Origin of the sequence: Saccharothrix tamanrassetensis (assembly GCF_014203665.1) — a bacterium.
GTDB classification, from domain to species: domain Bacteria; phylum Actinomycetota; class Actinomycetes; order Mycobacteriales; family Pseudonocardiaceae; genus Actinosynnema; species Actinosynnema tamanrassetense.
The window spans coordinates 680,376-795,718 of the sequence record NZ_JACHJN010000002.1 but is presented as its reverse complement, the minus strand read 5'-3'; the positions used below and the strand labels follow the sequence as shown (position 1 = coordinate 795,718).

General features: G+C 72.1%; 108 protein-coding genes and 2 pseudogenes (1 of these 110 only partly in view). 54 read left to right on the top strand and 56 right to left on the bottom strand.

Annotated features, from left to right (window positions below):
* From FHS29_RS08650 to FHS29_RS08635, 4 genes are all read right to left on the bottom strand, one after another.
* On the bottom strand, positions 1-706 hold the 5' end (the start) of the coding sequence (locus tag FHS29_RS08650; RefSeq protein WP_184689833.1) for an LpqB family beta-propeller domain-containing protein. It extends 1,031 nt beyond the left edge of the window; only the first 706 of its 1,737 coding nucleotides appear in the window; its start codon is at positions 704-706; the stop codon falls past the left edge of the window.
* Positions 703-2,433 carry an MtrAB system histidine kinase MtrB gene (gene mtrB / locus FHS29_RS08645; protein ID WP_184689832.1) on the bottom strand — a complete coding sequence of 577 codons (1,731 nt, stop codon included), beginning with the start codon at positions 2,431-2,433 and terminating at the stop codon, positions 703-705. Before mtrB ends, FHS29_RS08650 begins: the two co-directional genes overlap by 4 nt.
* Before the next feature lie 10 nt (positions 2,434-2,443).
* Entirely contained in the window at positions 2,444-3,121 is a 678-nt protein-coding gene (gene mtrA / locus FHS29_RS08640) for an MtrAB system response regulator MtrA (protein WP_015104936.1), read from the bottom strand.
* A gap of 186 nt (positions 3,122-3,307) precedes the next feature.
* Positions 3,308-3,949: a dTMP kinase gene (locus tag FHS29_RS08635; RefSeq protein WP_184689829.1), complete on the bottom strand. Its 642-nt coding sequence runs from the start codon at positions 3,947-3,949 to the stop codon at positions 3,308-3,310.
* Positions 3,950-4,088: 139 nt separating this feature from the next.
* On the opposite strand from FHS29_RS08635, the gene FHS29_RS08630 reads away from it, so the two are divergent.
* On the top strand, positions 4,089-5,057 hold the full coding sequence (locus tag FHS29_RS08630; RefSeq protein ID WP_184689827.1) for a hypothetical protein: 969 nt from the start codon (positions 4,089-4,091) through the stop codon (positions 5,055-5,057).
* A 223-nt stretch (positions 5,058-5,280) separates the two neighbouring features.
* Here the strand turns inward: FHS29_RS08630 and ahcY are convergent, their stop codons facing one another.
* The gene (gene ahcY / locus FHS29_RS08625) at positions 5,281-6,744 is read right to left on the bottom strand and encodes an adenosylhomocysteinase (RefSeq protein ID WP_184689825.1); all 1,464 of its coding nucleotides are present in this window, start codon (positions 6,742-6,744) and stop codon (positions 5,281-5,283) included.
* An 83-nt stretch (positions 6,745-6,827) separates the two neighbouring features.
* Here ahcY and FHS29_RS08620 point away from each other — a divergent pair, with 83 nt between their 5' ends.
* Positions 6,828-9,290, top strand: a complete 2,463-nt coding sequence (locus FHS29_RS08620) for a hypothetical protein (protein WP_184689824.1) — start codon at positions 6,828-6,830, stop codon at positions 9,288-9,290.
* Here FHS29_RS08620 and FHS29_RS08615 read toward each other — a convergent pair.
* Positions 9,274-10,539: a glutamate mutase L gene (locus FHS29_RS08615; protein WP_184689822.1), complete on the bottom strand. Its 1,266-nt coding sequence runs from the start codon at positions 10,537-10,539 to the stop codon at positions 9,274-9,276. The two genes, FHS29_RS08620 and FHS29_RS08615, sit on opposite strands and share 17 nt — an antisense overlap.
* A gap of 189 nt (positions 10,540-10,728) precedes the next feature.
* Here FHS29_RS08615 and FHS29_RS08610 point away from each other — a divergent pair, with 189 nt between their 5' ends.
* A complete protein-coding gene (locus tag FHS29_RS08610; RefSeq protein WP_184689820.1) occupies positions 10,729-12,252 on the top strand; it encodes an amino acid permease in 1,524 nt (507 codons plus the stop codon).
* A gap of 279 nt (positions 12,253-12,531) precedes the next feature.
* Here FHS29_RS08610 and FHS29_RS08605 read toward each other — a convergent pair whose 3' ends face one another.
* The 6 genes from FHS29_RS08605 to FHS29_RS08580 all read right to left on the bottom strand — a co-directional run bounded on the left by FHS29_RS08605 (position 12,532) and on the right by FHS29_RS08580 (position 17,819).
* Entirely contained in the window at positions 12,532-13,452 is a 921-nt protein-coding gene (locus FHS29_RS08605) for a cation diffusion facilitator family transporter (RefSeq protein ID WP_184689819.1), read from the bottom strand.
* Positions 13,453-13,521: 69 nt separating this feature from the next.
* Positions 13,522-14,733 carry a mannose-6-phosphate isomerase, class I gene (gene manA / locus FHS29_RS08600; RefSeq protein WP_184689817.1) on the bottom strand — a complete coding sequence of 404 codons (1,212 nt, stop codon included), beginning with the start codon at positions 14,731-14,733 and terminating at the stop codon, positions 13,522-13,524.
* 13 nt (positions 14,734-14,746) lie between these two features.
* On the bottom strand, positions 14,747-15,823 hold the full coding sequence (locus FHS29_RS08595) for a hypothetical protein (protein ID WP_376774395.1): 1,077 nt from the start codon (positions 15,821-15,823) through the stop codon (positions 14,747-14,749).
* Positions 15,824-15,828: 5 nt separating this feature from the next.
* On the bottom strand, positions 15,829-16,026 hold the full coding sequence (locus tag FHS29_RS08590) for a Trm112 family protein (protein ID WP_184690111.1): 198 nt from the start codon (positions 16,024-16,026) through the stop codon (positions 15,829-15,831).
* A gap of 5 nt (positions 16,027-16,031) precedes the next feature.
* Positions 16,032-17,384 carry a phosphomannomutase/phosphoglucomutase gene (locus tag FHS29_RS08585; RefSeq protein ID WP_184689813.1) on the bottom strand — a complete coding sequence of 451 codons (1,353 nt, stop codon included), beginning with the start codon at positions 17,382-17,384 and terminating at the stop codon, positions 16,032-16,034.
* 78 nt (positions 17,385-17,462) lie between these two features.
* Complete coding sequence (locus FHS29_RS08580) at positions 17,463-17,819, bottom strand: DUF3499 domain-containing protein (RefSeq protein WP_184689812.1); 357 nt, start codon at positions 17,817-17,819, stop codon at positions 17,463-17,465.
* Positions 17,820-17,947: 128 nt separating this feature from the next.
* Here FHS29_RS08580 and FHS29_RS08575 point away from each other — a divergent pair, with 128 nt between their 5' ends.
* Positions 17,948-18,394: a metallopeptidase family protein gene (locus FHS29_RS08575; RefSeq protein ID WP_184690110.1), complete on the top strand. Its 447-nt coding sequence runs from the start codon at positions 17,948-17,950 to the stop codon at positions 18,392-18,394.
* A 487-nt stretch (positions 18,395-18,881) separates the two neighbouring features.
* On the opposite strand, the gene FHS29_RS08570 is transcribed toward FHS29_RS08575, so the two are convergent.
* Positions 18,882-22,148 carry a glycosyltransferase family 2 protein gene (locus FHS29_RS08570; RefSeq protein WP_184689810.1) on the bottom strand — a complete coding sequence of 1,089 codons (3,267 nt, stop codon included), beginning with the start codon at positions 22,146-22,148 and terminating at the stop codon, positions 18,882-18,884.
* Between the two features lie 71 nt (positions 22,149-22,219).
* Positions 22,220-22,528 carry a WhiB family transcriptional regulator gene (locus FHS29_RS08565; protein ID WP_221455502.1) on the bottom strand — a complete coding sequence of 103 codons (309 nt, stop codon included), beginning with the start codon at positions 22,526-22,528 and terminating at the stop codon, positions 22,220-22,222.
* A gap of 271 nt (positions 22,529-22,799) precedes the next feature.
* Between FHS29_RS08565 and FHS29_RS08560 the strand changes: the two genes are divergently transcribed.
* The 5 genes from FHS29_RS08560 to FHS29_RS08545 all read left to right on the top strand — a co-directional run bounded on the left by FHS29_RS08560 (position 22,800) and on the right by FHS29_RS08545 (position 26,716).
* Positions 22,800-23,552 (top strand): site-2 protease family protein, encoded by a 753-nt coding sequence (locus FHS29_RS08560; protein WP_184689808.1) that lies wholly within the window; start codon positions 22,800-22,802, stop codon positions 23,550-23,552.
* 128 nt (positions 23,553-23,680) lie between these two features.
* Positions 23,681-24,652 (top strand): 2-phospho-L-lactate transferase, encoded by a 972-nt coding sequence (gene cofD, locus FHS29_RS08555; RefSeq protein WP_184689807.1) that lies wholly within the window; start codon positions 23,681-23,683, stop codon positions 24,650-24,652.
* Positions 24,649-24,789: a hypothetical protein gene (locus tag FHS29_RS36675; protein WP_246440016.1), complete on the top strand. Its 141-nt coding sequence runs from the start codon at positions 24,649-24,651 to the stop codon at positions 24,787-24,789. The genes cofD and FHS29_RS36675 overlap by 4 nt, the downstream gene beginning before the upstream one ends.
* A complete protein-coding gene (locus FHS29_RS08550) occupies positions 24,762-26,093 on the top strand; it encodes a coenzyme F420-0:L-glutamate ligase (RefSeq protein ID WP_312864820.1) in 1,332 nt (443 codons plus the stop codon). Before FHS29_RS36675 ends, FHS29_RS08550 begins: the two co-directional genes overlap by 28 nt.
* Positions 26,094-26,149: 56 nt before the next feature.
* Positions 26,150-26,716: an NUDIX hydrolase gene (locus FHS29_RS08545; protein ID WP_184689803.1), complete on the top strand. Its 567-nt coding sequence runs from the start codon at positions 26,150-26,152 to the stop codon at positions 26,714-26,716.
* A gap of 411 nt (positions 26,717-27,127) precedes the next feature.
* Here the strand turns inward: FHS29_RS08545 and FHS29_RS08540 are convergent, their stop codons facing one another.
* Positions 27,128-27,520 (bottom strand): hypothetical protein, encoded by a 393-nt coding sequence (locus FHS29_RS08540; protein ID WP_184690122.1) that lies wholly within the window; start codon positions 27,518-27,520, stop codon positions 27,128-27,130.
* Between the two features lie 146 nt (positions 27,521-27,666).
* Between FHS29_RS08540 and manB the strand changes: the two genes are divergently transcribed.
* Both manB and FHS29_RS08530 read left to right on the top strand, forming a co-directional pair.
* The gene (gene manB, locus FHS29_RS08535; protein ID WP_184689802.1) at positions 27,667-28,746 is read left to right on the top strand and encodes a mannose-1-phosphate guanylyltransferase; all 1,080 of its coding nucleotides are present in this window, start codon (positions 27,667-27,669) and stop codon (positions 28,744-28,746) included.
* Positions 28,747-28,757: 11 nt separating this feature from the next.
* A complete protein-coding gene (locus tag FHS29_RS08530; RefSeq protein WP_184689800.1) occupies positions 28,758-29,648 on the top strand; it encodes a DNA-3-methyladenine glycosylase family protein in 891 nt (296 codons plus the stop codon).
* 16 nt (positions 29,649-29,664) lie between these two features.
* Here the strand turns inward: FHS29_RS08530 and FHS29_RS08525 are convergent, their stop codons facing one another.
* The 4 genes from FHS29_RS08525 to FHS29_RS08510 all read right to left on the bottom strand — a co-directional run bounded on the left by FHS29_RS08525 (position 29,665) and on the right by FHS29_RS08510 (position 33,290).
* On the bottom strand, positions 29,665-30,522 hold the full coding sequence (locus FHS29_RS08525) for a glycosyltransferase family 2 protein (RefSeq protein WP_184689799.1): 858 nt from the start codon (positions 30,520-30,522) through the stop codon (positions 29,665-29,667).
* 9 nt (positions 30,523-30,531) lie between these two features.
* Complete coding sequence (locus FHS29_RS08520) at positions 30,532-30,978, bottom strand: DUF4396 domain-containing protein (protein WP_184689797.1); 447 nt, start codon at positions 30,976-30,978, stop codon at positions 30,532-30,534.
* Positions 30,979-31,048: 70 nt separating this feature from the next.
* Positions 31,049-32,173 carry a glycosyltransferase family 4 protein gene (locus tag FHS29_RS08515; protein ID WP_184690106.1) on the bottom strand — a complete coding sequence of 375 codons (1,125 nt, stop codon included), beginning with the start codon at positions 32,171-32,173 and terminating at the stop codon, positions 31,049-31,051.
* A 67-nt stretch (positions 32,174-32,240) separates the two neighbouring features.
* Positions 32,241-33,290, bottom strand: coding sequence for a glycosyltransferase family 4 protein (locus FHS29_RS08510; RefSeq protein ID WP_184689795.1), 1,050 nt, complete (start codon positions 33,288-33,290; stop codon positions 32,241-32,243).
* A gap of 26 nt (positions 33,291-33,316) precedes the next feature.
* On the opposite strand from FHS29_RS08510, the gene FHS29_RS08505 reads away from it, so the two are divergent.
* The 6 genes from FHS29_RS08505 to FHS29_RS08480 all read left to right on the top strand — a co-directional run bounded on the left by FHS29_RS08505 (position 33,317) and on the right by FHS29_RS08480 (position 43,660).
* Positions 33,317-34,228, top strand: coding sequence for a glycosyltransferase family 2 protein (locus FHS29_RS08505; protein ID WP_312864836.1), 912 nt, complete (start codon positions 33,317-33,319; stop codon positions 34,226-34,228).
* Between the two features lie 24 nt (positions 34,229-34,252).
* Positions 34,253-38,113: a serine protease gene (locus FHS29_RS08500; protein WP_184689793.1), complete on the top strand. Its 3,861-nt coding sequence runs from the start codon at positions 34,253-34,255 to the stop codon at positions 38,111-38,113.
* A 1-nt stretch (position 38,114) separates the two neighbouring features.
* The gene (locus tag FHS29_RS08495) at positions 38,115-38,564 is read left to right on the top strand and encodes a CU044_2847 family protein (RefSeq protein WP_312864819.1); all 450 of its coding nucleotides are present in this window, start codon (positions 38,115-38,117) and stop codon (positions 38,562-38,564) included.
* 47 nt (positions 38,565-38,611) lie between these two features.
* Positions 38,612-41,104, top strand: coding sequence for a glycosyltransferase (locus FHS29_RS08490; RefSeq protein WP_184689791.1), 2,493 nt, complete (start codon positions 38,612-38,614; stop codon positions 41,102-41,104).
* Positions 41,097-42,188: a glycosyltransferase family 4 protein gene (locus FHS29_RS08485; protein WP_184689789.1), complete on the top strand. Its 1,092-nt coding sequence runs from the start codon at positions 41,097-41,099 to the stop codon at positions 42,186-42,188. The genes FHS29_RS08490 and FHS29_RS08485 overlap by 8 nt, the downstream gene beginning before the upstream one ends.
* A 1,031-nt stretch (positions 42,189-43,219) precedes the next feature.
* On the top strand, positions 43,220-43,660 hold the full coding sequence (locus FHS29_RS08480; protein WP_184689787.1) for an Imm1 family immunity protein: 441 nt from the start codon (positions 43,220-43,222) through the stop codon (positions 43,658-43,660).
* Positions 43,661-43,826: 166 nt separating this feature from the next.
* Here the strand turns inward: FHS29_RS08480 and rfbD are convergent, their stop codons facing one another.
* A complete protein-coding gene (gene rfbD, locus FHS29_RS08475) occupies positions 43,827-44,723 on the bottom strand; it encodes a dTDP-4-dehydrorhamnose reductase (protein ID WP_184690102.1) in 897 nt (298 codons plus the stop codon).
* Positions 44,720-45,709 (bottom strand): dTDP-glucose 4,6-dehydratase, encoded by a 990-nt coding sequence (gene rfbB, locus FHS29_RS08470; RefSeq protein ID WP_184690101.1) that lies wholly within the window; start codon positions 45,707-45,709, stop codon positions 44,720-44,722. Before rfbB ends, rfbD begins: the two co-directional genes overlap by 4 nt.
* A 224-nt stretch (positions 45,710-45,933) precedes the next feature.
* Here rfbB and FHS29_RS08465 point away from each other — a divergent pair, with 224 nt between their 5' ends.
* The 3 genes from FHS29_RS08465 (at position 45,934) to FHS29_RS08455 (ending at position 49,434) form a co-directional block, all read left to right on the top strand.
* Positions 45,934-47,421: an LCP family protein gene (locus FHS29_RS08465; protein ID WP_312864818.1), complete on the top strand. Its 1,488-nt coding sequence runs from the start codon at positions 45,934-45,936 to the stop codon at positions 47,419-47,421.
* Between the two features lie 89 nt (positions 47,422-47,510).
* Entirely contained in the window at positions 47,511-48,695 is a 1,185-nt protein-coding gene (locus FHS29_RS08460) for an LCP family protein (RefSeq protein ID WP_184689783.1), read from the top strand.
* A 43-nt stretch (positions 48,696-48,738) separates the two neighbouring features.
* The gene (locus tag FHS29_RS08455; RefSeq protein ID WP_184689781.1) at positions 48,739-49,434 is read left to right on the top strand and encodes a TIGR03089 family protein; all 696 of its coding nucleotides are present in this window, start codon (positions 48,739-48,741) and stop codon (positions 49,432-49,434) included.
* 393 nt (positions 49,435-49,827) lie between these two features.
* On the opposite strand, the gene FHS29_RS08450 is transcribed toward FHS29_RS08455, so the two are convergent.
* Positions 49,828-50,232, bottom strand: coding sequence for a DoxX family protein (locus tag FHS29_RS08450; RefSeq protein WP_184689779.1), 405 nt, complete (start codon positions 50,230-50,232; stop codon positions 49,828-49,830).
* Between the two features lie 144 nt (positions 50,233-50,376).
* Between FHS29_RS08450 and FHS29_RS08445 the strand changes: the two genes are divergently transcribed.
* A complete protein-coding gene (locus FHS29_RS08445; protein WP_184689777.1) occupies positions 50,377-50,715 on the top strand; it encodes an ArsR/SmtB family transcription factor in 339 nt (112 codons plus the stop codon).
* Positions 50,705-51,190 (top strand): SRPBCC family protein, encoded by a 486-nt coding sequence (locus FHS29_RS08440; RefSeq protein WP_184689775.1) that lies wholly within the window; start codon positions 50,705-50,707, stop codon positions 51,188-51,190. The genes FHS29_RS08445 and FHS29_RS08440 overlap by 11 nt, the downstream gene beginning before the upstream one ends.
* Here FHS29_RS08440 and FHS29_RS37625 read toward each other — a convergent pair.
* From FHS29_RS37625 to FHS29_RS08410, 7 genes are all read right to left on the bottom strand, one after another.
* On the bottom strand, positions 51,166-51,291 hold the full coding sequence (locus tag FHS29_RS37625) for a hypothetical protein (RefSeq protein ID WP_281391541.1): 126 nt from the start codon (positions 51,289-51,291) through the stop codon (positions 51,166-51,168). The two genes, FHS29_RS08440 and FHS29_RS37625, sit on opposite strands and share 25 nt — an antisense overlap.
* Before the next feature lie 164 nt (positions 51,292-51,455).
* Positions 51,456-52,619: an acyl-CoA dehydrogenase gene (locus FHS29_RS08435; RefSeq protein ID WP_184689773.1), complete on the bottom strand. Its 1,164-nt coding sequence runs from the start codon at positions 52,617-52,619 to the stop codon at positions 51,456-51,458.
* A gap of 93 nt (positions 52,620-52,712) precedes the next feature.
* Positions 52,713-53,180 carry a 5-(carboxyamino)imidazole ribonucleotide mutase gene (purE, locus tag FHS29_RS08430; RefSeq protein ID WP_184690100.1) on the bottom strand — a complete coding sequence of 156 codons (468 nt, stop codon included), beginning with the start codon at positions 53,178-53,180 and terminating at the stop codon, positions 52,713-52,715.
* Positions 53,181-53,197: 17 nt separating this feature from the next.
* Positions 53,198-54,385 carry a 5-(carboxyamino)imidazole ribonucleotide synthase gene (locus FHS29_RS08425; RefSeq protein ID WP_184689771.1) on the bottom strand — a complete coding sequence of 396 codons (1,188 nt, stop codon included), beginning with the start codon at positions 54,383-54,385 and terminating at the stop codon, positions 53,198-53,200.
* A gap of 104 nt (positions 54,386-54,489) precedes the next feature.
* Complete coding sequence (locus tag FHS29_RS08420) at positions 54,490-55,485, bottom strand: ABC-2 membrane transporter-related protein (RefSeq protein WP_184689769.1); 996 nt, start codon at positions 55,483-55,485, stop codon at positions 54,490-54,492.
* Positions 55,482-56,360, bottom strand: coding sequence for an ATP-binding cassette domain-containing protein (locus tag FHS29_RS08415; protein ID WP_184689767.1), 879 nt, complete (start codon positions 56,358-56,360; stop codon positions 55,482-55,484). The genes FHS29_RS08420 and FHS29_RS08415 overlap by 4 nt, the downstream gene beginning before the upstream one ends.
* The gene (locus FHS29_RS08410; RefSeq protein WP_312864817.1) at positions 56,357-56,794 is read right to left on the bottom strand and encodes a GntR family transcriptional regulator; all 438 of its coding nucleotides are present in this window, start codon (positions 56,792-56,794) and stop codon (positions 56,357-56,359) included. The genes FHS29_RS08415 and FHS29_RS08410 overlap by 4 nt, the downstream gene beginning before the upstream one ends.
* Before the next feature lie 151 nt (positions 56,795-56,945).
* Between FHS29_RS08410 and FHS29_RS08405 the strand changes: the two genes are divergently transcribed.
* Positions 56,946-57,548 (top strand): hypothetical protein, encoded by a 603-nt coding sequence (locus FHS29_RS08405; protein WP_184689765.1) that lies wholly within the window; start codon positions 56,946-56,948, stop codon positions 57,546-57,548.
* An 81-nt stretch (positions 57,549-57,629) separates the two neighbouring features.
* Here FHS29_RS08405 and FHS29_RS08400 read toward each other — a convergent pair whose 3' ends face one another.
* Positions 57,630-58,520, bottom strand: coding sequence for a GGDEF domain-containing protein (locus FHS29_RS08400; RefSeq protein WP_246440012.1), 891 nt, complete (start codon positions 58,518-58,520; stop codon positions 57,630-57,632).
* Between the two features lie 91 nt (positions 58,521-58,611).
* Between FHS29_RS08400 and FHS29_RS08395 the strand changes: the two genes are divergently transcribed.
* The 3 genes from FHS29_RS08395 (at position 58,612) to FHS29_RS08385 (ending at position 62,057) form a co-directional block, all read left to right on the top strand.
* Positions 58,612-60,876, top strand: coding sequence for a sigma-70 family RNA polymerase sigma factor (locus tag FHS29_RS08395; protein WP_184689763.1), 2,265 nt, complete (start codon positions 58,612-58,614; stop codon positions 60,874-60,876).
* A 38-nt stretch (positions 60,877-60,914) separates the two neighbouring features.
* A complete protein-coding gene (locus tag FHS29_RS08390) occupies positions 60,915-61,436 on the top strand; it encodes a GtrA family protein (RefSeq protein WP_221455684.1) in 522 nt (173 codons plus the stop codon).
* Positions 61,437-61,508: 72 nt separating this feature from the next.
* The gene (locus tag FHS29_RS08385) at positions 61,509-62,057 is read left to right on the top strand and encodes a GtrA family protein (protein WP_184689760.1); all 549 of its coding nucleotides are present in this window, start codon (positions 61,509-61,511) and stop codon (positions 62,055-62,057) included.
* Here the strand turns inward: FHS29_RS08385 and hisN are convergent.
* The gene (gene hisN, locus FHS29_RS08380) at positions 62,054-62,818 is read right to left on the bottom strand and encodes a histidinol-phosphatase (protein WP_184689758.1); all 765 of its coding nucleotides are present in this window, start codon (positions 62,816-62,818) and stop codon (positions 62,054-62,056) included. The genes FHS29_RS08385 and hisN overlap by 4 nt on opposite strands.
* A 32-nt stretch (positions 62,819-62,850) precedes the next feature.
* Here hisN and FHS29_RS08375 point away from each other — a divergent pair, with 32 nt between their 5' ends.
* Positions 62,851-63,522 carry a response regulator transcription factor gene (locus FHS29_RS08375; RefSeq protein ID WP_184689756.1) on the top strand — a complete coding sequence of 224 codons (672 nt, stop codon included), beginning with the start codon at positions 62,851-62,853 and terminating at the stop codon, positions 63,520-63,522.
* The gene (locus FHS29_RS08370; RefSeq protein ID WP_184689754.1) at positions 63,522-64,796 is read left to right on the top strand and encodes a sensor histidine kinase; all 1,275 of its coding nucleotides are present in this window, start codon (positions 63,522-63,524) and stop codon (positions 64,794-64,796) included. Before FHS29_RS08375 ends, FHS29_RS08370 begins: the two co-directional genes overlap by 1 nt.
* Positions 64,797-65,007: 211 nt before the next feature.
* Here the strand turns inward: FHS29_RS08370 and FHS29_RS36670 are convergent.
* The 7 genes and pseudogenes from FHS29_RS36670 to FHS29_RS08330 form a co-directional block, all read right to left on the bottom strand.
* Positions 65,008-65,256, bottom strand: a pseudogene (locus FHS29_RS36670) (hypothetical protein); the annotation flags it as partial.
* Positions 65,253-67,928 (bottom strand): TNT domain-containing protein, encoded by a 2,676-nt coding sequence (locus tag FHS29_RS36665; RefSeq protein ID WP_246440010.1) that lies wholly within the window; start codon positions 67,926-67,928, stop codon positions 65,253-65,255. The pseudogene FHS29_RS36670 and the gene FHS29_RS36665, both read right to left, overlap by 4 nt.
* A gap of 16 nt (positions 67,929-67,944) precedes the next feature.
* A complete protein-coding gene (locus FHS29_RS08355; protein WP_184689751.1) occupies positions 67,945-68,253 on the bottom strand; it encodes a WXG100 family type VII secretion target in 309 nt (102 codons plus the stop codon).
* Positions 68,250-68,708: a YbaB/EbfC family nucleoid-associated protein gene (locus FHS29_RS08350; RefSeq protein WP_184689749.1), complete on the bottom strand. Its 459-nt coding sequence runs from the start codon at positions 68,706-68,708 to the stop codon at positions 68,250-68,252. The genes FHS29_RS08355 and FHS29_RS08350 overlap by 4 nt, the downstream gene beginning before the upstream one ends.
* Before the next feature lie 207 nt (positions 68,709-68,915).
* On the bottom strand, positions 68,916-69,845 hold the full coding sequence (locus FHS29_RS08345; RefSeq protein WP_184689748.1) for a hydroxymethylglutaryl-CoA lyase: 930 nt from the start codon (positions 69,843-69,845) through the stop codon (positions 68,916-68,918).
* On the bottom strand, positions 69,832-70,362 hold the full coding sequence (locus FHS29_RS08340) for a PH domain-containing protein (RefSeq protein ID WP_184689746.1): 531 nt from the start codon (positions 70,360-70,362) through the stop codon (positions 69,832-69,834). Before FHS29_RS08340 ends, FHS29_RS08345 begins: the two co-directional genes overlap by 14 nt.
* A gap of 33 nt (positions 70,363-70,395) precedes the next feature.
* Positions 70,396-71,298, bottom strand: a complete 903-nt coding sequence (locus tag FHS29_RS08330; protein WP_312864816.1) for a biotin--[acetyl-CoA-carboxylase] ligase — start codon at positions 71,296-71,298, stop codon at positions 70,396-70,398.
* Between the two features lie 197 nt (positions 71,299-71,495).
* Between FHS29_RS08330 and FHS29_RS08325 the strand changes: the two genes are divergently transcribed.
* Together FHS29_RS08325 and FHS29_RS08320 are read left to right on the top strand one after the other, a co-directional pair.
* Complete coding sequence (locus FHS29_RS08325) at positions 71,496-73,127, top strand: acyl-CoA carboxylase subunit beta (RefSeq protein ID WP_184689744.1); 1,632 nt, start codon at positions 71,496-71,498, stop codon at positions 73,125-73,127.
* On the top strand, positions 73,124-73,336 hold the full coding sequence (locus FHS29_RS08320; protein WP_184689743.1) for an acyl-CoA carboxylase subunit epsilon: 213 nt from the start codon (positions 73,124-73,126) through the stop codon (positions 73,334-73,336). Before FHS29_RS08325 ends, FHS29_RS08320 begins: the two co-directional genes overlap by 4 nt.
* Positions 73,337-73,481: 145 nt before the next feature.
* Here FHS29_RS08320 and FHS29_RS08315 read toward each other — a convergent pair whose 3' ends face one another.
* Complete coding sequence (locus FHS29_RS08315; protein WP_184689741.1) at positions 73,482-73,820, bottom strand: hypothetical protein; 339 nt, start codon at positions 73,818-73,820, stop codon at positions 73,482-73,484.
* 173 nt (positions 73,821-73,993) lie between these two features.
* On the opposite strand from FHS29_RS08315, the gene FHS29_RS08310 reads away from it, so the two are divergent.
* Positions 73,994-74,599, top strand: coding sequence for a Maf family protein (locus FHS29_RS08310; protein WP_184689739.1), 606 nt, complete (start codon positions 73,994-73,996; stop codon positions 74,597-74,599).
* A gap of 173 nt (positions 74,600-74,772) precedes the next feature.
* Positions 74,773-76,092, top strand: coding sequence for a dicarboxylate/amino acid:cation symporter (locus FHS29_RS08305; protein WP_184689738.1), 1,320 nt, complete (start codon positions 74,773-74,775; stop codon positions 76,090-76,092).
* Positions 76,093-76,243: 151 nt separating this feature from the next.
* Here the strand turns inward: FHS29_RS08305 and FHS29_RS08300 are convergent, their stop codons facing one another.
* Entirely contained in the window at positions 76,244-76,915 is a 672-nt protein-coding gene (locus tag FHS29_RS08300; RefSeq protein WP_184689736.1) for a hypothetical protein, read from the bottom strand.
* Positions 76,916-77,029: 114 nt separating this feature from the next.
* Here FHS29_RS08300 and FHS29_RS08295 point away from each other — a divergent pair, with 114 nt between their 5' ends.
* The 10 genes from FHS29_RS08295 (at position 77,030) to FHS29_RS08250 (ending at position 84,258) form a co-directional block, all read left to right on the top strand.
* Positions 77,030-78,793: an acetyl/propionyl/methylcrotonyl-CoA carboxylase subunit alpha gene (locus FHS29_RS08295; protein WP_184689735.1), complete on the top strand. Its 1,764-nt coding sequence runs from the start codon at positions 77,030-77,032 to the stop codon at positions 78,791-78,793.
* Between the two features lie 10 nt (positions 78,794-78,803).
* Positions 78,804-79,208 (top strand): DUF1707 SHOCT-like domain-containing protein, encoded by a 405-nt coding sequence (locus FHS29_RS08290; protein ID WP_184689733.1) that lies wholly within the window; start codon positions 78,804-78,806, stop codon positions 79,206-79,208.
* Complete coding sequence (locus FHS29_RS08285) at positions 79,205-79,798, top strand: HAD family hydrolase (protein ID WP_184689731.1); 594 nt, start codon at positions 79,205-79,207, stop codon at positions 79,796-79,798. The genes FHS29_RS08290 and FHS29_RS08285 overlap by 4 nt, the downstream gene beginning before the upstream one ends.
* A complete protein-coding gene (locus FHS29_RS08280) occupies positions 79,791-80,036 on the top strand; it encodes a hypothetical protein (protein WP_184689730.1) in 246 nt (81 codons plus the stop codon). The genes FHS29_RS08285 and FHS29_RS08280 overlap by 8 nt, the downstream gene beginning before the upstream one ends.
* 10 nt (positions 80,037-80,046) lie before the next feature.
* Positions 80,047-80,577 carry a GNAT family N-acetyltransferase gene (locus tag FHS29_RS08275; protein ID WP_184689728.1) on the top strand — a complete coding sequence of 177 codons (531 nt, stop codon included), beginning with the start codon at positions 80,047-80,049 and terminating at the stop codon, positions 80,575-80,577.
* A gap of 24 nt (positions 80,578-80,601) precedes the next feature.
* Complete coding sequence (locus FHS29_RS08270; RefSeq protein WP_184689727.1) at positions 80,602-81,042, top strand: GNAT family N-acetyltransferase; 441 nt, start codon at positions 80,602-80,604, stop codon at positions 81,040-81,042.
* Between the two features lie 6 nt (positions 81,043-81,048).
* A complete protein-coding gene (locus FHS29_RS08265) occupies positions 81,049-81,633 on the top strand; it encodes a DUF3558 domain-containing protein (RefSeq protein ID WP_184689725.1) in 585 nt (194 codons plus the stop codon).
* 197 nt (positions 81,634-81,830) lie between these two features.
* A complete protein-coding gene (locus FHS29_RS08260) occupies positions 81,831-82,139 on the top strand; it encodes a transcriptional regulator (RefSeq protein ID WP_312864815.1) in 309 nt (102 codons plus the stop codon).
* Between the two features lie 26 nt (positions 82,140-82,165).
* On the top strand, positions 82,166-83,458 hold the full coding sequence (locus tag FHS29_RS08255) for a PPE domain-containing protein (RefSeq protein ID WP_184689721.1): 1,293 nt from the start codon (positions 82,166-82,168) through the stop codon (positions 83,456-83,458).
* The gene (locus FHS29_RS08250; protein WP_184689719.1) at positions 83,458-84,258 is read left to right on the top strand and encodes an ESX secretion-associated protein EspG; all 801 of its coding nucleotides are present in this window, start codon (positions 83,458-83,460) and stop codon (positions 84,256-84,258) included. The genes FHS29_RS08255 and FHS29_RS08250 overlap by 1 nt, the downstream gene beginning before the upstream one ends.
* Before the next feature lie 145 nt (positions 84,259-84,403).
* Here FHS29_RS08250 and FHS29_RS08245 read toward each other — a convergent pair whose 3' ends face one another.
* Positions 84,404-86,710 carry an ATP-binding protein gene (locus tag FHS29_RS08245; RefSeq protein ID WP_184689717.1) on the bottom strand — a complete coding sequence of 769 codons (2,307 nt, stop codon included), beginning with the start codon at positions 86,708-86,710 and terminating at the stop codon, positions 84,404-84,406.
* A 48-nt stretch (positions 86,711-86,758) separates the two neighbouring features.
* A complete protein-coding gene (locus tag FHS29_RS08240; protein ID WP_184689715.1) occupies positions 86,759-87,208 on the bottom strand; it encodes a gamma-glutamylcyclotransferase family protein in 450 nt (149 codons plus the stop codon).
* Positions 87,209-87,324: 116 nt separating this feature from the next.
* Here FHS29_RS08240 and FHS29_RS08235 point away from each other — a divergent pair, with 116 nt between their 5' ends.
* From FHS29_RS08235 to FHS29_RS08225, 3 genes are all read left to right on the top strand, one after another.
* Entirely contained in the window at positions 87,325-88,728 is a 1,404-nt protein-coding gene (locus tag FHS29_RS08235; RefSeq protein ID WP_184689713.1) for an NAD(P)H-quinone dehydrogenase, read from the top strand.
* 134 nt (positions 88,729-88,862) lie between these two features.
* Complete coding sequence (locus FHS29_RS08230) at positions 88,863-89,450, top strand: class F sortase (protein ID WP_184689711.1); 588 nt, start codon at positions 88,863-88,865, stop codon at positions 89,448-89,450.
* Between the two features lie 11 nt (positions 89,451-89,461).
* The gene (locus FHS29_RS08225) at positions 89,462-90,202 is read left to right on the top strand and encodes a hypothetical protein (RefSeq protein ID WP_184689709.1); all 741 of its coding nucleotides are present in this window, start codon (positions 89,462-89,464) and stop codon (positions 90,200-90,202) included.
* 43 nt (positions 90,203-90,245) lie between these two features.
* Here FHS29_RS08225 and glpK read toward each other — a convergent pair whose 3' ends face one another.
* Positions 90,246-91,751 (bottom strand): glycerol kinase GlpK, encoded by a 1,506-nt coding sequence (gene glpK / locus FHS29_RS08220; protein WP_184689707.1) that lies wholly within the window; start codon positions 91,749-91,751, stop codon positions 90,246-90,248.
* A 19-nt stretch (positions 91,752-91,770) separates the two neighbouring features.
* A complete protein-coding gene (locus FHS29_RS08215; protein WP_184689705.1) occupies positions 91,771-92,520 on the bottom strand; it encodes an MIP/aquaporin family protein in 750 nt (249 codons plus the stop codon).
* A gap of 188 nt (positions 92,521-92,708) precedes the next feature.
* Between FHS29_RS08215 and FHS29_RS08210 the strand changes: the two genes are divergently transcribed.
* From FHS29_RS08210 to FHS29_RS08200, 3 genes are all read left to right on the top strand, one after another.
* The gene (locus tag FHS29_RS08210; protein ID WP_184689703.1) at positions 92,709-94,445 is read left to right on the top strand and encodes a glycerol-3-phosphate dehydrogenase/oxidase; all 1,737 of its coding nucleotides are present in this window, start codon (positions 92,709-92,711) and stop codon (positions 94,443-94,445) included.
* Between the two features lie 70 nt (positions 94,446-94,515).
* A complete protein-coding gene (gene cmtR, locus FHS29_RS08205) occupies positions 94,516-94,860 on the top strand; it encodes a Cd(II)/Pb(II)-sensing metalloregulatory transcriptional regulator CmtR (protein ID WP_184689701.1) in 345 nt (114 codons plus the stop codon).
* Positions 94,857-95,567, top strand: a complete 711-nt coding sequence (locus FHS29_RS08200; protein WP_184689700.1) for a cation efflux transmembrane domain-containing protein — start codon at positions 94,857-94,859, stop codon at positions 95,565-95,567. Before cmtR ends, FHS29_RS08200 begins: the two co-directional genes overlap by 4 nt.
* Before the next feature lie 1,058 nt (positions 95,568-96,625).
* Here the strand turns inward: FHS29_RS08200 and FHS29_RS08195 are convergent.
* The 6 genes and pseudogenes from FHS29_RS08195 to FHS29_RS08170 all read right to left on the bottom strand — a co-directional run bounded on the left by FHS29_RS08195 (position 96,626) and on the right by FHS29_RS08170 (position 104,693).
* The gene (locus FHS29_RS08195; RefSeq protein WP_184689698.1) at positions 96,626-97,897 is read right to left on the bottom strand and encodes an amidohydrolase; all 1,272 of its coding nucleotides are present in this window, start codon (positions 97,895-97,897) and stop codon (positions 96,626-96,628) included.
* Complete coding sequence (locus tag FHS29_RS08190; RefSeq protein WP_184689696.1) at positions 97,894-99,060, bottom strand: M20 family metallopeptidase; 1,167 nt, start codon at positions 99,058-99,060, stop codon at positions 97,894-97,896. Before FHS29_RS08190 ends, FHS29_RS08195 begins: the two co-directional genes overlap by 4 nt.
* A gap of 214 nt (positions 99,061-99,274) precedes the next feature.
* Complete coding sequence (locus FHS29_RS08185; RefSeq protein ID WP_184689694.1) at positions 99,275-99,508, bottom strand: hypothetical protein; 234 nt, start codon at positions 99,506-99,508, stop codon at positions 99,275-99,277.
* Positions 99,509-99,611: 103 nt separating this feature from the next.
* Positions 99,612-100,625 carry a methylmalonyl Co-A mutase-associated GTPase MeaB gene (gene meaB / locus FHS29_RS08180; RefSeq protein WP_184689692.1) on the bottom strand — a complete coding sequence of 338 codons (1,014 nt, stop codon included), beginning with the start codon at positions 100,623-100,625 and terminating at the stop codon, positions 99,612-99,614.
* A 142-nt stretch (positions 100,626-100,767) separates the two neighbouring features.
* Positions 100,768-102,924: pseudogene (scpA, locus tag FHS29_RS08175) on the bottom strand (methylmalonyl-CoA mutase); the annotation flags it as partial.
* Positions 102,921-104,693: a methylmalonyl-CoA mutase family protein gene (locus FHS29_RS08170; RefSeq protein ID WP_184690091.1), complete on the bottom strand. Its 1,773-nt coding sequence runs from the start codon at positions 104,691-104,693 to the stop codon at positions 102,921-102,923. The pseudogene scpA and the gene FHS29_RS08170, both read right to left, overlap by 4 nt.
* A 99-nt stretch (positions 104,694-104,792) precedes the next feature.
* Between FHS29_RS08170 and FHS29_RS08165 the strand changes: the two genes are divergently transcribed.
* From FHS29_RS08165 to FHS29_RS08155, 3 genes are all read left to right on the top strand, one after another.
* A complete protein-coding gene (locus FHS29_RS08165; protein ID WP_184689690.1) occupies positions 104,793-106,481 on the top strand; it encodes a serine/threonine-protein kinase in 1,689 nt (562 codons plus the stop codon).
* Between the two features lie 114 nt (positions 106,482-106,595).
* Entirely contained in the window at positions 106,596-107,399 is an 804-nt protein-coding gene (locus FHS29_RS08160; RefSeq protein ID WP_376774394.1) for a purine-nucleoside phosphorylase, read from the top strand.
* Entirely contained in the window at positions 107,396-109,012 is a 1,617-nt protein-coding gene (locus tag FHS29_RS08155; protein ID WP_184689688.1) for a phospho-sugar mutase, read from the top strand. Before FHS29_RS08160 ends, FHS29_RS08155 begins: the two co-directional genes overlap by 4 nt.
* Here FHS29_RS08155 and FHS29_RS08150 read toward each other — a convergent pair.
* Positions 108,999-109,322 (bottom strand): hypothetical protein, encoded by a 324-nt coding sequence (locus tag FHS29_RS08150; protein ID WP_184689686.1) that lies wholly within the window; start codon positions 109,320-109,322, stop codon positions 108,999-109,001. The genes FHS29_RS08155 and FHS29_RS08150 overlap by 14 nt on opposite strands.
* A 336-nt stretch (positions 109,323-109,658) precedes the next feature.
* Between FHS29_RS08150 and FHS29_RS08145 the strand changes: the two genes are divergently transcribed.
* Positions 109,659-110,108 carry a flavodoxin family protein gene (locus tag FHS29_RS08145; protein WP_184689684.1) on the top strand — a complete coding sequence of 150 codons (450 nt, stop codon included), beginning with the start codon at positions 109,659-109,661 and terminating at the stop codon, positions 110,106-110,108.
* Between the two features lie 148 nt (positions 110,109-110,256).
* Positions 110,257-110,661 (top strand): TM2 domain-containing protein, encoded by a 405-nt coding sequence (locus FHS29_RS08140; RefSeq protein ID WP_184689683.1) that lies wholly within the window; start codon positions 110,257-110,259, stop codon positions 110,659-110,661.
* A 130-nt stretch (positions 110,662-110,791) separates the two neighbouring features.
* Here FHS29_RS08140 and FHS29_RS08135 read toward each other — a convergent pair whose 3' ends face one another.
* The 4 genes from FHS29_RS08135 to FHS29_RS08120 form a co-directional block, all read right to left on the bottom strand.
* The gene (locus FHS29_RS08135; protein ID WP_184690087.1) at positions 110,792-111,700 is read right to left on the bottom strand and encodes an aldo/keto reductase; all 909 of its coding nucleotides are present in this window, start codon (positions 111,698-111,700) and stop codon (positions 110,792-110,794) included.
* A 47-nt stretch (positions 111,701-111,747) separates the two neighbouring features.
* Positions 111,748-112,131, bottom strand: coding sequence for a MerR family transcriptional regulator (locus FHS29_RS08130; RefSeq protein WP_184689681.1), 384 nt, complete (start codon positions 112,129-112,131; stop codon positions 111,748-111,750).
* 195 nt (positions 112,132-112,326) lie between these two features.
* A complete protein-coding gene (locus FHS29_RS08125; RefSeq protein WP_184689679.1) occupies positions 112,327-112,710 on the bottom strand; it encodes a type II toxin-antitoxin system death-on-curing family toxin in 384 nt (127 codons plus the stop codon).
* Between the two features lie 378 nt (positions 112,711-113,088).
* Positions 113,089-113,295, bottom strand: a complete 207-nt coding sequence (locus FHS29_RS08120; protein ID WP_015105038.1) for a type II toxin-antitoxin system VapB family antitoxin — start codon at positions 113,293-113,295, stop codon at positions 113,089-113,091.
* A gap of 74 nt (positions 113,296-113,369) precedes the next feature.
* Between FHS29_RS08120 and FHS29_RS08115 the strand changes: the two genes are divergently transcribed.
* Positions 113,370-113,963 carry a TetR/AcrR family transcriptional regulator gene (locus FHS29_RS08115; protein ID WP_184689678.1) on the top strand — a complete coding sequence of 198 codons (594 nt, stop codon included), beginning with the start codon at positions 113,370-113,372 and terminating at the stop codon, positions 113,961-113,963.
* Between the two features lie 63 nt (positions 113,964-114,026).
* On the opposite strand, the gene FHS29_RS08110 is transcribed toward FHS29_RS08115, so the two are convergent.
* Entirely contained in the window at positions 114,027-115,316 is a 1,290-nt protein-coding gene (locus FHS29_RS08110; protein WP_184689676.1) for a glycoside hydrolase family 18 protein, read from the bottom strand.
* Positions 115,317-115,343 lie beyond the last annotated feature (27 nt).

The window sequence follows — 115,343 nt, the reverse complement described above, 5'->3', positions numbered from 1 at the left end:
GGGTGTCCTTGCGCTGCGCCGCGCCGTTCGGGATCGCCGTGGACAACGCGCCCCGCAGCCCCACCGCAGGACCCTTGAGCAGCAGTTCCGTCACCCGGCGCGGGATCGACGTGGACGGCGGGACCACCACGTAGCGCGGGTCCGGCACCAGGACGCCGAAGTCCGGGTCGTAGAAGTACAGGGTTACCCGGCGGTAGTTCGCCTGGAAACCGACCAGCGGCACGTAGATGCCGTCCGGCGGGTCCGAGATGCGCCACTCCCCGTCCTCGTCGGTCTCGATGCCGACCGGCGCGGTCAGGTCGCCCACCCGCTGCACGAACGAGTTGTCGACTTCGAGGGAACCGACGTTCTTGCCCTGCAGCAGGACGGTGCGCTGCTTGGGATCCGTGGCCAGGTTGCCGCCGGTGGGGACGGTGTTGAACGTCGTGTCGATGACGGTCGGCGCCGCCTTGGTGTCCCAGGTCTTCTTGGCGTCCTCGGTGAGGTATGCCTTGGCGGCGGCGTAGTCGCCCTCCGGGTTGGCGGAGGCGTTGACGAACTCGCGCACCAGGCTGAGCGGGTCGATGCCCTTGGCGGGCTTGGGGGCGGCGGCCTCGGTGGCGCTGCCCGCCGACGGGTTGACCGGGATCGGCGAGGTCTGGGTCGGGATCGCCGCGCAGCCGGCCACCGCCAGCACCCCCGCCAGCACCGCTACCAGCCGCTTCACCGGACCTCCTCGCGTTCGCCGGTCACCGGTTGGGCGGGCTGCCAGGTGATCTCCTCCTCGGTCAGCTCCACCTCCTCGGCGGCCGGCTCCTCCTCCGGCGCCTGCTCCGGCACGACGGCCGGCAGGTCCGGGGGCTCCAGCGGCAGCGGGCTGGAGGTCAGCTCGTGACCGTGCCGGCAGGGCAGGGTCAGCCGGAACACCGCGCCGTAGCCGCGCTCGCCCCACGCCTCCAGCCACCCGCCGTGCAGCCGGGCGTCCTCCAGGCTGATGGACAGCCCCAGCCCGGTCCCGCCGGTGCGGCGGTTGCGGGACGGGTCGGCCCGCCAGAACCGGTTGAACACCAGGTCCGCCTCGCCCGGCCGCAGGCCCACGCCGCGGTCCCGCACGGTCACCGCGACCGAGTCGTCGTCGCCGCGCAACGTCAGCTCCACCGGCAGGCCCTCGCCGTGGTCGATGGCGTTGGCCAGCAGGTTGCGCAGGATCCGCTCCACCCGCCGCGAGTCCAGCTCGGCGGTCACCTCGTGGTCGGGCAGGTCCAGCACGATCGTGGTGTCGCTGCTGTTGGCGATGGCCCGCACCGAGTCGTGCGCGCGCCGCGCGAGCACCCGGATGTCCACCAGCTCGGCCGCCAGCTCCTCCACGCCCGCGTCCAGCCGGCTGATCTCCAGCAGGTCGCCGAGCAGCGACTCGAACCGGTCCAGCTCGTCCACCAGCAGCTCGGTCGACCGGGCCAGGCCGCTGGGGAACTGCTCCCGGGACGCGTGCAGCACGTCGGCCGCCATCCGCACGGTGGTCAGCGGCGTGCGCAGCTCGTGCGACACGTCGGAGGTGAACCGGCGCTGGAGCTGGCCGAACTCCTCCAGCTGGTGGATCTGCCGCTGGATGCTCGCGGCCATCTCGTTGTACGACTCGGCCAGCCGCGCCACGTCGTCCTCGCCGACCACGGGCATCCGCTCGTCCAGGCTGCCGTCCGCGAACCGCTCCGCGATCTCGGCCGCCTGCCTCACCGGGCGCACCACCTGCCGGGTCACCAGGTTCGCGATCACCGCGAGCAGCAGGAGCAGCACCACGCCGCCGACCACCAGCGTGGACTGCACGACCTCGGCGGTGGCCTGCTCGCCGGTCAGCGGGAACAGCAGGTACAGGTGCATGGCGCGGGCCGAGCTGTTCACCGGCTTGCCGACCACCAGCAGGGTGGTGCGGCCGGTGCTGCGCTCGACGGTGTGGATCTGGTAGCCCGCGCTGCCCCGTTCGAGCATCTTGAACAGGCCCTCGGGCACGTCCTGCCACGGTCCCACGGCGGTGGGCAGCCCGTCCGAGCCGACGCCGACCGGGTCGTAGAGCACCGGCTCGAACGCGCCCGCGCCGGACGAGCCGGCGTCCAGCCCGGAGCCGGCCGCGTTGATCTTGTTCAGGGCGGCGGTGAAGCGCGACTTCACGCTGTCCGGACCGGGGTTCAGCCCGGACAGGTCCGGCTGCACGGCCGCCGCGCTCGCCTCGGCCTGCCGGATCGCCGCCTCGGTCTTGGTCTCCAGCAGCTGACCGGTGATCTGCACCTGGAGCACCATGCCCAGCACGAACACCACGGCCGAGGACAGCGCCAGCGTGCTGACCACGACCCGCAGCTGGAGCGAGCGGCGCCACAGCTCACCGAACGCGACACCGTTGCGCCGGGCGCGCTCGATCCCACGACGCAACTCGCGGACCGCGGAATCAAGCACGCTCATGGGGCACCGATCACGGAGGGCCCGCCTTGTACCCGACGCCGCGCACGGTGAGCACCACCTCGGGGTGCTCCGGGTCGCGCTCCACCTTGGACCGCAGGCGCTGCACGTGGACGTTCACCAGCCGGGTGTCCGCCGCGTGCCGGTAGCCCCACACCTGCTCCAGCAGCACCTCGCGGGTGAACACCTGGCGCGGCTTGCGGGCCAGCGCCACCAGCAGGTCGAACTCCAGCGGCGTGAGCTGGATCGGCTTGCCCTCGCGGAGCACCTCGTGGCCGGGCACGTCGATGGTCAGGTCGCCGATCTGGAGCACCTCGGCGGGTTCCGCCTCGGTCCGGCGCAGGCGGGCGCGGATCCGCGCGACCAGTTCCTTCGGCTTGAACGGCTTGACCACGTAGTCGTCCGCGCCGGACTCCAGGCCCAGCACCACGTCCACGGTGTCGCTCTTCGCGGTCAGCATGACGATCGGGACGCCCGACTCGGAGCGGATCGCCTTGCACACGTCGATGCCGTTCATGCCGGGCAGCATGAGGTCGAGCAGCACCAGGTCCGGTTTCAACTCGCGCAGCGCGGGCAGCGCGCGGGCGCCATCGGCCACCACCGCGGTATCGAACCCCTCGCCCCGCAGCACGATGGTCAGCATCTCCGCCAGAGCGGGGTCGTCGTCCACCACGAGCACGCGTGCCTTCATACCCGACATCGTCCCACTAACGGTCGGGCCACCACGCACCGCCCAGTACTCATCGATGCTGGTCGCCGCACGCGTCCGCTCGGTCATCGTTCTCGGTCGCCGTTCCACGTGCCCCACCTCGCCTCGCCGAACGGGATTCGTCAGCGACTCATCGGCGCGGCGGTCACGTTTCGTTACTCCGTGAGACTATCGGGTGAAATTCCGGTCGAGCAGGCCGTCCATCCGCAGGTCGGCGGTGCCGTCCACGACTTCCCACGGGGACAGCCAGTTCGCATCGGCCAGCTCGTCGTACACGATCGCGCACCGGCTCTGGAGGTCGTCGTCGGACTCGTAGAGGTCCCGCTCGCGTTGCTCGGCGGTCTCCCGGTGGGCGGCCCGGCCCGCCGCGACCGTGCTCGGCACGCGCAGCAGCAGCTGGAGGTCCGGGATCGGCAACCCGAAGCGGTCGACCTCCAGCGCGCGCAGCCACTCGACGAACTCGCCGTCCGCGTGCTGCCGGAGCCGGGCCGCGCCGTAGGCGGCGTTGGAGGCGATGTACCGGTCGAGCAGGACGACGTCGTAGTCGGCCAGGTCCTGCCGGATCCGGTCGGCCGCGCCCCGGCGGTCGAGCGCGTAGAGGACGGACATGCCGTGCACGGAGTCGGTCAGGTCGCCCAGCCGGCCGTGCAGCGCGTCCCGGACGAGGTCGGCGTGCACGTCCTCGTCGTACCGGGGGAACGCACCGGTGGCGACCTTGCTCCCCCTGGCCGCGAGCGCGTCGGTCAGCGCCTTCGCGAGGGTGCGCTTGCCGGCACCGTCCAGACCCTCGATCACCACGAGTTTTCCCACGCCACCACCCTAAGGGTCGGCGTTTCCGCTCGATCGGCGGCATAACGTCGCCCAGTTGGGTGACTAGAGATCTTTCTCTCACCAGATCGAGTGACTACGGTGAACCCAATTTGGGTCCGTACGAAAGGGTGGTGCCGCGGTGACCGCGGATTCCGGGCCGGTCGACCAGCCGGTTGCCCACCCGCCAGGGTTGCCCGACGCCCTGGCCGAGACCCTGCGCTACGGCCCGTTCCACCGGGCGCTGCACGACGCCATCGCCCACCGGGGCCTGTCCCTGGCCCGGCTGAGGGCACACCTGGAACAGCAGGGCGTGCAGGTCGGCCAGTCGACGCTGAGCTACTGGCAACGCGGCCTGCGCCACCCCGAGGTGCCCCGCGCCATCGCGACCGTGCGGGCGCTGGAGACCGTGCTGCGGCTGCCGGCGGACTCGCTGGTGGCCCTGGTCGGCAACCGCCCGCAGGCCCGGCTGCCGCGGCCCGCGTTCGCCGAACTCGCCAACGCCTGGGTGCAGACCGCCCCGCTGCTGGCCGAGTTCGAGGCCGTGCCGGAGAGCGCGCGGGCCAACGCGGACCTGGAAGTGCTGTCCGTGCACGACACGGTGCTGATCGGGGCGCAGCGGGAGCAGCGGTCCATCACCACGCGGCTGGTGGTGCGGGCCCTGCGGGCCGGGCCGGACCGCTACCTGGCCGTGCACCAGGGCGATGTGGGGAGCGTGATCGAGAACGCCCTGGTAAGACCGGCGGAGGGGTGTCGGCAGGGCCGGCTGCGGCGGCAGAGCGCTTCCCGCGGCCTGGCGTTCGAACTGCTCTTCGACCGGCGGTTGGCCGAGGGCGAGGAGCACGTCTTCAGCTTCACGGTCGTCGACGACACCGGCGGCCCGACCCCCGGCCACCACCGCACCTTCCGCGAACCCTGCCGGGGTTACCTGCTGCAGCTCGCCTTCAACCGCCGTTCCCTGCCCGCCCGGTGCACCAAGCAGTTCCGCACCGACACCGCCGCCACGCCCGTGAACGTCGAGGAACTCGTGTGCGGCCTCGGCGGCGTCGTGAGCGCCTACTTCACCGACGTGGGCCCCGGCATAGCCGGCATAGCCGTCGAGTGGAATTGAATGTGTTCAATCGACCTGGCTTCGCCACCCGGCCTTCCCCCAACGCCGGAAGGGCCAAGACGCACAGCGCCAAGGCCCTCCGCAGACACGCCGGGCGCGGTCGCGTCGGTAGGTCGAGACCGGTTTTCCGACGATCACGCTCTTCGATCGACGGAAAACCGGTCTCGACCTACCGACTTCCGGGCGACCGCGCCCCGACCTGGCGAAGCCAGGTCAATCCAACTCAGTACCGGTAGTGGTCGGGCTTATAGGGGCCCTCTACGTCCACGTCGATGTACTCGGCCTGGTCCTTGGTCAGCTTGGTGAGCTTGCCGCCCAGTGCGTCCAGGTGGATGCGGGCGACCTTCTCGTCCAGCTTCTTCGGCAGGCGGTACACCTCCTTGTCGTACTCCTGGTACTTCGCGAACAGCTCGACCTGCGCGATCACCTGGTTGGAGAAGGAGTTCGACATCACGAAGCTCGGGTGGCCGGTCGCGTTGCCCAGGTTGAGCAGCCGGCCCTCCGACAGCACCAGGATCGACTTGCCGTCCGGGAACACCCACTCGTCGACCTGCGGCTTGATGTTGATCCGCCGGATGCCGGGGTAGCGCTGGAGGCCGGCCATGTCGATCTCGTTGTCGAAGTGGCCGATGTTGCCCACGATCGCCTGGTGCTTCATGGCCGCCATGTGCTCGATGCGCACGACGTCCTTGTTGCCGGTCGTGGTGATGACGATGTCGGCCCGGTCGAGCACGTCCTCCAGCACCTGGACGTCGTAGCCGTCCATGGCCGCCTGCAACGCGCAGATCGGGTCGATCTCGGTCACGATGATCCGCGCGCCCTGGCCGCGCAGCGACTCCGCCGCGCCCTTGCCGACGTCGCCGTAGCCGCAGATGACCGCGACCTTGCCGCCCATCAGCACGTCCGTGCCGCGGTTGATGCCGTCGATCAGCGAGTGCCGGATGCCGTAGCGGTTGTCGAACTTCGACTTCGTCACCGCGTCGTTGACGTTGATCGCCGGGAACAGCAGCTCACCCGCCGCCGCCAGCTGGTACAGCCGCATGACGCCGGTGGTGGTCTCCTCGGTCACGCCGCGGATGCCCTCGGCGATCTTGGTCCACTTGCCGGAGTCCTTCGCCAGGGACGCGCGCAGCGTCTCCAGGACGATCTGCCACTCCTCCGGGTCGCTGTCGTCCGCGGACGGGACGACGCCGGCCTTCTCGTACTCGACGCCCTTGTGGACCATCATGGTCGCGTCGCCGCCGTCGTCCAGGATCATGTTCGGACCGCCGCCGTCCGGCCAGGTCAGCATGGACTCGGCGGTCCACCAGTACTCCTCCAGCGTCTCGCCCTTCCAGGCGAACACCGGGACGCCCTTCGGCTCCTCCGGGGTGCCGTGCGGGCCGACGACGACCGCCGCGGCGGCGTGGTCCTGGGTGGAGAAGATGTTGCACGAGGCCCAGCGGACCTCGGCGCCGAGGGACACCAGCGTCTCGATGAGCACGGCGGTCTGCACGGTCATGTGCAGCGAGCCGGAGATCCGCGCCCCCTTCAGCGGGTAAACCTCGGAGTACTCGCGCCGCAGCGCCATCAGGCCCGGCATCTCGTGCTCGGCCAGGCGGATCTCCTTGCGGCCGAACTCAGCCAGGGAGAGGTCGGCGACGGCGAAATCAATGCCGTTGCGGGTCTGGAGCCTCTCGGCGGTCATCGCTGGTTCCTCCAAATTCGGGGTCTCGCCGACCCTACCGCCCGCCACGCCGGTAATCCGGCTCGGCTGCGTGTGGGCCGCTGATGGACCACTATGACCTGGCTGACATGAGCCTCGCTGGAGGATTTGTGCTGATTCCCGGCCCCGACACACGGGTGGTCGAGCTGCGGGTGCACGGTGTCCAGGGCACGACCCCGCAGTCGCTGGTGGACGCGGTGGCCGCGGTGGACGTGGCCGGGGACGGCCTGGGCCGCGTCGTGCGCCCCGCCGACCGGCTGCGCAGACCCGCACCGGGACCGGTGCTCCAGGCCGGCGGGCGCCCGGTGACGCGCGTGGTCGAGGGCTACGTGTGGGGCGGCATGACCTCCGGTGGCTGGGCGAAGGCGACGTGGGCGCTGCTGTTCCCGTTCTCGCTGGCCAACGTGGCGCACTGGATGCTGCCGCCGGTGCCGACCGGTTCGGTGCCCGCGCACCTGCTGGGCATCGGGTTGCGGGCGCTGCTGCGGCTGGCGGCGCTGCTGCTGACCGTGCTGCTGGTGGCGCAGCTGGCGGTGATCAGCCTGGACCTGGTGGCGGCGCAGTGCCTCGCGCCGGGGTCGACGTGCCTGGGCGGTCCGACGTGGGTGTCGGACGCGCCGTGGGCCCGGTCGGTGATCGGGATGGCGCCGATCGCGTTGCTGCTGCTGGTGCTGCACCGGATGTCGGCGGTGGACTGGCGGATCGAGCGGAAGAACGTGCCGGCGGCCCCGAGTGGCGCGTCGGGTCTTCCCGGCGCGCACGTGGCGACGGACCCGGACACGCCCGCGTTGCGGGTGCTGCACCTGGTGGCCGGGCTGGGCACCGCGGTGGTGGTGGGTCTGGGCGGTCCGCCGGGGCCGTTGCTCGCACCCGGCCGGCACGGGGTGGCGCTGACCGCGGCGTGGGTGCTCGGCGTCGTGCTGGTGGGGCTCTCGGCGCTGGCCGCGATGCTGCTGGACGACCCGACGGGCGGTGCGCCGCACCGGGGCGGCCGGTGGCTGCGGGCGGCCTTGGCCCGACGGCCGAGGCGCGTGCTGCTCGGTGTCGCGTGGGCGTTGTTCGTCGTGTCGGTCGGGTTGCTGACGCGGCTGCCGGCTCAGCTGCCGGGCGCGGACCTGGCCGTGCAGATGGTCGCGGCGCTGGTCGCGCTGGTGTGCCTGCTGCTCGGGCTGCTGCTGGCGCCGGCCGCCCTGCTGGCCCGCCGGACGTGGCGGGACCTGCCGCGCGACCTGCGGCCGTGGGCGGGCGGCTGGATGGCCGCGCCGGTGGTGGCGATCGCGGCGCTGCTGGGCGGCGGGTTCGGGGCCGGGGTGGCGTTGACGCTGCGGCGGGTGCTGGGCCACGGCGTGCTGCCGCGCGGGTACGACTACATCGCGCTGCTGTGGGGCGTGGCCGGGCTGCTGGCTCTCGTCGCCGGGATCGCGGTGGTGGCGACCACGGGCGCGGTGCGGTGGAGCTCGCTGCGACGCGGCAAGGAGTGGGCGAAGGAGGCGTCGCTGCTGCACGCCGGGCGCGCGCGGGACGTGAAGCGGGCGGCGCGGGCGTGGTGGTGGGCGCGCTGGGAACAGCGGCACAGCCACCACGTGGTGCTGATCGCGGCGTTCGTGCTGGTGGGAGGTGCGGTGCCGGCGGCGGCGCTGCGGCTGCGCGAGGTCGACCTGCCGGGGTGGGCGCGGCCGTTCGCCGGGGCCGGCGTCGTGGTGCTGGCGGTGCTGGCGTTGTCGTTGCTGCGGGCGGTCTACCTGGCGGCACGACGGCCGGACACCGCTCGGCAGCTGGGCATCCTGGCGGACCTGGCGGCGTTCTGGCCGCGCGAGGCGCACCCCGTGGTACCGCCGTGCTACGCGCTGAAGGTCGTGCCCGAACTGGTGTCGCGGGTGCGGGAGCACCTGGCCGACCCCGGCACGCGGGTCGTGCTGGCCGGGCACTCCCAGGGGAGCCTGCTGGCGGCCGTGGCGGTGGCCCGGCTGCTGGAGGAGCTGCCCGAGTCGGAGGCCGCGCGGTTGGGGCTGGTGACCGCCGGGTCGCAGTTGCAGTGGGCCTACCCGCGCGCCTTCCCGGCCGTGGTGCCGCACAGTTCGCTGGCCGCGTTGGCCGGTGGGCTGGACGGCCGCTGGCGGGCGCTGTGCCGCGGCACGGACCCGTTGGGCGGAGCGGTGACCACGTGGGGCCGCCAGGTGTTCGACGGGATGCTGCTCGGCACCGGTTTCCTGCCGAACGGCACGACCGGCGCCCTGCCGCCCGCGCTGCGCGGGCCGACCGGGGCGCTGGTGCTCGGCGGCGACCACTGGCTGCCGGACCCGCAGCGCGGGCCGTTCCCCGGACGGCGCTGGGCGGCGGGCGTGAACCGGCACGCGGACTACACCTCCGACCCGGAGTGGGACCGTGCGATCGCGATCGCGGCGGGCTTGGAGGACGTGGCGGCACCCCCGCCGGGCCCGGGGCTGCCGGGGCCCGTGCTGCCGGTCGCCCGGCTGGCGCCGGTGCTGTCGCCGAAGGCCAAGCCCGACGTCAGCCCAGGTGCGTGAGGAGCCGGTCGGCGGCTTCGGCGCGACCGGTGGCGGCGAGCAGGCCGGCCGGGGCCAGCACGTAGTGGCCGTCTACGAGGACCTCGGCCGACTTCAGCACGGGCCGGAGCACGGGGTCGTTGCGCAGCAGGCGTTCCACGGCGGTCAGGTCGGGTGCGTGGCGGAAGACGCCGCCGGACAGCACGAGCCGACCCGCGCCCCGTGGGCCGAGTCGACCGTCGACCAGTCGCAAGTGCCTGCGCACGGCCAGGACCGCGGCCAGACCGGCGACCCGGAGGTCCACCTCCGGGTCGTCCGCCAGCCAGGTCACGTCGGTGGCACGTCGGGCGGCTTCGCGTTGCAGGGACTCGGCTTCCGCCTTGTCGACCAGCTTCTCGGTGACCGCTTCCACCACCACACCGGGCGCGGACCAGCGCATGCCGAGGTCTCCTTCGACCGTTCGGCGGTCCGGCGGCAGGGCGACCGTACGCTCGGATTCATCGTCCACGGTGGACACGGCGGAGTACACGTCCGTAGTGGCACCGCCGACATCGACGACCAGTACCGCGCCTTCACGGTCCTGTGCGGCCAGTCGTGACACCCCGTGCAGCACTGCGTCCGGTGTCACAGCCCTTACCAGTTGACGGAACGCGGAGCCGCGGGACAGGCCCTTGCCGCCGATCACGTGCCGCAGGAACACTTCACGGATCGCGCCGCGGGCCGGGCCGGGAGCCAGTTCGCCGACGTCCGGCAGCACGTTGTCCGCGGGCACGACGGTGCGGCCGGCCAGGAGCGCCAGGGCCTCGGCACGGGCATCCGCGTTGCCCGCCAGCACGATCGGGCACGTGATCCGGTTGCGGGCCAGCCGTTCCGCGTTGTGCAGGAGCACCGAGGCGTCACCGCCGTCCGTGCCGCCGACCAGCAGGACCAGGTCCGGTCCGGCCGCGCGCAACGCCCGGACGCCGCCGCCGTCCAGCGGGCCGGCCGACACGTGCACGACCTTCGCGCCCGCCGACAACGCCACCCGGTAGCCGGCCTCGGCGCTGACCAGCCGTTCCTGCCCCACCACCGCGAGCCGCAGACCACCGCCCGCCGACGAGCACGCGAGCACCTCGTCCGCCCCGCCCAGGGCGTTCGACACGGCCGTGACGCCGTCCATCACCTCGGGTGGCGAGGTGGGCTGCTGCGCGGTGCCCAGCAGGTCCCCGGCGGCCGAGAGCAGGGCGCCCTTCGTCCACGTGGAGCCGACATCCAGGCAGAGCACCGTCATGGCCGCCGAAACTACCGCAGCGGTTGGTCGAACTCGCGCCACGATCAAGGCCGGTGGTGCTCCAATGGTGCGCCGGACGCGCTGTCCGCTCGATAGCCGGTCGGCCGGGGATTCCGGCCGGGTCACCGGTTCCGGGACCGGCCTCTAGGCTGGACAGCCGTACAAACCGCGACGAGGAGGAGACGCACCGTGCCGGGGAACGGGCTTTGGCGCACGAAATCGATCGAGCAGTCGATCGCCGACACCGACGAGCCGGGCACCAAGCTGCGCAAGGACCTCACCGCGTGGGACCTCACGGTCTTCGGCGTCGCGGTGGTGGTCGGCGCGGGCATCTTCACGCTCACCGCGTCCACCGCCGGCAACCTCGCCGGCCCGTCGGTCTCGCTGGCGTTCGTGCTGGCCGCGATCGCCTGCGCGCTGGCCGCCTTGTGCTACGCCGAGTTCGCGTCCACGGTGCCGGTCGCCGGCAGCGCGTACACGTTCTCCTACGCCACGTTCGGCGAGTTCATGGCGTGGATCATCGGCTGGGACCTGGTCCTGGAGTTCGCGGTCGGCGCGGCGGCCGTGTCGAAGGGCTGGTCGCTGTACCTGGAGACGGTGCTCGGGCAGCTCGGGGTGTCGGTGAAGACCACGGCGTCGGTGGGCGGCGTGGACGTCGACTGGGGCTCGCTGCTGCTGGTGTTCGCGCTCACCGTGCTGCTGGTGATCGGCACCAAGCTGTCGTCACGGGTCAGCGCGGTCATCACGGCGGTGAAGGTGGCCGTGGTGCTGCTGGTGATCGTGCTCGGCATCGGCTACATCAAGGCGGAGAACTACAGCCCCTACATCCCGCCCGCGCAGACCGGCGGCACCACCGGGACCGGGCTGGAGCAGTCGCTGTTCTCGCTGGTGACCGGCTTCTCCGGCAGCACGTACGGCGTGCTGGGGCTGCTGGCGGCGGCGTCGCTGGTGTTCTTCGCGTTCATCGGCTTCGACGTGGTGGCCACCACCGCGGAGGAGACCCGCAACCCGCGCAAGGCCGTGCCGCGCGGCATCCTGGGCTCGCTGGCGATCGTCACCGTGCTCTACGTCGCGGTGTCCCTGGTGATCACCGGCATGCTGCCCTACGACCAGCTCAAGACCCAGCCCGACGGCACCCGGGCCACGCTGGCGACGGCGTTCGCGCAGAACGGGGTCGACTGGGCGGCGACGGTGATCTCGGTCGGCGCGCTGGCCGGCCTGACCACCGTCGTGATGGTGATGATGCTCGGCCAGTCGCGCGTGCTGTTCGCCATGTCCCGCGACGGCCTGATGCCGCGCAAGCTGGCCCTGACCGGCAAGCACGGGACGCCGTACCGGATCACCGTCGTCATCGGCGTGCTGGTCGCCATCGCGGCCGGCTTCTTCCCGGCGGGCAAGCTGGAGGAGATGGTCAACGTCGGCACGCTGTTCGCCTTCGTGCTGGTGTCGGCGGGCGTCCTGGTGCTCCGCAAGACCCGTCCCGACCTGCCGCGCGGCTTCCGGGTGCCGCTGGTGCCCCTGGTGCCGATCCTGGCGATCGCGGCGTGCCTGTGGCTGATGCTCAACCTGACCGCGCTGACCTGGGTCCGGTTCCTGATCTGGATGGCGCTCGGCGTGGTGGTGTACTTCGTCTACAGCCGCCGGAACTCGGTGCTGGGCAAGGAGCACGGCGCCACCGCCGTCCCCGTGGTGAAGCCGGACGAGGTTTCGTAGCGTCCGGCGCGTGCCCGGACCGGTGCGCATCGACATGTCCGGCGAGGCGACCGCGGTCGCCTCGCCGGGTCGATCGCCGGGGACGTGCACGTCCACCCCGCAAGACCCGCCGCGCCCACCGTGCAGCCGGTCGCCGAGTGGCATCCGTTCGACCTGGATGTCCACCCGGCGATCACGGTGGGCGCGGTCGCGTTCCGGGGCCTGAACCAGCACGAGCCCGCGCCAGGCGCGGGCTCGTGCACGTGTCGAGCAGCTCGTCGCCCTCGGCGACACCGGCACCTACGACTTGGTCAGCGACCGGTCCAGGTCGGGCTCCAGGTAGATCAGCCGGGCCGCCGGGACCTTGTTGCGCACCCGCTGCTCGGCGTCGTCGATCGCCTCGGCCACCTCGCTCACCGACAGCCCCGGGTTCAGCGCGATCTTGGCCGCCACCAGCAGCTCGTCCGGCCCGATGTACTGGGTCCGGATGTGGATGACGCGCTGGACCTTGCCCGCCGCCAGCTCGTCCACGATGACGCTCAGCTCCGCCGGAGCCGCGCCCTCGCCGATCAGCAGCGACTTCATCTCCACGATCAGGATGATGGCGATCACGCCCAGCAGCACACCGATGGAGATGGTGCCGACCGCGTCCCACACCGGGTCGCCGGTCAGCGTCGAGAGTCCGACCCCGAGCAGCGCCAGGACCAGGCCGAACAGCGCGCCGGCGTCCTCCAGCAGGACGACCGGCAGCTCGGGCACCTTCGACTGGCGGATGAACTGCCACCACGTCGCGTCGCCCTTGATCAGCCTGGACTCCTTGATCGCGGTCCGGAAGCTGTAGGTCTCCAGGCCGATCGCGACCACCAGGATGACCACCGCGACCAGCGGCGACGACAGCGGCTCGTGGGACTCCAGCTTGTGGATGCCCTCGTACAGCGCGAACACCGAGCCGAGGCTGAACAGCAGCAGCGCCACCACGAACGAGTAGAAGTACCGGTCGCGGCCGAAGCCGAACGGGTGGTTCGTGGTGGCCTTGCGCCGGGCGGTCTTCTGACCCAGCAACAACAGGCCCTGGTTGGAGGTGTCCGCCAGCGAGTGCACCGACTCGGCCAGCATCGACGACGACCCGGTGACCAGGAAGCCGACGAACTTCGCCACCGCGATCCCGGCGTTGGCCACCAGCGCGGCGATGATCGCCTTGGTACCGCCTCCTGCTGACACGTCTGCTCCCTAAGCTAAGTCCGATTTGTCCGCGGTGATCTGGTTCGCGGGTGACCCTAGTCGGCGACCTCAACCGCTGCCGGCGGTTGCCCGGAAAAGGCGCGTCGGCTCGTCCGCCGTGACCGTCACCGCGGGATCGGCGGCCGGCAGCCACACCGACTGCCCCCGGGCCACCACCAGCGACTGGCCGGACGCGTTGGACATCCGCGCGCACCCCTGCGTGACCAGCAGGACCTGCGGGCCGTCGTGGTCCACCCGGACCTCGTCGCCCGCCGTCAGCTCCAGCCGGGACAGCTCGAACTCGGGGCTCGGCGTGCGGTACGTCCACAGCCCGGGTGAGGTCTCGGAACCGGTCTGCACCGGCATGTCGCCGCAGGTGAAGTCCAGCACGCGCAACAGCTCGGGCACGTCCACGTGCTTCGGGGTGAGGCCGCAGCGCAGCACGTTGTCCGAGTTGGCCAGGATCTCCACGCCCGTGCCGTGCAGGTAGGCGTGCAGGTTGCCGGGGGGCAGGTGGATCGCCTCGCCGGGCCGCAGCACCAGCCGGTTGAGCAGCATCGCGGCCAGCACCCCCGCGTCACCGGGGTAGGCCTCGCCCAGCTCCAGGATGGTGCGGCACTCCAGGTCGAACTCGCCGCGCTCCTTCACGTGCAGCACGCAGGCGTCGAGCACCTGCGGCAGCAGGGCGTCCAGCGCGGTCTGCGGCAGCGTGATCAGGGTGGTGAACAGGGCGCGCAGCCCGCTCTCGTCCGGCTGGGCGGCCAGCAGCTCGGTGTACGGGGTGAAGTCGGGCGCCTCCAGCGACCGCAGCAGCGCCACGGTCCGCTCCGGCGCGCGGAACCCGGCCAGCGCGTGGAACTCGGTCAGCGCGCAGATCAGCTCCGGCTTCGCCGACGGGTCCTTGTAGTTGCGCACGGACGAGTCCATCGGCACGCCCGCCGACTCCTCGGCGGCGAAACCCGCCGCGGCCTGCGCGGCCGACGGGTGCGCCTGGAGGCTCAGCGGCTCGTCCGCCGCCAGCACCTTGAGCAGGAACGGCAGCCTGCTGCCCCAGCGCCCGGCGCACCGCGCGCCGAGCTGGCCGTCCGGGTCCTCCGCGAGCAGCTCCAGCAGGGAGCGGCTGCCGTCCGGCCGGACCACCCGGGACGGGTCGCCGGGATGGGCTCCCATCCACAGCTCCGCCTCGGGGTGCGGCGCGGGCACCTCCCTCCCGAGCAGCTCGGCGATGGCCGTACGCGATCCCCACGCGTACGCCCGCACCGCGTTGTGCAGCAGTTCCACAGCGAACGTCCCCTCACACAGCCGGCGCGTACAGCCCCGGTCCGCCCAGCGTTCCCGCCGCCAGGCCCAGGTACAGCGCGGCCAACTCGAACCGCAGCGCGAGCAGCGCGGCGCACACCGCGTCGCCGCCGGTCACTTCCTCGGCCGGTTCGAGCACGTCGGCTCCCGGCAAGGTATCCATCGCGGCCCGCCGCGCGAACTCGGCCTGCCGCCCCTGGCGCACGGCCAGCAGCAGCACGCGCACCAGGCCGTCCTGCTCCTCGTCCGGGTCGGCGAAGATGTCCGCGCCGGACGTGCTGCGCACGGCCTTGCGGTGCAGCACGGACTTCGTCAGCGCCTGCGGGTAGCCGGCGACGTCGCTGACCAGGCCCGCGTAGCAGCCCAACATGCCGGCACCGTGCGCCGCGACGGCGGTGGCCGGGTCGTCCAGCCCCCACAGCAGCGGGGTCCGGTCGGCGACCCGCAGCGCGAGCGACTTCGCCGGGTTGACGAACGACTCGTGCATCGGGTGGTCGCGCTCGGCCTCCCGGTCCAGCTCGTCGGCGACCGCCTGCACGTCCACGTCCAGCAGGCGCAGCGCGTTCAACGCCAGCACCCAGGCCGCGAACCCGCGGGCGAACCCGAAGCCCTGCGGCACCGGCACGCGCGGCGGGATGAGCAGCGCGTGCTGCGCGGCGGACGCGGCCACCGGACCGTCCGGCTCGGCGGTCAGCAGCACCCGCGCGCCACGTCGGGCGGCCCGGTCCACCGCTTCGGCCAGCACCACGTCACCGGCGTCCTCGGTGTGCGCGAGCACCACGTCCAGCGCGCCCACCCAGGAGGGCACGTCGTCGGTCACCACCACCGGCACCGGGCACTGCGGCCCGAGCAGGGCGGTCACCAGCTTCGCCACGGCCGGCGCGACACCGGGCCGGGTCACCAGCACCAGCGCGCGCGGCCGTTCGCGGAACGCCCCGGTGACGTCCAGCTCGTTGGCCGCCTCGGCGGTGGCCCGGACCTGCGCGCCCGCCCGCGCCGCGGCGCGCAGCAGGCCGCCGGGGTCGGCGTCGGCGAGGCGGGACTGGTCGTCCAGGAGGCTGTCGTCGAGCACCGGCGTCATCCCGCCGTCGGCACGACAGCCTCGTCCAGCAGGAGCACCGGGATGCCCTCCCGGACGGGGAACGACCGGCCGCACGCCGTGCAGGTCAGGAAGTCGGCCTGCGGGTCCTGGGCGGTGCCGGGCTTGAGCGGCGCGTGCTCCGGGCACGGGCAGGCCAGGATCTCCAGCAGCTGTGCGTCGAGTTGGACGACCACGGTGTTCATCCCCTCACGATCGCCAGGACCTCGTCGCGCAACGCCGCGACCGAGGCCGCGTCGGCGGCTTCCACGTTCAGCCGCAGCAGCGGCTCGGTGTTGGAGGCCCGCAGGTTGAACCACGAGCCGTCGGGCAGGCTGACGGTCAGGCCGTCCAGCTCGTCCAGCTCGACGCCGTCCCGCGCGCCGAACTCGGCCTTGATCGCGGCCAGCCGGCCCGCCTGGTCGTCCACCGTCGAGTTGACCTCGCCGGACGCCGCGTACCGCGCGTAGTCGGCGGTCAGCGCGGACAGCGGGCCGTCCTGCTCGCCCAGCGCGGCCAGCACGTGCAGCGCGGCCAGCATGCCCGTGTCGGCCCGCCAGAAGTCGCGGAAGTAGTAGTGCGCGGAGTGCTCGCCGCCGAAGATGGCGCCGGTGCGGGCCATCTCCTCCTTGATGAACGAGTGGCCCACCCGGGTGCGCACCGGCTTGCCGCCGTGCTCGCGGACGATCTCCGGGACGGAGTGCGAGGTGATCAGGTTGTGGATGATCGTGCCGCCGGGGTCCTTGGCCAGCTCGCGCACCGCGACCAGGGCCGTGATGGCGCTCGGCGACACCGGCTCGCCGCGCTCGTCCACCACGAAGCACCGGTCGGCGTCCCCGTCGAACGCCACACCCGCGTCCGCGCCCTCTTCCCGCACGCGGGCCTGGAGGTCGACGATGTTCTTCGGGTCCAGCGGGTTCGCCTCGTGGTTGGGGAAGCTGCCGTCCAGCTCGAAGTACATCGGGACGACCTCGATCGGCAGCCCGGCGAACACCTCGGGGACCGTGTGCCCGCCCATGCCGTTGCCCGCGTCGACCACCACCTTCAACGGCCTCGACGAGGAGAGGTCGACCAGTTCGCGCAGGTAGGCGGCGTACTCGACGAGCATGTCGCGCTCCGACAGCGAGCCGGGCGACACGTCGGAGGCGTCGGCGACACCGGCCTCCACGTCGGCCCGGATCTGCGCCAGCCCGGAGTCCTGCCCGACCGGCGCGGCACCCGCGCGGCACAGCTTGATGCCGTTGTACTTGGCGGGGTTGTGCGAGGCGGTGAACATCGCACCCGGCAGGTTCAGCTTGCCGGAGGCGAAGTAGAGCATGTCGGTGCTGGCCAGGCCGATGCTGATGACGTCGACACCCTGCCGCGTCACCCCGTCGGCGAACGCGGCGGCCAGACCGGGCGAGGAATCGCGCATGTCGTGGCCGATGACCACGGCGGGTCCGCCGACCAGCCGCGCGAACGCCGCGCCGAAGTCGCGGACGACCTCCGCGTCAAGCTGTTCCCCGACGACACCGCGGATGTCGTAAGCCTTGACGATGCCGGACAGATCGCGCACAGCCACACTCCCGGTTTGGCTCTTGACGTGGGCGTCGAAAGCCTACCGGCGCGCGCGTGGTGGTCGTGTTCGGTAGGTTCAGTCCTCGTTGGGATCGGGCAGAACCCGCAGGTGACCACGCCGGATGGTGCCCGCGGGCACCTCGGGGGGCACCGGCCGGTCGGCCCGCCCCGCCTCCCGGACCGCTTCGGCGAGCGCCGTGAGGTCGTCCACGGTCGGTTCGGGGGCCCGGAACTCCCCCTGGTGGCGCACCACCTCCCACCCGCGCGGGGCGGTGAGGCGCAGCGCGTGCTCCTCGCAGAGGTCGTAGCTGTGCGGTTCGGAGTAGGTGGCCAGAGGTCCGACGACCGCCGTGGAGTCCGCATAGGCGTACGTGAGCGTGGCGACTGCCGGGTTAGCGCACCCGGTTCGCGAGCACCGTCTCACGCTCCGCACGGCGGGGACGATATCGCGTCGCGGCTGAGGTGTGTTGGATTACCTCCGGCGCGGCGGTGGAGCTTCGGCAACTCCGCAGGTCGCCGACAGCGCGCGACCCCCCGCCAACTACCCTCTACCCCGTGGTGATGGCCAGGGGTTCGCGACGTCAGGGTGCTCCGAGGCGGCGCAATCGCGACCGCCACGGCCGAGGCCTGCGCGGGCCGCTGTACCCGGCGACCCTGCCCGCGGCCCGCAGCCGGGCGGAACGCTTCGACGCTCTGGTGCTGGAAGCCCTGGAACCGATCGAAACCCGCTGGCGGACCGAGCTGACCCAGCTCGACGTGGCGGTCGACGACGTACCGGACGTCCAGGCGGCCTCCGACGACGGCGACGTGGTCGAGGACGGCAACGTCCCCCTGGCCCGCCTGATGCCGGCCGGCACCGACCGCCGAGCCCGGATCGTCCTCTACCGACGTCCCCTGGAAGCCCGCGCCAAGGACGGCGCCGACCTGGCCGACCTGGTGCACGACGTCCTGGTCGAACAAGTCGCCAACTACCTCGGCCTGGACCCGGACGTCATCGACGGCGACTGACCCACACCCGACCGACCTCATACGCCACTCACCCCTCCGACCCCTGCGCTCCCTGCCTCTCGCCTTCGGCACCCTCCCCCGGCCTCTCGCCTTCGGCACCCTCCCCCCGGCCCGCAGCCTGTGCGCCGGCACAACAGGCTGCCCCGCTTCCTCCCGTATGGCCTGCCCAGCGGCGAGCGCCGCTTTTCCGCTTTGACCCTTCGCCTCCCGCTCCCTCGCTATCGCCAAGGCACCAGCGACACAAGGCAAAGCAGCTCAGACACAGACGGACGGACAGCGGGCAGGCAGCAGGCGGACCAGATAACCGCAGGTCAAAGCCTCACAACATAGCCAGCCCGTGGCCTCCGGCCCCCACATCGATCATCCCACGAGGCACCGACAATCCCAGCCTCGAAAGCTGAGAGCGATCCACACCCAACCCGGATCACCCGTCAACCGACAATCCGAGCCCAAACCGCGACCCGGACCCGGACCCGGACCCCAAGAATCAACGCCGCCGCGAAGGAATCGCCGTCAATACCGTGAACAACGCCGCAGCGCCCTGCACCAGCAACAACAACTCCCGCAGCGTGCCCGAAGCCTCCACCCGCACCTCGGCCCCACCGGCAGGCACCGGCACCCCCACCAGGTGCCCCCAAGCCCGGACCACCCCCACCGCCCGGCCGTCCACCACAGCGCTCCACCCCGGCTCGTCCTCAGCCGCGACCACCAGCAACCGCCCCTCGGGCCCCTCCGAAACCCGCACCCCCACCTCGGGCGGCGCGGACTCGACCGGCGCGATGCCCGGCGCCCCCAACGCGTCCGGCGGCAACCCACCGGTCCGGGCCCGCCGCGCCAACTCGGGCGACAGCAGCACGACGTTCCCCGCCGCCAACTGCACCCGGAGCACCGGCCGCCCGTCCGACATCGGCGGCGCGGCTGCCACCAGGTCCCCCGCCAGATCCCGCAACCGCTGCCCCGCCGCGTGGTCCGGCGCCACCACGAACGCCACCCCCGACGCCGCGGCCTGCGCCAACGCCGTCCGGGCCGCCTCCGCCGACCCGGACGTCAGGTCCCGGTTCCACCGCTCCAGCCGCGAAGCGCTCCCCGGCACCGGCACGAGGTCGTCGTCCCCGAACGCGGGCAACCGCCCGGACACCTGCCGCGCCGGCGTCCCCAGCACCAGCACCGCCCGCCCGGTCCGCGGCAACTCCTGCTCGACGGTCGTGGGCAACCGCACCGCCGAAGCCGTCAACGGCCCGCCCCGCAACCCCACGAACCCGAGGCAAGCCATCGCGGCGACCCCCACCACCCCCACGGCACCGGCCAACCGACCCCGGGGCACCGGAACGGCATCCCGGCGACAAGCGGCCAGCACCACCCACAACAACCCCCAGGAGGCCACCACCAACGGCCCCCCGGTCCACCCGAACGAGGCAGGGCCGCCGGTCAGCGGCGTCACCGACACCGTCCGCAGCACGATCACCGCGAACCCGGCCGGCACGACCACCGCCACCCCGGGCAGCATCGCCCGCGAAGGCCGCACCAGCCCCGCAGCCACCGCGAACAGCACGACCAGCACACCCACGAACGCCACCGCACCGGGTCCACCGGGCCGTAGCGTCAGCAGATCCACCAGCCCGACCGACGCGGTCTCCACGTGCGCGCCGACCCCGTGCAGCACCACCGACGGGTGCTGCAACACCACCGCGGGCCAAGGCAGCAACAGCGCCATGGGCAGCAGCACGACGGTGAACAGCCCGGCCACCCGCCGCCGCCCGTCACCCTCCCGCCCCGGCACGACGACGAACGCGACCAGCGCCCCCAGGACCACCAACACGTGCACCAACGGCGAAAAGGCCCCGACCACGGCAACAGCCAGCGCCGTGCCGGAAGCCACCGGCAGCCAAGCCGCCCCGGTCCCGCCGCGCAGCACGGAGTACACGCCGGCGAACACCAACGGCACCATCACGTGCACCACGACGACGTCCAGCCGCCCCTGCGACACCGCCGAGGTCGCCGCGGGCAACAACCCGTAAGCGGCAGCCACCACAGCCCGCACGGGCCTGCGCACCGGCACCCGGCGGGTGGCCACGTAGGCGAACAGCCCGGCCAGCGCCGCGTCGCCGATGAACAGCACCGCGACCACCACGGGCGGACCGCCGAGCAGCACGCCCAGAGTCCCCAGCACGGCCAACGCCGCGGGCGCGGGCGCCGAGGTGCCGCCGGCCACCGGGTGCCAGGCGGACAGGTACGACGACCACGTGCCCGCCAGGTCGGCCACCGGCAGCAGCCGACCGCCGGACAGGTCCAGCCCGATCCGCCCGGCGTTGGCCAGGATCCCGAACACCGCCAACCCGAACACCAGGACCAGCGGCGGACCGAGCACCAACGACCACAGCACCCGGGTCCGGTCGACCTCCACGAACACGACCGACGGCGCCCCTCGCGGCACCGGCGAAGGCCGGGGCCGGGGTGACGGGCGCAACGCCGCCGGCAGCGACGCCTCCACCGGCACGGTGGTCGCCGGCAGCCGCAACCCGCCGGTCACCCGGACCGGGCGCCGCCGCGACAGCACCCCGGCCGGCAGCGCGGACGGCCCGACCACCGGACGCTCCACTTCGGACGGTGCCGACCACACGGGCTGCCGGACGTCGTCGTCGGGCAACCGGCCCAGCGCGGCATCCGCTTCGACCCGTCGCCGGACCAGGTAGGCGGACGCTCCCCGGATCGCGTTGCGCAACCGGGTGATCCGGCTGGTGGACAGTCCGCGCACCACGCCCTTCACCGGCCGCGCCGCCCGGGACTCCGCCAGCCGCGCGCGTCCGGAGAGGAGGTACCGGACCGCGCCCAGTTCGGCGTGCGCGTCGGAGAACCGACGCAGCAGCAAGAATCCCAACGCGCGCAACAAGCCCAGCACGGCCAGCCGGGGCAGCCCGAGCACGAACGACAACGTCCCGCAGTTGACCAGGAACGTGCGCAGCCCGTGCGCCCGGTCGACACCCCGCAGCGCGGGACCGGGCCGGGCCGCGACGGCGTCCAGCCGCCGCACCCCCCGTCCGGCCGCACGCGCGTGCCGCATCCGGGCCACCGGCACCGACAGCACCAGGTGCCCGGCGAGGTTCACCCGCCACCCGAAGTCGACGTCGTCGCGCAGCAGCGGCAGCCGCCGGTCGTAGCCGCCCAGCGACTCCCACACCGAGCGCCGGACCAGCGACCCGGCCGACGACACCGCCAACGCCTCGGTGCTCTGCTGGAACGACCCCGCCAGCGCCACGCCGCCGATGCCGGTCTGCCGGTGCCCCGACGCGTCGGTCGACACCCCGGCCTCGACCACCAGCCGCGGATCCGACCAGTCCAGGCTCAACGGCCCCAGCACCGCCGCCGAGGGCGACACCTCCGCCGCCGTCAGCAGCAGCGACAGGCAGTCCGGTTCCGGCGCGCAGTCGTCGTGCAGCAGCCACAGCCACGCACCCGGATCGCCCCACCGCTCGACGGCGTGCGCCACGGCCGCGTGCACGGCCGCGCCGAAGCCCGTGCCGCGCGGCAGCGTCAGCACGCCGTCAATCACCCGATCGGGACCTTCGGCGGCTTCCGCCAACAGCTTCGCCGTGCCGTCCGACGACCCGGTGTCGACCGCGATCACGTGCCGCGGCCGGGGTCGCTGCCTGCGCAACGCGGACAACGCCGTGCCCAGCCACCGCTCGCCGTCGTGGCACACCAGTACTGCCAGCACGGGCGCGGTGCGCAGCCGTGGAGTGGCGCCGCTCGTCAACTGTGCCGCTCCTCGTTCGTCCGACTACGCCGTGGAACGCCCACGGTAAGCCGGCGCGATCACGAAGCGGATCACACGGCGCGCTTCTTGAGCTTCCTCCGCTCGCGTTCGGACAGCCCGCCCCAGATGCCGAAGCGCTCGTCGTGCTGCAACGCGTACTCCAGGCACTCGGAGCGCACCTCGCAGCCCAGGCAGATCCGCTTGGCCTCCCTGGTGGAGCCGCCCTTCTCGGGGAAGAACGCCTCGGGGTCGGTCTGCGCGCACAGGGCGCGCTCCTGCCAGTCCTGCTCATCGGTCGCGTCGAAGAGATCGGTGAACACCACCGGCTCCTGTGCCGGCGCGTCACCGTCCACGATGCGACCCCCGTCGAATTCCCGCATACCGTCCGCCTCCTCGCCTTCCGCTCTCCCCGGTTGGCGGACACCACTCGCCGTCCCCACAACGACGAATGACACCGATGTGATTACACCTGTGTCACAACACGCGGTCAAGCCGAGTCCACAGGACGGGGGATATTCCCGCGAATGGCCGCGAAACCCTTGACTAGCAGCACAGACGGTGATTCAGGTGGCACACCGAGCGACTGCGGCCGCGCGAACGGCCGATGGCCACCCCTGTGAACCACCGGATCGGGAAGGCCACACTGGAGAGGTGAAGCGATCAGCGGTGCGACCGAGTCCACTGTTCCTCAGCCTGCTCGCGGTGACGGTGGCAGGCGCCGTGCTGACCCTGTTCGACGACTCCGACCCGGCGTTGATCGGCGGGACGGTCCTGTTCGTGCTGGGCGGCTGGGCGGTTTCGCTGTGCCTGCACGAGTTCGGCCACGCCGTCGTGGCGTACCGGGGCGGCGACTACGCGGTGAAGGCGAAGGGCTACCTGACGCTGGACATCCGCCACTACACCGACCCGATCATGTCGATCGTGCTGCCGCTGGTGCTGCTGGCGTTCGGCGGCATCCCGCTGCCCGGCGGCGCGGTGTGGATCAACCACCACGCGCTGCGCAACAAGCGGGTGGAGTCGATGGTGTCGCTGGCCGGTCCGGTCAGCAACCTCGTGCTGGGCGCGCTGCTCGCGCTGTCCGTGCTGATCTTCCAGCCGCCCGCCGGGCTCGCCGCCGCACTGTCCTACCTGGCCTTGTTGCAGATCTTCGCGTTCGTGCTGAACATCCTGCCGATCCCCGGCCTGGACGGGTGGGGCGTGATCGAGCCGTTCATGTCGTACCAGGCGCAGCAGTTCGGCGCGAAGGCGCGGCCGTGGGCGCCGCTGGTGCTGTTCGCGGTGCTGATCGGGTTCCCGACCATCGCGCGGGTGTTCTTCGACCTGGCGGACGCGGTGTTCCAGTTGGTGGGCGGGGAGCCGCTGTGGGCGCAGTACGGGCAGGCGACGTTCATGTTCTGGCGTTGACGGGTGCCCGCCCCGGCGTTGACCGTTGCCGCAGGGGTCGAACGCGCCGGCGGGTGCCGGGAGGCGCCGGCGGGTGTTGAGAGGCGCTGGAAAAACAGGCTCGTCGCACCGTGGGAGGATGGCGTCCCGTGAAGGTCGTCGTACTGGTGGGAGGGGTCGGCGGGGCTCGGTTCCTCGTCGGTCTCAGGTCGTTGTTGGGTGCACCCGAACACGAGATCACGGCGGTGGTGAACACCGGTGACGACGTGTGGATGCACGGGTTGCGGATCTGTCCCGACCTGGACAGCTGCATGTACACCCTGGGGGGTGGCATCGACGTCGAACGCGGCTGGGGGCGGTCCGGCGAGACGTGGGCGGTCAAGGAGGAGCTGGCGGCTTACGAGGCCGAGCCGACCTGGTTCGGGCTCGGTGACCGGGACATCGCGACGCACCTGGTGCGCACCCGCATGCTCCGCGCGGGTTACCCCTTGTCGGCCGTGACGGAGGCGCTGTGCCACCGCTGGCAGCCCGGCGTGCGGCTCCTGCCGATGTCGGACGACCGGGTGGAGACGCACGTCGTGGTCGCCGACGGGGACGGGGACGGGACGAAGGCGATCCACTTCCAGGAGTGGTGGGTGAAGCACCGGGCGGGGCTGCCCGCGAAGTCGTTCGCCTCGGTGGGCGCGGAGACCGCTACGCCCGCGCCGGGGGTGGTGGACGCCGTGCTGGAGGCCGACGCCGTGCTGATCGCGCCGTCGAACCCGGTGGTGAGCGTCAACACGATCCTGGGCGTGCCGGGAGTGCGGGACGCGTTGCGCAAGACCGAGGCCGGTGTGGTCGGGCTGTCGCCGATCGTCGGCGGGAAGCCGTTGCGCGGGATGGCGGATGCCTGCCTGGCCGCGATCGGGGTGGAGACGTCGGCCGAGGCCGTCGGACGGTACTACGGGTCGCGCAAGACCACCGAGAAGGGTGTGCTGGACGGGTGGTTGGTGCACACCGGGGACCGGAGTGACGTGCCCGGGGTGGCGGTTCGGGCGGTGCCGCTGTTGATGTCCGATGTGGACGCCACGGCGGCGATGGCGCGGGCGGCGTTGGAGCTGGCGGGGGCTTCGATTGGGTGAGACGTTGGGTGCCGGTGGCGGTGCCGGTGGCGGTGCCGGTGGCGGTGCCGGTGCCGGTGGCGGTGGCGGTGCTGGTGGCGGTGCTGGTGAGAGCGGATTCGAAGGCGGCGTGGATCACGCCGCGGCCGGCGCGCTGACGGTGCTGCCGGTGCCGGGGCTGCCCGAGTTCCGGCCGGGGGACGACCTGGCGGCGGCGGTGGCCTCGGCGGCGCCGTGGATCGCGGACGGCGACGTGGTGGTCGTCACCAGCAAGGTGCTGTCCAAAGTGGAGGGGCGGCTGATCGCGGTGCCCTCCGACCCGGAGGAGCGGGACACGGTCCGCCGGTCCTTTGTGGAGTCCGAAGCGGTCCGGGTGATCGCGCGGCGCGGGCGCACGTTGATCACGGAGAACAAGCTCGGGATCGTGCAGGCCGCGTCCGGGGTGGACGCGTCGAACGTGGCGGGCGACGAGATCGCCCTGCTGCCGGTCGACCCGGACGGGTCGGCGGCGGCGCTGCGGGCGGCGCTGCGGGGGCTGCTGGGCGTGGAGGTGGCCGTGGTGGTCACCGACACGATGGGAAGGGCTTGGCGGGTGGGCCAGACGGATGCCGCGATCGGGGCGTCCGGGCTGACGGTGCTGCACCGGTACGCGGGGTCGGTGGACGGGCAGGGCAACGCGCTGGTCGTGACCGAGGTGGCGGTGGCGGACGAGATCGCGGCTGCCGCGGACCTGGTCAAGGGCAAGCTGGGTGCGGTGCCGGTGGCCGTGGTGCGCGGGTTGGCGGTGGTCGACGACGGCTCGTCGGCCCGTGACCTGACGCGTCCGGTCGAGGACGACCTGTTCCGGTTGGGGGTGGAGGAGGCGGTGGCGCAGGGACGGGCCGAGGCGGTGTTGCTGCGCCGGTCGGTTCGGTCGTTCACTGCCGACCCGGTGTCGTCGGACGCCTTGAAGCGGGCGGTGGGGGCGGCGTTGACGGCTCCTGCGCCGCACCACACGCGGCCGGTGCGGTTCGTGCACCTGCGCGGGCGTCGGGTGGCGCTGCTGGACGCGATGCGGGAGCGGTGGGCGGCGGATCTTCGCGGGGACGGGTTCTCCGACGAGCAGGTCGCCCGGCGGTTGGGGCGGGGGGATTTCCTGCGGGACGCGCCGGAGATCGTGTTGCCGTTCCTGGTGGCCGACGGGGCGCACGCCTATCCGGATGCGGGACGGGCGGCGGCCGAGCACACGATGTTCACGGTTGCGGGTGGGGCGGCTGTGCAGGGGCTGTTGGTGGCGTTGGCCGCCGAGGGCCTGGGGTCGTGTTGGGTGTCGTCGACGATCTTCTGTGCCGATGTGGTGCGGCAGGTGCTGGGGCTGTCCGAGGAGTGGGAGCCGTTGGGGGCGGTGGCGGTGGGGCATCCGGCGGAGCCGTTGGTGCCTCGGGGGCCTCGGGCGTTGGACGAAGGGTTTGTGGAGCTGTGAGCTGGGGTGGAGCAGTGAGCCCGGGCGGGGGTGAAGGTTTGGGTGGGGGTGAAAGCTTGGGCAGGGGTGAAGGCTCGCCGGGTGGCGATCTCCATGCCGATGCGACGGCGGTGCTGGGGAATTGGCGGCCGGCTGGTCGTGACCAGGAGGCTTTGCGGCAGGCCTACCTGGGATTCCTGGCGGGGCGGCCGGATGCCTGCCGGCGGTCATGCGAGGCCGGGCACATCACGGCTTCGGCGTTGGTGCTGGACGCGACCGGTGAACGGACGCTGCTGACCTTGCACCCGCGGGTGGGTCGGTGGTTGCAGTTGGGTGGGCACTGTGAGGCGTCGGATGTGACGCTGGCCGGTGCCGCGCTGCGGGAGGCGACGGAGGAGTCGGGGATTCGAGGGCTGCGGATCGAGCCCACGCCGATTCACCTGGACGTGCATCCGATCACTTGCTCGTCGGGGGTGCCCACGCGGCACTTCGACGTGCGGTTCCTGGTCCGGGCGCCGGTCGACGCGCAGGCGGTGCGCAGCGCGGAGTCGGTGGATCTCCAGTGGTGGCCGTTGGACGCGATGCCGTCGAACGTGGATGACCTGTACCCGATGGTCGAGGCGGCGCTCGCTCGGTTGAGGTGAGGGTGGGGGTCGTCTGAAGGGCGTAAGGGCGTCCTGCCGGAAGGGCGTCCTCGGCGGACGGGGCCTCGGCTGAAGGGCGTAAGGGCGTCCTCGCCGGACGGGCTGGCCGCCAAGGATCTCCACAAGAGCCCTGCAAAGCTCTTCGAGCTTTGGAGGGCGGTAGGTCTGCGTGTCATCCCCGTATGGCCAGGTCAAAGACAACCGCATGCGTCAAGGGCAGATCGATCATGTGTGTGCGGTGATCGCGGGCGTCGATCTGCCCTTGACACATGCGGTTCCCTGCGGGCAGGCCATACGGGGATGACACGCAGGGCAGAGGTGTGCGCGTGCGCGCAGCAGACTTGCAGGGTGTGCGCGTGGAAGCGCGGGGCGGCCGGCGGGTCAGGGTGGCGCGCGGTTTGGTGTGGGTGGTCAGCTGTCGCCGGACAGGCGTTGGGTCAGGCCGGGTGGGCGTTGGTCTTGGCCGCCGGACAGGCGTTGCGACAGGGAGGGGCGGGAGGTTTCCACCTGTTGCACGGTCGGCACCGGGCCCGGGGCGACGCGTAGTTCCGGCTGGGGTTCGGCGGCGGCCGGGGGTGGGAGTTGGGGGGTGGTCGGTTGGCGGCCGGCGGCCACCTGGGCGGACAGGATCATGGTGCTGTCCGGGTCGGCCAGGCGGGGGTCGGCTGCGTCGACCATGCTGCGTGGGATCTGCTGGGTGGCCGACGAGTCCATCGGGGACGTCATGTTGTCCGGCGTCACGACGTGGATGCCACGTGCACGAGCACGGGCCAGCGCCGCGTCGGCCCGAGCGCGGGGGTCCATCCGGATCTCTCCTGCGTTTGCCTTGGGCCGGCGGGAGGCGCCGGCGGTGCCGATGGGTGACACGGGGCCTGAGCCCGTGTCGTCTGGGTGCTCGTGCCAGAGTATTCGCATCTACGGGTGGAAGTAAGCGGAGGAGGAAAAACGGCATGTCGGAGCCGCAAGGCGTCGAGGCGGTGGTTCTGGTCGGGGGCAAGGGGACGCGGCTGCGGCCACTGACCCTCTCTGCCCCCAAGCCCATGCTGCCCACGGCCGGGGTGCCGTTCCTCACCCACCTGCTGTCCCGGATCCGGGAGGTGGGCATCACGCACGTGGTGCTCGGCACCTCGTACAAGGCCGAGGTGTTCCAGGAGCACTTCGGCGACGGGTCGGCGCTCGGGCTCGAACTGGAATACGTGGTGGAGGACGTGCCGCTGGACACGGCGGGCGCGATCCGGAACGTGGCCCACAAGCTGCGTGAACGCGACGTGATGGTGTTCAACGGCGACATCCTGTCCGGTGTGGACCTCCGGGGTGTGCTGGCGACCCATCGTTCCGCGAACGCGGACGTGACGCTCCACCTGGTGAAGGTGGAGGACCCGCGTCGGTTCGGGTGCGTGCCGACGGACGCCGAGGGCCGGGTGACGGCGTTCCTGGAGAAGACCGAGAACCCGCCGACGGACCAGATCAACGCCGGTTGCTACGTGTTCCGCCGGGAGGTGGTCGACGGCATCCCGACCGGGCGGCCGGTCTCGGTGGAGCGGGAGACGTTCCCCGGGCTGCTGGCGTCGGGGGCGCGGCTGCAGGGGCACGTCGACACCTCGTACTGGCTGGACCTGGGCACCCCGGCCGCGTTCGTGCGGGGTTCGGCGGACCTGGTGCGGGGGGTTGCGCCGTCGGCCGCGCTGCCGGGGGCGGTGGGCGACGCGATCCTGCTGCCCGGCGCGAAGGTGGATCCGGGCGCGGTGGTGACCGGTGGTGCGACGGTGGGCGCGGGCTGCACGGTGGCGGCTGGTGCGGTGGTGGACGGGTCCGTGTTGTTCGACGGGGCCGTGGTCGGCGAGGGTGCGCGGATCGAGCGGAGTGTGCTCGGGGTGGACGCGCTGGTCCAGGCCGGGGCCGTGGTGTCGGACGCGGTGATCGGTGACGGTGCGGTGATCGGTGCGCGGTGCGAGTTGATCGGTGGCGCGCGGGTGTGGCCGGGGGTCGTGCTGCCCGAGGCCGGGGTCCGGTTCTCCACCGATGCCTAGGACCCCCTCCGATGCTTAGGACGTGGCGTCCCCTGTTCCCGCTGGACGTGGCCGGGGTGCTCGGGCCGCTGCGGCGGGGGCCGGGTGACGTCACGTTCCGCGCGGAGGGCGGGGTGTGGTTGACGGCGAACACGCCGGTCGGTCCGGGGACGTTGCACGTCACCAGGCCGGCTGACGTCGTCGGACGGGCCTGGGGTGACGGGGCCGAGTGGTTGCTGGACCGGTTGCCCGCGCTGCTGGGTGCGGAGGACGACGATTCGGCGTTCGAGGCCCACCACCCGCTGGTCGCGGAGACCCGGCGGCGCCTGCCCGGCATGCGGCTGGGCGCCGGCGGTCGGGTGTGGGACGTGCTGCTGCCGGCCGTGCTGGAGCAGAAGGTGACGATCGTCGAAGCCCACCGGTCCTACCGGGAGCTGTGCCGGAAGTTCGGCACGGCCGCACCGGGGCCCGCGCCGGTCGGGATGCGGGTTCCGCCCACGCCGCGCGCGGTGCTCGGGATCACCGACTGGGAGTGGCACCGGGCCGGCGTCGACGGGGCGCGCCGTCGTGCGCTGATCGCCGCCGCGCAGGTGGCGCACCGCCTGGAGGGCGCCTGCGACCTGCGGGGCGAGGCCGGGCGGGCGTTGCTGTGCAAGGTGCCGGGTATCGGGGTGTGGACGGCCGCCGAGATCGCGCAGCGGGCCTGGGGCGACCCGGACGCGGTGAGCTTCGGCGACTTCCACCTGGCCGGGCTGGTGGGGTGGGCGCTGCTGGGCCGCCCGTTGGACGACGACGGGATGGCCGAGGTCCTGGCCCCGTACCGCCCGCAGCGGTATCGGGCCGTGCGGTACGTGGAGGCGTCGGGCGCTCGGAAGCCGCGCTTCGGTCCGCGGTTCGCGCCGCGGGACTACCGCGCGATGTGAGGCGTCCCCGGGCCGGTCAGCCGCGTCGGGTGACCAGCTTCAGGCGCAGGCCCAGTCCTGTCTGCACGGCCAGGCGCAGTGGTGCCCAGAGCGCGCCCTGGTGGCGGTCGGCCAGGTAGCGGTAGGCGCTGCTGTGGTGGGCCGCGAGCATCCGCGCGGACGCGCGGGCGGTGGAGTGGCCGCCGATGTGGACGACCTCGGCTTCCGGCACGTAGACGTTGAGCCAGCCGGCGCGGCCGATGCGGTCGCCGAGGTCGACGTCCTCGAAGTACATGAAGTAGCGGGAGTCGAAGCCGTCGACGGAGTCGAACGCCTCGCGGCGCAGCAGGAGGCACGAGCCGGACAGCCAGCCGGCGGTGCGCTCCTGGATCGACGCCTTCTCCTGGCGGTACTCGCGGGTCCACGGGTTCGCGGGCCAGAGCTTCCCGAACACCGCGTGCCCGAGGCCGCGGCCGAGCGACGGCAGCTGCCGTGCGGACGGGTACACCGCGCCGTTCGGCTCCTTGATCAGCGGTCCGAACGCCCCGCCGCGCGGCCACCGCTTGGCGGCCTCAAGCAGCACGTCCAGGCTGCCCGGGGTCCACGACAGGTCCGGGTTGGCGACCACCACCCAGCCGACGTCGTCGGGCAGCGACGCCACACCGCGGTTGGCCGCCGCACCGTAGCCGAGGTTGCCGCCGGTCGACAGGAAGGTCACGTGGTCGTGTTCGTCGGCCGCGCGCTCCGGCACGCCGTCGGTGGAGCCGTTGTCCGCCAGCACCACCGAGACGGGCCGGGTGGTGGCCTCCGCCAGCGTGGTCAGGAAGCCGTCCAGGGTTTCACCGGGCGAGTAGGTGACGGTCACGACCGCCAGTCCGTCTCCATAGCGCGTCACGCGGCCACCCTAGTGGTGGTGGACGTGGTGCACGACGGCGTGTCCCCTGCCGCGTGCGATGAGCCACCGGTTGACCGGCACGGTCAGCACGAACGCCACCGCCAACGAGAACGCCAGCGCGCCCCAGAACAGCCAACTCGCCAACCCGGCCTCCATCGCGCCCGGCACGACGACCATCACCGCGTTGTCCACGATCTCCATGACCGCGATCGACACCGTGTCGGCGGCCAGTGCGGTCTTCAGCGCCGCGCGGAACCCGACGCCCGCCTTCAGCACGCCGCGCAGGGTGAGCGCGTAGCCGAAGAAGAAGGCCAGGACCACCGCGAGCACGATGGTGCCCCAGTTGGGCAGGCCCAGGGCGGTGCCGATGACCATGCCGAGGACTTCGCCGATGGCGCAGCCGGTGAGGCAGTGCAGGGTGGCCGAGGCGGCGGTCTTCCACGATGCGTCGTTCATGGCGGAAACAATACCCCCTAGGGGTATGTTAAGCACCCAGGAAAGAAGGAAGATCGCACGAGAGTGGAGATCAGCGGCGGTGCACGCGCACGGCCCGCTCGTACGCCAGCCGGTGCCGGGCCGCCGAGGTCGACCAGGAGAAGTCCTTGGCCCGCACCAGCGCCGCGCTCGCCAGCTCGTCCCGCCGGGCCGGGTCGTCGAGCAGCTCGCCCAGCGCCGCCGCGATGTCGCCCGCGCCGACCCCGCAGTACGCGACCGCGTCGCCGCCCACCTCGGGCAGGCTCAGCCGGCGGGTGGTCAGCACCGCCGCGCCGCAGGCCATCGCCTCCAGCACGGGCAGCCCGAACCCCTCGCCCAACGACGGGTACGCCACCACCTCGGCGCCGCCCAGGAAGCCCGCGAGCTGCCCGAACGGCAGGTAGCCCGCCCGGATCACGCGGATCCGGTGCGGCACCGCGTCCAGCGCCCGCTCCACCTGGCTGTCCCACCCCGGCTGCCCGGCCAGCACCAGCGTCGGCGGGTCGACCCGCCCCCGGCAGGCCTGCGCGAACCCGCGGATGAGCGCCGGCACGTTCTTGCGGGGCTCCAGCGCACCCAGGAAGGCGACGTACGGCGCGTCGCCCAGCGACAGCGACCGCCGCACCACCGCCACCTCGTCCGGTGTCGGCGGGTGGAACCGCTCGGTGTCCACGCCGTGCTGCGCGATGTGCAGCGAGCGCCGGTCCGCGCCGGCGACCCGCGCCAACTCGTCCGCCGTGGCCCGGCTCGGCACGATGCACAGCGCCGCCCGGCGCAGCGAAGCCCGCGTCCACGACCGGAAGAACCGCGCCTTCACCGACGAGTGCAGCACGGCGTCGGTGAAGAACGTCGCGTCGTGCAGCGTCACCACGGACGCCACCCGGTTCGCCAGCGGCACGGTGTAGTGCGGCGAGTGCACGACCTGCACGCCCAGCCGGGTGGCCAGCCGCGGCAACGAGGTCTGCTCCCAGGTCAGCCGCGCGGTGCGGGTGGCCACCGCGTCGGCGGCGGTGACGATCCGCGAGCTGGGCGCGACCCGGCCGTACAGTTCGGCGTCACGGGGCTGGCACACCACGCTCAGCCGGACCCCGTCCGCGTCCAGCGCCGCCACCAGCGAGTCCACGTACCGCCCGACGCCACCCCGGTCCGTCGGCACGGCGGTGGCGTCGATCAGCACGCTGGGTTCGACGGATGACACGCGTGGAAGAGTACGGGTGGCGACTCGGCGGTTGCCGGGGAATGGCTCAAACGGGATGCCGCCGTCCGAGCGAAAGGTGCGTCGACCACACCTCCCGCGCCGCGTTTTCCCAGGTGAAGTGTTGTGCGCGGGTTAAACCTGAAGCGACTACGCGTTGCGCTACGGCGGTATCCGACAGCACCGAGCGCAGTGCGGCGACCAGCGCCGCGCGGTTGCCGCGGGGGACGACCAGCCCAGCCCCGGCAGCCACTTCGACCAGTGCCGGCGCGTCCGAATGGATCACCGGGACGCCCGCCGCCATGGCTTCCACCACGGGCAGCCCGAACCCCTCGGCGAGGCTCGGTGCGGCCAGCACCGCCGCCCGCCGCAGCACGTGGGCCAGCCGCGGGTCGCTCAGCCGTCCGAGCAGCCGGACGTGCGGCGCGCGCAGGTCCACCCCGCCCCAGCCCTGCGGCCCGACGACCACCAGCGGCACGTCGACCTCGGCGGTCGCGGCCACCAGCTCGCCGAACCCCTTGCGCGGCTCGATCGTGCCCACCGCCAGCACGTAGCGGGCGGGCAGGTCGGGGACGGGTTCCTCCGCCGGGAACTCCGTCACACCGTTGTGCACGACCTTCACCGGCACCGGTCCGGGTGCGTATCGCCGCAGCTCATCGGCCACGGCGTGGGTCGGCACCACGATCGCGGCGGCCCGCGACACGGCCCGGGTGATCACCTTCCGGTGCCACAGCGCGCCACGGGAGGTCAGGGTTTCGGGGTGCGTCCACGGCACTACGTCGTGCACGGTCACCACCACCCGGCCACGGGGCGGCGCGAGCGGCGTGGGCGCGTGCACGGCGTCGCCGCCGGGCCAGTACGGGATCCCGTGCTCCCAAGCGGCGATCAGCGCCCGCCGGGGCAGCGGCAGCACCCGAGGACCCGAAACCCCCGGCACCGCCGCCGCGCTCACGTCCGACTGCCTGCTCACGACACCCGTGACCTCCCACCCGGCGGGGGCGGTCGCGGCCAGCGCGGCGGTCAGCTCACGGGTGTACCGGCCGGTCCCGCCGGGCACCGGGGCCAGCAACTGCTCGGTCAGCACAACCAGGTTGGGCACGTCGCGTACCGTCTCACGCCGTGTCGATCCCCAGCACGACGGTGGTCGTGGTGACGTGGCGCGGCCGTGACCACATCACCGCGTGCCTGGACGCGCTCGCCCGCCAACGCCCGCACCGCGCGCTCGTGCTGGACAACGCCTCGGACGACGGCACCGCCGAGCTGATCGCGGCCCACCCCAGCGCACCCCGGACCGTGCGACTGGCCCGGAACCGGGGCTACGCGGGCGCGCTGGCCGCCGTCCTGCCGCTGATCGACACCGAGTACACCGCCTGGCTGAACGACGACGCCGTCCCGGCCGACGGCTGGCTCGCCTCCCTCGAAGACGCCCTCGGCGCGACCCCGGATGCCGCCGCCGCCACGTCCGCCCTGCTGCTGGCCGACGGTTCGACCCAATCGGTGGGCGTGGCGCTGACCGCCGACGGCCACGGCGCGGACCTGGTGCTCGCCGGGCGTGAGGTGTTCGGTTTCTGCGGCGGCGCGGCCCTGCTGCGCACCCGGGTCCTCAAGGCCAACGGCGGCGTCCCGGCGGGCTTCTTCTGCTACTACGAGGACACCGACACGGCCTGGCGGCTGCGGCTGGCCGGCCACCGGGTCGTCCCGGTGGGCCGGGCGCGCGTCCGCCACCGGCACGGCGCGAGCACCGACCCCGGCTCCCGCCGGTTCCACCGCTGGAACGAGCGCAACCGGCTGCTCATGCTGATCCGCTGCGCCCCGGCCCGGGTGGCGGTCACCCAGCTGGCCAGGTTCGCCGCGCTCACCGCCGTGCTGCCCACCCGGCGCGGGCCGAAGCCGGGGAACTTCCGGCTCCCGCTGCGCCTCCGAGTGCTGGCCGAGGTCGTGGTCCGGCTGCCCGTGACGCTGGTCCAGCGGATCGTGATCGGCCGCCGTGCGAAGGTGTCCCGCGCCGCCGTGTGGCGGGACTGGGCGGGCCGGTAGCCGGTTGAGCCGATAGGGGGATGTGTGGAACTCGCCGAGCGGGCAGTGGTCCGGGTGTTCCGGGACGGCGAGCCGTTCGGGATCGGCGTGCTGGTGGCCGCCGACCTGGTGCTCACCTGCGCGCACCTGGTCGGCGCGGACGAGGTGGAGGTCGACTTCCCGCTGCTGGGCGAACGCACCACGGCCCGCGTGGAGTACCGCTCCGACGAGCTGGACGTCGCCGGTCTCCGCCTGGCGGCGACTCCGGCGCGGGCCCGCGCCGTCCGGGTGGTCGCCCACGACGGCATCCGCGACCACCGGGTGCGGACGTTCGGCGTGCCCGCGAACCGCCCCGACGGCGTGTGGTCGCAGGGCGTGGTGCGGGGCGCGATCGCGGGCGGCCGGATCCACATCGAGGACGACCGCGCGCACGGCCTGCCGATGCTCCAGGGCTTCAGCGGCAGCCCGGTCATCGACGACGACCTCGGCGCGGTGGTCGGCATGGTGGTGGAGGTGGAGGCGCGCCGCGAGCACCGCATCGGCTACGCGCTGTCCGGTGCCGCGCTGCACGACGCGTGGCCCGAACTGGCCGCCACCGCGGCGCAGCCCTCGCCGTTCCGCGGCCTGGAGCCGTTCCGGCCGCAGGACGCCGAGTACTTCTTCGGCCGGGGACAGCGCGCCGACGAGTTGACCGGGCGGCTGGACCGCGACGGCGTGCTGGTGGTCACCGGGCCGTCCGGCTGCGGCAAGTCGTCGCTGGTGCTGGCGGGTCTCCTGCCGAGGCTCGACGCGGAGAAGGTGGTGTTCCGGCCCGCCACCGGCAGCACGCCGTGGGCGGCGCTGTCCGCCGCGCTGGACGTGGACGTCACGCCGGGACACGCCGAGGACGCCCTGAACCGCGTGCTGGTGCGCCGTGCGCCGAGCCGCCTGACCGTGGTGGTCGACCAGTTCGACGAAGCCTTGGCGCAGCGGCCGGACGAGGCGGCCGACCTGCTGGAGGAGCTGCTCGAGGCCGTCCAGACCCGGACACCGCGGATCGACCTGGTGGTGACCACCACCAGCGACCCGTTGCACCGCCTGCTGGGTGACGCCCGGTTCAGCGCGGTGGCCGGCTACACGGCGACCATCGGCGCGCCGAGCACGCCGGAGCTCCGCGATGCCGTCGAAGGGCCGTTGCGCCAGGCCGGAATGCCCGTCCTGCAGGAAGGGCTGGCCGATGCGCTGCTGGACGACCTGGCGGACGAGCGCAACCCGCTGCCGCTGCTGGAGTTCACGCTCACGCTGCTGTGGGAGCGCCAGGAGCGCGGCGTCCTGACCCACCGGGCGTACCGGGACCTGGGCGGTGTGGCGGGCGCGGTGTCCACCTACGCCGAGCACATCTCGGAGCGCTTCGACCCGGTCGAACTCCGGCGGGTGCTCACCCAGCTGGTCAGCCCGCTGGAGTCCGGCGGTTTCGTGCGCCGGGCCGTGCCGCCGGACCGGCTGGGGCCGATCGCGTCGGAGCTGGCCCGCACCAGGCTGGTCACGCTCGGACCGTCCACGGTGGAGCTGGTGCACGAAGCCCTGGTGCGGCACTGGGCGCGGCTGCGGCAGTGGGTGGAGGAGGACCGCGAGTTCCGGCTGTGGCAGGACGAGGTCGAGCGCGTCACCCGCCGTTGGGTCGACACCAGGGAACGCGCGCTCCTGTTACGCGGCAAGGCCTTGCGCAAGGCCGTCGAGATGGCCAAGGAGCACGAGCCGACCGCCGAGCAGCGTTCGTTCATCACGGCCAGCGCCGCCGGGAACCTCCGCCGCATCGCGCTTCGCACGCTGGCGATCGGCATGGTGATCAGCCTGACGATCTCGCTGACCTATGCCGTGACCCGGTTCATCGGCCAAGAGGGCGAAGTGGCCGCCGACCGCGCCGCCGACGCCCTGCTGGGCCGCGGCAGCTCGATGCCCGACCGGCTGGTCAACACGCTGCGCGCGTTCCGCACCGCCGACCGCCTGGACACCAGGGGCCTGCTGCGCACCTGGTCACGGGACCTGCGCTTCGCGAGCGTGGTGCTGACCGGTGACGCGAAGCTCAACCCGAGCGGGACTCGGATCGCCCGTTATGCGGCGGAGAACCGCTCCGAAATCTGGGACGTCACCACCGACACACCGTCCACACTGGACATACCTGCCGCCGGCGAGCGGGTCTGGGCGGGTGACGACCTGCTCATCACCAACGCCGGTCAGGGCGACGTCACCGTGTGGGACGCGCGCACCGGCCGTTCCGTCCGCGAGCTCGACGCCGACCTGGTGCGGGCCGACGCGACGGGCCGCTGGATCGCGTACGGCAGGTTGGACGCGACCGAGGTCACCCTGCTCGACCTCCAGGGCGGGGAACGCAAGATCCCGTTGCCCGGCAAGCTGTTCTACAACCGCCAGGCCCCCGAAGGCGCGGTCATGCTGGGCGGCGTGCTGCCCACCGGCGAGGTCGTGATCCACCACGAGGGCAAGCAGTCCGTCGCGGGCGGGCGGGACCTTCCCGTCGAGACGTTCGAGGTCGTGCCGGGACGCCCGGAGCCGACCGTGACGCGGTGCGCCGACAACGTGCTGCGGATGACCGGGTTCTTCAGCGGCGCGACGTTGGCCGAGGTCGACACGGTCGCCAACGGGTGCCGATCCGGCGAGTTCAGCCCGGACGGCCGTGCGGTCGCGCTGCTCGGCAACACCGAGCTGCAACCGGGGCTGCTCCGCGTCGGCCCCATCGGCGACCTCCGCCGCGTCCAGGCCCCGAGGGGCACCTCGGTGGAGCACGTCGTGCTGGAGCCCTCCGGTGTGACGCGGGTGGTGCTGGACGAGCGCGGCACGGCGATCGTGCTGCGCGTTCCGCCGCCGGACGACCTGGACCGGGCACTGGCCGACGCCGAGGAAGCCTCGTTCACGCCGGACGGGGCGCACGTCGTGCTGCTGTTCGCCGACGGCCGCGTCGAGGCGTGGAGCCGGGAAGGCCGGACCAGGACCGGGCGGATCGGCGAACGCCCCCGGAAGGCCCCGAGTACCTCGTACGCGTTCTCCCCCGACTCGCGGACGCTCGCCACCCGCGAGGACGTCCACCGCGTCACGCTGTGGAACCTGCCCGACCTCGCTCCGCTGGGCGGGCTCACCGCGCCCGGCCCCGCGCCCACCGAGGCGGAGCAGGCGTTCGCGGCGCCGCAGTTCCTGGACGACCACCGGCTGCTGGTGCGGCGGGTGCACGACGTGAGCGTGTGGGAGGCGCGGACCGGGAAGCCGGCCGGCACGCCGTTCACCGTGCCCGCGGGTCCGTACGGCTACCCCGGGCTGGTCGGTGTCGATGAGGACGAAATCGCAGCCCTGACGCCTGACAAGCGTTTGCGCCGGTACACCGTGGCCACCGGGCTGGAGGTGCCCGGCTCGGACTTCGCGCTCGCCGAAGCCGCCGACGGACCGGCGCCCGTCGCGGAGGAGGACGGCGAGCTGCTGGCCGTGCGGCAGGGCCGGTCGGTGGTGATCGTGGACCTCGTCGAGCACGGCGAGGTGGACCGGCTGCCGGTGCCGGACAACGTGACCGTCGAGCGGCTGCGGTTCCGCGACGAGGACCGGCTGGAGATCACGCTGGCGGGCAACGAGCCGTGGGACGCGGCGGGCGGCGGCACCGCCGTGCAGCTGTGGGAGCGGAACCTGATGTGGGGCGCACCGCGCCTGCTGGGCCGCAGCGACCGCCGGGTGACCCGCCTGCCCGACCCGGCGGTGCCGGGCTACCCGAACGCCGGCGACGAGCACGGCGGGCTGGAGTCCGGCGACCCCGCCGAGTGGGTGGCGGCGCTGTGCGGCGTGGTCGCCCGCAGCCGGTTCGACCAGGATGACCGCGATGTGCCCACCGGGTCGTTCGAGGGCCCGGTCTGTCGAGAGGAGTGACGTGGCCGAGTACGTCGAGGTGCGCACCGAGGACGGCGACCTGGTGCCGTTCGAGCTGGACGAGGACTACGACGGCCCGGTCCGCGCCGGGCGGCGCTGGGACGCCGCCGTGGAGAAGATGGACGAGACGCTCGAAGCGGGCATCGACCGGGCCAGGAAGGTCGCCAGGTCGGTGGCCGCGAAGATCGGCAGCATGCCCGACCCCAGGCCGGACAAGGTGGCGGTGGAGATCGGGCTCAAGGCCAGCTCCAGCGCGGCGCTGGCCATCGCCAAGTCCACCGCCGAGGCGCACATCAAGATCACCGTCGAGTGGCAGCGGGACAGCCTGCCCTCGCCGCCGGCCGAGGACGAGCCGGTCAAGGCCGGTGCCGGCGAGGCCGACAAGGCGGGTGCCGGCGAGGAGGGCAAGGCCGGTGCCGAGGACGTCCCGGGGGCCGAATCCGGGTCATAGGGCACCTTCGTCGAACACCCGGGACCACCATGAGGCAGGCTTAGCCCGTGGAGCGAGCGAGCCTGCCGGACGTGTCCGTGATCGTGGTGAACCACCGCGGCGCCGACGACACCATCACCTGCCTGCGCGCCTTGTACGCCGACCTGTCCTATCCGGCGGAGAAACTCCAGGTCATCTGCGTGGACAACGCCTCGGGCGACGGCGGTGCGGACCGCATCCGGGCCGCCGTGCCGCAGGCCGAGGTGATCGACTCGCCGGACAACCTGGGCTTCGCCGGCGGCTGCAACCTGGGGGCCGGGCACGCCACCGGCTCGGTGCTGGCGTTCCTCAACAACGACGCCCGCCCCCACCCGGACTGGGTGCGCGCGGCGGTCCGCGTGCTGCGCGCCGAGCCGACCGTGGGCGCGGTCGCCAGCAAGGTGCTGGACTGGGACGGCCGCGCGATCGACTTCGTGGACGGCGGCCTGACCTGGTTCGGCATGGGTTACAAGCGGCACGCCGGGCAGCCCGACGACGGCTCCCACGACGTGCCGCGCGACGTGCTGTTCGGCACCGGCTCCGCCCTGCTGGTCCGCGCGCAGCTGTTCCGCGAGCTGGGCGGGTTCGACGAGCGCTTCTTCATGTTCTACGAGGACGTGGACCTCGGCTGGCGGCTGAACCTGCGCGGCTGGCGGGTCCGCTACGAGCCGACCTCGCTGACCTACCACAAGCACCACGCCTCGATGTCCACTGTGGACACCAGCCGTGAGCTGTTCCTGCTGGAGCGCAACGCGCTCGCCGCCCTGTACAAGAACGTCTCGGACGAGACCCTGGCCAAGGCGCTGCCCGCCGCACTGGCACTGGTGGTCCGCCGGGCGACCGCGCGCGGCGAGATCGACCCGACCCAGCTGGAGATCACCCGCAGGCCCGCCGACCCGGCCGCCGACGCCGCGCCCGTGCCGGTGTCGCGCCAGGCGTTGGCCGGGTTCCTGGCGATCGACCAGTTCGTGGAACTGCTGCCCTCGCTGAACGAGTCGCGCGAGGTCGAGCAGGCCGCCCGCCGGATATCGGACGCCGACCTCGTCCCGTTGATGCGCAAGGCCCTGGAGCCCGCGTACCCGCTGGAGCGCTACCTCGCCGCGCACGACGTGCTGGTGGACGTCTTCGGCATCGAGGAGCTGTACGGCCGGCCGCGCCGCATCCTGATCATGACCGGTGACGCCATCTCCGAGAAGATGGCCGGCCCGGCGATCCGCGCGTGGAACATGGCCGACGTGCTGTCCGACGAGCACGACGTCCGCCTGGTCACCCTCAACCCGTTGTGCACGCCACCGGACGCCCCGTTCGACGTGCTGGGCGTCCGACCGCGCGACATCGACCCGCACCTGGTGTGGGCGGACGTGATCGTGCTGCAGGGCCACGCGTTGGAGTTCGCCCCGCAGCTGAAGACGCCGGAGTCCACCAAGATCGTGGTCTGCGACATCTACGACCCGATGCACCTGGAACTGCTGGAGCAGGGCCGCGACGACACCGACGAGCAGCGCGAGAAGGACCTCATCGGCGTGACGCGGGTGCTCAACAACCAGTTGCGGCGCGGCGACTTCTTCCTCTGCGCGTCCGAACGGCAGCGGCACTTCTGGTTGGGGCACCTGGCATCCATGGGCCGCCTCACGCCCGCGCTCTACGACACCGACCCCACCGTCAAGTCACTGCTGGCGGTTGCGCCGTTCGGACTGTCCGGCAAGCCGCCCCAGCGCACCGGCCCCGGCCTGCGCGACACCCTGGGGATCGACGCCGACGACAAGGTGGTGCTCTGGGCGGGCGGCGTCTACAGCTGGTTCGACCCGCTGACCCTGATCCACGCCATGGACCGCCTGCGCGCCGACCACCCGGACGCGCGCCTGGTGTTCCTCGGCATGAAGCACCCCAACCCCGAGGTGCCGGACATGGACATCGCCGGCCGGACCAGGGCGTTGGCCAAGCGCCTCGGGCTGGTCGGGTCGCAGGTGTTCTTCAACGAGACCTGGGTGCCCTACCAGGACCGGCAGAACTGGCTGCTGGACGCGGACTGCGGTGTCACCACGCACTACGAGCACGTGGAGACCACGTTCGCGTTCCGGACGAGGGTGCTGGACTACCTGTGGTCCGGGCTGCCGATCGTGACCACGGACGGCGACTCGTTCGCAGACCTGGTGTCCCGCGAGGGCCTGGGCGTGGTCGTGCCGTCCGAGGACCCGGTGGCGCTGGCCCGGGCGTTGGAAAAGGTCCTGTACGACGAGGAGTTCGCCGCCGGGTGCAGCGAACGCATCGCAGGCGTCCGGGAACGCTTCACGTGGGAGGCGGCCCTGGCGCCGCTGGTCGACTTCTGCCGCAGCCCCAGGCCGGCGACCGACCGACTGACCGGCATCGCCCCGATGGTCCGCAACCGGCCGCTGGGCCGTCGCGAGAAGCTGCAACGGGACGTGCAGCTGGTCCGCGAATACCTCAACCAGGGCGGAGCCACCGAAGTCGCCAAGCGCGCCACCGGCCGTGTGCTGAAGAAACTGCGCGGCCATGGCTAAACCGCTCAAAGTCCTGATCGACGGCACGCCCCTGTTGGGGCACCGCACCGGAATCGGCCGCTACACGTCCGCGCTGGCCGAGGAACTGGCGTCGATGACCGACGTCGTGGACGTGCGCGCGGTGGCGTTCACGCTGCGCGGCTGGCGCGCGCTGCGCACCGTGCTGCCGCATGAAGTGGTGGCACGGGGGCTGCCGGTGTCGGCGCGCCTGCTGCGCCAGTTCTGGCTGAGGGTTCCGTTCCCGCCGGTGGAGTTCCTGGCCGGACCGACGGACGTCATGCACGCCACCAACTTCGTCCTGCCGCCGACCATCCGGGCGGGCGGCGTGACCACCATCCACGACCTGGCCTTCATCGACCGGCCACAGGATTTGCCCCCGTCCGACCGCAGGCTCCCCGAACTGGTCCGGAGGTCGGCGCTGAAGGCGGACATCGTCTGCACCCCGACCCAGGCGGTCGCCAACGTGGTGGTGGACCGCTTCGAGGTGGACCCCGACAAGATCATCGTGACACCGCTGGGCGTGGACCCGGCCTGGTTCGCCGCCCGCCCGCCGTCCGACGGTTTGCGCGCCCGGCTGGGGTTGCCCGGCGAGTACCTGCTGTTCGTGGGGGCGGACGGTCCGCGCAAGGGCATGCGGACCCTGCTGGACGCCCACGCCGCGAACCCCGCCCTGCCGCCGCTGGTACTGGCCGGTCCCGGTCGGGCGGGTGTCGACGGTCGCGTGCTGCGGACCGGGTACCTGAACGACGTGGACCTGCGGAGCGTCGTGGCAGGCGCCGCGACGCTCGTGCTGCCGTCCCGCGACGAGGGCTTCGGCCTGCCCGTGCTGGAGGCCCTGGCGTGCAACGTTCCGGTGGTGTGCACCGACGTTCCCGCTTTGCGCGAGGTCGCCGGCGGCCACGCGGTGCACGTGCCCGTCGGTGATGCGGAGGCTCTGGGTCAGGCGTTGCAGGACGCCGTGGACGAGCCGCCCACTCCGGCGGACCAGGCTGCTCGGCGGGCACACGCGTCGGAGTTCACCTGGCGCAAGACCGCCGAGAGGACCGTAGAGGCCTACCGCCTGGCAGCAGCCGCCCGCCGCTGACCCAGGTCCCGCACCCTTCGTTGCGCGGAGTTGCTTCAGCCGAGTAGTTCAGTCGTGCACAGGTCACTCGTCCAGGTACTTCGGCCTGCCCGTGACAACCCGACACGGCTCTCAAAGCATGAGCCTAGATAGAACGGCAGCGGCAAGGCGGCCCGCTCCAACTCCGACTCCAACTTCCGCTCCCGCTCCCGCTCCCGCTCCCGCTCCCGCTCCCGCTCCCGCTCCCGCTCCCGCTCCCGCTTCCGCTTCCGCTCCGAACCGCCCCGACGTCCAACCGCCATCGATTCCGACCACGAGCCGCAAGCGACGAGCGAGCCACTATCAAGCCACAAGCGAGCCCGCACCAGACCGCCGCTCGAACCAGCCCTCGAACTGGTGTAGCACCCGCGAGCCGGTGCAACGCGCGAACTGGCGGCGCGTGACCTGGCGTGGGTGGCGGGCGGGCTCGTGCAGCACGCGAGCCGGCGGCGGGCGAACCGACGCGGATGAAGTCGGCCGGCAGGCGAACCGGAGGCGGATGAAGTCGGCCGGCGGGCGACTCGCCGGTGGGCGAACCGGCGACGGGTGAAGGCAGCCAGCGGGTGAAGGCAGCCAGCGGGTGGTCGGCCGGCGGGTGGTCGGCCGGCGGGTGGTCGGCCGGCGGGCGGGCTGATGCACAGGGCGCCCCAAATCCGTGAGCGCGCGTGGGCCTACCTGCGAACCGGGAAGCGTGAGCGGCTGCCAGCGTGAGTCCAGCCAATTGAGACGCCGTGCTACCGTCGCGGCACAGCCTCGGCTTCGCGGGGGCCGGTGAGGACACTCCACGAGATCTGCCGCGATCCAGTGACCGCGCAGACCCGCCACAGGAAGCGTTGTCGCTCACCGTCGGAGCGCTGTGCGGAGGCGTCCGGGAATCGCCCGTGCTCGGACATGACGGAAAGGTTCTCGCACTGGTTGTGCGCAAAACCAGTGCGATAAGCCACCTCCACCCCAACGGCCCAATCGACCATCCCAGGTGGTCACTCCCCGCGTTCACTGCGATGATGCCCGCCATGAGTTTCACCGCTGTGTGGCCGATCAACGACCCGGACGACACCGAGGCCGCCGACGAGCTGACCGTCGAGTCCCCCGATGACGTGGACGCCCTGCTCAGCCGGCTCGCCGAGCCCGGCGCGGGCCCTGCGGTGATCGAGCACCAGGAGCGGCCGTTGATGGACGACACGGAAGGGTTGCTGGGCGAGCCGGGGCAGACGAAGATTCCCGACCACGACGTGGCGGCGGCCATTCACGACGGCTACGGCTACCTGACGTATGCCGACCCGGATCACGACTACTCCACGTTGGCCGGCGAGGCCGCGTCGCCGGAGTACCGCTCGGACTATGTGGACTACCCGGCGGGGGCGGGGGTGTCGGTCGAGACGCTTGCGTTGGCGTTGAAGGACTTCCTGACCACCGCCCAGCGGCCGACCTGTGTGGAGTGGCAGACCGCCTGACGTACTCGACCCCCGCAGCAGGCCAACACCCCGACCATCCGACGTCACCTACCCGCGCTCGCGGGGCGGCGGGACGCTCGTCCAAGACACCAAGGTCGGCTGGTCGACGCCCCCACCCCCTTCGGAGATGCCCGCATCCCCTCCAAAGGACCGCTCACCTCACCCGTCAGGGCACCGCTTTCGCGGCGAACGCGGCCCGCAACGCCTCCTGCCAAGGCCGCAGCGGGGTCAACCCGGCCGCCGCCCACGCCTGGCCCGACAGCACCGAGTACGCCGGGCGCGGCGCCGGGCGGGGGAAGTCCTCGGTGCCGCAAGGCTTCACGCGTTCCGGGTCGGCGCCGAGTTCGGCGAAGATCGCCCGTGCGAAGCCGCACCACGTGGTCTCGCCGCCGCCGGTGGCGTGCAGCACGCGGGCCGGTTCCCCGCCGCGCACCACTAGTTCGGCCAGTTCGACCAGCCCTGAAGCCAGGTCGAGCGACCAGGTGGGCGAACCGCGTTGGTCGTCCACAACGGACAGTGTGTCGCGTTCACCTTCGAGCCGCGCGATGGTCTTCACGAAGTTCGGTCCGCCCGCCCCGTAGACCCACGCGGTGCGGACGACCCAGGATCGTTCCCACGTCTGGAGAACACGCTGTTCGCCCGCGAGTTTCGTTCGCCCGTAGGCAGATCGCGGCCCGGTCGGGTCGTCCGGCTCGTACGGCCGCTGCCCGTCGCCGGGGAACACGTAGTCCGTGGACACGTGGATCAGCGGCACGTTGTGCTCACGGCACGCCGACGCCAGCAACCCCGGGCCCACGGCGTTGACCGCGAAAGCACGGTCCTCGTCGGTTTCCGCCGCGTCGACCGCCGTGTACGCCGCGGCGTTCACCACGACCGGCTTGAGTTCGCTGTCACGGGCGGAGGACGCGAACGCCGCCACGGCGTCGACCACCGCGTCGGCGTCGGTCAGGTCCAGTTCCGACGACGACGGGGCGTGCACCAGGCCGTCGGTCGGGGTGGACGCCACCAGGTCGTGTCCGAGCTGGCCTCGGCCACCCGGCACCAGGAGTGCGACCACGGTCAGCCGGCCAGTGCCGCGCGCTGCTTGAGCGGCTCCCACCACGACCGGTTGTCCCGGTACCACTCGACGGTGGCGGCCAGGCCGGAGGTGAAGTCGACGCGGGGCGCGTAGCCGAGTTCGGTGGAGATCTTGGTGATGTCCACGGAGTACCGGCGGTCGTGGCCCTTGCGGTCGGTCACCGGTTCCACGAACGACCAGTCCCGGTCGGTGGCGGTCAGCAGGCGCTCGGTGAGTTCGCGGTTGGTCAGCTCGGTGCCGCCGCCGATGTTGTAGGTCTCGCCGCCCCGGCCGCCTTCGAGCACGAGCTGGATGCCGCGGCAGTGGTCGTCCACGTGCAGCCAGTCACGGACGTTGAGGCCGTCGCCGTAGAGCGGGACCTTCTTGCCGTCCATGAGGTTGGTCACAAACAGCGGGATGACCTTCTCCGGGAACTGGTACGGCCCGTAGTTGTTCGAGCACCGCGTGATGCTGACCGGCAGGCCGTGGGTGCGGTGGAACGCCCGCGCCAGCAGGTCGGAGGACGCCTTGGACGCCGAGTAGGGCGAGTTCGGCTCCAGGGCGTGGTCCTCGGTCCACGAGCCTTCCGCGATGGTGCCGTACACCTCGTCGGTGGACACGTGGACGAATTTCGCGATGTCGGCTTCCAGTGCCGCCTGGAGCAGCGTCTGGGTGCCCAACACGTTCGTGAGCACGAAATCGGCAGAGCCGGAGATCGAACGGTCTACATGGGATTCGGCCGCGAAGTGCACGACCGCGTCCGTTCGGCCCATCAGCTCCGTCACGAGGTCGCGGTCGCAGATGTCGCCGCGCACGAACGTGAGGCGCGGGTCGTCCGCGACCGGCGCCAGGTTCGCCTCGTTGCCCGCGTAGGTGAGCTTGTCCAGCACCACCACCTCGGCGTCGGCGTAGGCCGGGTACGCGCCCCCCACCAATTCCCGCACGTAGTGCGAACCGATGAAGCCGGCCCCACCCGTGACCAGTACGCGCATCGTCATGCCCTTCCCCCGTGGTCGTCCATCGCAGTCTGCCACGGTGTTTACCCGTGCAACCCACTCCGCCGTTACAGCGTCTCCCGTATTAAGGGGAATGGCAGGCCGGAACGCCGGCCCACCCGTAACCTGGAAACGGTCGTCGCAGGACCCCGGGGGAGGCAGCACCAGTGGACACCCGTCCGCCCAAATCGGCCGCAGGTCCGGTCGCTTGGCGTGTCCTCGTGCTCACCGGGCGTTCACTCGTCGCGCTCTTGTCGGCCGCCGTGCTGCTGGTCTCCTGGTACGGCTGGAGCTATCTGCGCAACCTGGACGACGGCATCGTCACCACGGACGTCATCCCGTCTTCGGTGGCCGAGCAGGGCGCGGCACGCAAGCCGTTGGACGGCGCGATGGACATCCTCCTGGTGGGTGTCGACAGCCGCACCGACGCGCAGGGCAAGCCGCTGTCCGACGAGGTGCTGGCTCTGCTCAACGGCGGTGTGGCGGACGGCACGCTGAACACCGACACCATGATCCTGGTGCACATCCCGCAGGACGGCACGCGGGCGGTGGCCGTCTCGTTCCCGCGTGACGCGTACGTGGAGATCGCCGACGGCTTCGGCAAGCACAAGCTGAACTCGGCGATGGCCCGGCAGAAGAACGACACCTCGCAGCGGCTGCGCGACGAGGGCGTGACGGACGACGCGCGGATCGAGCGCGAGGCCACCCAGGCGGGTCGCCGCACGCTCATCCGGACCATCGAGGGGCTCACCGGCGGCGCGGTCACCGTGGACCGGTACGCCGAGGTGAACCTGGCGTCGTTCTACGAGGTGACGAAGGCCATCGGCGGGGTGGAGGTGTGCCTGAACAAGGCCACCAGCGACTCCGACTCGGGCGCGGACTTCCAGGCGGGCCGGCAGACCATCGCGGGCCGGGAGGCGCTGTCGTTCGTGCGGCAGCGCGGCGGGCTGCCCGGTGGGGACCTGGACCGGATCGTGCGGCAGCAGGTGTTCATCGGCGCGCTGGCCCGCCAGGTGCTGTCCACCGGCACGCTGACCGACTTCGGCAAGCTGGACCGGCTGGTGACGGCGGTGAAGAAGTCGGTGGTGCTCAGCGAGCGCTGGAACATCACCGAGTTCGCCGAGCAGATGCAGGGACTGGTGTCGGGCAACATCCAGTTCCGCACCATCCCGGTGGGCGAGCCGACGGACACCTGGGGTGACGGCAACGTGCTGCCGGTGGACCCGGCGCGGGTGCGCCAGTTCATCAAGGGCCTGGCCGGCGACTCCTCTTCGACGTCGGACCCGTCCGCGCCGTCGACCACCCCGTCCGGTCCGCAGCCGTCCGCCATCACGGTGCAGGTGGTCAACTCCTCCGGTGTCGTCGGGCAGGGGTCCAACGTGTTGGAGATGTTGGCGCGCAAGGGTTTCCAGCGCGGTCAGGCCACCCCCGGCAACTACCTGGAGAGCAGCGTCGTGCGGCACGCGCCCGGTGAGCGGTCCAGTGCCGACCGGGTGGTGTCCGCGCTCGGCGGTAACGCCACGGCCGCCGAGGACGACTCCGTGCCCAGAGGGCAGGTGCAGGTGTACGTGGGCGCCGACTTCTCGCCGGCCGACGAGTCCGACCCGGCGTCGGCGGGCGGCACCACGACGACCGTCACCGGGACCGTCACCGCGTCCGACACCCCCACCCCGCCGATCACCGCCGACGGTGTGGTCTGCGTCAACTGAACACGCCGCCGGCCCGCGTCACCGGACTCCGACCGGCGGAAGGTGGTTAGCCTGATCGGACAACGTCGCGCAGACTAGGAGGACCGCCCGTGAAGGCCGCGGTGATCACCGGACGCACGCTGGTCGCGTTGCTGTCCGCGGCCGTGCTGGTGGTGGCGGGGTACGGCTGGACGACGGTCAAGCGCGTGCAGGGCAGCGTGAACACGACGGACGTGCTGACCGCGCTGTCCGACATCCCCAACGCCCCGCCGGCCGACGACGGCGCGCTGGACATCCTCCTGGTGGGCAGCGACAGCCGCACCGACGCCCAGGGCAGGCTGCTGCCGGACCGGGTGCTGCGCGAACTGCGGACCGAGGCCACCGACACGGTGAACACGGACACCATGATCGTGCTGCGGGTGCCCCGCAACGGCGGCGAGGCGCACGCGGTGTCCATCCCGCGCGACGTGTCCGTGTCCATCCCGGACCACGGCGAGGAGAAGATCAACTCGGCGTACGGGGTGACCAGGTTCTTCACCATGGAACGGCTCGCCGCCGAGGGCGTGCGGGACCTGGAGGAGCGGTCCAAGCTCGGCGACCAGGCGGGCCGGCGGGCGCTGGTGCAGGTCGTGCAGGACCTGACCGGGGTGCGGGTCGACCACTACGCCGAGGTCAACCTGTACGGGTTCTACCTGCTCACCCAGGTCATCGGCGGGGTCGAGGTGTGCCTGAACCACGCGACCAGCGACCCCGACTCGGGCGCGGACTTCAGGGCCGGCGTGCAGACCGTCTCCGGCGGTGACGCGCTGGCGTTCGTCCGGCAGCGCAAGAACATCCCGAACGGGGACCTGGGTCGGATCACCCGGCAGCAGGTGTTCCTGAAGGCGGCGATGTCCCAGTTGCTGTCGGCGGGGACGTTCACCGACCAGGGCAAGCTCAGCGGCCTGCTCGACGCCGTGTCCAAGTCCGTCGTGGTGGACGAGAAGTTCGACCTCGCCACCCTGGCCGGGCAGGCGCAGAGCCTGGCGGGCGGCAACGTCGAGTTCACCACCATCCCGGTGACCGGCGTCGGCGCGATCAACGCGCGCGGGCAGAGCGTCGTGACCGTGGACCGCGACCAGGTGAAGGCGTTCGTGGCGCAGGTCCTGGGCGCGAAGACCCCCGCGCCCACCCCGACCACCACCACGCCGACCACCCCCGCCACCACCACCGTGCAGAGGTTCGCCGGGGGTGCCGGTGTCTCGCTGGACGGACCGCGGCGCGGGCTGCGCCAGGGACCGCCCTGCGTCGACTGACCCCGCCTGGGGCTGGTCGGGGCCGGATGGCAGGGTTGGTGGCATGACCGTCACGGAAACGCTGCTGACGCCACTGTTCGCCACGGGTCCAGGCCGTCCGCTGATCACGCACTACGACGACGCGGCCGACACGAGGGTCGAGCTGTCCCGGGCGACCATCGGCAACTGGGCGGCGAAGACGGCGAACTGGCTGCGCGACGAACTGGACGTCGAACCCGGCGACCCGGTGGCCGTACTCCTGCCCGCCCACTGGCAGACCGCCGGCGTCCTGCTCGGCGCGTGGTGGTGCGGCGCGGCCGTGACGGACGACCCGGCCGGCGCGAAGGTGGCGTTCGCACCGCCCGGCGCAACGGCCGCCGGTGCTGGCGTGACGGCGACGGTTTCCTTGCACCCCATGGGGATGGGGTGCGGCGCCGAAGTCGACTACGTGGACGAGGTACGGGTCTTCGGCGACGAGTTCATGCCGTGGTCACCGGTCCCGGGTTCGACGCCCGCACTCGGCAAGTCCACTGTGGACGAAGTGGTGGCGGAAGCCAGGCAGCGGGCGGCGACCCTGGGCATCACAGCGGACACCCGCGTGCTGTCCACCGTCGAGTGGACGCAGCCCGACGGCCTGCTGAACAGCTTCCTGGCAGTACTGGCGGGCGGTGGGGCACTGGTGCAGTGCAGCAACGCCGACCCGGACCGCCTCCCCGCCCGCCGCACCACCGAACACACCACCCTGGACCTCGTCGGCTGAAGCCGGCCAGGAGCTGGAAAGCCTCTCAAGGATGGTCTACGCAGCTTGACGGCAGAAGAGGGACCACGGACCCGAAGCGCTCCAAAAGCACGCAGGTCTTGGATGCAGCCGGGAACACTGAGCAGCGGGACCACATTGCTTCGGCCCTGAGAGCTGCCGGGGGACCGCTGGGACGTGCCACGCCGCCCGCCGAGTGACCCGCCCAGCTGATCGACTCGCGCTTGACGTGCGGCAATGCGCGTCGATACCGAGAGCCAAACGGCTCTGAAGGCAAGAGCCGCATACCAACGTGCTCCAAGAGCGCTTCGAGCCCGGACTCACCCTTTGCCGTCAAGCTGCACAGAACCGATCCTCAAAAGCACAAGGAGCCTCGGCTTCGTGGCGCTCGTGTTCCTAGGCCTCGGCGGGCTGCCTGCGGCGGATCAGGCGGTCGACGGTGAGCGCGCCGCCGTTGAAGCCGAGCGCGAGGGCGGCCACACCGAGGACGAGCACGAGTTCGTAGCCGCCTTGGCCGAGCAGGCCGTTGGGGAGGTGCACGATGACCAGTGCGCCGAACATGTCGAGTGCCAGCAGGATGCCGACGATCGGCAGTGCCGCGCCCGCGATGAGCAGTGCGCCGCCCGCGAGTTCGACCAGGGTCGCGTACCAGGCCGCCAGGGTGGGCAGTGGCACGCCCATGCCCTGGAACGCCTGGGCGGTGCCGTCGATGCCCCACTCGGTGATCTTCTGCCAGCCGTGCGCGAAGAACACCACGCCGACGCCGATGCGCCCGATGAGTGCCGCCACGTCCCGAACCATGCTCGGGCTCCCTTCGTCCGATGTCAGTGCGCGGCCGACGTTATATGAACATTCAACAACACTAGCCCGTTCGGACGCGGTTGACAGCATCTCGACAGGCGAGTAGAAAACCAATCGGTTAGATAACCAAGTGGTTAGGTAGAGATGGCAGACGATCCGCTGAGCACCACCTTCGCGGCCCTGGCCGACCCCACCCGACGGGCCATCCTCGCCCGCCTGGCGGAGGGGGCGGCCACCGTCAAGGAGCTGTCCGCGCCGTTCGCGATGAGCGGGCCGGCCGTGTCCAAGCACCTGCGGGTGCTGGAACGGGCCGGGCTGGTCGTGCGCGGGCGCGACGCCCAGTGGCGCCCCTGCACGCTCGACGCGACCCCGTTGCGGGAGGTCGCCGAGTGGACCGACGGCTACCGCCGGTTCTGGGACGACAGCCACCGCCGCCTCGACGCCTACCTGGAACGGATGAAGGAGCAGGAAGATGACCACTGACACCGCTTCGCCGTGGAGCACGCCGTCCGACGTGGAGGTCGCCGTCACGCGCACGTTCGACGCGCCGCAGCGACTGGTCTTCGACGCGTTCACCAAGCCGGAGCACATCGTGCACTGGATGCTCGGGCCGGAGGGCTGGACGATGCCCGTGTGCGAGGTCGACCTGCGGGTCGGCGGTCGGTGGCACATGGTGTGGCGCCGTGCGGACGGCACCGAGATGAGCATGACCGGCACCTACCTGGAGGTCACGCCGCACGAGCGGACCGTGCAGACGGAGGCTTGGGGCGAGGGCTGGGCGGAGACGGTCAACACGACGCGGTTCGTCGCCGACGGCCCGTCCCGGACCACCGTCGTGCAGACCATGAAGTACCCGTCCCGGGCCGACCGGGACCGCGCGATGGAGACCGGGATGAGGGACGGCGCGGACACCAGCTACGACCGGCTGGCGGGCTACCTGGCGTCGTCGGCCGCGTAGCGGAGCAGCACCACGCCGCTGCCGGAGGTCCGGGTCTCCGGCAGCCGCAGTTCGGCGCCGAAGGCGTGTCGATCAAGGAGCCGGCCGAGTACCCGGGACACTCCGACCCCGGCTTCACGCTCCGGACGTACAAGCATCTCGTGCCGTCCGGCCACGAGCGCGCACGGCCGGCGGTCGACGGGGTGTTCGGCTCACAAGCTCACGGCCTGGAGGCGGCCCGATCATGCAAATCAGGGACCTCCAGGCCGTGGTGAAGACCTTCGATCTAGCCGTTCAGCAGGGCGCGCGACATGACGACCCGCTGGATCTGGTTGGTGCCCTCGTAGATCTGGGTGATCTTGGCGTCGCGCATCATGCGCTCGACCGGGAAGTCGCGGGTGTAGCCGGCGCCGCCGAACAGCTGCACGGCGTCGGTGGTGACCTCCATGGCGACGTCCGAGGCGAAGCACTTCGCAGCCGCCGTGATGAAGCCGATGTTCGGTTCGCCGCGCTCGGCCTTCGCCGCCGCCACGTAGACCATGTGGCGGGCCGCTTCGATCTTCATCGCCATGTCCGCGAGCATGAACTGCACGCCCTGGAACTCGGCGACGGCCTTGCCGAACTGCTTGCGGTCCTTGACGTACGCGATGGCGGCTTCGAGGGCGCCCTGCGCGATGCCGACCGCCTGCGCGCCGATGGTCGGGCGGGTGTGGTCCAGCGTCCTGAGCGCGGTCTTCAGGCCGGTGCCCGGTTCGCCGATGATGCGGTCGGCCGGGATCGTGCAGTCCTCGAAGTGGATCTCGCGGGTCGGGGAGCCCTTGATGCCGAGCTTGCGCTCCTTCGAGCCCACGACGAAGCCCGGGTCGTCCTTGTGCACCACGAAGGCCGAGATGCCCTGGGACTTCTTCGGGGCGTTCGGGTCGGTCACCGCCATGACGGTGTACCAGGTGGACTCGCCGGCGTTGGTGATCCAGGTCTTGGTGCCGTTGAGCACCCAGTGGTCGCCGTCGAGACGGGCCCGCGTGCGCATGGACGCCGTGTCGGAGCCCGCTTCCCGCTCGGACAGCGCGTAGGACGCCATGGCCTCGCCCGACGCGATGGACGGCAGGACCTGCCGCTTGAGCTCCTCCGACGCGGACAGCAGGATCGGCATGGTGCCCAGCTTGTTCACCGCCGGGATCAGGGACGACGACGCGCAGGCCCGCGCCACCTCCTCGATCACGATGCAGGTGGCCACCGAGTCGGCGCCCTGCCCGTCGTACGCCTCGGGCACGTGCACCGCGGCGAAACCGGACTTGGCCAGCGCGTTCAGCGCCTCCACCGGGAAGCGCTCCCGCTCGTCGACCTCGGCCGCGTGCGGCGCGATCTCCTTGTCGGCGAGCGATCGGACGGCCTCGCGCAGTGCCTCGTGCTCCTCCGCGAGCTGGTAGGTGCCGAAACTCGGGTCCACGTTAAGTTACCTCCCGGTAGGGCCTGCTACCGAGATGTTAGCGCGCGTTCACCGGTTCCACCCCTGTGCCGTCGGCAACAGGGCTGAGACCGGCTACAACGTCGCCCGAAGGGCCTCGTCCTTCCGCAGCACCAACTGCTCCAGGGACGCCTGGAACTCCGCCATCCGCGCCCGCAGGGCCGGGTCCGACGCGGCCAGGATGCGGACCGCCAGCAGGCCGGCGTTGCGCGCCCCGCCCACGGACACGGTCGCCACCGGCACGCCCGCCGGCATCTGCACGATCGACAGCAGCGAGTCCATGCCGTCCAGGTACTTCAGCGGCACCGGCACGCCGATCACCGGCAGCACGGTCGCCGACGCCACCATGCCCGGCAGGTGCGCCGCGCCGCCCGCGCCGGCGATCACCACCCGCAGCCCCCGGTCGGCCGCCGACGTGGCGTAGTCGAGCATCCGCTGCGGCGTCCGGTGCGCGGACACCACGCTGACCTCGAACGACACCTCGAACTCGGCCAGCGCTTCGGTGGCGGCCCGCATCACCGGCCAGTCCGAGTCGCTGCCCATGATCACGCCGACTGACGTCACTGCTGTCCTCCGTGGATGTCGTACCCGTCCAGCCACACGCCGTCGGACAGCCAGTGCGCGGCGAGCCGCGCCCGCTCCCGCACCTGGTCCATCCGCTCCCCGAGCAGCGTCACGTGGCCGATCTTGCGTCCCGGCCGCTCCGCCTTGCCGTACAGGTGCACGTGCGCGTCGGGGAACCGGGCGAACAGGTGGTGCAGCCGCTCGTCGGGCCCCATGTCGGGCGCGTCCGCCGCGCCCAGCACGTTCGCCATCACGACGGCCGGCGCGACCAGGTCGGTCGCGCCGAGCGGGTAGTCCAGCACGGCCCTGAGGTGCTGCTCGAACTGGGAGGTGCGCGCGCCCTCGATGGTCCAGTGGCCGGAGTTGTGCGGGCGCATCGCCAGCTCGTTGACCACCAGGCCGTCCGCGGTCTCGAACAGCTCGACGGCCAGCAGCCCCACGACGCCCAGCTCGGCGGCGACCCGCAGCGCCAGCTGCTGCGCCTCCTCACCGGTGGTGTCGGGGGCCGGCGCGAGGACTTCGACGCAGATCCCGTTCTGCTGCACGGTCTGCACCAGGGGCCACGCCGCGCCCTGCCCGAACGGCGAGCGCGCCACCAGGGCGGCCAGCTCACGCCGCATCGGCACGCACTGCTCCACCATCAGCGGCGTGCCGGCGGCGAGCAGCTCGGGCACCACGCGCTGCGCGCTCTGCGGCGTGTTCAGCATCCACACGCCGCGCCCGTCGTACCCGCCGCGCACCGCCTTCAGCACGCACGGCCACCCGTGCAGCGCACCGAACCGCAGCACGTCCGCCGTCTCCAGCACCGCGCTGAACGGCGGCACCGGCAGGCCCAGCTCGGCCAGCTTCACCCGCATGACCAGCTTGTCCTGCGCGTGCTCCAGGGCCTCCGGGCCGGGGTGCACCTTCACGCCGTCCGCGACCAGGGCCTTGAGGTGCTCCTGCGGCACGTGCTCGTGGTCGAACGTCAACACGTCGCAGGCCTTGGCGAACGCCCGCAGCGCGTCCAGGTCGGTGTGCTTGCCCAGCTCGACGTCCCGCGCGACGAGGGCGGCGGGGTCGGAGTCCGACTCGGCGAGCACCCGCAGCGACTGGCCCAGCGGGATGGCCGCCTGGTGCGTCATGCGGGCGAGTTGGCCGCCGCCGATCATGCCGACGACCGGGAGACGAGTTCGGGAGTCCACGGGAAGCAGATCCTACCTGCAAAAACAGGGAGGCTTCGCACGCCCCCGAAGCGCGCGAAACCTCCCTCGGCGAGGTCGATCGCGGAAGCGAAGGACCCGGGCTTTCAGGCTCGGTGCGCCCGGCGCACCCACACGTAGGTCAACGCCAGGAGTCCGGCGGCCAGCAGTCCGAACACCGCGAACTCGAACAGCTGGAACGACACCAGGCGGTCCGCGGGCTGGTAGTCCCGGAAGGTGTTGACGATCCCGTGGTCCCTCACGCAGTTCTGGAACCCGTCGTTGGTGTCGTAGGACCGCGCGCAGTCGCGCGGGAACTCGATCTCGTTGCCGGCCGCGTCCGCGTAGCCGCTCGTGACGCGCATGGTCAGGTCGTCGGGGTCGCTCCACATGGTCGAGTTCTCCCGCACGCCGTACGGCTCCATCTGCCGCAGCGGCGTCTGGAAGTACGGCCGCCACAGGATGCCGACCACGCCGCGCACCACGACGTACAGGCCGAGCGTCAGCCCCATCGACAGCACGACGCGCCGGGTGATCGCGCCGGCCGCCAGGCCGAGGGCGAACCCGAACGCGGCGTACCCGATCTGCACCAGCGGCGCGGCCTCGAAGGACTCGGCCTGGAACGGCCGGAACGGCAGGTAGCCCTCGGTCGTCGAGTTGATCGCGTGCTGCGCGGTCAGCACGGCCGAGCCGAGTGCCGCCGCCAGGCCCACCGCGGGCACGCCGAGCAGCACCACCTTGCCGACCAGCCACCGGATCGGCGTGACGTCCTGGCTCCACACCACGACGTTGGTCTTCTGCTCGTATTCCCGCGCCAGCAGCGGCGCGGCCCAGAACACCGCGATGACCCCGCCGAACGCCATGGGCAGCATCGACACCAGCTGGGTCGCCCCGTTGAACCCGCCCAGGAACAGGAAGTCGTGCCGGGACGTGCCGGTCGAGTCCACGGTCCACGCCATGACCAGGCACGACAGGACCGCGAGCGCCACGACCGCGGCGAGCCCGCCGAGCAGCCAGCGGTGCTGCCGCCAGGTCAGCCACAGCAGGTCGCCCCAGCCGACCTTGGTGCGACGCACCACCGGGGTGGTCATGGTGACGGTCATGCGCCGAGCCCCTTCCTGGTTGCCGCGAGCTGCGCGAGCACGTAGTCCTCCAACGTGACGGGCCGTTCGGTCCACTGCCCGGCGACCACCGGCCGGGGCTGCCCCTCCGGCAGCTTCACCAGGAACGTGGACTGGTTGCCGCGGTGCCTGGCCTCCACCACCTCGCCCAGCGCGGGCGGGGTGTCGGACCTCGGGCCGAGGTAGGTCACGTGCCGGGCGAGCAGCTCGTCCAGGTCTCCCCCGGCCAGCAGCCGGCCGTGCGCGAGCAGCAGCAGGTAGTCCGCGACGCCGCCCAGCTCCGCCACCACGTGGGTGGACAGCAGGACCGTCATGCCGGTCTCCTCCACCTCGCCGAGCAGCTCGGCGGTCACCTCGCGGCGGGCCAGCGGGTCCAGGTTGGCCAGCGGCTCGTCCAGCATCAGCACGGTCGGCCGGGAGCCGATGGCCAGCGCGAACGCCACCTGCGCCTGCTGGCCGCCGGACAGCTTGCCGCACGCCTTGTCCAGCGGGATCTCGAACCGGTCCAGCCAGCGCACCGCGCGCGCCTGGTCCCACACCACGTTGAGGTGCGCGCCCAGGCGCAGCATGTCGGCGGCGGTGAAGTGCCGGTAGACCGGCTTCTCCTGGGACACGAACGCGACCCGGCCCGAGGTGCCCGCCGACCCCTCGTCCGCGTCGAGCAGGCCCGCGAGCACGCTCATCAGCGTCGTCTTGCCCGCGCCGTTCGCGCCCACCAGGGCGGCGACCCGGCCGGCGGGCAGGTCGAACGTGCACTCGCGCAACGCCCACTTGTTCCGGTAGCGCTTGCCCAGGGCCTGCGCGTGCACCGCTGCGGCGGCGGTGTCCTCCACCGGTTCCGTGACGGTAGTGGTCATCGGACCGCCACCCCTTCCCCCTCGTTCGTCTGCCCGCCGGCACCACCGGCGGCTGCCCGATCACCGTCGACGGCCAACACCGAGCGCACCAGCGCGTCGATGTCCTCCGCGTCCAGACCCGCTTCCCGCGCCTCCCGCACCCAGACGGCGAGCCGCGATCTGAGCGCGTTCATCACCTCGGGGTCGGTCGAGCCGAGCCCGGCCTTCACGAACGTGCCCGAGCCCTGGCGCGCCTCGACCAGGCCGGACAGTTCGAGCTCGCGGTAGGCCTTGAGCACGGTGTTGGCGTTGACGCCGCTGCCCGCCACCACGTCGCGCACGGTCGGCAGCCGGTCCCCCGGCTCCAGCCAGCCGAGCCGCAGGGCCTCCCGGACCTGCCGGACGAGCTGGAGGTACGCCGGGAGGCCGCTGGACCGGTCGATGCGGAACTCCACCGGACGCCTCCAAATTGTTCTGGTCAACTAAGACAGTAGCGAACCATCACTGGACTCCGGCTGTCAAACACCCGATCCGCGTGGCCGCAGATGTGCATGTCGCTCGCGTTCGCGATGCGCGAGGATCCGGCGCATCGACGCCATCAGACGCTTGCCCGCAGCCGTCCTGCCCCTGCTGCTGACCGTGTCGTGCACGACCGTGGTCGAGACGTCCGCGCCCCGGCGGGTGCCGCCGACCGAGGTGCGGGAGTACGCGCCGTGGTGGGACAACCCCGCGGCCAGGCAGGTCGGACGACGCGGCGTCTGCGACACCCCGTCCGAGGTGGTGCGGCGCCCGGACGCCTGGCTGTGCCGGCTCGAAGGGGAGGACCCGGCTGTCGGCGACACCCTGCACGACCCGTGCGTGGCCCACCCCACCGCACCCGCGGCCACGTGCCCGGACAGCCCCGACCTCAGCTACGAGGTGCGGCTGCCGGCACCACTGCCCACCCGGTCGCCTCCCGTCGCGGAGGCGGAGCCGTGGATGCTCCGGCTGACCAACGGCGAGGTGTGCACGACGCGTTCGGTGTCGGGCGGCACGCCGCACAACGACGGCGTTCACCGGATGGAGTGCTTTTCGACCGACTACGACCACCCGTCCGGCGGGGTGGTGCGGGGCGGGATCGACCGGACGCACGACACCTGGACCGTGTGGCTGTCGCGCGGCCCCGGCTCAGCGGTCGACCACGTCGCCGTCGCGGTCGCCTACCGGTGAAAGGACAAGACCCGCGACGTCGGGGGTACGTCGCGGGTCTCCGGGGGGAAGGGGTCGAGCGGACGCTGGACAGGGGGTACGTCAGCGCCCGAGGTCGGCGATCAATTCCGCGGCCTGCTCATAGGTGGCCGGAAGCTCCTCCAGCCAAACCTCCGCCGGGCCGGTCGGCGCGACGTGCGGGTCCACCGCGAGCCGGTGGGTGGTCAGCAGGCGCAGGTTCGTCACCGCCCGGTGCAGGCGGTCGTCGCGCCTGAGCAGCACGGCGGCCACCGACGGGCCGATGGACGCGATGGTCTGGCCGGCGTCGAAGACCTCCCGCAACGCGTCCGCGAGCAGCGTCATCGCCACCACCCGGGACCAGCCGGACGTCCGGCTCAGGTCCAGCGCGACCAGCACCAGCACGTGGTCCTGCCGGCCCGCGGTGCGCGCCTCCGCGTACACCTCGCGCAACCTGGTCCGCAGGTACGCCCCGGTCGCCAGGCCGGTCAGCGGGTTGTCGGCGGCGCAGTTCGCCGCCTGCTCGCTCATCACCTCGCCCCAGCCCAGCGCGGTCGCCCGGAGCATCCACGCCGGGGTGGCGTCGATGTTCGGCGACACGATGCCGGTCGAGCCCGGCGGCTCGGCCATCACCGCGTGCAGCGCGGCCAGGTCCAGCAGCGTCTCCGCCAGGGTGGCGCCCGCCTCGGCCCGCGCGGCGCCCAACCGGTGCAGCGCGGGGGCGGGGTCGGCGGTGTCCAGCACCGCCGCGCAGACCTCGTCCACCTCGTTCGACGGCCAGTCGGCCGGGAACGGCCAACCGGCCGCCGTGGTGGCGGTCCGCCACCTCGATCTCAGCCCGCGGACGGCTTGCTCCGCGCCAGGGCGCCGCGCTGCCGCCGGATTGCCGGCCTCGCCGGCGGCCACTTCCCGCACACCCACCCGGATGCCTCCCTCGACCTGGGGTTCCGCATACGGGACGTCGCCGGCACTCATCCATGACGGCACTCCGCCGACACAGTCGGGGGGTTCCGGGTGACGGTCCGCTACCCGGTAGGTCAGACTGGGCGCGCGAGAGGGGAAACACGTGGCGACCGTTCCTGCCGACGTCCGGGGACCGAGCGACGCGGAGCTGATCGACTCCGTGCGCGGAGGGGCGATCGATGCCTACGGGCAGCTCTACGAACGCCACGTCGGCGCCGCCTACAACCTGGCCCGCCAGCTCGCCCGCTCGTCCGCCGAGGCCGACGACCTGGTCTCCGACGCGTTCGCCAAGGTGCTGGACACCCTGCGCGCGGGACGCGGGCCGGACGCGGCGTTCCGCGCCTACCTGCTCACCGCGCTGCGGCACACCGCCTACGACAAGACCCGGCGGGACAAGAAGGTCGACCTCTCCGACGACATCACCGCCGTCCCCGGCGCGGCCGAGGCGACGTCCGTGCCGTTCCGGGACACCGCCGTGGCCGGCCTGGAGCGGTCGCTGGCCGCGAAGGCGTTCGCCCGGCTGCCCGAGCGCTGGCAGACCGTGCTCTGGCACACCGAGATCGAGGGCCAGTCGCCCGCCGAGGTCGCGCCGCTGCTCGGGCTGACCGCGAACGGCGTGTCCGCGCTGGCCTACCGGGCCCGCGAGGGCCTGCGCCAGGCGTACCTCCAGGTGCACCTGGCCGAGGCCACCCCCGAACGCTGCCGCGCCACCGCCGACCGGCTGGGCGCGTGGACCCGCGGCGGGCTGTCCAAGCGGGAGACCACCCAGGTCGAAGCGCACCTGGACGAGTGCGCGGACTGCCGCGCACTGGCCGCCGAACTGGCCGACGTGAACGGCGCTCTGCGCGCGTTCATCGCACCGCTGGTGCTGGGCGTGGGCGCCTCCGGCTACCTGGCCGCGACGGTGTCCACCGCGAAGGTCGCGACCGCGGTGGCCGTGGGAGCGGGCGCGGGAGCCGGTGGCGCCGCCGGCGCGGCCACCTCCGCACCCCGGCAACTCTTCATCGGAGCCGCCTCGGCGGCGGCGCTGGTGATCGCGGTGGCCCTCGGCCTGGCCTCAGACGGCGATCCCCGGGTGCCCGCCGCGCAGACCGTGCCGCCCGCGACGTCGGCCACCCAGACCACGCAGCCGTCCGTGCCGGCGCTGCCGCCACCGCCGACCCAGGACCCGCCGACCACCACGCAGGACCCGTCGACCACCACCCCGGCGCCGACCACCGAGCCGGAACCGGTGCCACCGCAACCACAGCCGGAACCGGCGCCCGAGCCGGAGCCGGAACCCGAGCCCGAGCCCACACCCGACCCTCCGGTGCTCGTGCCGACGGTGCCCAGCGGCTTCACGCTGACACCCGGCTCGCCGCCCGTCTCGCTGCCGATCACGGTGCGCAACACCGGCGGCACGACGTCGTCGCCCGCCAACGCGTCGCTGACCCTGCCGCCGGGTGTGCGGTCGGTGGGGCCGGGAGCCTCGCTGGCCGGCGCACGGCTGGTGCGGATCGACGGTGCCGGCGACCAGACCGTGGACTGCCCGGCCGGCGAGGGCGCGATCACCTGCGTCACCACGCAGGGCCTGGCACCCGGCGGTGCCGCGACCTTCGTGTTCCGGCTGCGCGCCGGGCAGGACGCGGTCGGCGGGCAGATCACCGGCACGGTCAGCGCGGGCACCACGATCTCCGTGGACATCCGGGTGGACGTGGCGATCCAGCCCGTCGACGACGACCTGGACCTCCAGGTGCGCAATCGGCACCACGGCTTCTGGGATCCGCGCCTGGACATCAAGGCCACCAACACCGGGGGCCGGGCCGGGACGCTGGAGCTGGTCGTCGAGTCCGACCGGCACATCGCGATCGTCGCGCTGCGACCGGACTGCTCCCGCACCTCGCACCGGATCGTGTGCAGGCAACCGCTGGAGCGCGGCGAGGCGTTCCGGCTGTCGGTGTGGGCGTTCGGCCTGCCGTTCCGGGGCGGGAACGTCACCGTCACCGCGACCCTCGGCACGGCGTCCCGGAGCATCGACGTGCCGATCCGGCCGCACCCCGACGACGGGCAGCTGCCGGAACCGCCGGGCGGGTGGCCCGAGCCTCCCGAGGTGCCGACCACCACCACGCCGCCGGTGACGACCACGACGGCGCCCACGACCACCACCACGCCGGAACCGACGTCGCCGGAGACCACCGAACCGTCGGCGCCCCCGGACGAACCGTCCGTCCCGTCGGAGACGCCGACCACACCACCCCCGACGACCACCGTGCCGCCACCGACCACCACGCCGCCGCCCGCGCGCACCGAACCGCCGTGCCGGCCGTTGCCGTGGTGGCCGCCGGGCCGGCCCGACCACCTGCCGCCGGGTCTGTGCTGGACCCCTTGATGATCGGTCCGGCACGCCGTCGGTAGGCTGCCCCGGTGCTGCCAGCCGTGCGCAGGATCTTCAACCGCCTCCCGGAACCGCTGCGCTTCCTGATCAACAAGCACCGCGAGCTGATCAGGTTCGCGGTCGTCGGCGGCACGACGTTCCTCATCGACAACGGCGTCTGGTACGCCCTGAAGCTCACCGTCCTCCAGGACAAGGTGGTCACCGCCAAGGCGATCGCCGTGCTGGTCGCGGTGATCTCGTCCTACGTGCTCAGCCGCGAGTGGTCCTTCCACACCAGGGGCGGTCGCGAACGCCACCACGAGGCCGCGCTGTTCTTCGTGGTCAGCGGGATCGGCATCGGCGTCAACCTGGCGCCGCTGTACGTGTCGCGGCACATGATCGACCTGCACAGCGAGGTCGCCGACTTCATCAGCGGCTCGGTGATCGGCATGCTGCTCGCCACCGCGGTCAAGTTCTGGGCGATGCGCAAGTTCGTCTTCCCGGAAGCCGACGCCCGCCCGTCGGTGCGCCGGCTGCGCGTCGTGGCCGAGGAAGGCGAACGCGAAGTGGCCTAGACCACTCGCGTCGGACGGGCCGACGAAGTCGCCTGAACAGCGCTTTCACCCGTTCTCCGTACACTCGTCCGAGTGTCCGTTGTCGAAGACGTCGTCCGCCGGCTGCCCGAACCGCTGCGCTCCCTGGCCCTGCGGCACAGAGAGCTGCTCAAGTTCGCCATGGTCGGCGGCACCTGCTTCGTGATCGACACGGCCATCTTCTTCAGCCTCAAGATGACCGTGCTGACCGAGAAACCGGTCACCGCGAAGATCGTGGCGACGCTGGTGGCCACCATCGTGTCCTACGTGCTCAACCGCGAGTGGTCGTTCCGCACCAGGGGCGGTCGCGAACGCCACCACGAGGCCGCGCTGTTCTTCCTGGTCAACGGTGTCGCGATCGGCCTCAACTCGCTGCCGCTGGGCGTGTCGCGCTACCTGCTGCACCTCCAGGAGCCGCACGTGAGCCGGCTCGCCGAGGAGATCGCGGACTTCACCAGCGCCCAGCTCGTCGGCACCCTCGTCGCCATGGCGTTCCGCTGGTACGGCTACAAGAAGTGGGTGTTCCCGGAGGCCGACGCCCGACCCAGGGTGAAGCGCTCCTACGACTCCCCCGACGACGAGGAAGCCCTCGGCCACTCCTAGCCCCGCAGCAGCTCCAGCGCCGCGTCGTGCAGCTGCCCGTTGGTGGACAGCACGTTGCCGCCGTCGAACCGGTCCACCCCGGACAGGTCGCTGAACCGGCCGCCGGCCTCGCGCACCAGCACCTGGAACGGCGCGACGTCCCACGGGTTCACGATCGCCTCCACCGCCACGTCGAGCGCGCCCTCCGCGACCAGGCAGTGCTGCCAGAAGTCGCCGAACCCCCGGTTCTCCCAGCACGCGTCCGCGAGCCTGAGGTAGGCGTCACGGGAGTGGTGCTCGACCCACGAGCCCAGGTCCGTGGTCGACAGGTAGGCGTCGGACAGGTCCGCCACCCCGGAGACGGTGATCCGCCGCTCGCCCGTGGCGTCCAACGTGAACGCGCCCCCGCCGGTCTCGGCCCACCAGCGACGACCCAGTGCCGGCGCGCTCACCACGCCCACCCTCGGCACGCCGTCCACCACGAGCGCGATCAGCGTCGCCCACACCGGCACGCCGCGCAGGAAGTTCTTGGTGCCGTCGATCGGGTCCACCACCCACGTCCGGCCCTCGCCCACCACGCCGCCGCGCTCCTCGCCCGCGACCTGGTCACCGGTCGGCGCGAGCACCTCGCGGATGGCGTCCTCCACGGCCACGTCGGCGTCGGTCACGGGGGTGCGGTCGGGTTTGCGCTCGACCACCAGGTCCCGCGCGCGGAACCTCGAAGTGGTGATCGCGTCGGCCGCGTCGGCCAGTCGCAGGGCCAGCGTCAGATCGGTGGACACGCGGGGATCGTCCCACGCCTACGCTGGGTGCCGTGAGCGTGGTCTTGTTGGCCGAGGACGACCCGGCCATCGCGGAGCCCCTCTCCCGCGCGCTGCAGCGGGAGGGGTACCAGGTGCAGGTGGTCGGCGACGGCCCGGACGCGTTGGACGCGGCGGCGCACGGCGGCATCGACCTGCTGGTGCTCGACCTGGGGCTGCCCGGCATGGACGGCCTGGAGGTGTGCCGCCGGCTGCGGGCGGGCGGCCGGGGCATCCCGGTGCTGATGCTGACCGCGCGGTCCGACGAGGTGGACTTCGTGGTCGGGCTGGACGCCGGCGCGGACGACTACGTGGCCAAGCCGTTCCGGCTGGCCGAGCTGATGGCCCGGATCCGGGCGCTGCTGCGCCGGCGGGCCCCCGGCACGCTGGAGGTCAACGGCGTGCGGATGGACCTCGCCGCGCGGCGGGTCACCGTGGACGGGCACGAGGTGCAACTGGCGAACAAGGAGTTCGAGCTGCTGCGCGTGCTCATCCAGCGGGCGGGCCAGGTGGTGCACCGCGACGAGATCCTCTCCGAGGTGTGGAACGACCCGGAGCTCAAGAGCAGCAAGACGCTCGACATGCACATGTCGTGGCTGCGCCGCAAGCTCGGTGACGTGCGGTCGGTGGAACGCCGCATCGCCACCGTGCGCGGCGTCGGCTTCCGCTTCAACAGCGCCGACTGATGCGCAGCCGGATCCTGCGCGCGATCCTGCTCGCGGTCGCGGTCACCGGGTTCGCCCTCGGCATCCCGCTCGGCTACACGGCGCTGCGGCTGGTGGACGACGGCGCGCGCGGCGACCTCGCGTCCCGGGCGCAGCGGATCGCGGCGAGCATCGACGACCAGATCGCGTCCGGGCAGCCGATCAGCCTGGAACCGGTGGAGGTCGGCGTGCCGGAGGGCGGGCACCTGGTCGTCACGTCCGCCGGCGGGCGGCAGGAACTGGGCACCTCGCCCGGCGAGGACGCGCTGAGCGTGGAGGTGCCGATCGCGCAGCAGGGCACCGTGCGGCTGGAGGTGTCGTCCGGGCCGATGCACACGTCGCAGTACCAGGTGGCGGCGCTGGTGGTGCTGCTCGTGGTGCTGTCGGTGGGCACCGGGACCGTGGTGGCGACCGTGACGGCGCGCGAGCTGGCCAAGCCGTTGCGGCACGTGGCGGTGCGGGCGGCCCGGCTCGGCGCGGGCGACTTCCGGCGCGACGACCGGCGGCACGGCGTGCCGGAGCTGGACCTGGTGGCGGAGGCGCTGGACCGGTCGGCGGGCGCGCTGGCGCTGCTCGTGCAGCGGGAACGGGAACTGGTCGGCGACGTGTCGCACCAGCTGCGCAGCCGGCTGACCGCGCTGCAGCTGCGGTTGGAGGCGTTGGCCGAACACCCGGAGCCGGAGGCCGCGGCCGAGGCGCGGGCGGCGCTGGAGCAGGCCGAACGGCTCGCCGAGGTGCTCAACGAACTGCTCGCGGCGGCCCGGGCGGCGCGGGCGGTGGGTGCGGAGCCGTTGGACCTCGGGGTGGAGCTGTCCGCGATCGCCGAGGAGTGGCGGGAGCCGTTGCGCAGCGTCGGGCGGGCGCTGCGGGTGCGGGTGCCCGAGGGGCTGCTGGCCCGGGCCACGCCCGCGCGGCTGCGGGAGGCGATCGGCGTGCTGCTGGACAACGCCCTGCGGCACGGCGAGGGCCAGGTCGTGGTGTCCGCGCGCAGCGACGAGGGGACCGTGGTGGTGGAGGTCGCGGACGGGGGCGCGGGCGTGCCGGACGGGCTGGCCGGGCACATCTTCGAGCGCGGCGTGTCCGGCGGCGGGTCGACCGGGGTGGGGCTGGCGCTGGCGCGGGCGCTGATCGACGCCGACGGCGGGCGGCTGGAGCTGTCCACCGCCCGGCCCGCGACGTTCACCGTCTACCTGCCGGTGCCGAAGGCGGACGACGTGGTGGGCGTGACTTGGCGCTCCGACCTCACGCCTCGCTAGCCGTCCCGGGCCTTCCGGTCGGCCCGGTGTCCGTTGTGGACACCGTGTTCGCGGTCGGGGCAGTCGCAGTGGGGGCGGTTGCAGTCGGGGCCGACACGGTCGTAGCCGGGGCAGAAACGGTCGGGGCGGACACGGCGGTCATGGCGGGCTGCCCGGTTTCGGCGGGTTGCCCGTCGGCGGCGGGGCGGTCGAACTCGTCGGCGGCGGGCCGGGGCAGCAGGCCGACCGCACCGCGCACCACCTGCGCCCACACCAACCGGCCGAACAGGTAGTGGCAGGCCACGTCCTCGCTGCTGAACCGGGCCCAGTCGTACCGGTTGCCCTGCTCCCGCCAGAACACCTCGAAACCCTCGCCGTCGGCGACCAGGCACCAGGCGTTGTCCGCCTCCGCCCCGACCGACACCACCTCGGCGGGCACCCCGACGGCCAGCAGCCAGCCCTGGATCGACTCGGCGTTCATCGGACCTCCTCCAGGTACCCCAACGCGACCAGTTCGGCGACCGGGTAGGTGGTCCGGTACCGGACCCCGCCACCGGCCTGCCCGAACCACTCGGCGGACAACGTGAACCAGACCGGCAGCGCACGGGCCACCCGGTAGCGGTAGTACCCCGCGTCCAGCGCGGCGGGCGGCAACGATCGCGCGGTGAACGGCGTGCCGGCCTCCGACAACACCCGACCTTCGGGACTGCCGAACCGGTCCAACTCCACCCCTACCGCGAGCACCCCGGGCTGCCCCTGCTCGTACCCGCCCTCCGGGAACAACTCGGCGGGCGGCCACGCGTACTCCGGCGGGTCGGACCGGACCAGGAACCGCCGGTCCCAGTCCCGTTCGTGCATCCCCGCCTGCGGGTCGTAGCCGTCGGTCAGCGCCGGATCGGGCTCCTGCGCGGAACCGTGCCGCAACCTCGGCCGGTCCTGCGCGGAGGCGTCCACCAGGTGCCCGTCGGGATGCCCTTGCGGCTCGAACCTGAGTCCCGGCGCGAAGTCCTGCTCCTCGGGCGGGGCGGGGAGTTGGCGGGAAGGGGCGGACTGGGCCGGCGGCAGGAAGCCGCCGGGGAACATGTGGAGGAAGAACAGCGCGGTGGCGTCGTCCGCCGGTCGGGCTTCCCGCGCGGCACGCTGCGGCGCGGCGACGATCTCGGTCGGCACGACCGCCGACCCCTGCCCGGTTCCGATGACCCCGGACATCGATCCGAACGCCCCACCGGCCACGGAGAAGCCCTGCCCGGGAACGAACCGGTCCGGCACGGAACCGGGCGGGAAGCCCTGGCCGGGTCCGCCGCGCACCACCGTGTCACGGCCACCGGTCGCCGGCGGCAGGACCGCGAAGCCCAACGCCGCGTCCTCCCGTGCCTTGGCCGACGCCTCCGCGCGAGCGGAGTCCTTTGTGGACTGGGGCGTGTCCTTCGCTTGGCCCTGACCGGCGTCCTTGGCCTGCCCGCTCTGACCCGCGTCCTTGCCCTGGCCGCCCTGGTTGCCTTGTCCCGCTTGGGTTCCCTGGCCGGACTGGCCGCCGGGCGACTGACCCGGCTCCTTCGTCGACGGCGGGCCGGCCTGCGCGCCGGTCTGCGCACCGCGCTGGTCCGCCCGCTGCCCGGCCTGCTGACCCTGTTGCCCCGCCTGGCCCTGTTGCCCCGCCTGACCTTGCTGAGCCGCCTGGCCCTGCTGTCCTGCCTGCCCTTGGACCCCCGCGACCTGCGACTGCACCGCCGGAGCACCGGCCGCGACCGCGCCACCGACCGGACCCGCCCCACCGACCGGCCCGGAAGACGCACCACCAGGCCCGCCGAAACCGGGCGCCTGCGGAGCGTTCGCACCCGGTGCGGGAGCGGTGGGCTGCTGCGCGGCCGGCGCGTGGGTGTCCACCGGCAGCACCGGGCGGTCCAGGACGGCTGCGGCCGAGGACGTCACCGTGTCCGCGCTCCGACCGACCGTTTCCACGACCGGGCCGACGTCGACCGCGCCGCCGCCCGTCACCGGGGCGACCACCTGGTTGACCAGGTGGTCCAGGCCGGGGGCGTGGCCGCGGCCGGGACCGTTGCCGGGGTTGCCGCCAGAGCCGTTGCCAGAGCCGTTGCCAGGACCGTGGTCGGAGCCGTGGTGGGAACCGTGATCCGGGCCGTTGTCCCGTCCGGGTGCGACGTTCTCCACCGCTCCGTGCACCACGTCCGCAGCGCCCTGCACGGTCCGGTCGACGGCGTCCACGGTGCCCCGCACGGTCCGGTCGACCGTTTCGACCGCGCCGTGCACCACGTCTCCGGTCGTGTCGAGCACCGGGTCGACGATCGCGCCGACAGTGTCCGTGACACCACCGATCAGGCCGCCACCCTGTTGTCCCCCACCGAGCACGGCACCCAGCAGGCCGCCGCTCTGGCCACCACCTTGGCCGCTTCCTTGACCACCGGGAACGCCGGGCTGGCCGCCCTGACCGCCCTGCTGTCCCTGGCCGTCCTGCTGTCCGCCGCCGAGCAGGTCGCCGAGCAGGCCACCACCCTGCTGACCGCCACCGGTCAGGTTGCCCGGCAAGCCACCCTGGCCGCGGTCCTGGGCCGGGGCATCCCCCGGCGCGTACCCGTCGGGACCGTGGACGCCCGGGTTCGCGTTGACCGGGTTCCGGCCCACGCCGATCAGCACGCCCGTGTCGAGCCGGATCGCGTCGGCCAGCGTGTTGGTCAGGTGGCTGACGTTGGCGGCCGTGCCGCGCAACACCGTGTCGAGACCGAGCAGCGCGGTCGGGTGGCCGGCGGCGGCGGCCTGGTTGGCGGCGTCGCTGTTCTTGGCCAGGTTGACCAGTTCCCGCACGATCTCGACCTTCGCCGCGCCCACCTGCTGGGCGGCGTGGTCGAGCCGGTCGGCGGCGGCGGTGCAGCCCCGGACGGTCTGGTCCAGCCGGCCGTCGGGGGCGGTGAAGCTGTTCCAGTGCCGGCGGGCCGCGTCGCCCGCCTCGCCGGTCATCGCGGTCAGCGCCTTGCCCGCGGAGCCGTCGGACTCGCCGGCGAGGGTGCGGAGCCCGGTGCCCGCCTCCCGCCAGGCGGCGGCCGACGAGCGCAGCGCGTCCTCGTCGGCTTTCGGCCAGGCGACCCCGGCTCTGGCGGCGACCTCGGCGAGTTCGGCCGGCAGCTCGATCCCCATGTCGGTGCCCCCTGTGTCAGACCGCGCCGAGCGCGGTGCTGTTGCCGTCGTCGACCTCGCGGTAGGTGCGCGCGGTCTCGGCGAACCGCTCGCCGACGCCGCCGAGCGCGGGCCCGAGGTCACCGAGCCCGGTCAGCGCGTCGGCCGACGGCCGCACGTGCGACGAGGCGAAGCTCTGCCCGATGGCGTCGTCGCCCCAGCAGGCGCCGAACGAGTCGAGCGCCCCGCCCAGGTCGCCGAAGATCCTGCCGGCCCGTTCGGCGAACGCGGTGAAGTCGGCCGCGCCGGCGCCGAGCTTCGCGAGGTCGGTCTCGAACCCGGTCATCCCGATCCCCTCGGCGTCTCCACGTTGAGCCAGTCGCGCTGGTCGAAGTCCTCGTCGTCATCGACGGCCCGTGGCCGCTCCGGTGGCGGCGGCGGCGCGATCTCCTCGGGCCGCAGGTCCGCCGTGCCGCGCAGCAGGGCCTCCGGGTCGGTGCCGGCCGGCAGCACCGGACCCAACGCGCGGTACGTCCGCTCGGCCCCCGCGGCGACGGCCTCCTGGGTGGTCCGCAGGATCAACCGGGCCAGCTGTGCCGGCCGCAACCGGTAGGCGGCGTCGGTCAGCTCCAGGTCGGTCAACGTGCCCTGCGCCCCGACCGTCGCGGTCACCGAGCCGTCGGGGCTGGACGCCGACGCGCTGATCCCGGCCAGGTCACGCTGCACGGACGCGAGCTGGTCACGGCTGCGCCGGTAGTCGGCCAGCAGCTCGTCAACCTGGGCGCGGTGATCGGTCGTCACGGCCACCTCCGGTCTACACCGTCGCCGGGCATGGTCGTCGGTCGCGCGTTGGACGTTGCGGCGCGCACCCCGGTTCCCGCCCGCCCGGGGGATTTCCCGGGACACCCGACGACACATCTGCGGGCCGACCATCGGCAGGTTGCCACATCTGGAAAGCGATCATCCGGCGGCAGACGGTTCGCGAAGGAACCGTCCTGCCCGTGACCTTCAGCCCCGCAGCGCCCGCACCACCCGCGACGGGCTGGGGCGGCCCAGCTGCTCGGCCATCCACGCGCTGGCGTCGCACAGCTTGTCCAGGTCCACGCCGTGCTCGATGCCCAGACCGTCCAGCATCCACACCAGGTCCTCGGTCGCGAGGTTCCCGGTGGCGGACTCGGCGTAGGGGCAGCCACCCAGGCCACCGGCCGACGAGTCGACGGTCCGCACGCCGGCCCGCAGAGCCGCGTAGGTGTTGGCCAGCGCCTGCCCGTAGGTGTCGTGGAAGTGCACCGCCAGTCGGTCCACCCGGTCGAAGCCGCCGATCAGCGCGGTCACCTGGCCGGGGGTCGCGACGCCGATCGTGTCGCCCAGCGAGAGCTGGTCGCAGCCCAGGTCCAGCAGCTTCTTGCCGACCCCGACCACCTGCTCGCGGGCCACCGGCCCTTCCCACGGGTCGCCGAAGCACATCGACACGTAACCGCGCACCCGCAGCCCCTCGGCCTTCGCGCGCGTCACCACCGGGTCGAACATGGCGAACTGCTCGTCCAGCGACGAGTTCAGGTTCTTCCGCGCGAACGTCTCGGTCGCGCTGGCGAAGATCGCGATGTGCTCGACGCCCGCCTTCAACGCCCGGTCCAGGCCGCGTTCGTTGGGCACCAGCACCGGGTACGCGACACCGGCGCGCCGGTCCAGGCCGGCCAGCAGCTCCTCGGCGTCGGCCAGCTGCGGCACCCACCCGGGGTGCACGAAGCTGGTCGCCTCCAGGATCCTGCCTCCCGCGTCGGCGAGCCGGTCCAGGAATTCCAGCTTCACGCCGACCGGGACGATCGAGTCCTCGTTCTGCAAGCCGTCGCGCGGACCGACCTCCCAGATGGTGACGCTCTCCGGGAGCCCCTCGCCGACGACCCGGTCCGGCAGTCCGACCTCACGCGCGCCCATCGCTGACCCTGTCCTCCGGCTGGAAGTCGTCTTCGGGGTTGTCGTTGATCTCCCGGTACAGCATGGAGTGCACCCGCTCCACGCCCGGGATGTCGTCGAACTCCAGCGGCTCGTCGGACGCCGACTCGATGATCAGCGTGCCGCAGCCCAGGACCCGGTCCAGCAGGCTGTGCTCGAAGCGCACGCTGTTGATGCGGGTGAGCGGGATGTCCAGGCCGGTGCGCTTGAGCACGCCCTCCCGGTACATCACGCGGTCGCTGGTGACGATGAAGTGGGTGGTGCGCCAGCGGATCACCGGGGCCAACGCCAGCCACGCCACCAGGACCGACCCCACCACGGCGATGGAGATCCAGGCGACCGACGCCCAGGACAGGTCGGACACCAGCGCGGCCAGGTAAGCGCCGCCACCGACGACGAGGAGGAACGCCGACACCGGCAGGAGCAGCATCTTCCAGTGCGGGTGCTTGTGGATCACGACGTGCTCGCTGGGGCTGAGCAGGTCGTCCGGGTAGGCCACGACGGTCCTTTCGCCAGGCGCGGGTGCCGGCCCTCACCGTACCCGGAGGTGCACCACGTCCCCGGCGGAAACCGTGTGGCTCACCCCCGCTTCGTCGCGCACGACGAGCGTGCCGTCGACCTCCACCGAAAGCGCGGTGCCGGACAGTTGGCTGCCGGACGGTCGGGCTCCTGACGATCGGCTTCCTGCCAGTTGACCACCGGACGATCGACCACCGGACGAGTGGCTGCCGGACGAGTGGCTGCCGGACGAGTGGCTGCCGGACGAGTGGCTGCCGGACAGTTCGACGCGGACCGATCGGCCGAGGGTGCCGCAGTGCGCGCGGTACTCGTCCAGCAGGCCGGTGCTCCCCGGGTCGCCCCCGGCGGCACGCCAGTCCTGTTCGAGGGCGGCCAGTTCGTCCAGCAGCGTGCCGGCGACTTCCGCGCGGTCCAGGGGTTCGGCGGCGTGCTCCTGCAGGCTGGTCGGCCGCAGCCCGCCCGCGCCCGGCTCGACGTCCGGGGGCAGCTCGGCGACGTTCAGGCCGATGCCGACGATCACGCCGTGGTCCGGGGTGATCTCGGCCAGCACACCGGCCGCCTTCCGACCGGCTACCAGCAGATCGTTGGGCCACTTCAGCTCGGCCTTGACGCCGACCGACGCCGCGGTGCGGACCAGCGCGACCCCGGCCAGCAGCGTCAGCCACGGCAACCGGTGGGCGGGCACCCCGTCCGGGCGGAACAGGGCGCTGAGGTAGAGGCCACCATCGGGCGACTTCCAGCTGCGCCCACGCCGGCCCTGGCCGGCGGTCTGCTCCTCGGCGACGAGGACGGTGCGGTCCTGCGTCGCGCCCCGCAGGTCCGCGTTGGTCGAACCGGTGGAGGCGACCACGTCGAGCTTGGCGTAGCGCCCGGCGAGCCGGGCGCGGAGGGCGGCGACATCCAGAGGCGTGCTCACGGGGGAAGAGTAGGAGCGACCCGCCCCACGCGCTTCGTCGGAGCGGTGTGGAGGTGGGACGAGCCGCTGGTGACCAAGCCTGCAACCTCCACCGCGCTGGAGGTCAAGAGAGCGGTCCCGGCGCGCCGCCGGGTGACACCGTGAGGTGGGCTACTCCCGGGTCACCTGGTGTGAAGGGCTGGTTAAGCTGCCCGGCCATGAGCAGTGCGACCGCCCCCATCGGCGAGGAGCCGGACGTCCACACCACGGCCGGGAAGCTGGCCGACCTGTACCGCCGCGACGACGAGGCCGTGCACGCCGGGTCCGCGCGGATGGTGGAGAAGCAGCACGCCAAGGGCAAGAAGACCGCCCGCGAGCGGATCGACCTGCTGCTCGACCCCGGCTCGTTCGTGGAGCTGGACGAGCTGGCGCGGCACCGCTCGACGAACTTCGGGCAGGACCGGAACCGCCCCTACGGCGACGGCGTGGTGACCGGCTACGGCACCGTCGACGGCCGCCCGGTGTGCGTGTTCAGCCAGGACGTCACGGTCTTCGGCGGCTCGCTCGGCGAGGTGTACGGCGAGAAGATCGTCAAGGTCATGGACCTGGCGATCAAGACCGGCCGGCCGATCGTCGGCATCAACGAGGGCGGCGGCGCGCGCATCCAGGAGGGCGTCGTCTCGCTCGGCCTGTACGGCGAGATCTTCCGCCGCAACGTGGCCGCGTCCGGCGTCGTCCCGCAGATCTCGCTGATCATGGGCGCGAACGCGGGCGGCCACGTCTACTCGCCCGCGCTGACCGACTTCGTGGTGATGGTCGACCGGACGTCCCACATGTTCATCACCGGCCCGGACGTGATCAAGACCGTCACCGGCGAGGACGTGGGCTTCGAGGAGCTGGGCGGCGGGCGCACGCACAACACCAAGTCCGGCAACGCGCACTACCTGGCGGGCGACGAGGAGGACGCCGTCGCCTACGTGAAGGAACTGCTGTCCTTCCTGCCCGCGAACAACATGTCCGAGCCGCCGGTGTTCGACGCGCCGGACGACGTGGTGACCGGCTCGATCGAGGACTCGGTCAGCGCCGAAGATCGCGAGCTGGACACTTTGATCCCGGACTCGGCGAACCAGCCCTACGACATGCACGAGGTCATCACCCGCGTGCTGGACGACGGCGAGTTCCTGGAGGTCCAGCCGCTGTTCGCGCCCAACATCCTGGTCGGCTTCGGGCGGGTGGACGGCCACTCGGTGGGCATCGTGGCCAACCAGCCGACCCAGTTCGCGGGCTGCCTGGACATCGACGCGTCCGAGAAGGCCGCGCGGTTCGTGCGGACCTGCGACGCGTTCAACATCCCGGTGCTGACGTTCGTCGACGTGCCGGGCTTCCTGCCGGGCACCGACCAGGAGTGGAACGGCATCATCCGGCGCGGCGCGAAGCTGATCTACGCCTACGCCGAGGCCACCGTCCCGCTGGTCACCGTGATCACCCGGAAGGCGTACGGCGGCGCGTACGACGTGATGGGCTCGAAGCACCTGGGCGCGGACATCAACCTGGCGTGGCCGACGGCGCAGATCGCGGTCATGGGCGCGCAGGGCGCGGCGAACATCGTGCACCGCAAGACGCTGGCGAACGCCGCGAACGAGGGCCAGGACGTCGACGCGCTGCGGGCGCGGTTGCAGCAGGAGTACGAAGACGCCCTCTGCAACCCTTACGTGGCAGCGGAACGCGGCTATGTCGACTCTGTGATCCCACCCTCCTACACGCGGTCGTACGTCGCGCGGGCGCTGTCGATGCTCCGCGACAAGCGCGAGGTGCTGCCGCCCAAGAAGCACGGGAACATCCCGCTATGACCACGCCCCCTTACCTGCGGGTCGTCCGGGGCAACCCGGACGACGTCGAACTGGCCGCCCTGACGGCGGTGGTGGCCGCCCTCGCCTCCGCCGGAGGCTCCACCGAGACCCGTTCGCGGCCCTCGGCCTGGGCCGACCGCTCGCGACTGGTCCGCAACGCCCTGCCCCACGGGCCGGGCGCCTGGCGGTCGTCCGCCCTTCCCCACTGACCTCGCCCACCGACCTCGCCACTGGGACGACGAACCGACCGAGGCGACAGCACGCCGAGGCGACACGCGGAACGCCCGGCCGGGACCTCTCCGGAGCGGGCGTTTCGTCATGGAGAGCGCCGCAGGCAAGTACCGGACGACGGGTTCAGCAGTCGACGCGGCGGCTGCTCACCTGCACACCGTCGCCCAGCACCACGACCTCGCGGCAGCGGACGCCCTCGGGCAGGTGGAAGCGCAGGCGCATCCAGACGTTGCCGCCCGGCGCGTGCCGGCGGGTGGCCACCACCTCGACGCCGTCCACCGCCACCGCCGACGGCACGCGGGACGGGTCGCCCTCGGAGCGGACGGCCGCCGCCACCGCGTCCACCACGCGGTGCTCGACCCGGTCGGAGCCGCTCGCGAACGGCCAGAAGGGGACTCCGTAGCCGACCGGATCGGTGGACACCACCCGCGCCGCCACCGCCAGCAAGAGGGCGACGGGCACGAGCAACCACCACCGGCGCCGACCACGAGCCCGGTCGGTCCGGCGGACCACCAGAGCCCAGCGCTGCACACCCCCGAGGTTGCCCAAGGTCGTCCGCGCGCGCATCGGTAGATCTACGCAGCCACCCGACCGGGTGCGGAGAACCGCACCCGGCACGCGGTTAGGGTGCCGTCGTGCGATTCGTGCTTGCTTCCGCCTCCCCCGCCCGCCTTACCGTCCTGCGCAACGCCGGAGTGGAGCCCGTGGTCCGGGTCTCCGGCGTGGACGAGGACGCGGTGGCCGCCTCGCTGGACAACCCCGAGCCCGCCGGGCTCGTCACCGCGCTGGCCGTCGCCAAGGCGGAAGCCGTCGCGGCCGACGAACGGGACGCCGTGGTGGTCGGCTGCGACTCGATGCTGCTCACGCCCGACGGCCGGGTCCAGGGCAAGCCGGGCACCGTCGAGGTCGCCCGGGAGCGCTGGGGCGGGATGGCCGGCTCCACCGGCACGCTGCTCACCGGACACGCGGTGCTCAGGATCGTCGGTGGGCGGATCGTCGACCGGGCAGCGGACCACCAGGCGACGGTGGTGCGGTTCGGCAAGCCCACCGAGGACGAGTTGGAGGCGTACCTGGCCTCCGGCGAACCGCTCGGCGTCGCGGGCGCGTTCACCCTGGACGGCCGGGGCGGGTGGTTCGTGGACGGGATCGACGGAGACCCGTCCAGCGTGATCGGCATCAGCCTGCCGCTCACCCGCGGGCTGCTCAGCCGGATCGGCGTCCGGGTGTCCGACATCTGGTAGCCGTTGTCACACTTCCGCTGATCCGGGAAGCTCCCCCGGGTAGAAGGCGTTGGGGGAGCCGATGGACGAATTGCTGACGCGCCGCCGTCACATCGACTTCGGGCGCAGGACGAACACCGGCTGTCACGGCTGACCGCCGTCCCAGTCGACCCTGCGCACACCCCGGAGCCGAAATGTCGTTCGTCCGCACGTACACCAAGCCGAAGGTCTTCGGCATCACCGTGCTCGCCGCCCTGGTGCTGGGCGCGCTCGCCGGCTACCTCGCCAAGTCCGCCGGGCTCGGCCGGCTGACCACCACCCTGGAGAAGGTCGGCGACGTCTTCACCAGCCTGCTCCAGTTCACCGTCATCCCCCTGGTCTTCACCGCGATCGTCGTCGGCATCACCAGCCTGCGCAGGCTGGGCAGCTCCCGCGCCGCCCGGCTCGGCGGCAAGACGCTGCTGTGGTTCGCCGTCACGTCGCTGATCGCGGTGCTGGTCGGCCTCGCGATCGCGCTGGTCTTCAAGCCCGGCACCGGGGTCCAGGTGGCGCCGACGGAGTCCGCGCTCAAGCGCCTGGCCAGTCGGGAAGGCGGCTCGTGGAGCACGCTGCTGGACACCCTCGTGCCGTCCAACCTGTTCTCCGCGTTCACCGAGGGCAAGGTGCTCCAGGTCGTCTTCATCGCGATCCTGGTCGGCTTCGCCGCCTACGCGCTCGGTGAGAAGGCCGCGCCGTTCGTCGACCTCACCCGCTCGGCGTTCGACCTGGTGCAGAAGATCGTCGGTTGGATCATCCTGCTCGCCCCGCTCGGCGTGTTCGGCCTCATCGGCACCGCGTTCGCCACCTACGGCAACTCGTTCGTCCGCCCGCTGTTCAGCCTGATCGCCGCCGTGTACGGCGGCACGCTGATCGTGCTGTTCGTGGTCTACCCGATCCTGCTGCGGTTCGTCGGCAAGGTCAGCCCCTTGACGTTCTTCGGCAAGGCGTGGACGGCCATCCAGTTCGCGTTCGTGTCCCGCTCCTCCGGCGCGACGCTGCCGCTGAGCCGCCAGACCGCCGCGAACCTCGGGGTGGACAACGACTACGCCTCGTTCGCCGTGCCGCTGGGCACCACCACGAAGATGGACGGATGCGCGGCCGTGTACCCGGCGATCGCCACGGTGTTCATCGCCAACCTCTTCGGCATCCAACTCGGCGTCTGGCAGTACGTGGCGATCGTCGCGGTGGCCGTGTTCGGCGCGCTCGCCACGGCCGGCACCACCGGCTGGTTCACCATGCTGACCCTGACCCTGGGCGCGGTGAACCTCCCGCCCGAGGTCATCGCGACCGGCGTGGCCGTGGTCTACGCGATCGACCCGATCCTCGACATGGTCCGCACCGCCACCAACGTGGCCGGCCAGATCACCGTGCCGGTCCTGGTCGCCCGCTCCGAGGGCCTGCTGGACGACGAGATCCTCAACGCCCCCAGCGAGCCGCCCCTGCTCAGCGCCCCGCGCGAGGCCGTGCCCGCCTGACCCCTCGATCCCGACCCGCCGACGGCCGCCAAGCCTCCTCCGAGGCTTGGCGGCCTGATCATCCGCGGCGAGACGAGCCGGATCATCTGCGGGAAGACGATCGGCAGGCAGATCGGGGCAACCGTCGAGACGCGGACGATCGGCAGCGAGATCATCTCCCGCACGAGCGGAGCTGGCCGGCACCGGGCGAAACGTCGGGCCAGCCGGGTAGCTGGTCCTGGTGGTTGACGACGGCCGTGCACCCCAGTTCCGTCTTGGTCCCCACCAGCGAGAACACCTGAGCGAAGCGGCGTGGGCAGTCGACCCCGGACGCACACGCCCGCTGCACGGCCACCACGTCGGCCACGGCGTCGGCGTTCACGTCGTGCAGGCCCAGGTAAGCCCCGCTCGACACGTAAGGCAGCTGCGCCCGCGACCACGCGTTCGCCCGGCGCACCAGCACCTCGCCCCACACCTCGTTGCCGACCGCCCCGCGCACCAGGCACACCGCCACCTCGGCGTCCACGCACTCCAGCGACCGGTCGGTGATGGCGGCGCCCGACGAGGCGATGGTCAGCTCGAAGATGTAGCGCCCGGACGCCCCGTTGATCCGGATCCGGCCCGAGCCCTGGCCGACCAGCAGCTCCACCGCGTCCTTCCCCACGTCCTGCTTCACCACCGGCTGGCACGCCGTGGCGCCGCAGCGCAGCTCGTCCGGTGGCGGTTCGACGCTCTGGGGCGCCGGCGCGGGGGGCCGCAGCGACCAGGCGAAGGCCATGCCCGCGACGGTGACGAGGACAGCAGCGCACGCGGTGAGCAGCGCGGCTACCTGCGGGCGTGTCACGATTCCCGATTGTTCCACCCGCACGTGAGCTGTCTCTCCGTTACGACGTACTGACGGGTCACTAAACTTCCCGACCATTGCCACCCGTACCGCGTTGCCAGGAGGTAGGACGTCGTGTCGCTGCGCAAGGTCCTCGTCGCCAACCGCGGTGAGATCGCCGTCCGGGTCATCCGAGCCTGCCGGGACGCCGGTCTGGCCAGCGTCGCCGTCTACGCGGACCCGGACCGCGACGCGCCGTTCGTCCGCCTCGCCGACGAGGCGTTCGCCCTGGGCGGCAGCACGCCCGGCGACAGCTACCTCTCGGTCGACAAGCTGCTCGACGCCGCCAAGCGCGCCGGCGCGGACGCGGTGCACCCCGGCTACGGGTTCCTGTCCGAGAACGCCGACTTCGCGCAGGCCGTCATCGACGCGGGCCTGACCTGGGTCGGACCGACCCCGCAGGCCATCCGCGACCTGGGCGACAAGGTGACCGCCCGGCACATCGCGATGCGCGCGGGCGCGCCGCTGGTGCCCGGCACGAAGGACCCGGTGGCCGGGCCGGACGAGGTGGTGGCGTTCGCGCGGGAGCACGGTCTCCCGGTGGCCATCAAGGCGGCCTTCGGCGGCGGCGGGCGCGGCCTGAAGGTGGCCCGCACGCTGGAGGAGATCCCCGAGCTGTTCGACAGCGCGGTGCGCGAGGCGGTCACCGCCTTCGGGCGCGGCGAGTGCTTCGTCGAGCGCTACCTGGACAAGCCGCGGCACGTCGAGGCGCAGGTGCTGGCCGACCGGCACGGCAACGTGGTCGTGGTCGGCACCCGGGACTGCTCGCTCCAGCGCCGGCACCAGAAGCTGGTGGAGGAGGCGCCCGCGCCGTTCCTCACCGACGAGCAGCGCGCCGCCATCCACACCTCCGCGCGGGCGATCTGCAAGGAGGCCGGCTACCACGGCGCGGGCACCGTCGAGTACCTGGTCGCGCTGGACGGCACCATCTCGTTCCTGGAGGTCAACACCCGGCTCCAGGTCGAGCACCCGGTCAGCGAGGAGACCGCCGGCATCGACCTGGTGCGCGAGCAGTTCCGCATCGCGGCCGGCGAGCGGTTGCGGTTCACCGAGGACCCGACCCCGCGCGGTCACTCGATCGAGTTCCGCATCAACGGCGAGGACGCGGGCCGCAACTTCCTGCCCGCGCCCGGCACCGTGACGACGTTCGTCGCGCCGTCCGGTCCGGGTGTCCGGGTGGACGCGGGCGTGGAGAGCGGCACCGTCATCGGCGGGCAGTTCGACTCGCTGCTGGCCAAGCTGATCGTCACCGGCGAGGACCGCGCGCAGGCCCTGGAACGGGCGCGGCGGGCGCTGGACGAGATGGTCGTGGAGGGCATGGCGACCGTGCTGCCGTTCCACCGGCTGGTCGTGCGCGACCCGGCCTACGTGGGCACGGACGAGGGCTTCACCGTGCACACCCGGTGGATCGAGACCGAGTTCGACAACACCGTCCCACCGTTCACCGACGGCGCGCAGGTCGAGGAGGACGAGCCGCGGCAGACCCTGGTGGTCGAGGTCGGCGGCCGGCGGCTGGAGGTGTCGCTGCCCGGCGACCTGGCGGTGGGGGCGGCGTCGGTGAAGGCGGGCGCGAAGGCCAAGCCGCGCAAGCGCGGCGGCGGCCGGAGCGGCGCGGCGGTGTCCGGTGACGCGGTGGCGGCGCCGATGCAGGGCACCATCGTCAAGGTCGCGGTGGAGGACGGGCAGCAGGTCGAGGCGGGCGAGCTGATCGTCGTGCTGGAGGCCATGAAGATGGAGAACCCGGTGATCGCGCACAAGGCGGGCACGGTGACCGGTCTCGCCGCCGAACCCGGCGCGACGGTCACCCAGGGCACCGTCCTGTGCGAGCTGAAGGCATAGGCTCACCCGCGTGGGCGAACGGGACATCCGGATCGGGGACGCGGAGCGCGAGCAGGCGCTGCGACTGCTCGGCGAGCACCTCGGCGAGGGCCGGCTGGACGTCGACGAGTACGGCGACCGCTCGGCCCGGGTCACCGCGGCGAAGACCCGCGGCGAGCTGCTGGCGCTGTTCGGCGACCTGCCCGCACCGCACCCGCGATTCGCGCAGGCCGTCCCGCTGCCGTCGGTGCAGCCGTCGGTGCAGCCGCCGGTCCGGCGCGGCTTCCGGCTGGACCCGAGGCTGGCCGCCGCCATCGTGCCGGCGGTCGGCGTCCTCTGCGTGGTGCTGTTCGTCTTCGGGCTCCGCAACCCGTTCGTCTTCGTGCTGATACCGGTGGTGGCGATGCTCGTCGGACGGATGGGCAACCGGCGTTGACCCTGCTCCTGCTCGACCTGGACGGCGTGCTGCGCCGGTTCGGCCCGGACACCGCGATCGAGGACCGCTTCGGGCTGCCGCACGGCACGCTCGCCTCGGTGGCGTTCTCGCTCGCGGGCCCGGCCCTGGTCGGCGAGGTCACCGACGAAGAGTGGCGAACGGCGCTGGGCGCCCGACTTTCGGATGAATTCGGACCCGATCGGGCGAAAAACGCGGTGACTGCCTGGAGTCGGGTCGGCGAGGTCGTCCCCGAGGCGTTGGCGCTGGTCAGAAAGGTCCGATCACACCATCGGGTGGCTTTGTTCAGCAACGCGACCACCCGCCTGCCCGAGGACCTGCGCAGGCTCGGGCTCGACCGCGAGGTGGACGACGTGGTGACGTCGGCGCTGATCGGGGCGGCCAAGCCGACGCCCGAGGCGTTCCGGCGGGCGCTGGGGCAGCTCCGGGTGTCCGCCGACGAGACCGTGTTCTGCGACGACAACGCCGAGAACGCCGCCGGAGCGGTGGCCGTGGGCATCGACGGGGTGCACGTGCCGGACGTCGCCGCGCTGCGCGCGGCCCTGGCCGACCGCGGACTGCTCGATGGCTGACTTCCTGCTGCTCGTGCTGCACGACCGCGACGAGGCCGCCGGGCTGGCCCGCGAACTCGCCGGTCGGGGCTGGACGCCGTGCGCCGTGCACAAGGACCTGCTGGCGGGCGAGGACGACGCCGAGGACGCGGACTGGGTGGTCGAGCTGACCACCGCGCCCGACGGCACGCCCGCGCACGCCCACCGCGCCGAGCTGGAAGCGCTGGTGGAGCCCTATGACGGGTTCGTCGGCGACTAGGGTCGCGGCCATGGAGCCCGTGCAGCTCACCGCGGGCGAATTCACCCTCGACCAGCTGACCGTCGCCGACGGGCCGGCGCTGCTGACCGTGCTGGACGACCGGGAGATCCGGCGCTGGCTCGCCGGCTACGTGCTGGACGACGAGCGGGCCGCGCGGGCGTTCGTGGGGTTCCGGGCCTGGCAGTGGGCCAACGGCCGGCGCTACTCGTGGGCGGTGCGCGACGCGGACGGTGCGCTCGCGGGCGAGGTCGGGCTGCGGGACGTGGACCACCACGACCGGACCGTGCTGGCGTTCTGCTGGACGGCGGCGGCCCACCGGGGCCGGGGTGTGGCGGCGTCCGCGCTGGGCGCGTCGCTGCGGTTCGGCTTCGACGTCGCGGGCCTGCACCGGGTCGGCTACCAGCACGCGGTGGCCAACCGGGCGTCCCGCCGGGTGGCCGAGAAGTGCGGCTTCCGGCTGGAGGGCACGCTGCGCGGTGCCGAACTGGTCGACGGCCGGCACCACGACCTGCTCCAGTGGTCCCGGCTGGCCACCGACTGACCCCGCCGGCTAGTCTCGCCGGCCATGGAGCCGGTCGAAATCAACGCGGGCGAGTTCTACCTGCGCCGACTCCGGGTGGACGACCGGGTGGACGACCGGGTGGCGCTGGTCGGCGGCGGCCGGTTCGCCGGGCTCGCCGAAGCCGGCGCGCACATCGCGGAACGGCAACGGCAGTGGGACGCCGACGAAACCTGCTCGTGGGCGGTTTGTGAACAGTTGTCGAACACCGCGGTCGGCGAGATCGCGATCTCCGCGGCCGGCGGGCTGTTCTGCTGGATCACCCCGGAACTGCGCGGAAAAGGCATCGCGACGCACGTGACGGAAGCGGTGACCGGCTTCGGGTTCGGTTTTCTGGCTCTCGACCAGGTCCAAGTCGAGCCTCGCGACAAAGCCGGTGAACGGGTAGCGCAAAAATGCGGTTTCGAGTCCGGCTCTCCACTTGGCGTGTGGACACGGCTACGGTAGGTGCTCATGAGGGCTGCTCGCTCGATCGTCGCGCTGACCGCGTTGGCGCTCGTAGCGTGCACGCCACTGCCCGAGAAGAAGGCCGACGGCCGGGTGGACGAACCACTCTCCGTGACCACGACCACCCCGCCACCACTGCCGCCGCGCCCCCAGGAAATCCCGTTGGACCAGGTGGACCCGTGCGCCGTGCTCTCCGCGGACCAGCGCACCCAGCTGAGCTTGGACAACCCGCCCAGCGCCTACGTGGAACCCGCCTTCGGCAACGCGAAGGCCTGCACCATCCGGAGCAACATCAGCGGGAACGTGGTCCGGCTGGCCCTCGTCACCGTCGAAGGCATCGGGGTGTGGCTCTCGGAGAACGCCCAGGTGGACGCCCGGCCCACCACGGTGGCGGGCTTTCCGGCGTTGACCGTGCGCACGCCGGGTCTGGACGAGGTGTGCAACGTGGAGGTGGACGTGGCGGAAGGGCAGTTCCTGGACGTGATGTTCCGCGACGGCGGGAACAAGACCAAGGTTAAACAGGACATTTTGTGCCAAGGAGCGCAACGTGCGGCAGAAGCGGCGGTCGCCGGTTTGCTGCAACCGGGCTGACCCACGCGGGGGAAGTGCGCTGCACCCACTCCCCGTTGTCACACCGTGTGGTTAAAGTGATCGTGCTGACGGGAACGAGCCGGCTCCAGCCGGCAGTCGGGCAGAGGAAGACGGGGAGGTCGTCCATGCCGTCGGAAGACCACGGTCGTGGTGGGGACACAGGCGGTACACCACCGCCGCTGTCGCACACCCTGAACGTGGACCCCACAGCGATACCCAGCCTCCGCAGCGCGTTCGCAGGCGCGCTGACGAAGCTGGACCAGCAGATCGAGCTGGCCATCACCGAGGTCAGGGTCCGCCCCTGGGCGGGTGACCCGGTCAGCGCGGACGCGGCCGAGCGGTTCAACGACCGGTCGGTCGAGTCGGGCGACTCGGCGCTGACCGCGTTGCAGGACTACCAGCAGCAGCTCAAGGGCGCCATGGACGCGCTGACGCTGGTCGAGCAGCAGTACCGGTCCATCGAGGACGACAACACCGGGTTGATGGAGCAGCAAGGCGGCTGCTGAGCCCGCCGCAGGCAAGGGGAATCTTGATGCCCGATGGACACCGCTGGAACGGGTACAGCCACGAAGAGCTCTACGAGAAGATCAACTCCGGGCCGGGCCCGCAGGCCTCGCACGCCTCGATGGAGCGCTGGGAGGGCGTCTCGGCCGCGTTGACCGAGATCAACTCCGAGCTGCACGCCGGCGTGCTGCGGTCCGGCGCGACCTGGGAGGGCGCGGCGGCCGACCAGGCCCGGACCGGGATGAACCCATTAGCCGCGTGGGCCGACGACGCCCGCGGCGGCGCCGAGGTCATGCGCCTGTCGGCGGAGTTGCAGGCCGACTACATCGCGAAGGCCCGCGCCGACATGCCGCCGCCGGTCAAGGTGAGCGCGGAGAACCCCGGCGTGCTGCTGACCGGGCTGGTGCACCTCGTGGGCGGCCAGACCGACTACGAGAAGCAGGAGAAGGCGCACAACGCGGCCGAGCAGCGGGCCCGTGAGGTGATGACCACCTACGCGTCCTCCACCACCTCGAACGTGAACACCCTCGGCCAGTTCCACCAGCCGCCGCAACTGGTCGTCAACACCACCGACGTGGTGCGCAACGACGCTACCGGCGTCGGCGGACCGGGCGGCTTCCACGGCGGCGGACCGCGCGGCGGGCACGGCTGGGGCCGTGGTCGCGGTGGGCGCGGCGGCCGGGTCGGGCGCGGCGGCTGGATGCCGCAGCAGCCCCAACAGCAGCAGCAGCAGAGGCCCGTGGGCCAGCCCGGTGGCGGGTCCACCGGCGTGTCGACGGCGGTCGGGACGACCACCCAGCCCGGCTCCTCCACCACCCGCACCGCGAACGGCGTGCCCGCCGGCACCCCGGCGCACCCGACGTTCGGTCCGGGCGGCGTGATCGGCGGCGTCGGCGCCGGCGGCGGCGGCGGGCAGGACCGCAAGAAGACCTCCGACACGACGACCGCGGAGCAGCACCAGGTCAACGCGACCGACCAGGCGCTGGGCCGCCCGGCCGGCACCACCGCGATCAGCTCGGCCGAGTTCGGCGCGATCGCGGCGACCAACGCGCACCACGCGGCGGCCGGTCCCGGCAGCGCGCCCGGCGCCTTGCCCGGCGCGGGCCAGCAGGGCGGCAACGACACCGTGCACAAGCGCGCGGTGGCGGCTCCCGCGCCCCAGCAGGCGTTCGACCCGTTCGGCGGGTTGGGCGGCGCACGGGCGGACGAGGAGGAGGACGGCGAGCACGACGGCGCCGACTACCTCCGGGAGACCGACGACATCTACGGCATCGGCGGGACCATCTCGCCACCGGTGATCGGGGAGAGCACCACCCACTGATGACGACGTTCGGTTTGGACCTGGGCACCAACGACCTGCGCGAGCCGGTGACGATCTCCGCGCTGGAGTTCGACGTGCTCTGGGAGCACCTGCGCCTGGAGACGATGCCGCTGGTGCTCAAGGTGCCCTCACCCGGCAAGACGCACGAGGAGCGGGCGGAGCTGGAGCGGCGGGCCTGGGCCGGCCTGGACAGCCGCGGCCTGGGCCGCCCGGTCTCCCTGGACCCGATGCTGGAGGACCTGCTGCACCTGCTCAACCGGCCGCAGCAGGAGGTCGACGGCCGGCTCTGGCTGGGGCGCAGCGTGCGGGTGCTGGCGGCGGCGAAGGGCCAGTCGGCGGTGCTCGCGGTGCTCGACGGCGACCGGCTCACGCTGCGCCCGGCGTCCGCCGAAGGCCTGCCCCGCGAAGCCCTCGGCGTGCTGCCGTCCGCGCCGCCGGGTCCGGGCCACTCGGTGACGCTGCCGAGCGCCGACCTGGACGCGGCGGCGGCCGCGGCCGGCACCCCGGACAACCTGGAGGCGGCGCTGCGGTCGCGGGGCGTGCGGCAGGAGGACGCGCACACCCTGGCCGAGATGTTCCGCGACGCGGGCCACCGGGGCCAGTTCGGCGCGGCGGCCCGGGACAAGTGGGGCAAGCGGGTCCGGCCGGAACACGTGGTCGCGTTCTTCGACAACCCGCACGGCCGGTACGTGCAGCTGCGCCGCGCGACGCCCGGTCAGCAGCCGTGGAGCACCATCTCGCCGACCGACCCGCGTCGTCTGGTGCAGCACCTGACCGACCTGCTCCCGCCTGCCGCGTGAGCCCGGTGCGCCGGGGCCCGTCCCCGGCGCCGACACCACCCACCACCGCTGAACCCAACACCGCTGGACACGCCTCCACGCGGACGCCGACGACCGTCCGCCCCGCAGCGCGCCCGACCCGGCGGCTCACGGCGTCCCCGTGGTGTCACCCGAGGGCGTCGAACCGGCGCTGGAGGCGCGCGGCCTCGTCGTCACGGCCCTGCGCCCGGTAGAGCTCCAACGCTTCCCGCCAGGTGACCCGAGCCTGCGCCGGCTGCCCGAGGGCCGGCTGCGACTGTCCCAGCCGGTCCAGCACCACCGCGGTCTCGTAGCGGTAGCCGAGGCGTTCGAACAGGGCGCGCGACTCCCGGTAGGACGCCACCGCCGCCGCGTGCCGGCCCGCCACGTGGTCGACCAGGCCGAGGGCGTCCAGCGCACCCGCCTCGCCGAACGCGTCGCCGGCCCGGCGGTGCAGGTCCAGCGCTCGCCGGGCGTGCTCGCGCGCCCGGTCGGCGTGACCGGCCAGGGCCGTGCACCGGGCGATCGGGACGAGGGCGTGCGCGACCCAGGACGGCTCGCCGGAGTCCTCCGCGATCCGCAGGGCCCGGCCGGCGTGGTCGAGCGCCACGTCCACGTCCCCCGCCAGCTCGGCGGCGAGCCCCACGACGTGGTGGGTAACGGCCCGCTGGACGACGTCGTCCACCTGGGGTGTGGCGGTCAGCACCAGGTCCAGGCGGTGCAACGCCTCGCCGGCCTGCCCGGACAGCGCGAGGGCGTGCGCCGCCGTCCGGTGCACCATCCACCGGGTGCCGGCCTCCAACCGGTCGGCCACGGCCAGGCTCGCCTGCCACGCCGCCAGGTACCCCCGGATGTCGCCGCGGCGGTGCTGGAACGAGTTCAGCGCCCACGCGAAGCGCGGCACCAGGTCGTGCCGGCCGAGTTCGGCGGCGGTCCACTGGGCGGCCAGCAGGCAGGCGTGTTCGGCCTCGAACCACACCATGGCGGCTTCGGCGTCGGGCAGGGACTGCGGCCGGCTGCCCGGCGACGGCGGCGGCAGGTCGGGAGCCGAGACGGGGGCCACCAGCCCGGCCCGGATCTGCCGGTCGCCCGCGTCGGCGGTGTGCAGGCAGGAGTCGACCAGCCGGCGCAGGGCCGTGCGCCGGACCTCCTCGGGCACGGCGGTGCGGGCGTGGTCGCGGGCGTGCAGGCGGATCAGGTCGTGCATCCGGTAGCGGCCGGCGCGGTCCCGGCCGAGCAGCGACGCCTGTTCCAGGCCGCGCAGCACGGCGGCGGTGCGGGACGCCGGCATCCCGGTGAGCCCCGCCGCGGCGGCCAGGCCGATGTCCGGGCCGGGTGCCACCCCGAGCAGGCCGTAGACGGTGGCCTGGTCGTCGGTGAGGGCGCGGACCGACCAGGACAGCACGGCGGGCAGGCCGGCGGCGGGGTCGTCGTCGTCCAGCGCGACCAGGCGGGTGGTCGCGTCGCGGAGTTCGGCGGCGGCTTCGGCCGGCGGCACCTCCGGGTTGGTGTGGGCGCGGCCCGCCACCACCGCCAGGGCCGGCGGGAAGCCCGCGCAGCAGGCGAGCAGCTCCGCCACGGCGGCCGGTTCGGCGGCGATCCGGTCCGCGCCGAGGCGCCGGGTCAGCAGCTCGCGGGCCTCGGCGTCGGACAGCACGTCCAACGGCAGGTGGCGGGCGCCGTGCCGGGTGACCAGGCGGGTCAGGTGGCGACGACTGGTGATCATCACCGTGCACGACGAGCCGCCCAGCAGCAGCGGGAGGACCTGGTCCGCGTCGGCGGCGTTGTCCAGCATGATCAGCATCCGCTTGTCCGCCACCAGGCTGCGGAACAGGGTGGCCTGGGCGTCCAGGGCGGCCGGTATCCGGGCCGGCGCCACGTCCGAGGCCTCCAGGAACCCGCGGACCGCGGTCGCGGGCTCGACCGGCCGGCCGGCGGGCGAGAAGCCGTGCAGGTCGACGAACAGCTGGCCGTCCGGGAAGCGGTCCAGGTTGCGGTGCGCCCATTCGAGCGCGAGCCACGTCTTGCCGATCCCACCCGGACCGGCCGGCGCACCGACCTGCGCCGCGGAGACGACCACCGTTGCGCCGCCCAGCTCGCCGGTCAGCCGGGCGAGGTGGTGGTCGCGGCCGACGAACGCGTGGGGCACCGAGGGGAGCTGGCGCGGTCGGGGCAGCGCGGGCTCCGGCTGCGGCACGTGGACGGTGATCCCGCCCGCCACCGTCTCGGCCTGCACCACCAGGCCGGTGACCGCGTCGGCCACCACCCGGTTGTCCCGGCCGGTGCCCGCTTCGTCTCCGCCCGGCCCGACCTCGCTCCGGCCGGTCTCACCCTGCCCGCCCTCGACCGTCATCGGCTCGGCCCCCGTCAGCGCCTCCCGGACGTCCCCGAGGGCAGCGAGCACGCACCGCGCGCCGGGCGTGTTCGCCCGGGCGGTGGCGCCCGGGTCGGCCACCGGGGAGCCGGGCGCCCGGGTCGGCGGCCGGGGATCAGGGGCCGGGGATCAGGGGCCGATGCCCCGGCACGGCCGGGTGCGCAGGTCGGCCACGTAGTCGTCCGGCGCGCCCGCCGCCTCGGCCGCGTCCGCCACCACGCCGATGTAGCGGGCCGACGGCAGGCCGCCCTCGTAGGCGTCGAGCACGTACAGCCAGGCCGTCACCGAGCCCTCCAGGGTCTGCACCCGCAGCCGGATCTTCTTGTACAGGCCGAGGGCGCCCTCCCAGCGGTCCAACCGGGACTCGTCGCGGGGGCTCACGTCGTACAGGACGGCGAAGACCTGCGACTCCGGGTCTTCCACGATGGTGGCGAGCGCGCCTTCCCAGCCCAGGTCCTCGCCACCGAACGTCAGTCGCCATCCGGCGAGCCACCCGGTCCCCGCCATGGGGGAGTACGGGGCTCGCTCCATCATCTGGTTCGGATCCATGTTGGACCCGTACGCGGCATAGAGCGGCACGCCGACAGCCTAGCGACCTCGCGATCACCCGGAGGAACCAGAAACCCGGACGACACGCCCCGCAACCCGACCGCGTACGGTTGACCGGCCGTAGTAGAACGCGAGGAGGACGTGTCGTGACCCGCATCGTCATCATGGGCGGTGGTCCCGCAGGTTACGAAGCGGCACTGGTCGCGGCCCAGCACGGAGCCGACGTGACCATCGTCGAACGCGAGGGCCTCGGCGGCGCGTGCGTGCTCTACGACTGCGTGCCGTCGAAGACGTTCATCGCCTCGGCGGGTGGTCGCAGCGCCTTCCGCAACGCTGGTGAGCTGGGCATTCGCACGGACGACGCGGAAGCCGCGGTGAACCTCCCGGTCGTCCACGGACGGGTGAAGGGCCTCGCGCTCGCGCAGTCCGCCGACGTCCGGGCGCGCCTCCAGCGGGAGGGCGTGCGGATCGTCAACGGCTCGGCGAAGTTCTGCGACGACGAGCGCGGCCTGGCGCAGCACCGGGTGGTGGCCACCGCCGACGACGGCGGCACGGAGGTCCTCGCGGCCGACGTGGTGCTGATCGCGACCGGTGCGACCCCGCGCGTGTTGCCGGGCGCGGAGCCGGACGGCAAGCGCGTGCTCACCTGGCGGCAGATCTACGAGCTGCCCGAGCTGCCCGAGCACCTGGCGGTCATCGGCTCGGGGGTGACCGGCGTCGAGTTCGCCTCCGCCTACACCGAGCTGGGCGTGAAGGTGACCATGGTGTCCAGCCGGGACCGGGTGCTGCCGCACGAGGACGCGGACGCGGCGGTCGTGCTGGAGGACGTGTTCGCCGAACGCGGCACCGCCGTGGTCAAGCACGCCCGCGCGGACCGGGTGGAGAACGTCGGCGACGGCGTCCTGATTCACCTGGAGGACGGTCGCACGATCGAGGCCAGCCACGCCCTGATGACGGTCGGCTCGGTGCCGAACACCGCCGACCTCGGCCTGGACAAGATCGGCATCGAGCTGGGCCGGGGCGGCTACATCCCGGTGGACCGGGTGTCCCGGACGAACATCTCCGGCGTGTACGCGGCGGGCGACTGCACGGGCGTGCTGCTGCTCGCCAGCGTCGCCGCCATGCAGGGCCGGATCGCGATGTGGCACGCGCTGGGCGAGGGCGTCAGCCCGATCAAGCTCAAGACGGTGGCCGCGAACGTCTTCACCAACCCGGAGATCGCGTCGGTCGGCATCAGCCAGCAGGCGATCGACTCCGGCGAGGTGCCGGCCCGCACCGTCATGCTGCCGCTGGCCACCAACCCGCGCGCCAAGATGGAGGGCGTGCGCCGGGGCTTCGTCAAGCTGTTCTGCCGCCCGGCGACCGGCGTGGTCATCGGCGGCGTGGTGGTCGCGCCGAACGCGAGCGAGCAGATCCTCCCCATCGCGCTGGCCGTGCAGAACCAGCTGACCGTGGAAGACCTCGCGACGACGTTCTCGGTGTACCCGTCGCTGTCCGGCTCGATCACCGAAGCCGGCCGTCAGCTCATGCGGCACGACGACCTGGACTAGCCCGATCGGTTACACCTGCGCGCACATCGTCCGAACGGGTGGGGCGACGCAGGCAAGGCCCGCGACACTGGTCCGATCCAGTGAACGTGAAGAATTCACCAGCACGCACCACACCTCGGGTGGATTCTCTCCGCATGCCGAGAACCAGCGCGTTGGCTTTCGTCGCGGTGCTCGCCCTGACCGGTTGCGCGACCGCCGAGCCGTCCGCGACACCGCCGTCCACCTCGTCGTCGAGCGCGACCGCTACGACGGGACCGACGGCTCCGGCGCCATCTCGGTATGAACCGACCGAGGTCGGCATTCCCAAGATCGCGGCGCGGTCGTCACTCGTCCCGCTGGGGCTCAACCCCGACGAGACCATCGAGGTGCCGCCGGTCGAGCAGCCCATGCAGGCCGGCTGGTACACCTACGCGCGGGCGCCGGGCGAGCCCGGTCCCGCGATCATCCTGGGTCACGTCGACGGCGACTCGAAGCCCGGCATCTTCCACAGGTTGCGCGAACTCGCGCCCGGCGACCAGGTCGAAGTGTCCAGGAAGGACGGATCGACCGTCCGCTTCGCGGTCGAGAAGGTCGACCAGGTCGCCAAGAACGACTTTCCCACCGACGCGGTCTACGGGGACACACCGGAACCCGTGCTGCGCCTGATCACGTGCGGGGGCGTGTTCGACAACTCCGCGCGCAGCTACCAGGACAACATCATCGTCTACGCCAAGATGATCTGAGGGGGAACGACATGAGACGACTCGGGCTCCTGCGAAGAGCGCAGGTCCTGACGGCGGCCGTGCTGCTGACCGCGATCCCGGCGACGGCGGGCGCACAGCCGTCCGAAGAGCCGTTCACGGTGAGCTTCAGCCTGACACCGCTGGAGGTGGTGCCGGGTGGCAAGCTCGTTGCCAGCACGGTCGCGAGTGTGTGCAAGGGCAGCGGCATCGGCCCGCTCACCTCGCCCGGCTTCACCGCGCCCATCGAGTGGGGTAGCCGGCCCACGGGCAGCGGCGATGTCGGCGCCGAAGGCGAGGCGTACGGCGAGACGCACGCCATCGACACCCCGGGCACCTACACCGCCACCGTGCGCTGCCTGACCAAGCCGGGCGTGGGCGAGGTGCGGTTCACCATCCTGGAGCGGCAGCCGCTGCGGGCGTTCACGCTCGCCCCGGTGGAGGTCCGGCCGGGCGGCGAGATCACCGCGCGGATGCCCGTCACCAACGACTGCACCGGTCGCACGATCACCTCGTCCGGTTTCGTCGCCCCGATCGAGCTGCAGACCGGCGGGGGCAACCTCCCCGAACTGGTCGGCACCGCCGAGGCGGTCGCGACGCCGGGCACGTACGAGGCGACCATGCCGTGCCGGGACGGCGCGCACGTGGTCTCGTTCAAGGTGCTCGGCGACCCGCCGAACGACGAGCCGCCCCCGCGTCAGCCGATCAAGAAGCCCAAGGGCGCACCGGAGACCGGCGCCGGCGGCACCGCCTGAGCGGTCCGGGGCGTCGCCCGCGCGAGCGGCGCCCCGGCCGGGCTCACTCCACCCAGTCGAAGGTCCGCGTCACCGCCTTCTTCCAGAAGTGGTACTGCCGCTCCCTGGTCTCCTCGTCCATCGCCGGCTCCCACTGCTTGTCCTGCGCCCAGTTCTGCCGGATGTCGTCCTCCGACTCCCAGAACCCCACCGCCAGCCCCGCCGCGTAGGCCGCACCCAGCGCCGTGGTCTCGTTGACCACCGGGCGGATCACCGGCACGCCCAGGATGTCGGCCTGGAACTGCATGAGCAGCTCGTTGACCACCATGCCGCCGTCCACCTTCAACGACGTCAGCGCGACCCCGGAGTCGGCGTTCATCGCGTCGATCACCTCGCGGGTCTGGAACGCCGTCGCCTCCAGCACCGCCCGCGCCAGGTGTCCTCTGTTGACGAACCGGGTCAACCCGACGATCGCGCCCCGGGCGTCCGAGCGCCAGTACGGCGCGAACAGGCCCGAGAACGCGGGCACGAAGTACGCCCCGCCGTTGTCCTCCACCGACCGCGCGTACTGCTCGACCTCGGCGGCCGTGCCGATCATGCCGAGGTTGTCGCGCAGCCACTGCACGAGCGACCCGGTCACCGCGATCGAGCCTTCCAGCGCGTAGACCGGCGCCGCCGTGCCGATCTTGTAGCAGATCGTGGTCAGCAGGCCGTTCTCGCTCATCACCTTCTCCGTGCCGGTGTTGAGCAGCACGAAGTTGCCGGTGCCGTAGGTGTTCTTGGCCTCGCCCGGCGACAGGCACGCCTGGCCGAACGTGGCCGCCTGCTGGTCGCCGAGGATGCCGGAGATCGGCACGCCCGCCAGCGCGCCCCGGGCCCGCGCCTGCCCGTACACCTCGGACGACGACTTGATCTCCGGCAGCATCGACAGCGGGATGCCCATGTCGGCGGCGATGTCGGCGTCCCAGGCCAGCGTGTCGAGGTCCATCAGCAGCGTGCGGGACGCGTTGGTCGGGTCGGTGACGTGCACGCCGCCGTCGACCCCGCCGGTCATGTTCCACAGCACCCAGGTGTCCATGTTGCCGAACAGCAGGTCGCCGGACTCGGCCTTCGCCCGCGCCACGTCGACGTTGTCCAGCACCCACCGGATCTTCGGCCCGGAGAAGTAGGTCGCCAGCGGCAACCCGGTCTTGTCCCGGTACCGCTCCTGCCCGCCGCCCAGCGCACCCAGCTCCCGGCAGATCCGGTCCGTCCGGGTGTCCTGCCAGACGATCGCGTTGTGGACCGGCCTGCCCGTCGTGCGGTCCCACACGACGGCCGTCTCGCGCTGGTTGGTGATGCCGATCGCGGCGATGTCGCCGGTCGTCAGGTCCGCCTTGGCCAGCGCGCCCGCCACGACCTGCCGGGTGTTCGTCCACACCTCGCCGGGGTCGTGCTCGACCCAGCCGGCCTTGGGGAAGATCTGCTCGTGCTCCTTCTGGTCGACCGAGACCACGCGTCCGGAGTGGTCGAAGACCATGCACCGCGTCGAGGTCGTGCCCTGGTCTATCGCGGCCACGTACTTCGTCATGCTGCGTCCTTTCCTTGCCTCAGGCGGGGAGGTCCGGCAGGACCAGGTACAGCAGCGCCGCCAGCACGCCGCCGATCAGCGGTCCGGCCACCGGGATCCACGAGTACCCCCAGTCGGCGCTGCCCTTGTCGCGGATGGGCAGGATGGCGTAGGCGATGCGCGGCCCGAGGTCGCGGGCGGGGTTGATGGCGTACCCGGTGGGTCCGCCGAGCGAGTTGCCGAGGCCGACGACGAGGAACGCCACCGCCGCGTAGCCCAGCGCGGAGTTGCCGAACTGCGGGACGCCGTCCCCGGCGGCCTTCGCCCCGGGGCTCAACAGGATCCAGATGACCAGCACGAACGTGCCGATGATCTCGGTGACGAGGTTCCACCCGGTGGCGCGGACGGTCGGCGCGGTGCAGAAGATGCCACGGGTGTTGCCGGGGTCGTCGTGCGTGTCGAACTGCGTCTTGTAGGCCAGCCAGGCGAGCACCGCGCCGAGGAACGCGCCGAGCAGCTGCCCGGCGAAGTAGACCGGCACCCTGTCCCAGTCGACCTTGTCGGCGACCGCGAGGCCCAGCGTGACGGCGGGGTTGATGTGCGCACCGCTCGGGGCGGCCACGCTGGCGCCCGCGAAGACCGCGAAGCCCCAGCCGAAGTTGATCAGCAGCCAGCCGCCGCCGTTGCCCAGCGAGTTCTTCAGGGTGACGTTGGCGACGACACCCGCGCCCAGCAGGATCAGGATCGCGGTGCCGAGGGTTTCCCACACGAAGATCGAGCCGTTGCCCATCGCCGACCTCCTTGCCTCATGGCAGGGGGCGACGCACTGTCCGGGGTCTCGGCGGCGCTGCCCACCCAACAATGTGCACTGACGCTAGTTCCGGTGCTGATCAGTTGTCCACGGTGGCGTACCAGCGGGTAACGTGGTCGAGTCAGTCCTGGTCGGACCACTCGTCAGTATCAGGGAGGCGTTCACCCGTGGCCACGCGCAAGCCGCCGTACAACCCCGCCACCCCTGCCCGCCTGGGACCGGAGGAACGTGAGGAAGCCTGGGCCCGGCTGGGTTCGGAGACCTTCGACCTGGTGATCATCGGCGGTGGCGTCGTCGGCGTCGGCGCGGCCCTGGACGCCGCGACCCGGGGCCTCCGGGTAGCCCTGGTGGAAGCCCGCGACCTGGCCTCGGGCACGTCCAGCCGGTCGTCGAAGCTGTTCCACGGCGGTCTGCGCTACCTGGAGCAGTTGGAGTTCGGGCTGGTGCGGGAAGCACTGCGGGAACGCGAACTGATGCTCACCAGGATCGCGCCCCACCTGGTGAAACCGGTCAGCTTCCTCTACCCGCTCTCGCACCGGATCTGGGAACGCCCCTACACGGCGGCGGGGCTGCTGCTGTACGACAGCATGGGCGGCGCGCGATCCGTTCCGGGCCAGAAGCACCTGACGCGGGCCGGCGCACTGCGCATGGTCCCGGCCCTCAAGCGGGACGCCCTCATCGGCGGGATCAGGTACTACGACGCCCAGGCGGACGACGCCCGGCACACCATGATGGTCGGCCGGACCGCGGCGCACTACGGCGCGGTGGTCCGGACGTCCACACAGGTCATCGGCTTCCTCCAGGAGGCGGACCGGGTCTCCGGGGTCCGCGTGCGGGACGTCGAGGACGGTCGCGAGACCGACGTCCACGCCCACGCCGTGATCAACGCGACCGGCGTGTGGACCGACGAACTGCAACGCCTCTCCGGCAGCCGGGGCCGCTTCCGGGTGCGAGCCAGCAAAGGCGTGCACATCGTCGTGCCGAGGGACCGGATCGTCTCCGAGTCGGGTTTGATCCTGCGGACCGAGAAGTCCGTCCTGTTCGTCATCCCGTGGCGGAATCACTGGATCGTGGGAACCACCGACACCGACTGGAACCTCGACCTGGCTCACCCGGCGGCCACGAAGAACGACATCGACTACATCCTCGCCCACGTGAACACGGTGCTGGCGACACCGCTGACCCACGAGGACATCGAAGGCGTCTACGCGGGCCTGCGTCCACTGCTGGCGGGCGAGAGCGAGTCGACGTCCAAGCTGTCGCGCGAACACGCGGTGGCGCGGGTGGCCCCCGGCCTGGTGGCCATCGCGGGCGGCAAGTACACCACCTATCGAGTGATGGGCGCCGACGCCGTGGACGCCGCGTCGGTGGACCTGCCGGGCCGCATCCAAGCGTCCATCACCGACAAGGTCCCCCTCGTGGGCGCGGACGGCTACCACGCCCTGGTCAACCAGGCGGACCAGTTGGCGACCCGCTACGGCCTGCACCCGTACCGAGTGCGCCACCTGTTGGACCGCTACGGCTCGCTGGTGCACGAGGTCCTCGGTTCCGCGGACCCGGATCTGCTGAAGCCGGTCCCCAACGCCCCGGACTACCTGCAGGTGGAAGTCGTCTACGCGGCATCGCACGAAGGCGCCCTGCACCTGGAAGACGTGCTGACCCGCCGGACCAGGATCTCCATCGAATACCCGCACCGCGGCATCGACTGCGCCCGCCCGGTGGCGGAACTGATGGCCAAGGTGCACAACTGGGACGAAGCGACGATCACCCGCGAGATCGACATCTACACAGCTCGGGTGGAAGCCGAACGGGCCTCCCAGGCGCAGCCGAACGACCAGGCCGCCGACGCCGTCCGTGCAGCCGCCCCGGAAGCCCGCCCCGAACTGACCGAACCGGTCAGCTGACCCACCGGACACGGCAAGCTCCACGGTCCGGCAGCGCCAGTAGTACAGCGCTCACTGTATGGTTTCGCACATGCTGAAGTGTGAGACCCGCGAAGACGCACTGGCCCGCCTGGGCAAGGCACTGGCCGACCCGACCCGCTGCCGCATCCTCGTGGCACTCCTGGACGGCATCAGCTACCCGGCCCGCCTCGCCGACCACCTGGACCTGACCCGCTCCAACGTGTCCAACCACCTGGCCTGCCTGCGAGGCTGCGGCCTGGTGGTCGCCGCCTACGAGGGCCGCCAGGTCCGCTACGCCCTGGCCGACGCCCACTTGGCGCGTGCGCTGAGCGAGCTGGTCAAGGTCGTGCTCGCGGTGGACACCGCCGAGCCGTGCCTGAACGACGAACAGCCGGCAGCGAAGGCGGGCGAATGAGCACCGACCACCGCCGACTCGACCTGTCGTCAACCCCGACCCCCACCCCGGGCAAGGACGGTTGCGCGGACGGCTGCCGCACACCCGCCACGGACGCCACCCCGAAGCCGGACCCGCAGCGACGGACGGTACTCACGCGCCGCGTCCGACTGCTGGTCGCCGCCACGATCACCTACAACGTGATCGAGGCGATCGTGGCGATCACCGCCGGCTCCATCGCCTCGTCCACCGCGCTGATCGGCTTCGGCCTGGACTCAGTCATCGAGGTCGCCTCGGCCACTGCGGTGGCCTGGCAGTTCTCCGGCGCCGACCCCGAGGCACGCGAGCGGACGGCGCAGAAGGTCATCGCCGTGTCGTTCTTCGCACTGGCCGCCTACGTCGCCGTCGAGTCGGTGCGGTCCCTGCTGGGCGCCGAACCCGCCGACCACTCCACCGTCGGCATCGTGCTCGCGGCGGCATCACTGCTGGTGATGCCGTTCTTGTCGGCCGCACAGCGCCGCGCCGGGCGGGAACTGGGCTCGGCCAGCGCGGTCGCCGACTCCAAGCAGACGCTGCTGTGCACCTACCTGTCGGGCGTGCTGCTGGTCGGCCTACTGCTCAACTCCCTGTTCGGCTGGTCGTGGGCCGACCCGATCGTCGCCCTGGTCATCGCCGCCGTGGCGATCAAGGAAGGCCGTGAAGCCTGGCGCGGCAACCACTGCTGCTGACCCGACCTCCCGCACGGCGACCACACCCCTGCCCACGGCCTGCGCACACCTGCCGTTCGGCTGCGCCACGCGCACACCTGCCGTTCGGCTGCGCCACGCGCACACCTGCCGTTCGACTGCGCCACGCGCACACCTGCGGCTTGCTGCGCGCCTCGCGCACACCTCTGCGCCTCGCGCACACCTCTGCCCCTGCGTGTCATCCCCGTATGGCCTGCGCGCCAGCGAACCGCATGTGTCAAGGGCAGATCGATCGCGCGATCACCGAACACGCCCTCACGATCTGCCCTTGACGCATGTGGTTGTCTCCGACCAGGTCATACGGGGAGGACACGCAGACCACCGCCCTCCAAAGCTCGAAGAAGCTTTGAAGGGCTTTTGTGGAGATCCTTGGCGGCCTGCCCGTCCGGCGAGGACTCTTTTACGCCCTTCAACCACAAACAACCGAGACCGCCACTCAGCCATGTACGCAACCAAGGCAGAGCAGGCTTCGCAGGCGTCCCCCCAATCAGAACGCCCCCGACACATACCCAACCACAGAGGTACGACAAACCGCGCACAAAGCTGAGACCCGTCTCAGGCTAGAACCGGACCGCAAACCTCAGCCACCTCACAACCGCAGCCCTCACACAACGAGACCACCTCACAAACAGGGCCACGCTGCAAACCAGGGTCCGCTGCAAACCGAGGTCACGCCACAAACCCGAGACCTGATCACAAAACGAGACCGGGTCACGAAGCCAAGAACCCCGAGCCGAAAATCCCGAGCCAAAACACCCCAGTCGAGTCGAGCCCATTCCATTCCACCGGACCCGGCCCGAGCTCAGAACTCTCAACCGAACAACGGGATTCAAAGCTCCGGACCCAACCCCCAGTCAAGCCCAAAGCTCCAAATCAGAACCCCCAGCCCCCAAAAACTGCCCCCAGAACCCAGAGCCTCAAAGCCCCAGACCCCAATTCCAAGCACCGAGCCCAGGCCCCAACTCAAGCCCCACGCTCAACGCCCCAACACCCAACGCCTAGCGCTCAACGCTCAACGCTCAACGCGCAACGCGCAACGCTCAAGCCAACGAAGCCAACGCCGCGTGCACCATCACCCGCACACCGACCAGCAACGCCCGCTCGTCCAGGTCGAACCCGGGCTGGTGCAGGTCCCGCTGCTTCTCCACCCCGTCCCAGACACCCAACCGGGCGAACGACCCCGGCACGTGCTCCAAGTACCAGCCGAAGTCCTCACCCCCGGAAGACTGCTCGGTCCCCGCCAGCGAGTCCTCCCCCAGCGCGGCCTCGATCCCGGCCCGCAACAACATCGTGCTCTCACGATCGTTGATCACGGGCGGAACCCCGCGCCGGTGGTGCAGGTCGAAGCCGACCCCGGTGGGAGCCAGCAAGGCCGCCGTCAACTCCTTGATCAACGGCTCCAGCTCGGCCCAGATGTTCCGGTCCCCGGTGCGCAGCGTCCCCCGCAGCACCCCGTCCTGCGGCACCGCGTTGGCAGCTTCCCCGGCGTGCACGGCACCCCACACGAGCACGGTCCCCGCCCGCGGGTCCACCCGCCGCGACAGCAGCGCCGGCAACCCGGTGATCACCGTCCCCAGCGCGTTCACCAGGTCGGCCGTCAGGTGCGGCCGGGACGTGTGGCCGCCGGGCGAGGTCAGGCGCAGTTCCAGCAGGTCGCTGGCCGAGGTGATGGCCCCGATCCGCGTCCCGATCCGCCCCACCCGCAACCGGGGGTCGCAGTGGAGCCCGAAGATCCGCTCCACCCCGTCCAACCCGCCCGCCGCCAGGACGTCCAGCGCCCCACCGGGCATGACCTCCTCGGCCGGCTGGAAGATCAGCCGCACCCGACCGGGCAGCTCCGTCGCCGAGGCCAGCGCCAAGGCCGCCCCCAGCAGCACGGTCGCGTGCGCGTCGTGGCCACAAGCGTGCGAGACGCCATCCACAGTGGACGCGTAGGACGCCCCGGTGTTCTCGCTCAACGGCAGGGCGTCGATGTCCGCCCGCAGCGCCACGCACCGCGGTCCACTGCCGACATCGCACACCAGGCCGGACCCACCGGGCAGCACCCGGGGCTTCAGGCCCACGGATCTCAACAGCCCGGCGATCAACTCCGTGGTCGCGAACTCCTTTCGGGACAGTTCCGGATGGGCGTGGATGTGACGACGCCAGGCGACCACCTCTGATGCGTTGGCGGCCAGCCAGTCGTCCAACCAGGAGGGGCCGCGCCCCTCTCCGAGATCATCCACAGGGGCAATGCTGACCCCACGTTCGGTCAACAGCACCTCGGGATCCTCCTCCCTCGGCAATTCCGGTCGCGAGTCGAGGACCGTCATGCCGCACCACCCACCAGCCGGGCGCGCTGCGAGTCGTCGCAGGCGGCGGCGATGGTCGTCCAGGCAAGGGCTAGTGCTCCGTCGAGCACGGCCCGGTCGGCGGATGCCGACGCACAGGCTGTCGCGAATTCAATTTGGTGATTCACCGCGTCTCCGCAGTCGATGGCGATGGTCGGGTGGATGGCAGGCAGCGCACGGGTGACGTTGCCCATGTCGGTGCTGCCGATCCGATGAGCCCGCTCCTGCGCAGGGCTCAACGGCTCACGCCCCAGGTCGGTGGCGGCACGCCGGTAGGCGTCGGCCAACCACCGGTCCGGGGTGAGCTCGGCGTAGACGGGCGAGACCTTGAGGACCTCGTGCGTGCAGCCGGTGGCCAGTGCGCCGGCCGAGAAGCAGCGGTTGATCCGCTCCTCCAGCCGGCTCAGCGACTCCAGGTTCTCGGCACGCATGTCGAACATCGCCACCGTGCGGGCGGGCACCACGTTCGGCACGGTGCCGCCGCGGGTGACGATGCCGCTGACCATCTGGCCGGGCTCCAGGTGCTGCCGCGCCAGGCCGATCGCGACCTGGGCGACTGTGATGGCATCCGCCGCGTTCACACCCAGGTGCGGCGCGGCGGCGGCGTGCGAGGGCTTGCCGGTGTAGTGCACCTCGACGTCGGTGATCGCCAGCGAACGCGCTGCGATCGCCTCGTACGGCGCCGGGTGCACCATCATCGACAACGACACGTCGTCGAATACCCCGTGTTCGAGCATGATGACCTTGCCGCCACCGACTTCTTCGGCCGGTGTGCCGATGACCCGGACGGTGAGGCCCAGTTCGTCGGCCACGTCACGCAGCGCGAGCGCCGCGCCGGTCGAAGCGGCGGCAATGACGTTGTGTCCGCAAGCGTGTCCTACTTCGGGCAGTGCGTCGTACTCCGCGCACAGGCCGAGCACGAGGTCCCCGGAGCCGTAAGACGCGGTGAACGCCGTCTCCAGGTCCGCGACCCCGCGCTCCACCTCGAAGCCCTCGGCGGCCAGCAGATCGGCCACCTTGGCCGCGCTGCGGTGTTCCGCGAACGCCACCTCGGGTTCCGCGTGGATGCTGTGCGAGAGCCCTACCAGCGCATTCGAGTACCGCTCGACGGCCGAGCGCGTCCTCATCTGGAAGTCGGTACCCATTTGCGTCCATCCTGCATCAAGCCCTGCCGGCCCTGTCGGCGCTCTCATTGATCAACCGCCGGCCGGTCGCGCGGCTGCGCCGAGCGGTGCGCGAGTTTCGGTCAGACCGATCAAGACCGAACAGGAGCCTTACAGGAGGACCATATAACGACCGCAGAATCTCACGTACTGAGATTCAGGTCGCCCCCACGACCCTGGCCGCCCCCACGACCCCTCAGCCGGCTTTCCTGGCCTTGCGCCACTTGTCCCACCGCTTCTTGTTACGCCAGTAAACGAGGGCGAAGAGCAGCAACGCGATACCGCCGAGCCACAACTTTTTCTTGGTCTCGGCGTTGACACCCGGTTGGGTCTCCTGCGGCGCTTGGACGTCCGGCCCAGGTGAGACCGATTCAGTCGGCTGCGCGGCGACGACGTGGTCGGTGTGCACGGGAGGAGTGGCGTTCGCCACTCCGGTCACGGTAAACGCGCCGGCCAACACGAAGAGGCACACCGCGAGCACAGATCGCCACATGGTCACCAAGACTAGTCATCGCCACCTCCGGATACCACTGTCAGTGGTCACCCAAACCGGCGTCGGATTCACGACGGGTGAACGCGGCCAGGATCCGCTCGGCCGCCAACGTGGCGGTCAGCTCGCCGTCCCGCACCTGTCGTTCCAGTTCAGGCACCACTGCGCGGACCGAATTGTCGGTGCGCAGACTGTTGAGCAGCTGATCGTTGACCATCGCCCAGGTCCAGTCGACCTGCTGGCGCCGCCGCCGTTCGGCCAGCTCGCCGACCTCCCGCAATGCCGTCTGATGCTCGACTACCTGCTGCCAGACGGTCTCCAGCCCGACGCCGGTCAACCCGCTGCACGTCAGCACCGGCGGGTGCCACACCGCGTCCGGCGGGCGCAGCAACCGCAGCGCGCCCGCCAGCTCCCGCGCCGCCTTGCGGGCGTCCTGCTCGTGCGGACCGTCGGCCTTGTTCACCGCGATCACGTCCGCCAGTTCGAGCACGCCCTTCTTGATGCCCTGGAGTTGATCTCCGGTGCGCGCGAGCGCCAGAAAGAGCGAACAATCCGTCATGTTCGCCACCGCGACCTCGGACTGCCCCACGCCGACCGTCTCGACCAGCACCACGTCGTAGCCGGCCGCCTCCGCCAGCAGGATCGACTCGCGCGTCGCCTTGGCCACCCCGCCGAGCGTCCCGGACGTCGGGGAGGGCCGGATGAACGCGGCCGGGTCGACCGCGAGGCGGGCCATCCGGGTCTTGTCGCCCAGGATCGACCCCCCGGTGCGCGTCGACGACGGGTCCACCGCCAGCACCGCCACCCGGTGCCCCTGCCCGGTCAGCATCGAGCCGAACGCGTCGATGAACGTCGACTTGCCGACCCCCGGCACCCCCGTGACGCCGATCCGGTGCGCCCCGCCCGAGTGCGGCAGCAGCTCGACCAGCAGCTCCTGCGCCAGCGCCCGGTGGTCCGCGCGGGTCGACTCGACCAGGGTGATGGCGCGCGCCAGCGTGCTCCGGTTCCCGGCGAGCACGCCCTTCGCGTACTCGCCGACGTCGATCGCCCTAGCCATGCCCCGGCTCGCCACGCCCCGACTCGCCCTGCCTCGCTTCGCCCTGCCCCAACCCGGTCTGCTCCAACCCGGTCTGTCCCGACCCGGTCCGCTCCAACCCGGTCTGCTCCGACCCGCCCTGCCGCAGCTCGCCATGCCCCAACTGCGCCGCCAGCTTCCGCAGCAGGTCCCCCGCCGCATCCGCGATGACCGTCCCCGGCGGGAAGATCGCCGCCGCCCCCGCCGCGCGCAGCGCCTCGAAGTCCTGCGGCGGGATGACACCGCCCACCACGATCATGATGTCCTCGCGCCCCGACTCCGCCAGCGCCGCCCGCAACGCCGGCACCAGCGTCAGGTGCCCGGCGGCCAGCGACGACACACCGACGATGTGCACGTCCGCCTCCACGGCCTGGCGCGCGACCTCGTCCGGCGTCTGGAACAACGGGCCGACGTCCACGTCGAAGCCGAGATCGGCGAACGCGGTGGCGATCACCTTCTGCCCCCGGTCGTGCCCGTCCTGCCCCATCTTGGCGACCAGGATCCGCGGCCGACGACCCTCGTTCTCCGCGAACGCCTCCACGACCTCGCGGGTAGCGTCCACGTTGGACACCGATCCGACCTCCTCGCGGTACACACCCGTGATGGTGCGGATCTGCGCCGAGTGCCGCCCCCACACCTTCCCCAGCGCCTCGGAGATCTCGCCCACCGTGGCCTTCGCCCGCGCCGCGCTGATCGCCAGCTCCAGCAGGTTCCCCTCCGCGCCGGCCGCCCGCGTCAACGCCGCCAGCGCACTGTCCACAGCGGACTGGTCGCGCTCCTCCCGCAACCTGGCGAGCTTCGCCAGCTGCTGCGCACGCACCCCGGCGTTGTCCACCTTGAGCACGTCGATCTGCTCGTCGAACTCCACCTGGTACTTGTTCACGCCGATCACCGGCTGCCGCCCGGAGTCGATCCGGGCCTGCGTCCGCGCGGCGGCCTCTTCGATCCGAAGCTTGGGGATGCCCGCGTCGATCGCCTGCGCCATCCCGCCGGCGGCTTCGACCTCCGTGATGTGCGCCCACGCGCGGTGCGCCAGGTCGTGCGTCAGGCGTTCGACGAACGCGCTGCCGCCCCACGGGTCGATCACCCGCGTGGTGCCGGATTCCTGCTGCAACAACAGCTGCGTGTTGCGCGCGATGCGCGCCGAGAAGTCGGTCGGCAGCGCCAGCGCCTCGTCCAAGGCGTTGGTGTGCAACGACTGCGTGTGGCCCTGCGTGGCGGCCATCGCCTCCACGCACGTGCGGGTCACGTTGTTGAACACGTCCTGCGCGGTGAGCGACCAGCCCGACGTCTGGCAGTGCGTGCGCAGCGACAGCGACTTCGGCGACTTCGGGTCGAAGCCCTTCACCAGCTTGGCCCACAGCAGCCGCGCGGCGCGCAGCTTGGCCACTTCCATGAAGAAGTTCATGCCGACGGCCCAGAAGAACGACAGGCGCGGCGCGAACGCGTCGATGTCCAGCCCCGCGTCCCGGCCCGCCCGCAGGTACTCGACGCCGTCCGCCAGCGTGTAGGCCAGCTCCAGGTCGGCCGTCGCGCCCGCTTCCTGCATGTGGTAGCCGGAGATCGAGATGGAGTTGAACTTCAGCATCCGCTGCGAGGTGAACGAGAAGATGTCCGAGATGATCCGCATCGACGGGCGCGGCGGGTAGATGTAGGTGTTGCGGACCATGAACTCCTTGAGGATGTCGTTCTGGATCGTCCCCGCGAGCAGTTCCGGCGCGACGCCCTGTTCTTCCGCCGCCACGACGTACAGCGCCAGGATCGGCAGCACGGCGCCGTTCATCGTCATGGACACCGACATCTTGTCCAGCGGGATCCCGTCGAACAACTGGCGCATGTCGTAGATCGAGTCGATCGCCACGCCCGCCATGCCGACGTCGCCCGCCACGCGCGGGTGGTCGGAGTCGTAGCCCCGGTGCGTCGCCAGGTCGAACGCCACCGACAGGCCCTTCTGCCCGGCCGCGAGGTTGCGGCGGTAGAAGGCGTTCGACTCCTCGGCGGTGGAGAACCCCGCGTACTGCCGGATGGTCCACGGCTGGTTGACGTACATAGTCGGGTACGGGCCGCGCAGGAACGGCGCGATGCCGGGGTACGTGCCGAGGAAGTCCAGGCCCTCGGTGTCGGCCGCGGTGTAGACCGGCTTGACGCCGATGCCTTCCGGCGTCTCCCACATTAGCGCGTCCGCGCCCTTGCCGGTGGTCTCGTGCAGCGCTTCCTGCCACTGCGCGGCGGTGCCGGCGGTCGGCTCACCGAGGTCGATTTCGGCGAAGTTCGGGATCATCGCTGCACTCCGAGGAAGTCGAAGGTGTCTTCGAGGACGGCCAACGCCGCGCACCCGACGAACACGTACTCGTCGATCCGGGCATCGGACTTCCTGCCCGCCAACAGGATGCGCTCCGCACCCGCTTCCCTCAACGCCTCCGCGACCGGCACGGCCAGCTCGGCGTAACCGCTCTCGCTGCCGCACAGGCACGCGATCCGCGCTCCGCTCTCCCGGTATGCCCGCACGACGTCGTCCACGGTCTTGGTCGCGCCCGCGTGCGGCGTCTCGACCCCGCCTGCCTGGAACAGGTTCGCGGCGAACGTGGCGCGCGCGGTGTGCGCCGAAACCGGTCCGAGCGTGGCCAGGAAGACCTTGGGGCGTTCGGCGGCGGCATCCGCCGCGTCCCGCAACGCCTCGAACGCCTGCGCGTAGCGGATGCGCGGCAGCCCGCCCGAAGGTTCCTCGGGCGCGGGTTCCCGCACCACGGCAGGCTCGCCGAGGTTCGGGAACTCGCTCACGCCGGTGATGGCGTCGGTGCGGTCCGCGAGGTTCGCGGCGCGCTGCTGCCACGTGGCCGCGATCCGGTCCGCCACCAGGTCGAACGCCCGCGGCAGCCCGCCCGCCGCCTCGATCTCCTGGAACCACGCCCAAGCGGCGTGCGACAGGTCGTCGGTGAGCCGCTCCACGTACCAGGAGCCGCCCGCCGGGTCGATCACGCCCGCCAGCCTCGACTCCTCCAGCAGCAACGCTTGCGTGTTGCGGGCGATCCGGCGGGAGAAGTCGTCCGGCAGGCCGATCGCGTGGTCGAACGGCAGCACGGTCACCGCGTCCGCCCCGCCCAGCCCCGCGCCGAAGCACGCCAGCGTGGTCCGCAGCATGTTCACCCACGGGTCGCGGCGGGTCATCATCGCGGGCGACGTCACGGCGTGCTGCACCTGCGGGCTCGGGGCACTCGCGACCTCGGTCACCCGCGCCCACAACCGCCGGGCGGCACGGAACTTGGCGATGGTGAGGAACTGGTCGGCGGTCGCCGCATAGCGGAACTCCAGCAGCCGCACCGCTTCCTGCGCCGACAGGCCCTGCCCGGTGAGTTCGCGCAGGTAGGCGACACCCGCCGCGAGGGACGCGCCGAGCTCCTGCGCGTCGGACCCGCCGGCCTCGTGGAACGGCAGCCCGTCCACCACGACCACCCGCAGCTCGGGGAACCGCCGAGCCTTCCCCACGAGTTCCGCGAGCGCCGGGAAGTCCGCGTCGGCGCCGGTCCGCGCCCGCACGCCCAGCGGGTCGGCCCCCACGTTGCCGCGGACCTCGGCGGCCGGCACCGGCCGCTGATCCCAGATCCGCAGCATCTCCAGCCCGACGGCCCGGAAGTCCGCGCCCGCGTCGACCACGACCGGCGCGAGGTCCAGGTAGACGTCGGCCAGCACGTCGTCGAGCCGTTGCGCCGGGATGTTCTTCAGCCACAGCGAGGTGACGCCGTTCTCCAGGTCCGCCACCACCGTGTCGCGGTCGGCGACGACGTGCTGCTGGCGGACGTCCCAGCCGTCCGCGGTGCCCTGCGGCCGGCCGCCCCTGGTGAACGGCGGCAGACCCGGGAAACCACTCGGTGGGGCGACGTCGGCCGCGGTGTAGAGCGGTTCGACGCGGATGCCGTCGTAGGTGGTGGTCACCAGCGATCCGAAGTCCGCGCCGGACTTGCGGAGCACGCCCTGGACCAGTTCCAGCCACTGCTCCCGGTCGGGCGTGGGGAATTCGGCGGCCAGCGCCAGTTCGCCAGTCGGCTCCATCATGCTCCGCAGTGTTACCCACTAGTAGTACGACGGCTATGTGAGTTTCACCGCCGTGAACGATGCAGCCAGTGTTCCACGCTGGTGGACAATGCCGCGGTGGAGACCGAGCGCCTGATCGCGGGCCGCTACCGCCTGCGCCACGTCCTGGGCCGCGGGTCGATGGGCACCGTGTGGGCCGCGCACGACGAGGTGCTGCGCCGCGACGTGGCGGTCAAGGAGGTGCTCGTCCCACCGGGCATGCCCGACGTCGAGGCCGACCTGCTGCGGGAGCGCACCCTCCGCGAGGCCCGATCGGTCGCCCAGCTGACTCACCCGAACGTGGTCACCCTCTACGACGTGGCGCAGGTCGACGGCGACCCGTACGTGGTGATGGAACTCGTGCCGTCCGCCTCCCTGGCCGACCTCGTGCGCCAACGCGGCCCGCTGACCGCCGAGCAGGGCGCGGTGGTCGCGGACGCCGTGGCCGCCGCCTTGGAGGCCGCCCACCGGGCCGGCATCACGCACCGGGACGTGAAGCCGGGCAACGTGCTGGTCGCGGACGACGGCCGGGTCAAGCTGACCGACTTCGGCATCGCGCGCAACGTCGCCGAAGCCACCCTCACCGGTCGGGGCATCGCCCTGGGCACGCCCGCGTTCATCGCGCCCGAGGTGGCGGCGGGCGGCGCGGTGTCCCCGGCGGCCGACCAGTGGTCGCTCGGCGCGACCCTGTTCGCGGCGTTGACCGGTCAGCAGCCGTACGAGGGCACGAACCTCATGCAGACGATCAACCAGGTCGTGCACGGCGAGGCGCCCTCGGCGGCCGTCTGCGGCGCCCTGGAGCCGGTGGTCGCGGGTCTGATGGCCAAGGACCCGACCAGCCGGATGTCCCTGGCCGACGTCCGGCGCGCGGTCCGCCCGCTGCTCCCCGAGCCGGGCACCGACGTGTTCCCGTCCGACGCCGGCACCCGACCGGTCGTGCCGATCGTGCGTCCCCGTCCCCCGGTGGCGAAGACCCCGGTGGCGAAGACCCCGGTCCCGCCCGACACGCCGCTGGCCGCCGACCCCGGCCCGCTGCCGTTCCGGTCCGACGCGCGCACCCGGGACGTCCCGCGCCGCACGTCGCCGACCGCCCTGGTCGCCGTCGGGGCGCTGGTGCTGTTCGCCATCGGCGGCGGCGCCGGCTTCGCCCTGACCCGGACGCTGGCCGGTGCGCCCCTGCTGCCGCCGCCGGCGGTCAGCGCACCGCCGCTGCCCGGGATCGCCGACGAGGTGCCGCTGCGCGTCACCACCGCTTCCGCCGCCACCGCGAACGGGGAGCAGGGCGCGGAGTTCACCATCGAGGTGGGCGCGGACTGGACGAGCTTCCTGGAACAACGGGTCAACAAGGGCCTGATGCCGAGCACCGTCGTGCACCTGGTCGAGCCGACCGGGGTTTACGAGGTGACGGTGCAGCGCTTCGCCGACTACTACCCGAGGGGCTCGGTGGACGACTACCTCGACCTGGTCCGCTCGCGCTGGCCGAAGGACCAGTACTTCGGCGAGGCGACCGACGTCACCGACCCGCTGGACCCGTCCGCCGCGGAACCGCCGGTGCAGTTCAGCTACCGGACCGTGGAGAAGGCGACTTCGCTGGGACGCCCGTCCGACAGCGCGGGCCCCGACCTGCGGCGGTCGCGGTACTCCCGGGTGCTGCCGCGCGGGGCGGACCTGTGGGTGGTGGAGGTGGTGTTCCCGACCGAGCAGGAGGAGATGGGCCGCAACAAGCTTTTCAACACCATCGCCAACACGTTCACCGTGGTCGGGTGACGCGGCTTCGCACGACGTGGTGGTGCCCGGCGACGAGCACCCGTTCACGACTCGTCGCGGATCGCGACCGCAGCAGTGCGGGCAACAGGCGGGTTCGGCCATTAGGCTCGCGCCGTGACCGCCATCAGTGAAGACAACGCCCTGGAGGCGCAGGCCGCCGCCGTTCTCGCCGAGCGGACGGGGATCGAACGGCATGACATCGCCGTGGTGCTCGGGTCGGGCTGGCGACCCGCCGCCGACATCATCGGCGAACCCGCCGCCGAGGTGGCCATGGGAGACCTGCCGGGGTTCGCCGCCCCCACCGCGTTCGGCCACGGCGGAACCGTGCGATCCGTGCCGGTCGGCGACAAGAACGCCCTGGTGATGCTCGGCCGCACGCACGGCTACGAGGGCAAGGGCGTGCCGAAGGTCGTGCACGGGGTGCGGACGGCCGTGGCCGCCGGGGCGCGGACGGTGGTGCTCACCAACGCGGCCGGTGGTCTGCGGCAGGGCATGTCCGTCGGCCAGCCGGTGCTGATCAGCGACCACCTGAACCTGACCTCGCTGTCGCCGCTGGTCGGCGCGCGGTTCGTGGACCTGACCGACCTGTACTCGACGCGGCTGCGGGAGCTGGCGCGGGAGATCGACCCGTCGCTGGAGGAGGGCGTCTACGCGGGGCTGCCCGGTCCGCACTTCGAGACGCCCGCCGAGATCCGGATGCTGCGCACGATGGGCGCGGACCTGGTCGGCATGTCGACCGTGCTGGAGGCGATCGCCGCGCGGGCGGAGGGGGCCGAGGTGTTCGGGCTGTCGCTGGTCACCAACCTCGCGGCGGGCATCACCGGCGAGCCGCTGAACCACGAGGAGGTGCTGGAGGCGGGCGCCGCCGCGGCCAACCGGATGGGCACGCTGCTGCGGGAACTGGTGGCCAGGGCATGACGTTGACCCCGGCCTTGCGGGACGCCGCGTTCCGCTGGATCGCCGACGACCCGTCACCCGAGGACCGCGCCGAGCTGCAGGGCGTGCTGGCGCGGGCGATGGGCGGTGACCCGGCGGCCCTGGACGACCTGGCCGACCGGATGGCGGGCACGCTGACGTTCGGCACGGCCGGCCTGCGGGGTCCGGTGCGGGCCGGGTCGAACGGGATGAACCGGGCGGTGGTCGTCCGCACCACCGCCGGGCTCGCCGACTGGCTCAAGGCGCGCGGTGACGTCGGCACGGTGTTCGTGGGGCGGGACGCCCGGCACGGGTCGGAGGAGTTCTGCACGGCCACCGCGTCGGTGCTGGCGGGCGCGGGCTTCACGGTCCGGGTGCTGCCGGCGCCGTTGCCCACGCCCGTGCTGGCCTTCCTGGTGCGCAAGCACGACGCGGTCGCCGGCGTGCAGATCACCGCGTCGCACAACCCGCCCGCCGACAACGGCTACAAGCTCTACCTGGCCGGTGGCGGGCAGATCGTGCCGCCCGCCGACCGGGAGATCGAGGCGGCCATCACGCGGGTGCCGGCGGCGGTGTCCGTTCCGCTGTCCGACGACTACCTGCCGGTCGGCGACGCGGAGGTGGAGGAGTACCTGGAGCGCGTCGCGTCACTGCCCCGCGGGACGGCCCGCGACCTGCGCGTGGCGTTGACCCCGATGCACGGCGTGGGCGGGCAGACGGCGGTGGAGGCGTTGCGGCGCGCGGGTTTCACCGACGTGCGGGTGGTGCGCGACCAGGCCGTTCCGGACCCGGGGTTCCCGACCGTGTCGTTCCCGAACCCGGAGGAGCCGGGCGCGGCCGACCGGCTGCTGGAACTGGCCGCCGCCGACGACGCCGACCTGGCGATCGCGCTGGACCCGGACGCCGACCGGTGCGCACTGGGCGTGCGGGAACGGGACGGGTCGTGGCGGATGCTGCGCGGCGACGAGACCGGCGTGCTGCTCGGGTCGCTCGTCCTGTCCACTGTGGACGAGCCAGATCCGTTGGTGGCCACCACGATCGTGTCTTCGTCGCTGCTGAAGTCGATCGCGGCGGCGCACGGCGCCCGGTACGCCGAGACGTTGACCGGCTTCAAGTGGCTGGTGCGCGCGGGCGACGGCCTGGTGTTCGCGTACGAGGAGGCGCTGGGCAACTGCGTCGACCCGCAGTACGTGAACGACAAGGACGGCATTTCGGCGGCCGTCGTGGCGTGCGACCTGGCGGCCGGGTTGAAGGCGTCCGGGCGGACCCTGCTGGACGCCCTGGACCAGCTCGCGCTGGACCACGGCCTGCACCTGACCGACCAGATCTCGCTGCGGTTCACCGACCTGAGCCGGATCGGCGCGCTGATGGCGCAGCTGCGCCGGGATCCGCCGGAGGGCTTCGCGTTCGAGGACCTGCTGCCGCGGGCGGACGTGGTGCGCCTGACCGCCGACGGCGTGCGGGTCGTGGTGCGGCCCTCGGGCACCGAGCCGAAGCTGAAGGCGTACCTGGAGGTCGTCGAACCGGTCGACGACCTCGCGGCGGCACGCGCGCGGGCGTCCGAGCGCCTGGCGGCGCTGCGGACTCAGGTCTCCGACCTGCTCACGACGCGATAGCGATCAGCAGGCAGAGGACCGCGACGGCCAGGGCCCCGCCCGCCACCAGCCAAGGACGCCTGGTCGGCGGGCTGACCCGATTGCCGGTCAGCGCCGCGACCGCGATCCGCCCGGAGATGTAGCTCACCGTCGACAGCGCGACACCGGTCGCGAGGATCATTGTGTTGACGTCCCACGGGCTGTGGTCCACTCCCGGCCACACCCCGATGAACACCAGCGGCAACCCGATAAGCCCCAGCCCGATCCCGACGCCACCACCCCAGGTGATCCGCCGGTTCCGCGTCATCGTCGCGATGCTGCGAGTGTCCATGTCTCCCTCCCGAGTACACCTACAAAGACGCGCGTGGCCCGCCTCGGTTCCGCCCGGCCTTGTCGGGTTCGGGCGTTGCCGCCGTCGTGCTTCGCGCCCACGCCCCGCACCCACGCCCCGCACCCGCGTATTGCACCCGCGTATTGCACCGCGCCCAGGCTTCCGCCGCCGCCCGGAGCCGTCGTCCCGCAGTGCCCGGTAGCGCCCTGAGGACCGGACGTTGCCCACCGCTCGGCGACCTGCCGGGGGCGGTGCGCATCAGGCGACCTCTTGCTCCCGCGCCGCCCAGGGTACCGAGAGGTTGCACGTGAGCGGGCCTCACGGGAGTCTGGCGGCGTGCCGAGGTTGCTGATCGTCCACCACACGCCGTCACCGGGGATGCAGGAGCTGTTCGAGGCGGTGGTGAGCGGGGCCGGCGACCCGGAGATCGAAGGCGTGGAGGTGGTGCGCCGACCCGCGTTGAACGCTTCGGTGACAGACGTTCTGGAAGCAGACGGTTATCTGCTCGGCACGCCCGCCAACATCGGGTACATCAGCGGCGCGTTGAAGCACTTCTTCGACACCGTCTACTACCCGTGCCTGGACGCGACGCGGGGTCGCCCGTACGGCGCGTGGGTGCACGGCAACCAGGGCACCGAGGGTGCGGTGAAGGCGTTGAGGGACATCACCGGCGGGCTGGGGTGGCGTGCCGTGGCGGAGCCGGTGTCGGTGAGCGGTGGGCCGGACAAGGCGGCGCTGGAGGCGTGCCGGGAGTTGGGCGCGACGGTCGCCGCGACGCTGATGTGACACGTAACGCCGCGCTCACCCTCCGCGATGGTCAGCCGTGATGGCGTAGCCGACCAGACGGAGGCGTTCGATGACCAACCCTGCCGGACCCCCGCCGATGTGCGGGTCGTGTGGTGCTTACTTACAGCCGCCCAACACGAGCTGCACGGTGTGCGGCACCGTCCAGTGGCCCCAGCAGCCGCCCGTCTTCATCCCGCACGCCCCACCGGCGACGGGTCCGCAGCCGGTGCAGTACGCGACGGGTCCGCAGCCGGTGCAGTACGGCGGGTACGGCGCGCCGATGCCGATCCGGGGTGTGGTGACGGCCAAGTCGCCGGGGATCGCGGTGCTGCTGTCGTTCCTGTGGCTGGGGGCCGGGAACCTCTACGCCGGGCAGACCGCGTTGGGCATCATCCTGATCATCGTCAACTTCCCGCTGGCCATCCTCGCGATGACCGTGCTCGGGCTGATCATCGCGTTCCCCGTCTGGCTGATCCTCGCGGTGCTGGGGATGGTCATGGCGGCGCAGGGGGCGAAGGACTTCAACCACCGCAACGGCATCATGGTCCGATGACCGTGGCGGAAGGCTCCGGCGCCCGGACACAGGGCACAGGGCACAGGACCGGAGCCTTCTCGACTCGTCGTGGGTTCTGCCCAGGAACCGCCACTGGCTGATCAGCTCCTGGCGGACCGGGGGTTCTCCGCTACTTGTTCGACAGGCGCAGCATCTCCGGCGGGTACCGGTCACCGGCGGCGGTCGGCGCGGCGTCCTCGATCGCCCGCAGGTCGTCGGCGGACAGCTCCAGGCTCGCGGCGGCGACGTTCTCCTCCAGGTACTTCACCCGCTTGGTGCCGGGGATCGGCACGACGTGCTCGCCCCGGTGGTGCACCCAGGCCAGCGCGAGCTGACCGGCGGTGACGCCCCGTTCGGCGGCCAGCGCCCGGAGCGCTTCGACGATCGCGAGGTTGCGCGCGAAGTTCTCGTCGGCGAACCGGGGCATGTTCCGACGGGTGTCGTCCTCCCCCAGTTCGGCGGTCGACGTCACCCGGCCGGTGAGGAACCCGCGACCCAGCGGTGAGAACGGCACGATGCCGATGCCCAGCTCCGCGCAGGTGGGCGCGATGGTGTCCTCGATGTCCCGCGTCCACAGCGACCACTCGCTCTGCAACGCGGTGATCGGGTGCACGGCGTGCGCCCGGCGGATCGACTCCGCACCGGCCTCGGACAGCCCCAGGTAGCGGACCTTGCCGTCGCGCACGAGGTCCGCCATGGCCCCGACGGTCTCCTCGATCGGCACGGTCGGGTCGACCCGGTGCTGGTAGTACAGGTCGATGTGGTCGACGCCGAGCCGGCGCAGCGACGCCTCGCAGGCCCGCTTCACGTACTCGGCGTCACCGCGCGGACGGCGTTCCGGGTCGCCGAGGGCGAACTTCGTGGCCAGCACGACCCGGTCGCGGCGGTCGGCGACGGCGCGGCCCACCAGCTCCTCGTTCGCCCCCGCCCCGTACACGTCGGCGGTGTCGAGCAGCGTCACGCCGAGTTCCAGCGCCCGGTGGACGGTGGCGATCGACTCGGCGTCGTCGCCCTTGCCGTAGGACTGGCTCATGCCCATGCAGCCCAGGCCCTGGGGCCCGACTTCGAGTGTGGTGCCCAGCAGTGTCACGCGGTGATCCCTTCGACGAACGTGTGCTCGATCTGCTCGTAGTGCGCGATCTTGTACTCCAGCACGTCGAGGCACGACTGGAGTTCGGCGATCCGCTCGCGCACCGACGCCCGGTGCTCGAACAACATCTGCTTGCGCCTGCCCGCCGTCGCCGCGCCGTGGTGCCGGAGCTGCGCGTACTCGCGCATCATGCGGATCGGCATCCCGGTGGTGCGCAGCCGGGTGAGGAAGACGAGCCAGCTCAGGTCGTCATCGCTGTAGCTGCGTCGTCCTCCGGAGTCCCGGGCAGGCGGGTCGACCAGCCCGATCCGTTCGTAGTAGCGCAGCGTGTCGATGGACAACCCACTGCGCTCAGCCGCCTGGGCGATCGAGTAAGTCACCCCACGACGGTAGGAGCTGGAGTGCACTCCAGGTCAACCCGGTTCGGCCTACCGGCTCGCGTTCCGGTGGGCCGGAGCCGGTGGCAGGCTCGCCGCGGGTCGGTTCGCGGAGCCCGATCCGGCGTTGTCCGAGCACGCCGGAACACGCTGTGCCCGACCGACGATGTGCTCGGTCGAGCAAGCTCCGGATGGGCGTCAGTCGTCCTTGGGTATGCCCCAGGCCTCCAGGTGGGCGGCCATGCCGGCCACGTCGATCTGCTCCCGGCCCAGGGCTCTGACCAGGTCGAGCGCTTCGTCTTCGGCCGCGTCGATCCACCAGCCGTTGATGTCGCACAGCGTCACGGCCGCGACCCAGCCCAACCTCCAGTTGCCCTCGGCCAGCGGCCGGGTGCGCACGATGGAGTCGAGCAGGGCCGAGGCTTTCAGCCAGAGCGAGTCGTATGCCTCGACCCCGAGCACCGTGGCCCGTGGCCGGTGCGCTGCGGAGTCGAGGAGACCTAAGTCGCGCACGACCAGATCCCCGCCGGTGACGGCGGTCGCCAGCACGAGCAAGTCGCCGGCGTCGAGGTAGTTGACCACTGCTTGACGCGCTCCCTGTCCTGAGGGGCGGGGATTTCGGCGCGGCCACGCCGCGTCCGGGATGCCTGCGGCACCACCACCGACCACCTCAGGTCTGTATCGCCTGACCGCCCAGCCGGCGGCGAGGATGTTGTCGACCTCGCGGGGCACCGTGGTGCACTCCGGACGCGGCCCGATCTTCAACGGCGCACCATACCGGGGTGCCGGTGGTCGGCGTGCGCGTTCACACCGGTGAACGAGGTACTCGATCCCGCTACGTCGATTGAGCTGCACGAACACAGACTATCGAACAGCAGTTCGAACGTACGGGTCCTTCACTCGAACGTGTGGACCAGTCACATACGCCGGACGTACGAGGCCGTGTCTCAGCAGGCGGGTTCAGGCCGAGCCGAGCCGGTCGAGCAGGCCCCGGTACTTCGGCAGCACCCGCCCGAGGACCTCGGACAGCTGCTCCTCCTTCTGCAGCCGCGCCCAGCGCTCCGCCAGCGCCAGCCGGACGACCTCCTGCTTCGACCGGCCTTCAGCCGCGGCGAGCTCGTCGAGCCGCCGGTTCTCCTCATCGCTCAGACGCAGGGTCATCGCCATGCCAAGGACGGTACCAACTTGATACCACGGTGACCAGACCATGTTTTATAACACTGTTGCGATACGATGTGCCGGTGCCGAGACCGAAGACCCACGACGACGCGCTCCGCGTCCGCCTGCTCGACCGCGCCGGCGAGCTGCTGTCCACGGAAGGACCGGGCGCTCTGAGCTTGCGCAGGCTGGCGGCGGATGTCAACACCTCGACCACCGCCGTGTACTCGCTGTTCGGCGGCAAGCCGGCGCTGCTCGACGCGTTGTACGGGGAGGCGTTCCGCAGGTTCGGCGACCGCCTCGCGGCACTGCCCAGGACCGACGACCCGGTGGAGGACATCGTCCAGCTCGGGCTCGCGTACCGGGCCAGCGCGCTCGCCGACCCGCAGTTCTACCTGGTGATGTTCAGCAGGGTCATCCCGAACTTCGAGCCGTCCGAACAGACCAGGGCCGCCGCCGCCGAGACGTTCGTGCCGCTGGTCGAGAACGTGGGCCGGGCCGTCGACTCCGGCCTGTTCGTGGCCGCGCCGCGCGAGCGGATCGCGCTGGCGATGTGGGGCGTGGTGCACGGCCTGGTCAGCCTGGAGCTGAACGGCAACCTGCCGCCCGGCGTGGAGATCGCACCCTCCTACGAGCCGGCGATCCGCGCTCACGCCGAGGGCTGGCGCCGCCGGTAGGAAGGGGGTGGGGGCCGGGGAGGCGGCCGCCGCGAAACCTCCCCGGACCCCGGTGGACTGCCCTTATCGGGACAGCCCGTCTGTGAGGCCGCGGATGAGCTCGCCGTCGGCGGTGTCGCCGTCCAGCGACCAGATCATCGCGCCGCCCAGCCGGCGTTCGGCCACGTAGCGACCCTTGCGCTTGAGCTCGGTCGGGTCGTCCCAGGTCCAGAACGTCGTGCCGTCGAACAGCCACGCGTGCCCGGCCTTCGGGTCGCGGTGCACGGTGAACTTGCCCAGCTGCGCCTTGAGGATCCGGTAGTCCTCGTACCCGGCCTCGTAGGTGGCGGGCGCGGGCCCGGTCGCCGGCTGGAACAGGCCGTTGTTCTCGTTGCGGACGCCGGTCCAGCCCCGGCTGTAGAACGGCACGCCCAGCACGACCTTGTTCCGCGGCGCGCCCTTGCGCAGGTAGTGGTCGACGGTGACCTGCGAGCTGAACTTCGGCGAGGTGGGGTCCGCGGCCGGCGTGCGGATCGAGGACTGCTGGTTGGTCAACGGCTCCCACGCACCGTGGTAGTCGTAGCCCTGGACCGTGCCGAAGGTCAGCAGGCCGAACACCTTCGAGACCTCGAAGCCGCGGTCGATGAAGGCCGGGTTCGCGGGCAGGAACGCGGTCAGGTCGTAGGACCGGCCGGTCTGCCACGTCAGCCTGCCCAGCTGCTTGCGGTACTCGCGCAGCAGGGCGGTGAAGTTCTCCCGGTCCTCGGTCCGGATCACGTTGCCCGGCGCGCCCTCGCTGGACGGCCACTCCCAGTCCAGGTCGATGCCGTCGAACAGGCCCGCCGCCGCGCCGGGTGCCGCGCCGACCAGGTTGCCCTTGAGCCACAGGTCGATGCAGGACTTCACGTGCGCCGCGCGGGACTCCGGGGTGAGCGCCGCGTCGGAGAAGTACTTCGAGCCGGTCCACCCGCCGAGCGAGATGTTGACCCGCAGCTTCGGGTGCTTGGCCTTGAGCTGCTTGAGCTGGTTGAGGTTGCCGAGCAGCGGCTGGGCGGGGTCGTCGGCCTTCCCGCTCACGCTCTGCTCCGCGCCGAACGGCCGCTGGTAGTCGGCCCACGGGTCGGAGCTGACGCACTTGCCGCCCTGGTCGAGGAACCCGAACGCGTAGTTCAGGTGCGTGAGCCGGGGTGCGGTGCCGTTCGTGACCAGGTCCTTCACCAGGAAGTTCCGGTCGTACCCGCTCCAGTTGGTGTAGTAGCCCACGGTACGCGGCTTGTCACCGTGCCCGTGGCCGTGCGCCAGCGCCTGGGGCGCGAACGACACGGTGAGCGCGGACACCAGGAGGGCGGGGAGCACCCATCTCCTGCTCGTCATGCTTCTCCTCGCAAGGGGCGACAGCGG

Bases quoted from the DNA above. Each gene is read 5' to 3' on its own strand.
- mtrB (WP_184689832.1), bottom strand. From the start codon at position 2,433: ATGAGCGTGCTTGATTCCGCGGTCCGCGAGTTGCGTCGTGGGATCGAG.
- mtrA (WP_015104936.1), bottom strand. From the start codon at position 3,121: ATGAAGGCACGCGTGCTCGTGGTGGACGACGACCCCGCTCTGGCGGAG.
- ahcY (WP_184689825.1), bottom strand. From the start codon at position 6,744: ATGACCGCCGAGAGGCTCCAGACCCGCAACGGCATTGATTTCGCCGTC.
- FHS29_RS08620 (WP_184689824.1), top strand. From the start codon at position 6,828: ATGGACCACTATGACCTGGCTGACATGAGCCTCGCTGGAGGATTTGTG.
- FHS29_RS08615 (WP_184689822.1), bottom strand. From the start codon at position 10,539: ATGACGGTGCTCTGCCTGGATGTCGGCTCCACGTGGACGAAGGGCGCC.
- FHS29_RS08575 (WP_184690110.1), top strand. From the start codon at position 17,948: ATGGCCAGGGGTTCGCGACGTCAGGGTGCTCCGAGGCGGCGCAATCGC.
- FHS29_RS08565 (WP_221455502.1), bottom strand. From the start codon at position 22,528: ATGCGGGAATTCGACGGGGGTCGCATCGTGGACGGTGACGCGCCGGCA.
- FHS29_RS08540 (WP_184690122.1), bottom strand. From the start codon at position 27,520: ATGGACCCCCGCGCTCGGGCCGACGCGGCGCTGGCCCGTGCTCGTGCA.
- manB (WP_184689802.1), top strand. From the start codon at position 27,667: ATGTCGGAGCCGCAAGGCGTCGAGGCGGTGGTTCTGGTCGGGGGCAAG.
- FHS29_RS08530 (WP_184689800.1), top strand. From the start codon at position 28,758: ATGCTTAGGACGTGGCGTCCCCTGTTCCCGCTGGACGTGGCCGGGGTG.
- FHS29_RS08520 (WP_184689797.1), bottom strand. From the start codon at position 30,978: ATGAACGACGCATCGTGGAAGACCGCCGCCTCGGCCACCCTGCACTGC.
- FHS29_RS08485 (WP_184689789.1), top strand. From the start codon at position 41,097: ATGGCTAAACCGCTCAAAGTCCTGATCGACGGCACGCCCCTGTTGGGG.
- FHS29_RS08480 (WP_184689787.1), top strand. From the start codon at position 43,220: ATGAGTTTCACCGCTGTGTGGCCGATCAACGACCCGGACGACACCGAG.
- rfbB (WP_184690101.1), bottom strand. From the start codon at position 45,709: ATGCGCGTACTGGTCACGGGTGGGGCCGGCTTCATCGGTTCGCACTAC.
- FHS29_RS08455 (WP_184689781.1), top strand. From the start codon at position 48,739: ATGACCGTCACGGAAACGCTGCTGACGCCACTGTTCGCCACGGGTCCA.
- FHS29_RS08450 (WP_184689779.1), bottom strand. From the start codon at position 50,232: ATGGTTCGGGACGTGGCGGCACTCATCGGGCGCATCGGCGTCGGCGTG.
- FHS29_RS08445 (WP_184689777.1), top strand. From the start codon at position 50,377: ATGGCAGACGATCCGCTGAGCACCACCTTCGCGGCCCTGGCCGACCCC.
- FHS29_RS08440 (WP_184689775.1), top strand. From the start codon at position 50,705: ATGACCACTGACACCGCTTCGCCGTGGAGCACGCCGTCCGACGTGGAG.
- purE (WP_184690100.1), bottom strand. From the start codon at position 53,180: ATGGGCAGCGACTCGGACTGGCCGGTGATGCGGGCCGCCACCGAAGCG.
- FHS29_RS08420 (WP_184689769.1), bottom strand. From the start codon at position 55,485: ATGACCGTCACCATGACCACCCCGGTGGTGCGTCGCACCAAGGTCGGC.
- FHS29_RS08415 (WP_184689767.1), bottom strand. From the start codon at position 56,360: ATGACCACTACCGTCACGGAACCGGTGGAGGACACCGCCGCCGCAGCG.
- FHS29_RS08400 (WP_246440012.1), bottom strand. From the start codon at position 58,520: ATGAGTGCCGGCGACGTCCCGTATGCGGAACCCCAGGTCGAGGGAGGC.
- FHS29_RS08370 (WP_184689754.1), top strand. From the start codon at position 63,522: ATGCGCAGCCGGATCCTGCGCGCGATCCTGCTCGCGGTCGCGGTCACC.
- FHS29_RS36665 (WP_246440010.1), bottom strand. From the start codon at position 67,928: ATGGGGATCGAGCTGCCGGCCGAACTCGCCGAGGTCGCCGCCAGAGCC.
- FHS29_RS08355 (WP_184689751.1), bottom strand. From the start codon at position 68,253: ATGACCGGGTTCGAGACCGACCTCGCGAAGCTCGGCGCCGGCGCGGCC.
- FHS29_RS08345 (WP_184689748.1), bottom strand. From the start codon at position 69,845: ATGGGCGCGCGTGAGGTCGGACTGCCGGACCGGGTCGTCGGCGAGGGG.
- FHS29_RS08325 (WP_184689744.1), top strand. From the start codon at position 71,496: ATGAGCAGTGCGACCGCCCCCATCGGCGAGGAGCCGGACGTCCACACC.
- FHS29_RS08320 (WP_184689743.1), top strand. From the start codon at position 73,124: ATGACCACGCCCCCTTACCTGCGGGTCGTCCGGGGCAACCCGGACGAC.
- FHS29_RS08305 (WP_184689738.1), top strand. From the start codon at position 74,773: ATGTCGTTCGTCCGCACGTACACCAAGCCGAAGGTCTTCGGCATCACC.
- FHS29_RS08280 (WP_184689730.1), top strand. From the start codon at position 79,791: ATGGCTGACTTCCTGCTGCTCGTGCTGCACGACCGCGACGAGGCCGCC.
- FHS29_RS08275 (WP_184689728.1), top strand. From the start codon at position 80,047: ATGGAGCCCGTGCAGCTCACCGCGGGCGAATTCACCCTCGACCAGCTG.
- FHS29_RS08270 (WP_184689727.1), top strand. From the start codon at position 80,602: ATGGAGCCGGTCGAAATCAACGCGGGCGAGTTCTACCTGCGCCGACTC.
- FHS29_RS08265 (WP_184689725.1), top strand. From the start codon at position 81,049: ATGAGGGCTGCTCGCTCGATCGTCGCGCTGACCGCGTTGGCGCTCGTA.
- FHS29_RS08255 (WP_184689721.1), top strand. From the start codon at position 82,166: ATGCCCGATGGACACCGCTGGAACGGGTACAGCCACGAAGAGCTCTAC.
- FHS29_RS08250 (WP_184689719.1), top strand. From the start codon at position 83,458: ATGACGACGTTCGGTTTGGACCTGGGCACCAACGACCTGCGCGAGCCG.
- FHS29_RS08230 (WP_184689711.1), top strand. From the start codon at position 88,863: ATGCCGAGAACCAGCGCGTTGGCTTTCGTCGCGGTGCTCGCCCTGACC.
- FHS29_RS08225 (WP_184689709.1), top strand. From the start codon at position 89,462: ATGAGACGACTCGGGCTCCTGCGAAGAGCGCAGGTCCTGACGGCGGCC.
- glpK (WP_184689707.1), bottom strand. From the start codon at position 91,751: ATGACGAAGTACGTGGCCGCGATAGACCAGGGCACGACCTCGACGCGG.
- FHS29_RS08215 (WP_184689705.1), bottom strand. From the start codon at position 92,520: ATGGGCAACGGCTCGATCTTCGTGTGGGAAACCCTCGGCACCGCGATC.
- cmtR (WP_184689701.1), top strand. From the start codon at position 94,516: ATGCTGAAGTGTGAGACCCGCGAAGACGCACTGGCCCGCCTGGGCAAG.
- FHS29_RS08200 (WP_184689700.1), top strand. From the start codon at position 94,857: ATGAGCACCGACCACCGCCGACTCGACCTGTCGTCAACCCCGACCCCC.
- FHS29_RS08195 (WP_184689698.1), bottom strand. From the start codon at position 97,897: ATGACGGTCCTCGACTCGCGACCGGAATTGCCGAGGGAGGAGGATCCC.
- FHS29_RS08190 (WP_184689696.1), bottom strand. From the start codon at position 99,060: ATGGGTACCGACTTCCAGATGAGGACGCGCTCGGCCGTCGAGCGGTAC.
- meaB (WP_184689692.1), bottom strand. From the start codon at position 100,625: ATGGCTAGGGCGATCGACGTCGGCGAGTACGCGAAGGGCGTGCTCGCC.
- FHS29_RS08170 (WP_184690091.1), bottom strand. From the start codon at position 104,693: ATGGAGCCGACTGGCGAACTGGCGCTGGCCGCCGAATTCCCCACGCCC.
- FHS29_RS08155 (WP_184689688.1), top strand. From the start codon at position 107,396: ATGACGTTGACCCCGGCCTTGCGGGACGCCGCGTTCCGCTGGATCGCC.
- FHS29_RS08150 (WP_184689686.1), bottom strand. From the start codon at position 109,322: ATGGACACTCGCAGCATCGCGACGATGACGCGGAACCGGCGGATCACC.
- FHS29_RS08135 (WP_184690087.1), bottom strand. From the start codon at position 111,700: ATGGGCATGAGCCAGTCCTACGGCAAGGGCGACGACGCCGAGTCGATC.
- FHS29_RS08120 (WP_015105038.1), bottom strand. From the start codon at position 113,295: ATGGCGATGACCCTGCGTCTGAGCGATGAGGAGAACCGGCGGCTCGAC.
- FHS29_RS08110 (WP_184689676.1), bottom strand. From the start codon at position 115,316: ATGACGAGCAGGAGATGGGTGCTCCCCGCCCTCCTGGTGTCCGCGCTC.